The organism is Amycolatopsis sp. NPDC026612 (assembly GCF_040638285.1).
In the GTDB taxonomy this organism is placed as follows: Bacteria; Actinomycetota; Actinomycetes; order Mycobacteriales; family Pseudonocardiaceae; genus Amycolatopsis.
This window is the reverse complement of sequence record NZ_JBEZYB010000008.1, coordinates 56,840-170,613: the sequence shown is the minus strand read 5'-3', so window position 1 is coordinate 170,613 and position 113,774 is coordinate 56,840. Positions and strand designations below refer to the sequence as shown.

Genomic DNA, 113,774 nt, shown 5'->3' with positions numbered 1-113,774 from the left:
CCGCTGGCCATCGAAGGCCTGCTCGCGTTCTTCCTCGAGTCGACGTTCCTCGGCTTGTGGATCTTCGGCTGGGACAAGCTGCCGAAGAAGCTGCACCTCGCGACGATCTGGATCGCCTCGATCGGCACCGTGCTCTCGGCCTACTTCATCCTCGCCGCCAACTCGTGGATGCAGCACCCGGTCGGCTCGATCGTCAACCCCGCCACCGGCCGCGCGGAGCTCAAGGACTTCGGCGCCGTGCTCACCAACTCCACCGCCGTCGGCGCCTTCGCCCACACCATCACCGCGTGCTTCCTCACCGCTGGCATGTTCGTCGTCGGGATCAGCGCCTGGCAGCTGCGTCGGCAGAAGAACGCCGACGTCTTCCGCCCGTCGATGAAGCTCGCGCTGGTCACCGTGCTGATCGCCGGCCTCGGTGTCATCGTCACCGGTGACCTGCAGGCCCGGCTGATGACCGAGCAGCAGCCGATGAAGATGGCCGCCGCCGAAGCGCTCTACGACACCGTCGCACCCGCGTCGTTCTCACTGTTCACCATCGGCTCGCTCGACGGCTCCCAGGAGAAGTTCAGCATCCGCGTCCCCGGCGTGCTCTCCTTCATGGCCACCGGCACCTTCGACGGCCGCGTCGAAGGGATCAACAACCTCCAGGCCCAAGAACAGCAGGCCTACGGCCCCGGCGAGTACCGGCCGGACGTCCCGGTCACCTACTGGACGTTCCGGCTCATGATCGGTTTCGGCTTCCTCTGCCTGCTCATCTCGCTCGTCGGCCTCTGGCTGTTCCGCCGCGGCCGCACCCCACGCGGCCGCTGGTTCTTCCCCGTCGCAACCGCCGGGCTCGCCCTGCCGTTCCTCGCCAACAGCGTCGGCTGGATCTTCACCGAGATGGGCCGCCAGCCCTGGTCGGTGTTCGGCGTGCTCAAGACCGCCGACTCGGTGTCCCCCACGGTCCCCGCGAGCAGCGTCCTGACGTCCCTGATCGTCTTCACCCTGCTCTACGGCGTCCTTGCGGTCGTCGACGGCGTCCTGATGGTCCGCTACGCCAAGGCCGGTCCGCCGCCACCGGAAGAGCCCGCAGCCGAGTCCGACGAGCCGCGCCCCGCGGCCTTCGCTTACTGACGCCGGAGACCCGCCATGGCCCTCACCGACATCTGGTTCCTGCTCATCGCGGTCCTCTGGACCGGCTACTTCGTCCTCGAAGGCTTCGACTTCGGCGTCGGCACCCTGCTGCGCGTCCTCGGCCGCGACGACACCGACCGCCGCGTGCTGATCAACACGATCGGCCCGGTCTGGGACGGCAACGAGGTCTGGCTGCTCGTCGCCGGCGGCGCCACCTTCGCCGCCTTCCCGCTCTGGTACTCCAGCCTGTTCTCCGGCTTCTACCTGGCCCTGCTCCTGGTGCTGGTCGCGCTGATCCTGCGCGGCGTCGCGTTCGAGTTCCGCGGCAAGCTCGACAGCCCGCGCTGGCGCACCACCTGGGACTGGGTCATCGTCTTCGGCTCGGCCGCGCCCGCGCTGCTGTGGGGTGTCGCCTTCGGCAACATCGTCCACGGCGTCCCGCTCGACGCCCAGCACCACTTCACCGGCACCTTCTTCACCCTCCTCAACCCGTACGCCCTGCTCGGCGGCGTGGCCACGCTCAGCCTGTTCTCCTTCCACGGCGCGGTGTTCCTCACCCTCAAGACCACCGGGGAGATCCGCGGCCGGGCCCGGATCTTGAGCCGCGCGCTGGGTGGCACGGCGATCGTGTTCGGCGGCGTCTTCCTCGCCTACACCGCGGTCGAACACGGCGGCTGGGCGTGGCTCACCTCGGCGCTCGCCGCGGCACTGCTCGTCGCCGCGGTGCTGTTCGCCACCGATGAGCGGGACGGGTTCGCCTTCGCGAGCACCGCCGGCGCGATCATCGCCGTCACCTTCACGCTGTTCTGGTCGCTGTACCCGAACGTCCTGCCCTCGACCACCGACTCCGCTTTCAGCCTCACCACGACGAACGCCTCTTCGACGCCCTACACGCTGCAGATCATGACCTGGGTCGCGGTCGCGTTCACCCCGATTGTGCTGGCCTACCAGGCCTGGACGTACTGGGTGTTCCGCAAGCGGATCAGCCGCGGCTCGATCCCCGCCGGCGGCGGCCTGCCCGTGGTGCGCCGGTGAGGCCCCTCGACCCGCGGCTGCTGCGCCACGCGAGCGCGGTCCGGCCGTTCATCCTCGCCTGCGCCGCGCTCGGGGTGCTCACCGCGATGCTGGTCCTCGCCCAAGCGGAGCTGCTCGCGAAGACGATCACGTGGGCCTTCCTCGACGGCTTCGCTCTGCGGAACCTGCTGCTCCCGGTCGGGATGCTCCTGCTGGTCGTGCTCGCCAGGGCCGTGATCAGCTGGCTGTCCGAGACGACCGCGCACCGCGCCGCCGCCCGCGCTCTCTCCCAGCTGAGGGAGACCGTGATCGCGGCCGCGCTGCGCATCGGACCGCGGCAAGCGGACCGGTCGCCCGCCGAGATCGCGGCGCTCGCCACCCACGGCGTCGACCGCCTGGAAGGCTACTTCGCCCGTTATCTCCCGCAGCTGCTGATCGCCTCGGTCGTGCCCTTGGTGGTCGGGGTGCGGATCCTGCTCGCCGACTGGGCCGCCGCGGTGATCGTGGGCTTCACGGTGCCGCTCATCCCGATCTTCATGATCCTCATCGGGCTCTACACCCAACGTGACGTCCGGCGGCAGTGGAAGACCCTTTCCGTGCTGGGGAACCACTTCCTCGACCTCGTCGCCGGGCTCGCCGAGCTGACCGCGTTCGGCCGGGCTCGCGCGCAGATCCGGTCGTTGCGGGAGATCACCGAGAAGTACCGCACGCACACCATGCGCACGCTGCGCGTCGCGTTCCTGTCCGCGTTGGCCCTGGAGCTGCTGGCGACGCTGTCGGTCGCCGTCGTCGCCGTGTCGATCGGCCTCCGGCTGCTGGCCGGCGAACTCGACCTGCAGACCGCGCTCGTCGTGCTGATCCTCGCCCCGGAGGTCTACCTGCCGCTGCGGGCGGTCGGCGCGCGGTTCCACGACAGCGCCGAAGGCCTCGCCGCCGCCGAGGAGATCATCGCGCTCGCCGACACCCCCACCGGCGACACCGGTACCCGCACGGTTCCCGACCTCACCCGCGTGGCCCTGCGCTGCGAAGACGTCACGGTCGAGGGCCGCTCCGGGCCGATCTTGGACGGGTTCAGCCTGCGTGTGCCGCCCGGCGAGGTGGTGGGGGTGACCGGACCGAGCGGAGCGGGCAAGTCGACCCTGCTCGATCTCCTGCTGGGCTGGCGGCGGCCCGACGGCGGCCGGATCCTGCTCGGCGATGTCGATCTGGCCGACATCGGACGGGCCACCTGGCACCGGCACCTGGCCTGGGTGCCGCAGCAGCCGCACCTGGTCGCCGGGACGGTGGCGGAGAACATCCGGCTGGGCTCCCCCGACGCGACCGACGACGAGGTGCTCGCCGCCGCCGACACCGCCGCCCTCGACGTGCCGCTGTCCGCCGTGGTCGGTGAGCTGGGCGCCGGGCTCTCCACCGGGCAGCGCCGCCGCGTCGCACTGGCCCGCGCGGTGCTGCTCGACCGGCCGCTGATCCTGCTGGACGAACCCACCGAAGGCGTCGACGCGGAAACCGAGGCAGCCATCCTGGAGCGCCTGCCGAAGGTGCTCGCCGGGCGGACCGCGGTGATCATCAGCCACCACCCCGCGGTGCTGGCGCGGTGTGACCGTGTCGTCGCCCTCGGCGGTTCGGTGCCGGTCTCCGCGGATTCGCCGTCCGCGGTCGCCCAGCCGGCAGTGCGTGCCGCCTCCCCGGTTGCAGCGACACCGTCCACGATGGACTCGCCCGGCCCGAAGTGGCGGCCGTTGCTCGACGCGATCCGGCCGCACCGGCTGCGGCTGGCCCTGGCCTGCCTCGCCGCGACCGCCGCGCTGGGCTGCGGGGTCGCGCTCACGGCGACGTCGTCGTGGTTGATCGCGAGCGCGGCACTGCACCCGCCGGTGCTGAGCTTGATGGTGGCGATCGTCGCGGTCCGGACGTTCGGTCTCGCCAAGGGCATCTTCCGCTACGTCGAGCGGCTGCTGTCCCACGACGTCGCCCTGCGCGCACTGGCGGAGCTGCGGGTGCGGGTGTGGGCGCAGCTGGTCCGGATCGGCCCGGCGGGCACCGCGCGGTTGCGCCGGGGTGATCTGCTGCACCGGCTCGTGTCCGATGTGGACAACCAGCAGGACGTCCTCGTGCGCGGCCTGGTCCCGGGTGTGTCGACGTTCTTGGTGTTGTCGGCCACCGTGGTCGCCCTCGGCGTGATCCTGCCGGGCGCCGGTCTCGCGGCAGCGGTGGGGCTTGCGGTCGCGGGCGTGCTGGCTCCCGCCGTCGCGGCGGTGGCGGGCCGCCGGGCCCAGCGGGAGACGGCCCGGCTGCGCGCTGACCTCACGGCGGGCACGGCGGAACTCCTCCAGGCGTCGGCGGACCTGATCACCCACGACGCGGCAGCCCGCCGCCACGCGCGGCTGCGCGAACTCGACTTCGCGGTGACGTCACTCCAGCGCCGGTCCGCCGCGTGGCGGGGACTGGGCGGCGGAATCGCGACCCTGGGCGTCGGACTGACGTCCGTGGCGTGCCTGGCCCTGGGCATCCTGGCGGTGCACGCGGGGACGCTCCCCGGCCCCGCGCTCGCGGTACTGGCCCTGGTTCCGCTGGCGACGGCGGAGCTGGTGGCCGGGCTGCCGGAGGCGGCGCAACGGTTGCTCGGAGCCGCCGCTTCCGCACGTCGCCTCGCCGGCCTGGACGCCCTTCCCGCACCCCACACCGTCTCTGCGGATCCTGCCCCGGCCGCCGTGGAGCTGGTCACCGAACGCCTCTCGGTGCGCTGGCCGCAGGCCACCGCCGACGCGGTCCAGAACGTGGACCTCCACATCGGCCACGGGCGCCGGCTCGCTTTGACGGGCCGCTCGGGCGCGGGCAAAAGCACGGTGATCGCGGCGCTGATGCGTTACCTGGACCCGTCGGCAGGCCGGGTCCTGCTGGACGGCACCGACACGTTGACGTGCGACGGCGATTCGGTGCGGGAGCGGATCGCCTGGTGCGGGCCGGAGACCCACCTGTTCGACAGCACGTTGCGCGAGAACCTCCGCCTGGCCCGGCCGTCCGCCGACGACTCCGACCTGCGGGCCGCACTGGAGCTGGCCCAGCTGGGGCCGTGGCTCTGCCGGCTACCGGACGGCCTCGACACGACGTTGGGCGTCCACGGCACCCCGATCTCGGGCGGCGAACGCCAGCGCATCGGCGTGGCCCGGGCCCTGCTGTCGGACCGGCCGATCCTGCTGCTCGACGAACCGACGGCGCACCTTGACGCGCCCACGGCTGCAGCGTTGGCGGCCGACGTGCTGGCGGCGACGGAAGGCCGGTCGGCGCTGGTCGTGACGCATCGACCAGCCGAGTTCGCAACACTTCCGGCGGTGGAGGTCACCGCCGGAAGCTCCGTAAGAGTGACCAGAGATTCGTCCTGGATTTGTCAGGTGTTTTCCGGCCTTCATTAGCTAACGTGAGGATACTTCGTCTGCCATAAGGGATGCTTTGAGCGGGAATCGCGACTACACCCGGGGCGACCGAGCGGCCTTGATCTCGCTGAGCGCGGGAACGTGCTACCGCACCACCAGGTGATCGACGAACGCGGCGCCGCGAAGAAGTGGCCGGCCGAGCTGCTGCGGCAATGGAAGAAGGACCGCGAGCGCAACGGTATCCAGCAGCTGCACGGCCTTCGACACCTCACCGAAGACCGCCTCGCCGAAATCATCAATCAGGCAATCGAGGCACGTGAGGACGATATCAAGCACACCCTGGTCAGATTGGAACAAAGCGACGCGGAGGCGGCCGCACTTCTCAGGGAACTCCGGGCCGAACTGGAGGCGGCCCGAACCGTCGGCTCCCCGGTCAACCTGGACGCCGCCGAACTGCTCCACCAGGCGGCGAGGAACCTATCCCACCTCGGCGACAGCGCGGAGGTCCTGAACAACGCCGCAAGTAAGCTCGGCGGTCTCGAAGACAATGCCAACACGCTGAGAAACGCCGCCGACGACATTCGCCACGCTGTGCAGAGCATGGGCGATTACCGGTGAACTGCCCGCCGCGGCGCTCGAGGCGGTCGCGGTACCGACCGGCGGCGACAGTCTGCAGTGGCAGGTCGGGCAGCGCCGGCAGCACGGTGACGTAGGAACGTTCGACCGCCCAGCCGGTCTGTTCCTCGACCTCGATGGCGATGTTGGAGGTGACGTGCTGGGTTCGTGGCGTGCCGTCGGCCCAGCAGGCCAGGGGTGCCGGAGCGGGTGACCAGCAGCGGTAGCGGGCGAGTTCGCCGGTGGTGCGGTTGCGGCGGGTCAGCAGCCCCTGGCCGCCGGCCCGAGGTTCGGCCAGGTCGATGACGGCCCATGGCGAGGACTACAAAAGGCAAGCGATCGCCGCGGCCAATACGACCGCGGCGATCAGGTCCTCAGCCTTCCCACATCCAGCCTCGCACTTCGGGCAGGTCCTCCCCGTGGGTGCGGATCCAGCGGCTATGCCGGCCCTGCGCCTCGGTCATCCGCTGCCGCAGCACCCCCGCCGTCGCGACCAGGCCCGGCACCCGGTCGATCACGTCGATCACCAGCTGAAACCGGTCCATGTGGTTGAGCACCAGCATGTCGAACGGCGTGGTCGTCGTGCCGTGCTCGATGTAACCGCGCACGTGCATGTCCGCGTGATTCGTGCGACGGTAGGCCAGCCGATGGATCAGCCACGGATAGCCGTGGTAGGCGAAGATCACCGGCCGGTCCGGCGTGAACAACGCATCGAACTCCCGGTCCCCGAGACCGTGCGGATGTTCGGCCTCCGGCTGCAACCGCATCAGATCGACCACGTTCACCACCCGCACGGCCAGCTCCGGCAGTTCCTCCCGCAGGATCTTCGCCGCGGCCAGCACCTCCAACGTGGGAGCGTCACCGGCGCAGCCGAGGACCACATCCGGCTCGCGGCCGGTGTGCGTGCTCGCCCACTCCCAGATACTCACCCCACGCGCGCAATGCAACGCCGCCTGCTCGGCGTCCAGCCAGTTCGGCGAGTCGTTCTTGCCCGCCACCACCACGTTCACGTAGTCCCGGCTGCGCAGGCAGTGCGCCGCGACCTCCAGCAGCGTGTTGGTGTCCGCCGGGAAGTAGATCCGCACGACCTCGGAGCTCTTGTTCGCGACGTGGTCGACGAACCCGGGGTCCTGGTGGGAGAACCCGTTGTGGTCCTGCCGCCACACGTGCGAGGTGAGCAGGTAGTTCAGCGACGCCACCGGGCGCCGCCACGGGATCTGCCGGTGCACCCGCAGCCACTTGATGTGCTGGTTCACCATCGAGTCGACGATGTGCACGAACGCCTCGTAGCACGAGAACAGCCCGTGCCGGCCCGACAGCAGGTAGCCCTCCAGCCAGCCCTGGCACAGGTGCTCCGAGAGCACCTCCAGCACCCGGCCGTCCGCCGCGAGGTGTTCGTCGACCGGCTTGATCTCGGCCTGCCACTGCTTGGCGGTGACGTCGTAGACCGCGTCGAGCCGGTTGGACGCCGTCTCGTCCGGGCCGAACAGGCGGAAGTTCGCCCGCTCGGCATTCAGCGCGAAGACGTCCCGCAGGAACCGGCCCAGCACCCGGGTCGGCTCGGCCACCGTCGCGCCCGGTCTCGGCACGGCGACGGCGTGGGCCGAGATGTCCGGCAGGGTCAGCGGGCGCAGCAGCACACCGCCGTTGGCGTTCGGGTTCGCACCCATCCGCCGCTCCCCCGCCGGGATCATCGCCGTGACATCCGCGACCGGGCGGCCGTGGGAGTCGAACAACTCCTCCGGACGGTACGAGCGCAGCCACTCCTCCAGCTGCTTCAGGTGGCCCGGGTTCGTCCGGACCTCGGCCAGCGGGACCTGATGCGCCCGCCACGTGCCCTCCACCGGCTTTCCGTCCACAACGGACGGACCCGTCCAGCCCTTGGGGCTGCGCAGCACGATCATCGGCCACACACCGCGCCGTTCGGCGAGCGTGGCGACCGCCGAATCCAGCGCCGCGGCCATCGCCTGGTGCATCGTCTCCGGGTCGCTGCCTTCCACGTGGATCGGGGCGTAGCCGTACCCGCGCAGCAGCGCGTCCAGCTCGGCCGGCGGGATCCGCGACAGCACGGTCGGGTTGGCGATCTTGTAGCCGTTGAGGTGCAGGATCGGCAGCACGGCCCCGTCGCGGACCGGGTCGAGGAACTTGTTGGCGTGCCAGGACGTGGCCAGCGGGCCGGTCTCGGCCTCGCCGTCGCCGACCACGCAGGCGACCAGCAGATCGGGATTGTCGAAAGCCGCGCCGAAGGCGTGCGCCAGCGAATAGCCCAGCTCCCCGCCTTCGTGGATCGACCCGGGCACCTGCGGCGCGACGTGGCTGGGCACACCGCCGGGGAAAGAGAACTGCTTGAACAGCTCCCGCATGCCCTCGGCGTCCCGCGTCACCTCGGGCCACGCCTCGGTGTAGCTGCCCTCCAGCCACGTGTTCGCCAGCAACGCCGGACCACCGTGGCCCGGGCCGGTGACCAGCATGGCGTTCAGGTCATGGGTGCGGATGGCGCGGTTGAGGTGCGCGTAGACGAAGTTCAGGCCCGGCGAAGTCCCCCAATGCCCCAGCAGTCTCGGCTTGACCTGCTCGGGGCGCAGCTCCTCGCGCAGCAGCGGGTTCGCCATCAGGTAGATCTGGCCGGCCGAAAGGTAGTTCGCGGCCCGCCAGAGGGCATCCACCTGGGCCAGCTCGGTGCTCCCGAGCACCGCTGGCCGGGCGACGAGCGCGGTCACTTCGCCGGCTCCGGACGGACGACGAGCACCGGGCACTGAGCGTGCTGGACCAGAGCCTGGCTGGTCGAACCCAGCAGCATCCCCGTGAAGCCACCGCGTCCGCGGCTGCCCACGACCACCAGCTGCGCGGTTTCGCTCGCTTCGAGCAAGACGTGCCGCGGCCGGTCCCGGACCAGCTGCCGGCGGATCTCCACGTCGGGGTACTTCTCCTGCCAGCCCCCGAGCCGCTGGCCGAGCAACCGCTCCTCGTCCCCTTCGAGGGTCTCCGGCTGGGTGAGGATCCGGGCGGTGCCGCGGGTGTCCTCGTAGGTGATGTCACTCCAGGCGTGCACCGCGACCAGCGGCACGCCGCGCAGCGACGCCTCCTCGAACGCCACGGCGACGGCCTGCTCGCTGTTCGGGCTGCCGTCGACGCCGACCACGACCGGGCCCGGCTCCGGGACGTCCGTCGAGTCGTGGCGCCCGCGAACGACGGCGACCGGGCAGTGCGCGTGCGCGGCGACCGAAGCCGCGGTGCCACCGACGAGCATGTCCGCGAACCCACCGGTGCCGGTCCGGCCGACAACGAGCAGCCGGGCGTGCCGCGACTCGTCGATCAGCATCGGCACCGGCGGGTCGGTGGGCAGGTCGGTGACGATGACCAAGTCCTTGTCGACCGACGCGGCCAGGGCGCGAGCGTCGGCGATGGCGCGTTCACCGTCCGTCTGAACCGCCTCGAACAGCGTCGCCGCGCCGATGCCGGTCATCCCGCCGCCGTAGTAGAGGCCGGCGATCTGCAGCCCGTGCACGATCTTGAGCTGGAGGTGACGCCGGGAAGCGAGCTTCGCCGCCCAGGCGACGGCGGCGGTCGAACCCGCCGAGCCGTCCACGCCCACGGTGATCCTCGGTTCGGGGGTGCTCATCGTGTCTGCTCCTCACCCGCGTGCGCGGTCTCTGCGGCGATGACCCCGGGTACGGCGAGCGCCAGCAACTGGGCGACGTGCCGGTCGGTGTCGTCGTCGAACTGGTCGGTGATGTGCACGAGCCCGTCGTGGACGTCGACGTGCCAGCGGCCGCTGCCGCCGTAGATCTCCAAGCGGTGCTTGACGTCGCGAGCGATCTCGACGTCCTCCCGGGCGAGCACCCGCACGACGTCGCCACGCGTCACGATGCCGACCACGGCCGAGCCGTCGACGATCGGCATCGCGCGGATCCGGGCGTCCACCAGCGCCTCGCACAGGTCGGCGACGTCGGTTCCGGTGCTCATCGCGGTGACGGGACTGGTCATCAAGTCCCCCACGGTCTTGCCCGCGGACGCGGCTTCGTGGTGCTCGTGGGCATGCCGGGGATCCACCGGGATCCGGCCGCGGATCAGGTCGGCTTCCGTGACGATGCCGATCAGCCGATCGTCGTCGTCGACCACGGGAAGGGCGGTGAAGCCGTGCATCGACAGCAGTTCGGCCGCTTCCTTCGCGGACGTCCAAGGGTGCACGGTGATCACCGGCGCGGTCATCAGGTCGCGTGCTCGCATCGGGGGTTCCTGCCTTTCGTGTCACCTCTCAACCTAGGAAGGCCGGACCCGGGTCACCGCTGGCGTCGGTCACCGGTCGTGGGGACTTACGTCCCTTCGCGGGATCACGTTCCCAAAGGACCGTCGTGGTCATGACGCCGCCAACCGGCGCCGGGCGAGCGGCGCGAGCCCGAGCAGCCCGACCACCAGCTCCGCGGTCACCCCACTGCACCGGAGCAAGCACCCCGATCACGCCGAACTGGATCGCCAGCCAGCCATGCCGTCGGCGAGGACGTCGCTCCAGGTGTGCACCGCGACGAGCCTGGTGCCCCGCAGCCGCGCCTCCTCGCAAGCGAATGCGATCGCGGCCTCGCTGTCGGCCGAACCACGGGTGACGAACCGGCCGACCGGCTCCGCGCGGGCGAGGCGGCCGGCGCGGTCCTGCTGACCGCGACCCGGCCGAACCTCGCGAGCTGCCTGATCAGCGAGCCGCTGGAGCTGACCGGCACCCGCGGCCTCATTCGCGACTGCGTCCTCGGCGGCGCACTGGAACCCCAGCTCGTCGTGCGCGTCGGCTGCCTCCCCGAAGGCACGGCTCCCGCGCCGAAGGGACTTTGTCATGCCGCAAAACAAGAAGAAGGCCTCCGTCCACAGTGGATGGAGGCCTTCGCCGGGCTTCGTTCAAGCCACGTCGTTCCAGACGTAGTCCAGGCGGTTGCGCACCTCGACCACCCCGGACAGCTCCTGGATCAGCCGGGTCACCGGGGCGATTTCGCTGCGGCGCTCCACCCGCCCCACGACCGTGACGATCCCGGCCCGCACCTCGATGCGGACCCGGTCCGGCCCGAGGCCGAGCTGATCCCGCAGCACCCGTTCGCTGACCTCGCGCTCGAGGTCGCTGTCGCCGCGGGTGAAGACCGCCACCAGGTCACGGCGGGCCAGCACGCCCGCCACCTTTCCGCCGCGGAGCACGAACAACCGGCGTACGCCGGTGTGCGCGAACCGGGCGGCGGCCGCGGCGAGCGTCGCCTCGGCGTCGATCGTGACGGCCGGGCTCGTCATCAGGTCCTTTGCGACGCACGCCGTGGCCTTGCGGGCCAGCCGGCGGTCGCGCCACCGGGGCTTGCGCTCCTCCCACAGGTGCGGGAGCAAGTCCGCCTCGGAGACGACGCCGACCAGCGCGCCGGTCTTGTCGACCACGCCGACCGCGCTGATCCCGTTGCCGGTGAGCAGCTGGGCGATGTCCTTGAACGACGTCTGCGGGGAAACGGTGATCGGGCCGGCGGTCATCACCGCGGACACCGTGCCGGCGTTCATCATCAAACCTCTTTCTCGGTACGGACGACCATGACCGGGCAGGCCGCGTGGTGCAGGAGTGCCTGGCTCGTGGAGCCGAGCACCAGTCCGGTGAAGCCACCTCGGCCCCGGCTGCCGACGACGATCAGCTGCGCATCACGGCTCATCTCGAGGAGGCGGGCCCGGGGCTTGTCGTGCTCGACGCGGCGCTCGACCTGGACGTCCGGGTACTTCTCCTGCCAGCCCGCCAGCCGCTGCGCGAGCAGGCGGCGGCCCGAATCCTGGAGGGATTCGCCCTGGAAGGCGACGTTGCCGTCGCTGAACAGGCCGGCCGTGTCGCCGTCGTGCCAGGTGTACAGGGCGACGAGCGGCGCGTTGCGGATCGAGGCCTCCTCGAAGGCCCAGGCGATCGCCGCTTCGCTCAGAGGGCTGCCGTCGGCACCCACGACGACCGGGCCGCCGGGCTGCTCCGCACCGCGGACGACCACGACCGGGCAGTGCGCCCGTGCGGCGAGGTCGACGTCGGGCGAGCCGCTGAACAGGCCCGCGATCGCCCCGACCGGCTCGCCGGTGACGAGGATCCGGGCTCGCTCCGAGACTTCGAGCAGGCCCGGAACCGGGCCGCAGTCACTCGCCTCGGTCGCGATGGCCAGCCCCGGCACGGCGGCTTCGAGCGTGGCCCGGGTCTGCCGCAGCACCCGGTCCGCTTCGGCCTCCTTGACCGCCAGCCAGTCCGACGGCGGATGGATCTTGCCGCCGAACGCCGCGTCCTCCAAGCCGTAGGCGGTGTAGACGAGCAGGGACGCATGCCGGCGGGCTGCTTCCCCGGCCGCCCACAACGCGGCCGCCGCCGCGGTCTCCGAACCGTCCACGGCGACGACGATCGGCGGGTTTCCGGTTGCGCTCATGACGTTTTCCTCCGGGTTCCGGTGCGCTGATCACGCATCCGACCCCGAAGGTAGGACGCGGCCGCGCCCGGCGGATGCGGTCGTTCGTCCCCGCGTCCGGGGACTTTCGACAGCTCCCGGCAACCAGGCAACGGGCGCATGGTGGGCGGGAGGAGGTGTCGTGTGATGCAACGCGAATGGCGAGACGCGGTGACGACCGTACCGGTCCTGTTCACCATCGCCCTGTACATCGATTACCTGGCCGACGGGAGCGCCCTGTGGGTGCACGGGCCCCGGGCGATGGCCGCGACCGCACTGGTACTGGGCCTGGCCGCTTGTGTGCTGGGCTCGTGGGTGTGGACGGGCGCGGCGCGGTGGCTCAGTGCCCCGCTCGGCACGGCCGCGCTGCTGGTCGCCGTCTTCACGCTCGTGACCGGCAGCGGTGTCACGCTCGCCGTGCTGATCGCGCTGGTCACGGCGTTGTGGGTGGTCTCGACCGTGCGGCACCTGCGGGCCCCGGCCGGACGGCCATGACCGTCCGGCTCGGCTCGGCTCACCCGCAGCACAGCCGCGCCGTTCACCCGGTCCGCCGCCAGATCCGCGAGCGCTTGGTCCGCTTCGGCCAGGACGTACGGCACGGTGCTGACGCTCAGGTGGTGCGTTCCGGGTTCGACCACTACCTCAACGTCGGCGGCGACATCACCGGCCGGGTCGGCGTCACCACCTCTCCGCCGTGGCGAGTCGCCGTCGAAGACCGGCCGACAAGGCCGCCTTCCTCGCGATCCTCGACCTGCGCACCGGAGGAGCAGCCACGTCCGGCTCGGCTGGCCGCCCTCGCGCGCGCTCCCTGAGCACTCGGCGCCCCCGGCCCATCCAGCCTCCACAAAGGACACCATGACCACCCTCAACGGTCTTCCTGCCCACGTGCTGCTCGTGCACGCGATCGTCGTCCTCCTCCCCTCGCCGCACTGCTCCTCGTGATCAGCGCGGTGTGGCCCGCCGCACGGGGCAAGCTCGCCGGGCCTAACGCGATCCTGTCCGTCCTCGTCGTGGTGCTGGTCCCGATCACGACCGACGCCGGCGAATGGCTCGAGCGCCGCGTCGCCTCGACCCCGCTGGTGCGCACCCACGTTCCTCGCCCCGGCCTCGACGGCGGTCACCGTCGTGCGCTCGGCGCTGGCGATCGTGGCCGCGGGCGCGGCCGGCTACGACATCTACCGCATCGGCGACTCCGGCGCACAGGCCAGCCGGCAGGGCCAGTTCGGTGCGGCCCCGGCACCCCTTGGAAGGAGTCCCGGATACACCGGTTGAAGCTCGCCCTGCCCGCTCCACGACAGGTGGTCATGCCACTCGGGGCCGGCCTGGGACTGCGGCAGATGGAGATCTTCGGGTTCAGCCCGGACGACGTCGATCGCGAGGAGCTGGCGGCCAACATCCAGCGCCAGATCCGCTGGATCGGCAACACGCCCGTGTTCGCTCCACCGAAGGGCGGGAAGACCCGGCTGGTACCGATCGGCGCCGGAGTGCTGGAAGAAATCGACGCGCACTTGGACACCTTCGAGCCTGTCACTCGTGGTGCCAGCGGGATGATCGGCGGTCCCGAGTACAACCTCGCCGTATGGAAACCGGCCTACGCTGTTGCCGGACTTCGCTACACTCCGCGACGAGACGGAATTCGGTCAAGGAACTGGCCGAGTATCTCGGTCACCACGATCCGGGTTACACACTCCGGATCTATACCCACCTGGTCCCGTCGAGTCATCGCCGGGCGCGTGAGGCAGCCGGCGGGATCTTCAAACCGCGCCACATCGGGGCGGCACGGCTTGAAGATCCCGAGACGGCCTGACCAGATCACCAACTATAAAACAGCAGGTCAGACCCTATCTCACCTACTTGTGCCAGAACCTGATGCCGCTCCACTGCACCGTGATCGGACCCGCGCCGCTCGAGGTGCGGTAGCTGCCGAACTTGTCGTAGTAGCTGCCGCCCGGGCTCGAAACCGAGTCCTTCAGGGACCCGTTGACGTACACCTTGTGGGTGCTGCCGACCTGGTTGATCGTGTTGACCCGGACGCTGGTGCCCACGGTCGCGCCGGTGGCGATCGTCTCCCCGCCGTGCACGGCGTAGAGCCGGCCACCCTTCTCCACCGCCAGCATGAAGAACGGGCCGGCGTCGGAGCCGTCCCGGAACGTCTGCTTGAGGCTGATCCGGGAGCCGGTCATGCTGGTGATCTTGAAGGAACCCTCGAACTGGTGGGTACCGCCGGTGTAGGTGGGGTAGCGGCGTTCCGCCCGCTGGTCACCGCTGCCGGTGGAGCAGGTGAGCTTGAAGGTGAGCCCGGAGATGTCGCCGCACCCCCGCTCCTGCTCCGCATAGCCCGGCGAGTCCGCCACCCACGGACCCGTCCCGACCTGGGCGTCCGCCACCGGGGCGAAAACCGTCAGACCCGCCGCCACCGCCGCGAGCACGCCTGCGCTGTGAAGTCTGCGCACCGTCCAACCTCCCGTGTTGCTCAAGGCGGCGGTAGAGGGACACAGGTTCAGACCTTTGCCCGACCTGAGGAGACTGTACGAGCCGAGGACACCCGGGGACAAGACCTCTTCGCGAACCCGGCGATCAGCTCGTCGGAAGTTTTCCGCGACGGCCTGTCGAATCGGGCCCGGCCCGTTCGACAGACTTGTGAAGACCGGAACGACCACCAAGGAGCACCGCATGCGCACCCTGATCTCCACCTCGTTCGTTTCCCTCGACGGCGTCGTCGAAGCCCCCGGCGGCGAGCAGGACTACCGCAACGCGGGCTGGACCTTCAAGGACGTCGAATTCGACCCGGCCGTCTACACGATGAAGGGCACCGAGCAGGGCGAAGCGACCGCGCTGCTGCTGGGCCGGGTCAGCTACGAGGCGTTCGCGCCGGTCTGGCCGGGCATGACCGAGGAGTTCACCGGGTACAACGCGATGCCGAAGTACGTCGTGTCGACCACCCTGAAGGACGAGGACCTGGTGGACACCTGGGGCGAGATCACCATCCTCCGCTCCCTGGACGAAGTCGCCGCACTGAAGGAGGCCGAGGGCGGGCCGATCATCGTCAACGGCAGCGCCACCCTGAACCGCGCCCTGGCCGACGCGAACCTGATCGACCGGTACCACTTGCTGGTCTTCCCGGTCCTGCTCGGGGCGGGCAAGCGGCTGTTCAGCGACACCGACAAGGACAAGCAGAACCTGAAGCTCGCCGGCAGCGAGACCTACGGCAACGGGATCCTCAAGCTGATCTACGACGTCGTGCACTGATCGCCGCCGGGTCCGGCCGGCATCACGAAGTTTGCGGTAGAACACCTGTTCGAACATCGTGTACGGTCGGACCCATGACGACCCCGGCACTGCAGGCATCGCTGTTCGGCGAGACCGGCCCCGTCACGCTGCACGCGCTGGCGCCGCGCCGGACCGAACTCGGCTCCGGCGCGTGGATCGACGTGCAGGCGGGCTGGCTCGGCGGCGCCGACGAGGTGTTCACCGACCTCGTCACCGGCGTCCCGTGGCAGGCGGAACGGCGCCGGATGTACGACCGGCTCGTCGACGTCCCGCGGCTGCTGTGCTTCTACCGCGAAGCGGCGCCGCTCCCCCACCCCGTGCTGGCGGAGGCCCGCGCGGCGCTGAGCGAGCACTACGCCGGGGAGCTCGGCGAGCCGTTCCGGACCGCGGGCCTGTGCTACTACCGCGACGGCCGGGACAGCGTCGCGTGGCACGGCGACACCATCGGCCGCGGCAGCACCGAGGACACGATGGTCGCGATCGTCTCGGTCGGCGCGGCACGCCAGCTGGCCCTGCGCCCCCGCGGCGGCGGCGAGTCGCACCGCTACGCGCTCGGCCACGGCGACCTCGTCGTGATGGGTGGTTCCTGCCAGCGCACGTGGGAACACGCCATCCCGAAGACGAACCGGGCGGTCGGGCCGCGGATCAGCATCCAGTTCCGGCCCCGGGGCGTCCGCTGAGCCGCACCGGCACCGACTCCTCAGCCGACCAGGACCGGGAGTTCGTCCAGACCGTACACAATGGACACCTGGCGGAACGACAGCTCGTCGGCGGGCACCGCGAGCCGCAGGTCCGGGAAGCGGCGGATGAGCGCCGGGTACGCCGTGCGCAGCTCCATCCGGGCCAGCTCGGCGCCGATGCAGCGGTGGATGCCGTAGCTGAACGCCAGGTGCGACGTCGGGTCGCGGGTGGCGTCGAACCCGTCCATGCCCGGGCCCAGCTTCGGGTCGCGGTCCGCGGCCGACAGCGACACCAGCACGATGTCGCCCTCGGCGATGCGCACGCCGCCGATCTCCATGTCCTCCTTGGCGAACCGGGGGAACGCCATCTGCACCACGGTCAGGTAGCGCAGCAGCTCCTCGACGAAGCGGTGCACGGAATCGTCGTCGCCGCGGACGGCCTCCATCGCCTTTTCGTCGCGCAGCAGCACCAGTGCGCCGAGCGCCAGCATGCTCGCCGTGGTCTCCAGGCCGCCGGTGAGCACGCCGTCGGCCAGTCCGGCCAGCTCGCGGTCGTCGATCTCGTCGCCGTGTTCCTTGATCAGCATGCCGAGCAGGCCGTCGCCGGGTTGCTCGCGCTGCTTCTTCACGATGTCGAGCAGGTAGGTCAGCGACTCGGACATCGCGCCGAGCGAAGCGCTCGCGCCGCCGAAGAGGTCGAAGCGGGCGGTGCTCAGCCGCTGGAAGTCCTCGCGGTCCTCGTAGGACACCCCGAGCAGCTCGCAGATGGTCAGCGACGGGATCGGCAGCGCGAACGCCTGCCACAGGTCGACCGGGCCGTCGGCCGCGGCCATCGCGTCGAGCTGCCCGGCGACGATCTCGTCGATGCGCGGGGCCAGCCGGCTCAGCCGGCGCATGGTGAATTCCGGCGTGAGCAGCTTCCGCAGCCGCGTGTGCACCGGTGGATCCGCGAAGCCGAGGCCGCCCGGGTTCTGGTCGGCGGTCACCCCGGCGTTGCCGACGAGGTTGCCGAAGTCGCTGGAGAACCCGTTCGCCCGGCCGAGCACGGCCTTCGCCTCGTCGTAGCCGGTGACCAGCCAGGCGTTCATCCCGAACGGCAGGTCGAGCCGGCCGATCGGCGCTTCGGTGCGGCGGGTGGCCATCGCCGGCACGGGATCGAGGCCGTCCCGCCGGAGCGGCTCCAGCGCCGAGTCGGGCAGGAAGGACGACATCTTCTCGAGGTCGAAGCCCTTTTTCGACTGCCGGGCGAGGTAGCGTCGGCCGGCCCAGCCCAGGACCCGTGAGCGGAGACTCCCCATGGCACCGACAGTACCGCACTAGCCCGATCGGGTGACGAGGAGCGCGATGGGGTTCACCCCCGCGGCGGCAGCTCCCGGTTTTCGGTCAGCAGCCCGTGCTCGCTCGCGACGTAGTGGAAGTACGGCCGGCCGAGGTCATCGGAGCCGGTGAAGAGCGTTTTCGATCGGCCGTCGGCCTCGGTGTTCACGCCGTTCGTCCGGGCCAGCACGCCGGACGCGGCCAGCCACTCCCGCGACGCGCGCACCGGCCGCCAGCTCCGGCCGTCGCCGGTCAGGTCGCCGAGGACCTTCGTCATGTCCACCGAGCCCGAGATCCGCAGGTTCTGGTCGTCGGTGATGGTCGCGGTGGCGTCGGTGGTCAGCGGGTAGGACCAGGTGTGCCGGTCCGCCGACCGCACCCGCCCGTCCACTGTGGACACCGACGTCTGCTGCCCGGAGTCGCCCTGCACGACGTGCTGGGTGAAGCCGCCGCCGGTGACGTCGTCGCTGTTGCGGTAGTCGCGGGTGCGCTCGACGCGGGTGGCCACGCGGCCGGCGGAAGTGTCGACGTAGCCGGCCGTGACATCGTGGCGCTTCGCGGTGACCGTGACGTTCACGCCGTCCCGGATGTCCTGCACCGTCGTCTGCCGCACCGGCGCGGCCGCGACGTCGTCCCGGGTGAGCGCGCCGGACGTCCGGGCCGCCTTGTGGTCGGTGTAGAGCAGCAGGGTCGGGACGACGGTGAATTCGCCGCCGATGTCCGGGAAGGAGAAGGAGATGTCGTGGGTGGCGCCGTCGACGAGCCGGCCCGCGAACGGGGTGACGTCGTAGGTCTCGGCGTGCAGGCTGAAGGTGTCGATCGCGACGACCGGCCGCCACAGCTGCGGCACGATCCCGCCGGAGTAGATGTGCGGGAAGGTGAACGCGCTCCCCGCGGCGGTCCCGTCGATCGCGAAGTTGGCCTCCCGGTAGGGACCCTTGCCGCAGAGCCCGGCCGCCGGGTACTTCGCCGCCACGGCGTCGGGGACGTCGTCGAACCACTGCTCGTCGCAGGCGTGGCCTTCGAGCGTGACCTCGAGGTACGCGCGGGTGATGTTGCGCGGCAGGCCCTGGGCGGTGAAGTGCACGGTGGGCGCGGCGGGGGTCGCGTCGGCGTGCCCGAACCCGGCGACGTGATCGGGCGTCGCGGGCGCGGGGTGCTTGCGGTCGGCCTGGTAGTAGGTGAGCGTCACGGTCTGCGCGTAGACGCCGGTGTAGATCGGCGAGGTGTAGTTCTCGACGCCGCCGTGGAAGGGCTGCGGGGTGCGCAGCAGCGCGCTGTACGGCGTCAGGTCCTTGTCGAAGTGGTAGGTGATCGCGCGGCGGCCCTCACCGCTGGGCTCCTCGGTGGTCCCCCACCAGACCTCGGTGCCACCGATGCGCAGGTCGCCGATCCGGTCGTACTGCCGCCCGCTCACGGTGACGGTCTGGTCCATGACGACCTTCGCCCACGGCCCGGGGCAGGCCTTCGGCGGGGCGAGCGTGCCTTCGTAGAACCGGGGGCTGCCGTCGGCGGCGTTGGAGCGGAACGCGTCGGCGAGCGTGACGCTGCAGTGCGCGGTGTCCGGCCGGGTCACGGCGGGCGCGGCGGTCACCGGATTGTCGGTGTCGCCTTCCACGACCGGCGCCGCCGAAGCAACGCCGGGGAGCAGCAGCAAGGAGAACAGGACCGCACCGATCAACACCAGTCGACTCCGCACGCGGCCACCCTATCCCGGTGGATCACCGACGAACGGCTGGACATCGAGGGGACAACGCCGCGGCGGAAGCAGCCGACGTGCGCCGGATGCCGTGGCGGTTTCCGAGGCCGGCACGGAGTCGACATGTCGCCGCGCCGCCCGAGCCGGCCCGAGCCACCCGGGCCACCCCGGCCACCCGGGCTGAAACGTTTCAGAACATGATAAGCTGGCGCCTTCTCAGCGAGGGGGTTCCGTGGTCGGCATCAAGGACGTCGCGAAGCGGGCCGGCGTCTCGATCGGCACGGTGTCCAATGTGGTCAACCGCCCGCACGTGGTCGCGGCCGCCACCCGGAGCCGGGTGCTTTCGGTGATCGAGGAGCTCGGCTACGTCCGCGACGAGTCGGCGCGGCAGCTGCGCGCCGGCCGCAGCCGCGTCATGGGGTTGCTCGTGCTCGATCTCGGCAACCCCTTCTTCGTCGACGTCGTCCGCGGGGCCGAGCAGGCCGCGCACGCCGAGGGCCTCAACATCATCACCTGCAACAGCGGGCAGCGGTCCGAACTGGAAGCGTCGTACCTGGCGATGTTCGCCGAGCAGCGGGTCCGCGGGGTGCTGCTGAGCCCCGTCGCGACGTCCGGTGCGGCACTGGGGGCGTTCCGGCGCAGCGGCACGCCGTACGTCTTCGTCGACCGGAAGGTCCCCGCCTCGGAGGCCAGTTCGGTGTCGGTGGATGACGTCGCCGGCGGCGCGCTCGCGGGCCGGCACCTGCTGGAGACCGGTCACCGGCGGATCGCGTTCGTCAACGGCCCCGCCATCCTGGCGCAGTGCCGGGACCGCGAGCAGGGCCTCCGCAACGCACTGGCCGGCTCGACGGCGGAATTGACGGTGCTCGAGGCGATCGGCCTCGACGTCTCCTCGGGCCGGGACGCCGGCGCGCGCCTGCTCGGCATGAGCCCCCGGCCGACGGCGGTGTTCTGCGCGAACGACCTGCAGGCGCTGGGCGTGCTGCAGGCGATGGTCGGCGCGGGGGTCCGCGTCCCGGACGAGATGGCCATCGTCGGCTACGACGACATCGAGTTCGCGGGTGCGGCGGCGGTGCCGCTGACGTCGGTCCGCCAGCCGGCCCGCCGCCTCGGCCGCACGGCCGCGGAACTGCTGCTGGCGGAAACGTCGGACACGAAACCGGAACGGCGAGCCGTGGTGTTCACCCCGGAACTGGTCGTCCGCGAATCGACCCGGGTGCGCCGCTAGGCCGGCGGCTCACGTCGTGGCGAACAGCCGGTAGTTCAGGACGATGTACCCGGTGTGGTCACTGGAGATCTTCACGTCGTTGCAGCCGACCCAGCCGACCTTGCCCTCCGAGGTCCGCATGCAGAACTGGCTTCCCGGGGACAACACCGTCGGGCCGCCCGGAGCGGGCCTGTCGTTGGCCACCGCCTTGGGGCAGGCGACACTCGCCGTGTTCTCGCCGCCGTTGTAGTAGTACATCGCCGACCGGCCGACCAGCAGGCCCGAGTCACCGAAGTACAGGTCGACGTCCCCGTTCGGGCCGCTGGTCTCGACGGCGTGGGCGTCGGGTGCGTCGATGTCGACCCCGCTGCCGGACTCGAGCCGCACCTGCGTGGACACGTCGCTCGCCTGCGCGGCGCCGGTCGACGCGGGCGGGGATCCGGGTCCGGGCACGGTGGTGGTGACGGTCACCGTCCGGGGCGGGACCGCGGCCGCGCCCTGGTCGCTGCCCACCTTGTAGGCCGCGAACAGGCCGCCGATCAACGCGGCGATGACCGTGGCCATGGCGGTGATCAGCGTGCCACGGCGGTTGATGCGCGCCGCCTGGACCGTCGGGTCGACCGGCTCGCGTTCACTTCGCTTGCGCAACTTGTTCCTCTTCCGAGTAGGACGCCTCACCCGCGCGCGCCACGGGTGGTGAATCTCGAATTCGCGCCAAGTCGTTACCATGACGCGATCCGGGATCTCCGGCCCTCGCCCGCCCCTAAATCGTTTGGAATTCACGGAACACTCCGGCAAGGTCGGATCATGGTGACCAGGTGGGCGCGGCTGCAGGCCGTGGCGGTGTCCGGTTCGTCCGCCGAAGGCCTGATGCTGGCGGCCATTCCGCTGCTCGCCGTGTCCGTCACGACCGATCCGCGCGAAGTCTCGCTCGTCAACGTCGCCGGCCAGGCGCCGTGGCTGCTGCTGTCCCTCTTCGCCGGGGTGCTCATCGACCGGGTGCGCCGGACCACCGTGCTGGCGTGGGCCTACGCCGTGCAGGTCGCGGCCGCGGTGGCGCTCGCCGCCATCGCCTCCGCCGGGCTGCTCACCCTGCCCGTGCTGCTGGTGGTCGCCTTCGTCGTCACCTCGGCGCAGGTGCTCGGGGACGGCGCCAGCGGCGCGCTGGTGCCGGAACTCGTCGGCCCCGACCGGCTCGCCCACGCCAACGCGCGGCTCACGGTGATCGACCGGGGCGTCGTGCAGTTCGTCGTGCCGCCGCTGACCGGGTTCCTCGTCGTGCTCACCACCGGTGCGCCCGCCTGGCTGGCCGCGGCCTGCGCGCTGGTCGCGCTGGTGCTGGCCCGCCGGATCCCGTCGCAGTCCGTGGTGGCGGCCACGACCCACCCGATGCGGGACCTCTCGGGCGGGCTGCGACACCTCGTCCGGACGCCGTTGCTGCGGTCGATCACGATCAACGTCGCCCTCGGCTCGTTCGCCGCGAGCGCCGGCAACGCGATGTTCGTCCTGTATGCGACCCAGGTCCTGCACGTCGGCTCGGTCGGTTACGGCCTGCTGCTCGCCTGCCTCGCCGTCGGCTGGGTGGCTTCGTCGTTCATGGTGCAGAAGGTGGTGGACCGGCTCGGCTACTCGTGGTCGATGCGGTTCGCGCAGAGCTTCGGCGTGGTGGCGCAGCTGCTGATCGCCGTCGTCCCGCCGTGGCCGCCGCTGGTGGGCGTCGTGCTGGTGTCCTTGACGGCGACGGTGCTGATCTGGAACGTCTGCTCCCAGTCCAGTCGCCAGCGCTTCACGCCGGCGCCGCTGCTGGGCCGGGTGCTCACCAGTCACCGGGCGCTGGCCTGGGGCCTGACCCCGCTCGGCGCGCTGGCCGGCGGCCTGGTCGCGGCGCACTGGGGCCTGCGCGCCGTCTGGGTGATGGCCGCGGGCATCCAGGCGGTCAGCGCGGTGCTGGTCTGGTTCACCTTGTCCCCCGCGGCGTTCCGGCGAACCGAAGAGCTCGCCGCCGCGCAGGCCTGAAGCCGGGTGGCGTGCCGGGTCGGGGCACCGGCACACCACCCGGACGCCACAGCGCCGATCGTCACCGATCCGGCCACGGTCACGGCCGGACGACTTCGTCGCACCAGCTCCGTGCCGCGCGGGGGTCCGTCTCCTTGCGGCCGGCTCGCTAACCGCCCAGGGCCAGCGCCACCGCACCCAGCAGCGCCGCGTCCTGGTCGAACCGGGCCGCCACCAGCTGCGGCGGGAACGGCACCGCGTGCGCGAGGCGGTCGGCCAGCGCCGGCAGCAGCACGTCCGCCGACCGCACCAGCCCGCCGCCGACCGCGATGCGCTCCGGGTCCAGGGCGATCACCAGGTTGGCCACGTGCATCGACAGCTCGTCGAGCGCAGCCGTCACCAGCTCCTTGGCCTCGACGTTCTCCTTGGCCAGCGCGAACAGCTCCCCCGCGGTGACCGGGCGGCCGAGCAGTCTGCTCGCCCGGCCGCCCAGCCCACGCCCACCGACGGCTTCCTCCAGCGGCGCCGCTCCGCTCGCGAAACCCTCGGTGTCCTGCGGCGAGAGCAGGTTGTACCCGATCTCGCCGGCAGCTCCGTTGGCGCCGGTCAGCAGCCGGCCGCCGATCAGCACCGCGGCCGCGATGCCGGTGCCCAGGGACAGGAACACCGCCGGGTCGGCCCCGGCCAGCGCGCCCCACCGCCACTCCGCCAGCGCCGCCGCCTTCGCGTCCGTGCCCACCGAGATCGACCGGCCGGGGAACTCCGCGGCCACCAGCTCGGCCAGGCGCAGCTGCTCCCACCCGGGCACGTTCGGCGCGAGCAGGATGCGATCCGGCAGCACGATCCCCGGGCTGACGACGCCGATGCAGGCGGGCACCGCGCCCTCGTCGGCCAGGAGCGCCCTGGCCGCGGCGAGCGCGCGCACCACCACCTGCTCGGCCCCCGCCTGCGCGTCGGTGTCCAGCCGGCGCGTCGCCAGCAGGGTGCCGTCGCGGTCGGCGAGCCCCAGCGCCACCTTCGTGCCGCCGAAGTCGATGCCGAGAATCCGATCCCCGCTCACTCGTGCGTCCCTCCTGTCCCCCGCACCACGATCCGGCCCGTGTTGAATCCGTCGACGCTGATCACCGGGACCGCACCGTGCAGGTCGGCCGCCTGGTACGTGACCGTCAGTGTCTGCGACTGGCCCGGCCACAGCGTGATGTCGTTGTCGTCCCAAGTCGCGTTCGCGAGCTGGTTGTCCCCCGGTGCCTCGCGCCCGTCCGGCGTCCCGCGGCGGACGTCGGCCCGCAGGAAGAACGCCGCTCCGGGCGTCTTCGCGGTGTTGGTGACGGTCACCGTGGTGACCAGGCCCGTACCGGCCGGGCGGGTCGACGCCACCGCACTGACCTGCGACTTCGGCAGGTTCTGCAGGGCCTGCAGGTTGCTGTACTGCGACAGCGTGGCCTGCGGGTTGCCGAGGGTCTTGCCCCAGTCGACGACGTCCTTCTGCGTCGAGAGCCAGTAGACGTTCCGGTCGACGACCTTCCCGCCCTGCTTGACCTGCAGCTCGACGAAGTAGACCTGCGCCGGGGCCGGGGCTTTTGTCTCCGCGGGCACCTTGGGCTTGAGGACGCCGGTCTTGACGCCCTGACTGCCGAGGTTCAGGCCGGTCGCGGTCTGGTCGTCGAGCACCTTGCCCGCGGTGTCGAGCACCCGCGCCTGCACCGAGAGCCCGGACTGCGTGGCCGCGCCGAGGTTGTCCAGGGTCACGGAGCCGTTGTCGTAGCCGTAGAGGGCGTGCAGCGGCCTGTTCGCCTTCTGGGCGCCGAAGAACGCGCCCGCCTGGTCGCCGTCGTCGTTGTAGAGCGACCACAGCAGCGTCGGCCAGCCCTTGTTCAGCTGCCAGTAGACGACGCCGGTCGACGGGTTGGCCTTGTCCGTCGAGTGGTGCAGGAACGCTTCGAACTGCGAGCGGGTGTTCTCGTAGTTCGCGATGTTCGCGAGGTCCACATAGGACTTCAGCGAGGTCCACTTCCCGTACCGCTGCGTGATCGACTGGTCCAGGGTGTACAACGTGCCGAACGCGTAGCCGCCGTGGCCGGGCTCGAAGTTCGCGTGGTACTGGTTGTACGCCGGGTCCTGCCACAGCTTGGCCTGCTCGGCGGGCGAGAGGAACCGCTTGATCGAGTCGAGCGTCGGCACGGTGTGCCCGGCGCTCTGCTCGCTCGCGAAGCCCCACGCGCCACCCGCGTTCGTGCGGGAGGAGTCCTCGGGGTCGAAGTGCGAGCTGTCGTACCAGTAGGACGGCGGGACCCAGTCGTACGGGCCTTCCTTCTCCCCCGACTGGCCGAGGGTGGGCGTGCTCTTGTACTCCGCCGAGGCGATCACCGGGACCTGGAAGTCCTCCTGCTCGAACGCGGTGAGGACGGCGTGCTCCTGGTTCGGGAACGGCTCGTTGTCGCTCCAGCCGTAGTTGAAGACGCTGGGGTGGTTGCGCTCGCGCTGCGCGATGCTCACCGACGAGTCGTGGATGATCCGCAGGTCCCGCTCGCCCAGCTGCTCGGCGGTGTCCGGCTGCCAGGCGTCACAGCACAGGAACCCGCCGATCACCAGCAGGCCGGCGCGGTCGGCCTGGTCGTAGAAGTCCTGTGGCATGTCGTGGCCTTCGAGCCGGACGCCGGACAGGCCCAGGTTCTTGATCAGCGCGATCTGGTGGGCGGTGTCGGCCTTGTCGTAGCGCAGGAACAGGTCCGGCGCGAAGCCGCCGCCGCGGAACACGAAGTCCTTGCCGTTGATCGTGAACTGCCGCGCACCCGCCGGCAGCGGCTTGGACTTCCCGACCAGGCGCGAAGTCACCGTGCGGATGCCGAAGGTGCTCTTCGACGACGTCGACAGCACGCCGTCCTGCGAGACCGCGGTGGTGAGCGTGTACAGCGGCTGGTCGCCCATCGAGTACGGCCACCAGACGCGCGGGTGGGCGATCGTCACCGGCGCGAACGCCACGGTCCGCTTCGTGTTCGCCGGGATCGTGACGCGCTGCCGCACGACGATCGGCGCACCGGAGGGCGGGGTGATCGTCGCGGCGGCCTCGCCGGTCTGCGGCGTCGCCGCGTTGTTGGTGACGTCCACCTTCACCGTCAGCTTCGAACTGGACAAGTCGGGCGCGTTGTCCTGCACGACGTGGGCGTTTTCGCCGGTCAGCGCGTCGGAGACCTGCAGGGTGGGCGGGAACTGGATGCCGGTGTCGTTGTCCGGCGGGATCTGGCCCCAGTCGACCTGGTCGAGGGTGTACATCTTCAGCGGGTCGTTGGGGTAGACCTTGATCGCCAGAGTGTTCTTGCCCGGCTTGACCAGCTTCGTGACGTCGAAGGTGTGCCCGGCGAACGCGCCGCTCACGACGTCCTTCGTGGCGACGAGCGTGCCGTTCACCCAGACGTCGCCCTCGCCGACGATGCCCGGGATGGTCAGCTTCGCGTGCTGCCCCGGCCGGATGTCCGGGGCGAAGTCGGTGCGGTACCACCACGGGTCGGAGAACGGCTTCGTGACGACGGGGCCGAGCTTGTCGACGTACCCGAAGCACTTGCGCATGTTGTCGGAGTAGAAGACGTCCGGGCACTTGCCGTTCTGGACGAGGGCGTTGATCTCGGTACCCGGCGCGCCCGCGTCGTCCGGCTTGACCGGCAGCCAGCCGCGGGTGGCGTACCCGGGTGTGGAGACCTTCTCGCCGGCGTCCTTGACCTGGGCGGTGGTGAGGACCTGCCAGCCCTGCAGGCCGATCGTGCCGATCCCGTGCGGCCGGGTGGCCGCCCGGGTGTCCTGCGCGGCGGCGGGCCCGGCGACGCCGAGCACGCCGGGCACGAGGAGCAGCGCGGCGAGGACCGCGGACTTCCGGGTCATGCCTGAGCCCCTTCCGGTTCGGTGGCGAAGGCTTCTTTGATTTCCTTGGGACCGAACGGCCAGGTGCGCTCGACCGCCGCGTAGATCAGGTACACGACCGCGCCGGCGGCGATCCAGCCCAGCGACAGCCCGATGGACAGCAGGTCGGCGGAGACGTAGATGTAGACCCAGCCGACGAGCGCGATGAGCGTCGGCACCGGGTAGAGCCACTGCCGGTAGGGCCGCCGCAGCTCCGGTTGGCGGCGGCGCAGCACGATGATCGCGGCCACCTGGGCCAGCGACTGGATGATGACCAGCGTCGCGACCGCCGCGTTGATCACCGTGGTCAGGGTGAACAGCGAGCCGAGGATCGTGATCGCGCCCATGGTGAGCACGCCCGCGGTCGGCAGGTGCAGCTTCGGGTGCAGCTTGCCGAACACCGGCAGGAACACCTTGTCGCGCGCGGCTTCGAACGGCACGCGCGAGCCGCCGAGCAGCCCGGCGAACACCGACCCGATCGCGGCGATCACGATCAGCACGGTGATCGACTTGGCGGCCGCGGTGCCCCACACCTGCTCGAGCACCGAGGACGCGACGGACTTCGCGGCCTTCAGCTCTTCCAGCGGGATCGAGCCGAGGACCCCGACCTGCAGCAGGAAGTACAGGCCCATGATCCCGAGGATCGAGAAGATGATCGAACGGGGCAGCGTGCGGCCCGGCGTCCGCACCTCGCCGCCGAGGTAGGCGGAGGTGTTGTACCCGAGGTAGTCGTAGATCGCGATGATCAGGCCGGCGCCGAGGCCGCCCCAGAACGTGCCCTCGCCGGCGGAGCCGAACGCGCCCGGGGTGAAGGCGAACGCCTGCGCCGCGCTGAAGTGCGAGAACGCCGCGACGATCGTGGCCAGCACGGCGACGAGCATGACGACGAACAGCACCGTCGTGAGCTTGGAGATCTGGCCGATCTTGCGGAACAGCGCCAGGATGATCACCAGCGTGATGCCGACGCCGATGATCTTGCCCAGCGGGGTCGTGCCCGCGTCGTCGGTGACACCCGGGATCAGGTAGCCGAGGTACTGGACGAGCCCGATGATCCCGGTCGACATGATCAGCGGGATGAACAGCACCGCGCTCCAGACGAACAGGAACGGCATCAGCCGCCCGGTGCGGTACTGGAACGCTTCACGCAGGTAGAGGTAGGTGCCGCCGGCCCCCGGCATGGCCGCGCCGAGTTCGGCCCAGATGAGCCCGTCGGCCAGCGCGACGATCGCCCCGATGATCCACCCGAACATCGCCTGCGGGCCACCCATGGTGGCGACCATGGCGGGGATGGTCACGAACGGGCCGATCCCGCACATCTGCGTCATGTTGATCGCGGTGGCCTGCAGCGGACCGATCCTGCGCTCCAGGGCGGCCGGCTCCCCGGACCGGGTGGGTGAACTCACGACGTGCCTCCGACTAGTAGTTAGTAAAGTTTCTTAACATAGAACGACTGGGGCCGGAAGGGTTCCGCGGATAAACTTGCGGCAACTCGGGGGGACGCGTGGGACGAACCGGGCCATAGGGCGCGGCTTCGGCGACCGTGCGGGCGCCGAAGTCGCGCCTGGTGCTGGACCGGCTGCGCACGCGAGGCGACCCCGCTCCGGCTCGCGGCCGACGCCGGGCTGCCGGACCCTGCGGTGGGCCAGAGGCTGGTCGACCTGGAGCGGCGCAGCGCGGCCGGGTCACCCGCCGGGAAGGCCCCGCGCACCGGCCTTCGCTCGTCGCGACCTGCGCAGAGCGTGTCCAGCCGGGATCACGCTGCCGGATCCGTCCGGCTCGGCCGCGGAAGGCTTCGCGCGTCCGATGCCACCGCCCGCGCACGACCGAAAGCCCCGAGGATCCGAGGCGCGTCGTGCGAGGGGCCGCACCGGGGGCAACGCCCGGGCGGCCGTCCATTGTGGATCAGTCGGACGGCCCGCGCAGGGTGAGCACCACGCGCAGCACGTATTCCACCGCCGTCGGGAAGGGGGCGCCACGCAGTTCGCCGCGGTCGGCGAGGTTGCGGGATGCGAACTCCAGCTCCCGCTCCGGGCCGCCCCGCCGGACCACGAGCGCGGCGATCTCCTCGAAGTCGAGGCCCGGGTGGTCCAAGCGCGTCAAGGCGAACTCGATGATCAGTTCTTCGGCCGTCACGCCCGGCTCCTTCCGCTTCCTCCAGCCTACTCGTGTGCGGCGTCACCCTGCCCCGCCAAGCGGGGCGGACGAGGTGGTCGGCGCGCGTTCTCCCGTCGGCCGCCGGGACGTCACCCGCCCTTGTCAACCCGACTTTGGTGTTGGTAAATCACCACTTCCCCCGCCCTACGTTAGTCGGCTCCCATGACGACGTCACCCGGGTAAATTCTCGACAGCGCGCGCAATTCCGGCAAAACCCCCGTCCCCACGAGGAGTCTTCCGATGTCGAGGAAGTTCGCCCTGGCCGGCGCCGTCGCGCTCGCCTTGACCATGACCCCGCTCGCCGCCGGGACCGCGTCGGCCGGCACCGAGCAGGAAGCCGCCGTCACCACGGTCTACTACAGCACCTCCAGCGCGCCGAGCTTCCGCTCGGTCATCAACGCCGGTGCCGCCAACTGGAACCGCAGCGTCACCAACGTCAAGCTGGTCGAGCGCAGCTCCGGCGCGAGCCTCCGCTACACCGAGGGCAACGACCCCCGCGGCTCCTACGCCTCGACCAACGGGCACGGCAGCGGCACCATCTTCATCGACTACACCCAGGCCCGCCAGTACAACCCGACCCGCATCGCGGCGCACGAGACCGGGCACGCCCTCGGGCTGCCCGACCACTACTCGGGCCCGTGCTCCGAACTGATGTCGGGTGGCGGCCCCGGCCCGTCCTGCACGAACGCGGTGCCCAACAGCGCCGAGCGCAGCCGGGTCAACTCGCTGTGGGCCAACGGGCTCGTCGCGGCCAACGCCGAGCGCGTCTACGAAACCGTTTACGGCTTCTGAGCAGGTGAGTTGTGGCCCGGGCCGGTGCCCGGGCCACAGCCCTGACCGGGTCGATCTCGGCGATCGTCCCGATGTGGTGCGCCCGGACCGTCAATACGGTCAAAGGATGCGAAATCCACCACTCGTCGCCGGGTTGGCCGGCGTCCTTCTCCTGACCGCGCTCCCCGCCTCCGCGGCCGCGGCCACCCCGCTCGCGTTGCCCGCCCCCACCGGGGCGTACGCCGTCGGCAGCGTCGATCTGCACCTCGTCGACCCCGCGCGGCCGGACCCCTGGGTCGCCGGGACGCCCCGCGAACTCATGGTGACCGTGCGGTACCCCGCGCGGTCCGGCGGCGGCCCGAAAGCGCCCTACCAGGCACCGGAAGCCGCCAAACTGATCGCCGAGGAAGACGCGCGGACGCTCGGCATCGCCGCCGACCGGCTCGATTACACCTTCGCCACGCACGCCCGCACCGGCGTTCCCGCGGCCGGTGGGCGGCGGCCGGTCGTGCTGTATTCGCCCAGCGCCAAGTACCCGCGCTCGGTCGGCACGGCGCAGCTGGAACAGCTCGCGAGCGAGGGCTACGTGACGGTGGCGATCGACCACACGCACGAGCCCGCGGCGGTGGAGTTCCCCGGCGGCCGCGTCGAACGACGGGTCCTGCCCGCCGGCCCCGACGCCGGCCGTCAGCTGATCGCCACCCGTGTGGCGGACGCCCGGTTCGTCCTCGACGCACTCGAAACCGTGGCCCGCGGCGGGAATCCGGACGCCGAGCACCGAGCGCTCCCGGCCGGGCTGACGCCGGACGTCTCCCGCATCGGCATGTTCGGCCACTCCGCGGGCGGGTTCACCACCGCCGAGACGATGGTGCCGGACACCCGCCTGGATGCCGGGGCCGACCTCGACGGCAGCATGGCGTACTCCCAGCAGGCCCGCGAGTACGGCCGCGCCGCCGACGAAGGCCTCGACCAGCCCTTCCTGCTGCTGAGCGCGGGCAACCACAGCGCGGCGTCCGACCCTTCGTGGCAGGTGTTCCTCGCCCACCAGCGCGGCCCGGTCCGGACCCGGCACCTGCCGGACGGCGAGCACTTCAGCTACACCGACTACCAGACGCTGCTCCCCCGCCTCGGCCTCGACCCGGCGTCGCTCGCGCCGTTCATCGGAACCGTCGACCCGGGCCGGAGCACCGCCACCCAGCGGGTGACACTCGGCGCATTCTTCGACCGATATCTCAAACGCGCGTAACCCATTCTACGCAACACCGGATAGCCGATTCCCAAAACCGGGAATCGGCTGTTCTTTCTGTTCATCCGGCCATTTCCGGCGTAACGTCACAGGCTCCGGCTTTCTCTCCTTCTCGTCGATGTGAGGGCACGATGCGGCGATCACCCTGGCTGGCGGCGGCAATTCTGCTGACCGGCCTCTTCGTGGCGGCACCCGCGCGGGCGGCGACCACGTTCAGCAGCACGATGGTGAACCAGGGCAGCGGGAACTGCGCCGAGGTGCCCGACGGTTCGAGCGCGGTGCAGCTCGTCCAGCGCAGTTGTTCTTCCGCGGCGAAGCAGAGTTTCACCTTCACCCCTTACCAGAACAGCGCCGACGTCTACACGATCGCGACGATGACCGCGGGGAGCTGCGTCGACATCTTCGGCGCGTCCACCGCCGACAACGCGACCGTCATCCAATACGCCTGCCATTCCGGCACGAACCAGCAATTCCGCATGCAGGCCGTGGGCACGAACACGTTCACCGTCGTCTCCGTCGGTTCCGGGAAGTGCGTTTCCCCGGCGGCGAGCGGGGCCGGGCTCGTGCAGCTGCCGTGCACGACGGCGGCGAGCGGCGTCTGGCGGATCGCCGCCGGGACGAGCCCGGCCACCTTCAGCAACCCGCTGAGCCGGCACGGCCCCGACCCGTGGCTGCAGTACTACAACGGCTACTACTACCTGGCCACGACGACGTGGAACTCGACGATCACCATGCGCAAGTCCCGCACGCTCGGCGGGCTGGCTTCCGCGCCGGACACGGTCATCTTCACCCTCAGCAGGCCCAACGGCGCCGGGACGATGTGGGCGCCCGAGTTCCACCTGCTCACGGGGCCGAACGGGCCGCGCTGGTACCTGTACTACGTCGCCGGCCGCGATCCCTACGACCTCGGGACCCAGCGCATCCACGTGCTCGAGAGCGCCGGCACCGACCCGATGGGCCCCTACAGCTTCAAAGCCGACCTGCTCGACCCCACCCAGGACAACACCTGGGAGCTGGACCCGAGCATCCTGCAGCTCGACGGGAAGCTGTACCTGCTGGGTACGTTCTACAACGGCTCCCAGCCCAACTTCATCCGGCCGCTGTCGAACCCGTGGACGGCGAGCGGGACGCGGCACATCCTGTCGTCGCCGACGTACAGCTGGGAGACCGTGGGCGGCGCGGTCAACGAAGGCGCCGAAGTCCTGCAGCGCAACGGCAAGACGTTCATCGTGTTCTCCGCCAGTCACTGCTCCACTCCCGACTACAAGCTGGGCATCCTGACCTACAACGGCGGCGACCCGCTGCAGCAGTCGTCGTGGGTCAAATCCGCGCAGCCGGTCTTCCAGCGCAGTGACTCGAACGCGGTGTTCGGGCCCGGCCACAACGGGTTCTTCCAGTCCCCGGACGGCACCGAGGACTGGATCGTCTACCACGCCAACGACTCCGTGAACGGCGGGTGCGACCTGAACCGCACCACGCGCGCCCAGAAGTTCACCTGGAACGCGGACGGCACGCCGAACTTCGGCACCCCGGTCGCCCTGGGCACCCGGCTCCCGGTCCCGTCCGGCGAACCCGCGCAGTGAGGCGGTGAAGGCCACCTCGGGACCCCCGAGGTGGCCTTCACGGCTCCTCAGCCGACGACGATCCGGTCGATGTCCGGGGCCCAGCCCGAGGGGTTGGCGAGCCGGATCGTGTTCGCGCCCGCGGCCAGGCTCAGCGTCACCTGCACCGACCCGACCGTGTCCCAGCCACCCGTACCGGGCGTGGCGACCGAGACCGCCGCACCACCGTTGACACTCACCGTCAACGACCGAGCCTCACCCGAGGCGTAGAAGATCGTCACCGGATGCGCGCCCGCCGTGGCGGTCACCCCGGTGAACTGCAGGTAATTCGCGGAACCACCGCCGACGTACCCCACGAGGGCCCCACCCGACGCACCGGACGAACTCCGCACCGCGGCCTGCCCGGCCAGGGTCCCCGCCTCGGCCTCGTACGACGTCCCGGTGGGCGCCGTGCCGGTCAGCCGCCAGTACACCGTGTACCGCTGGTGGTGGGTGGCGTAGAACGGCAGCAGGGTGACCGCGCCCGTGCTCGCCGTCCCGGTGAAGCGCAGCGGATTCGCGGGATCCGCCTGCACCGTGCCCGTCTGCAACGTCGGCAGCGCGCTCAGGTTCGTCGAGCCGTACTGGCCCGCGAGGACGATCGGGCCGTACTTCACCGCGCCGACGCCCGCGTCGTCGTTGGCGCGCGGGAAGGCCAGTGACGCCGGGACCGACACGTCGACCACGTCCCCGGCCGCCCACGTCCGGTCGATCGTGAAGTACGACCCCGGTGCCGGGCTGCCCTGGGCGACGCCGTTGACCTTCACCACCGCGGCCGAAGTCCACTTGGGAATGCGGAGCTTCAGCGCGATGTGCCCGGACCCGCCGATCGTCAGCTTCGTCCCCGACGACGCCGGGAAGGTCGTGTCCTGCCGGACGGTGATCCCCCGGCCCGGCCAGGTCAGCACGGACGCGATGAACAGGTTGACGTACAGCGTCTCACCGTTGAAGAAGTAGACGCTGTCGGCGAACTTCGTCTGCGATTCCATGCCGGTGCCGTGGTCGCAGGTGAAGTCGTCGTAGTCGTTGGCGTAGGTCTTGATCCCGCCGGCGCGCAACGGCGTGTAGTACGTGACGAACCCGTGGCTCGAGTTCGGGTCCTGCTCGCCGAGGATCTGGTTGAACAGCGCGAGCTCGTAGTAGTCCATGTACTCGGGCACCGGATCGGTGAAGAACAGCTGCCGGGTCAGCTTGAGCATGTTGTAGGTGTTGCAGACTTCGCACGTGGTGTCCGAGAGCCGGCTCGCGATCGCGTCGGGTGTCTGGAAGTACTCGCCGTCGGAGTTGCCGCCGATCACGTACGAGTGGTGGTCGAGCACGATCCGCCAGAAGTTGACCGCGATGTCGCGGTAGCGGGTCGTGCCGGTGGCGTGGTACTCGCGGATCGCGCCGATGATCTTGGGGATCTGGGTGTTGGCGTGGAACCCCGACAGCCGGTCCTGGTTGGCGGCCAGGGGGTCGAGGATCTGGGCGTGGTCGAACCGCTGGGCCGTGGCGAGGTGGTTCGCGTCGCCGGTCGCCTGGTACAGGTTGGTGAGGACCTCGGGCATCCCGCCGAACTCCGTGCGCAGCGCGGCCTGCATCTGCGTGACCGACAGCGGATCGGTGCGGGCCTTCGTCCAGGCCGCCTTGCGCAGCAGGACGTCGAGGGCCTGCTGGTTGCCGGCCAGGAGGTACTGGTCGAGCAGCCCGGCCATGATCTTGTGCAGCGTGTAGTAGGGCGCCCAGACCGACTGGCCGCCCTCCAGGCGGTCGAAGAAGTTCTCCGGGAACGCCGACAGGTACCCGGTGTGGAAACCGCGTCCCGGTGCCGCCGCCTGGCACGCGGCGAGGGCGTTGACCAGGTAGTCGCCCTTGGTCTTGTACGCGGTGTCGCCGGTGTTGGCGTACGCCTGGGCCAGCCCGGACAGCAGGTGGCCGGTCGAATGGCCGCGCAGTTCCGTGCTGGGGCTTTCCCAGCCGCCGCAGGGCTGAGCCGAACTGGCGAGCCCGGCGTTGGTCCGGAAGGTGTGCAGCAGGCGGTCCGCGTCGACGAACCGGAAGTACGCCAGCTGGCGGTTCATGTTGTCGAGGAACGGGCCGGCCTGCAGCCGCACCGCGCCCAGCGGGAACGGGAACACCGAGACGCCGATGTCGGGACGGCCGGCGGCCGCGGCGGTGCCGGCGAAGGCCGGGGCGAGTGCGGCGCTCGCAGAGAGGGCGCCGACGGCTTTGAGCAGCAGGCGGCGGTCGAAGGTGGGTTCGCGCATCATCGAGCCTTCCTTGACTGACGAAGTGGCGCGGCCGGTCGTGAGTGGTAAATCGGGTTCTGACCCGATTTACCACTCACGACAGCCGCGGCAGGTTCAGCTCGCGAGGGTGATGGTCACCGTGTTCGCGCTCGCGGTGACCGTGTGCGTGGCGGCGTCGTAGCTCCCGCCGCTGACCGAGTTCACGCCGGTGGAGAGGAACACCGGCAGCTGGATGAGGACCGCGCCGCCGGGCAGCGTGCCCGACGTCGTCACCGTGACGACGCGCGCACCGCTCGAGCCGCTCACCGCGAGGGAGACCCCGTAGGTGGACCGGCTGCCCGAAGCCACGTCGTAGGTGTTGGTCAGGTTGCCCACCGACATGGTCTGGCCGGGCGTGACCCAGGCGTTCGGCACCCCGCGGCCGATGTAGAGCGGCCGGGTGAACGTGTACGGCCCGGAGCCGCTCGCCGCCAGGCCTTCCGCCACCAGCGACTCCAGCAGGCCCTGCTGCTGCCCGGCGATCGGCCACGCGTACGGGCACGCGCCGAACTGCGGGCCGGCGTGGCTGCCGATCCACGGGTTGGCCGTGCTCGGCCCGCTGCCGTTGGCCTCCCACCAGGCGTTCGGGCCGCCGGTGGTGGTCTTGAGCTGCCAGGCGTAGCTGGTGATCGGCAGGTCGCGGTAGTTGTCGGAGAACAACCCGTCGGAGGAGTACGACGTGTTGTAGGCCGTCGAGTACCCGTTGAACGCCCCGAACGTCGGGAACGGGTAGCCGTTGGCCGACAGCCGGTTGAAGCCCCACTGGTACATCCGGTCGATCTGGCCCGGGTCGCCCATGATGCCGGTCAGCGCGCCGCCGGAGAGCATCGTCGACCACTGGTTCTGCCCGACCCACCCGGGCGAGGCCCAGTTGGCGTCGTTGAAGGTGTTGCAGCGGTTGGCACTGTTGGGCTTGTCCACCTCACACGGCAGGTAGTTGAAGCCGTTCGCGGACTGGTTGCGACCGACCACCGTGTTCAGCGCGTTCAACAGCGAGGTGTACGCCGTGTTCGCCCACGTCGCCTCGGCGGTCTGGCCGATCTTGGTCGCGATGTACTTGTAGGACGCCAGCATCTGCAACGCCGAGAAGTTGCTGAACAGCCAGCGCCCGGTGGAGTCGTTGTCGAAGTTGGTCTGCAAAGTGCCGTCCGACGCGAGCTGGGCGGGGTACTTCACCCGGGCGATGGTGCGGAGGCTGGGCCCCCACGAGCCGGCGTCGTTGAAGTACTGGCTGACGAACGCGGTGTCGTTCGTCTTCGCCAGGTAGGTCGCCCAGGTGCCCATCGTCTTCCAGACGCCGTCCCAGTACCAGTTGGCGCCGACCTCGTCCCAGTTGTCCTGCTGGGCGATCCGCGCGGTGAGCAGCAGGTTCCGCGCGTCCCGGAAGTCGCCGGTCTCGAACTTGGCGGTCAGCTCGCCGGGGACGTCGTGGTTGAGGATCCAGTTGTAGTTGTTGGCGCCGGAGAACTGCGCCTTGCCCACCTGCATGATCAGGTTGTAGATGGTTCCCGCCTTGTAGGCGTTCGTCATCGCGGTGCCCGGGTTCGCCAGGTTTCCGGTGTTGGGCAGGGTCGTGTTCGGCAGGCTGAAGGTGTTCGTCTCGGCCAGCCGGGAGTTCCAGTACGACGTCATCTGGGTGTACGCGGTGTCGAAGTTCGGCGCGTTCGAGGACAGCGTGGTGCCGGTCGGCAACGCTACACCGCTGCCGAAGTTGTCCACGGCCACCACGAAGTCGTGGTTGCTGGTTTGCCCGGCCGCCACAGTGTCCGATGTGGACGATGTCAGCCGGACGAGACCCGGGCCGGAACCACCCGGCGGGACGGTCACCGAGCCGGAGCCGTTGTTCTTGATGGACACCCGCGTGTAGACGAGCATGACCGCGCTGCCGTTGATCGTCACCTTGTCGGCGAAGTTCTTGATGGTGATCCCGACGTTGCCCGAGGTCCGGGACGTGGTCATCGCCGGCAGGTAGCCGTTGTCCTCGGTCCACTGCACCGACTGCGCGCCCGGGTTGCCGCCGTAGGTGTAGGCGCTGAACGAGTACATCCCGCCGCACAGGCCGTTGTACGTCGTGTTCACCCCGCGGGCGAAGAACGAGCCGGACAGGTAGCTGAAGACCGGCCAGTAGTTGCCGTCCCAGCCGATCGCCGTGGTGTTCTGGAACCCTTGGCCGTAGGGGTCGTTCGGCGTCTGGAAGTTCGTGCCGTACGACCGCGGCAGCCCGGAGTTCTTGCACGCGTTCGGCGCGAGGTTCGGGATGCCCTGGTAGGAGTCGGATGTACCGGGGGTGTAGCCCGGCACGCGCCAGGCGCTCGCGCTCGAACACGGCAGCTGGACGAGCGCGTTGTTCGCCGGGGTGACGCACTTGCCCGAGCTGACGGCCACGACGTTGAACGTGTTCGTGCCGGCGGACTGCAGGCGGAACTGCTGGTTGGTCTCCCCGTGGCAGGCGTACTGGATCACCGCGGCGTTGTCCGCGGTGGACGCGCCGTAGATGTCGACGCAGCTGCCGGACGTGAACGTGCCGATGGTGTAGGCGTCGCCGGACACGGGGGTGAACGTGTACGACTGCCCGGCACCGGAGGTGCAGGCCGTCTGGGTCAGCTGGACGGCGCTGTCGCCGTTGGGCACGGTGGCGCAGCTACCGCTCGAGGAGTTGACCATCGTGCTGGTGAAGGTGGTCGCGGCGCCGGCCGGGGCCACCACGAAGAAGCCGGCCGCCAGGAGGGCGGCGGCCAGCAGGGCTGGACGTCTCATCGGGTTCTCCGGTTCAGAAGAGGAAGGAGCCGTACGGGCCGTTGAAGATCGCGGTCTTCTGGCTCTGGCTGAAGTGCGTGTTCGGGTAGTCGTAGAACGACGCCGACATCGGCGTCCCGTCGGTCGAGGTGGAGTCCGGCAGGCCGAAGGCGTGGCCCAGTTCGTGCACCATGCCGCCGTACCAGCGGTTCATCGGGCCGTTGAGCCCGGCCGCACCGTCGGCGTCGTGCTGGCAGAGGATCACCCAGCCGCCGCCTCCGCCGCCACCCGCGCCCGGCCCCTCGGCGATGACCTCGCCGACGTTGATCCACCGGCTGTCCGGCGCCTTCACGTCGAACCGGCGCAGCAGCTCCTGCTGCATGTTGAACACGGCCCACCAGTAGCGTTCGCTGCCGTTGGGCGTGTTCTCGTACCAGCTCTTGACGTGCTCGCCGGTGACCACCTGCACCACCGGGTCGGCGAGCCGGAACGTCTTGCCCAGCTCCTGGCCGTAGTACCGCTGGGCTTCGCGCAGGACGTTCGCGATGCCGTCCGGGTAGCGCTGGTCGAAGGGCACGTCGGACGGCCGCAGCAGCCACACCCGCACCGTCTTCTCGGCCGGCGTCTGCGTACCTCCGCCGGTCTGGTAGCCGGGCAGCCGCCACGCGACGGCCGTGCCGCAGGACTGCTGGACGAGCAGGCCGTTCACCGCCGTGACGCACTTGCCCGAGCCGACCGCCACCAGCAAGAAAGCGCTTCCCGAGGTCTGCAGCCGGAACTGCTGGTTCGTCCCCGGGTGGCAGGCGTACTGGATCACCGCGGCATTGTCCGAAGTGGACGCACCGGTGATGTCCGCACAGCTGCCGGAGGTGAACGTGCCGATCGTGTAGACGTCGCCGGACACCGGGGTGAACCGGAACGACTGCCCGGCCGCGGAAGTGCACCCCGACTCGGTCAGCTGCACCGCACTGTTCCCGTTGGGCACGGTGGCGCACTGGCCGTCGGCCTGGTCGACCACGGTGGTGGTGAACGCGGCCGCGGCCAGTGCGCTGCTCGCGGACAGCACCGAGAGCAGCCCGGCCACCAGGCAGGCCACCACCGCGGCGGCCAGCCGTGTCATGCCACGCGGATGCCGAAACACAGGACGCATCATCGAGTCCTCGCAATCTTCGGTTGTGAGCGTTAACATTCGTCGGCTGGGTGCGCTCCCGGGTGCCGATCAGGGGGTGGCGGCTATGCGGTGGCGACCGGGATCCAGACCCGCATCGGGCCCGGTTCCCGGTTGCCCCAGAGGAAGTACGGCACGGCGGTCAGGTCGACCGGCTCGCCGTGCGCGTTGTCCCCGGCGCCGTACAGCTCGCCCGACGCGGGAACCTCGACCCGGCCGCGCGCGGTGAGGGCCACCGGCACGTCGGGCAGCGGCCCGGCGGAGAACGCCGCGCCCGGGTCGACCCGCACGTCCTCCAGCGTGACGCCGCCGGGCAGGTCGGCCTGCTCCACGCAGTAGACGAGCGGTCCGCGCGTCACCGCGACGCAGCCACGCACGGCATCGATCCGCGGGTGCGGCCGGACGACGCGGGCGGGCATCGGCAGTTCGAGCGTCACCGTGGCGCCGTCCGTCCAGTCCCGCCGCACCTCCGCGTAGCCGTCGCGGACGTCCGCGGGCACGCCGTCGACCAGGGCCTCGCCGGCCCAGCCGGGAATCCGCAGGGCCAGCATGAGGGGCGCCGAGGTGGTCACGGTCAGCTCGACGCAGCCGTCCCAGGGGTACCCGGTGCGGGTTTCGACGCGGACGTCGGCACCGTCCACAGTGGTCTGGATCGTCCCGGCGGCGTACAGGTGCACCTGCAGGCCGCCGGAGTCGCTGGTCGCCACGTAGCCGGACAGCGACGCGATCAGCCGGGCGAGGTTCGGCGGGCAGCACGCGCACGAGTACCACGGCAGGCGTTGCGACGGCGCGTCTTCGTGCGAACCGTCGTGGCCGGTCCGCAGGTGCAGGGGGTCGGAGTAGAAGAAGTGCGTTCCATCGAGGGCGGTCGAGCCGGCGATCGCGTTGTACAGCGCCCGTTCCATCTCGTCGGCGTACCGGCCCTCGCCGGTCGCCAGCAGCAGCCGCCAGTTCCACTGGAAGCTCGCGATCGCGGCGCAGGTCTCGCCGTACGCCCGGTCGGGCGGCAGCTCGTACGGGTCGCCGAACGCCTCGTCGCGGTGGCGGGAGCCCTGCGCGCCGGTGAGGTAGGTCTTGGTGCCGAAGGCGTCGGCCCACAGGCGGCGAGCGGCTTCGAGCAGTGCGTCGTCCCGGGTCTCGACGGCGACGTCGACGACGCCCGCGAGCAGGTAGAGCTGGCGCACGACGTGCCCGGCGACCTCGTCGGCCTCCCGGACCGGCACGTGGTCCTGCAGGTACCGCGAGCCGAACCGGTCGCCGTTGAGCAGGCCGCGCCCGCGCAGGTCGAGGAAGCGCAGCGCCAGGTCCAGGTACGGCCGGTGCCCGGTCACCCGGTACAGCTCCACCAGCGCCGTCTCGATCTCCGGGTGCCCGTCGACGTCGTCGACCCCGCCGGCACTGCCGAACCGCTCGACGATCAGGTCGGCGAACCGCCGGGCGACCGTGACGAGCTGGGCCCCGACCCCGGCCCGGGCGGCGGCGACGGCAGCCTGGATCAGGTGGCCCGCGCAGTACAGCTCGTGGCTCCAGTGCAGCTCCCGCCACTTCAGCTCCGGCTTGTCGACGGTGAAGTACGAGTTCAGGTAACCGTCGTCCTCCTGGGCCTTGGCCACCAGCGCCGCCGTGGAGTCGAGGAACGCGCGCAGCTCGGCGTCGCCCGGGTCGCGGCCGAGCTGCCAGGCGGCGGCTTCGAGGGTCTTGTAGACGTCGGAGTCGGCGAACCACATGTTGCGGTGCTCGCCGTCGACCTCGCCGGTGACGCGGCGGAGGTTGTCGAGGGCGCCGGCCGCGTCGAGCTGCTCGACGCAGTGCGGCAGGGTCCGGCTCGCGTTGCGTTCCTGCCAGCCGCCCAGAAGGCTGTCCGGCGCGAAGGCGACCGCACCGAGGAAAAGCGGCCGCAGCGCCGACTTAGCGGTGGCCGTGGGGTGGACGGGCCCGAGGATGCGTTCGGTCATCGAGGTGCTCCTGTCTCAGCCCTTGAGGGCTCCCGAGGTGAAGCCGCGGACGTAGTACCGCTGCAGGACGAGGAAGACCGCCACGCACGGCAGGGCGGAGACCACCACTCCCGCTTGCAGGGCCCCGAAGTCGACCGAGCCGAGGCTGCCGGACTGGAGGTTGAACAGCGCGACCGGGAGGGTGAACTTCTCACCGTCGGTGAGGAAGATCAGCGGGGCCACGAACTCGTTCCAGGCCGCCAAGAACGAGAACAGCGCGACGGTGACGACGCCGGGGAGCACCCCGCGCAGCAGCACCCGCCGCAGGGCGCCGCCGATCGAACAGCCGTCGATCAGCGCTGCTTCTTCGAGCTCCACCGGCAGTGCTTCGAAGGAGTTGCGCATCATGAACAGGCCGAACGGCAGCTGGAGCACGGCCATCACCAGGCCGAGGCCGAGCAGCGAGTTCTGCAGCCCGAGCCAGCCGAGCAGGATGTAGAGCGGCACCAGGATCGTGGTGTAGGGCACCATCAGGATGGCCAGGGTCACGAGGAACAACAGGGTGCGCCCGGGGAAGGCGAGCCGGGCCATCGCGTAGCCGCCGAGCGTGGTCGCCACCACCGTGACGCTGACCGCGACGAGCGCCACCACGGTCGTGTTGACCAGGTAGGTGCCGAGGCCGCTGCCGTAGCCGGCGAGCCGCCGGTAGCTGTCGGTCTCCGAATCCCCCGCGTCCCGCCCGGTCAGCGACGAGTACAGCGTCCACAGCAGTGGCAGCAGGAACAGCACCGCGAGGGCGGCGCTGGTGACGTGCAGGCCCGCGGCCCGGAGCCGGTTCACTTCCCCTCCCGCCGGATCAGGCGAAGCTGGGCGACGTTGACGAGGATGAGCACGGCGAGCGTGGCCACCGAAACGGCGGCCGCGCGCCCCAGGTCCTGGGACAGGAACGCCTCGCGGTAGATGTCGATGACGACCGTGGCCGTGTCGTGGCGGCCGCCGGTGAGGATGAAGAACTGGTCGAACGCCAGCAGCGAGCCGGTCAGGGACAGCACCATCGCCAGCGCGAGGGTCGGCCGCAGCAGCGGCAGCGTCACCCGCCAGAGGATCTGCCACCGGTTGGCGCCGTCGATGCGCGCGGCCTCGTACAGCGCCGGGTCGATGCCCTGCAGGCCGGTCATCAGGATGAGCATGTAGAACCCGGCGAACCGCCAGGTGATCATCCCGACGGTCGAACCGAGCGCGCTGCCGCCCGAACCCAGCCAGTCCACCCGGCCGAAGCCGAGGAAGTCCACGAGGTGGTTCAACGCCGACGAGTCGGTGTTGAACAGGCCGTAGAACAGCAGGCTCGTCGAGGCGAGCCCGACCGCGCTCGGCAGGAAGAAGACGGTGCGGGCGAACCCGGTGCCGCGCCGGTCGTGCTGCACCAGCAGCGCCAGCCCGAAGGCGACGAGGCTGAGCACGACGGTCGTGACCAGGGTGTACTTCAGCGTGAACCACACCGCGCGCAGGAAGAGCGGGTCGCTCAGCGCGTCGTAGTTCTTGACGCCGTTGGGGTAGGACGCGCCGACCAGCGGCCAGTGGCTGACCGACATCCACACCATCAGCCCGAGCGGGATGACGAAGAAGAGGGCGACCAGCACGGCCATCGGAGCCGCGTAGGCGATCCCCAGCCGGCGCCGTCCCCGGGCGATCGAGCCCCGGCGGCGGGGTGCCGGCGCCGGGGTCTCCGGCGCCGACACCCGCGGGGGAAGCAGCGACACCATGATCAGCTGCCGCCGGCGAGCGACTCGGTGACGGCCGCGTTGTGCTGCTTCAGGATCGTTCCGGCGTCGCCGCTGCCGAAGACGGCGTCGATCACCGTCGCCGTCCAGGGCCCGTTGGTGTCGTTGAACGTCTTGCCGAAGTTGACCGAGATCGGCGTCTGGCCCTGGCTCGCGAGCCGGTTGAACACGCCGAGCCGGGGGTCCTGCTTGGCGTAGGTGTTGTCGGCGAGGTCCGAGCGGACGGTGATGTTCTTGCTCTTCGCGACGACGTCGACCTGCGCCTGGTCCGACAGGGTCCAGGCGATGAAGTCCCACGCGGCCGCGGCGTGCGTGCTGTTGCTGCCGATGCCCAGGACGTCCCCGCCGACGAACGACGAGCTGCCGCCGGTCAGTCCCGGGATCGGAGCGACGCCGACCTGCAGGTCCGGCCCCTCCTTCATGCCCTGCAACGCCGTCGCGCCCATCGGCTGGATGCCGATCTTGCCGTCGAGGAAGGACTGCGTCCAGGTGGGCCCGGACTCGTTCTTCGCCGACGCCGGCACGACGCCGTCGGCGTAGAGCTGCCGGAGCCAGGAGTAGACCTTGGCCGCCTGGGGGCTGTCGAGCGTGGCGGCGGTGCCCTGCTCGTTGAGCACGGTCCCGCCGGAGGCCCAGATCATCGGCCAGCTGGTGAACAGCTGGCAGCCCGGGCAGGCGCCGCCGAAGAAGTAGCCCTTGACGTCCCCGCCGAGCGCGGCGATCTTGCGCGCGTCGGCCGCCAGTTCGTCCAAGGTGGACGGTGGCTTCGCCGGGTCGAGACCGGCCCGGGTGAACAGGACCTTGTTGTAGAACACCGCGGACAGGTCGATGTCGTGCGGGACCGCGTAGTGCTTGCCGCCGGCGGTGGCCGCCTTCATGTGGGCCGCGGCGAGGCTGCCGCTGAACGGCAGCTGCGTCACGCGGGCGGTGAGGTCGAGGAACAGGCCCTTGGCCGCGTAGTTGGGCGCGTAGACGACGTCGGCCGCGAGGAGGTCCGGCAGCTGCTTCGCGCCCGCGGCCGTGCCGACCTTCTGCTGGTAGGAGTCGGCCGGGAAGACCGTCAGCTTGACCTTGTTCTTGTGGCTCGCGTTGTAGGCGTCGATCAGCGTCTGGCTGAAGGTCGCCGTCGGCGACCGGGTCCACATGGTGATCGTGGTGCCGTCGTCCACGCTCGCAGTGTCCCCGGCCGCCGAGGAGGCCGGGCCGCTCTGGCAGGCGGCGAGGACGAGCGCCCCGGCGACGGCGGCCGCGGCACGCCCCCACCGTGCCTTGGTTCGGATGTGCGAAGTCATCGACTCTCCTAACGGGCGGCCGCCGCCTGCGGTGTCGAAGAAGCAGTGCCGAAGAAGCAACCGGGAAACTTTCAGAAACCGGTTTCCGACTCAAGCTAGGGCCGTTCGATCAGGACGTCAAGAGGCTGTTTGCCGTAGTCCGAGTGGGTCTTCTTGGGTCGAAGCTGTCGACGGAGGTACTGTGCCACCATGCCCCCGCGGAAACTTTCGGAAACTCCCGGCGCCGTTGCGAAGCCGGCCACGATCAGCGAGGTCGCCCTGCTGGCGGGTGTCTCGGTCGGCACCGCGTCGAAGGCCCTCAACGGCCGCGGGTCGCTGCGCGCGGAGACCCGGCAGCGGGTGCTGTCGGCGGCCGAGCAACTGGGGTTCCAGCCGAACCGCGCGGCCGTGTCCCTCAACTCCGGGCGCACCTACACCGTCGGCATGATCACCACCGACACGATCGGCCGGTTCAGCATCCCGCTGATGATGGGCGCCGAGGACGCCCTCGGCGCCGGGGAGATGTCGGTCTTCCTCTGCGACGCCCGCGACGACCCGATCCGCGAGCAGTACTACCTGCGCACGCTGCTGTCCCGAAGGGTCGACGGCATCATCGTCACCGGCCGCCGGACCCACGCCCGCCCGCCGATCGGCGCGGACCTGCCGATCCCGGTCGTGTACGCCTTCATCAGCTCGACCGACCCGAACGACTGTTCCGTAGTGCCGGACGAAGCCGGCGGGGCGCGCAAGGCCGTCGAACACCTCCTGGCCACCGGACGGCGCCGGATCGCCCACATCACCGGCCCCGAGCGGCACCACTCGGCGACCGTGCGCGCGGCGGCCGCGGCCGGGCGGCTCGCCGAAGCCGGGCTCGAGCCGGCCGGGGCCCCGATGTTCGGCGAGTGGAGCGAGGCCTGGGGCCGCCAGGCGGTCCGGATGCTGCTGGGCGCCGGCACCCCGTTCGACGCCGTCTTCTGCGGCAGCGATCAGATCGCCCGCGGTGCCGCGGACGCGCTGCGGGCGGGCGGCCGCCGCGTGCCGGGTGACGTCGCCCTGGTCGGCTTCGACAACTGGGACGTCATGGCGCTGGGCTGCCAGCCGCCGCTGACCAGCGTCGACATGGAACTGGAGGCACTCGGGCGGACCGCCGCCGACCGCCTGCTGGCGGCGATCAACGGCGAGCCCTCCCCCGGCCGGCACACCCGGCCGTGCCGGCTGGTGATCCGGGAGTCGACCGCCTAACGGCGGGTCCACTGCTGGTTGGCGCCGCCGCCGCAGGTCCAGAGGATGATCTTCGTGGCGTTCGCGGTGGCCGCGCCGCTCGCGTCCAGGCACAGTCCGGACACCGCGTTCGTGATCGTCCCGTTCGTGTTGAGCGTCCACTGCTGGTTGCGCTGACCGTTGCAGTCCCAGACGACCACGGCCGTGCCGTTCGCCGTTCCGCTGTCGTAGGCGTCGAGGCACTTGGTGCCGTTGACGACGAGCTGCCCGCGCACCGGCGCCCAGGTCTGGTTCGGACCGGCGGCGCAGTCCCAGAGCTGAGCCTGGATCCCGTTGGTGATGCCGTTGTCGTCGACGTCGACGCACCGTCCGGATTGGCCACCGGCGAGCTGGACGCCGATGCTGCCGGGCAGCGGCAGGATGGCGACGTTCGAGAGTTGCGGCGGAGTCCCGGAGAGCGTCAGGGTGTTGGTGTTCCCCTTGCCCAGCGACACGACGGCGGAGACGGTCTTCGGCGTTCCGCCGGTGGCCGGGAAGGCGAGGACGGTCGGCTGCTGGCCGTTCACGGCGAGGGTCGCCGTCTGGGTGCCGGTCGCGCTGTAGGTGAAGGTCGCGACCGCGAGCCCGGTCGCGGCGGCAGTGACGCCGGTGAACCCGGAGCCGGTGGCCGGGTAGCTCGCCGACACCGCGTCGGTGCCCTGGACGGTCAGCAGCACCGAGTCGCCCGCCGGGACGTTCACGCTGTAGCCGGTGGCGAAGGTACCGGCATGGGCGGCGCCCCAGACGTTCCGGACACGTGCCGTGGCCGGCGTCAGGCCGAGGTCGGCCCAGCGGACGTTCATCGTCGCGGCCGCGGACGTCCGGTTCAGCAGGACCACCGCGCGCTTGCCGGATCCACTGAGGACCTTCGAGTAGACCTGGAGCCCGGCGGCGTCCTCGGCGACCTTGACGCCCTGCAGGCCGCGCGGGTCCTGGTCGACGGCGATGACTTCCCGGTTCGCCAGGATCGCCTTCGTGGCCGCGCTCATCGTCGCGAGGTTGTTGCCGGCCAGCAGCGGCGCGCCCGAGACGGCCCACAGGCTCATCTCCGTGCGGGCCTGCGCGTCGGTGAGGCCGGGCATGCCCACGGTCAGCATGTCGGGGTCGTTGACGTACCCGGTGTGCTGCGACACCGGGTGCTGCGCCTGGTCGAAGTTCGTCAGCACCTGCCCGAGGTTCGCCGTCTGGCCGTAGTAGATGATGTCCGTGCTGGTGCGCCACATCGGGGCCGTCCCGGCACCCCAGTTCCACGGGTTCTTCTTGCCCCAGTCGCAGATCGAAAGCGTGAGGGAGCGCCCGGTCTGCGCGGTGGCGGCCTTGTTGGCGTCGCTGATCGCCTGGTAGGTGCTCTTCGGGTCGAGGCCTTCGGCGTCGCCGCCGCACCAGTCGACCTTGACGAAGTCGAAGCCCCAGCGCTGGAACTGCAGCATGTCCTGCAGGTAGTGGCCTTCGCTGCCGCTTCCGGGCGCCGCGGGCCGGCCGGTCGGGAAGTAGTAGCCGCAGCCGTCGCGGCCGGCGTCGGTGTAGATCCCGGCTTTCAAGCCCTTGCCGTGCAGGTAGTCCGCGATCGCCTTCATCCCGCCGGGCCATTCGGCGGTGTCCACGGTGATGTTGCCGGAGCTGTCGCGGGTGCCCTGCCACCAGCCTTCGTCGATGTTGACGTAGCTGTAGCCCGCGTCCTTCAGCCCGGCCGAGACGAGCGCGTCGGCCTGCGCCTTGATGGTGGTGTAATCGATCTTGGCGGCGAAGGTGTTCCACGACGCCCAGCCCATCGCCGGCGGCGCGACGGCCACCTCCGCGGCGGTCGTGCTCGCCGCGGCGACCTCGAATCCGGGCGTGATCCCGGCGATCAGCACGAGCGCGGACAATCCGAGGCGCAGCTTCATGACATGACTCCGACTTCGTCGTCGAAAAACTGTTAGCGCTAACATTTCGCGCTGCGTCTGCATTGTTGACGTCTCGCGACGCCGCGTCAAGGGGCGGTCGGCGGGACTTGCGGAGTTAGCTTACTAGCATGCTAGCATCGACGAGTGGGCGATGACGACGTCAAGCAGTTCAACGTGTACCTGCCGATCGGCCTGATCCGGCAGGTCAAGCACCGAGCCGTCGAGACGGAGCAGTCGCTCTCGGCGCTCGTCGCCGAAGCACTGCGCGCCTACCTCGCGACCGATCCCGAAGAGGAGCACTGACATGACGACCGAGGGCATCGAGGCGATGTACCTGGAGACGCACAACTGGGGCAAGGCGGCCAAGTTCTTCCAGGCGCTGGGCTACGAGATCGACTTCGCGACCGACCACAACTCCGGGCAGCTGCGCAACGGCGACGGGCCCTGGCTGTTCATCGCCGAGGTGCCCGAAAGCCGGGAACCGCGGACGCAGATCGTGTTCAAGGTCCCCGACGCGGACAAGTTCGAAGCCGACGACATCGTCGAGGTGGTCACCCCCTTCGAAGAAACCCATTACGGGACCCGGGAAATGACCGTCCGCGACCCCGACGGGCGAACGTGGACGCTGTCGGCCCCGAAGCCGGCCTGACGTGGCCGCGCCGGACAGCACGGCGGTGCGCACGGCCCTGTGGCGGGCCCTGCACGTCGAGGTCGATCCGCCGCCCCACGTGTTCGCCGACGAACTCGGCCTGCGGCTGGCCGATCCCGGAGACACCTGGCGGGCTCGCGACGACATGGACCCGGCCACCGCGGGCCGCTACCGGGCCGGCATGGTGGCCCGCGCCCGGTTCGTCGAAGACCTGGTCGCCGAGCAGGCCGCCCGGGGCGTCGGCCAGTACGTGATCCTCGGTGCGGGACTGGACACCTTCGCCCAGCGCCGTCCGGAAATCGCGGCCCGGCTGCGCGTGTTCGAGGTCGACCAGCCGGGCCCGCAGGCCTGGAAGCGCGCCCGGCTGGCCGAACTCGGCCTGGACGTGCCGGACTGGCTGCACTTCGTGCCGGTCGACTTCGAGACCACGTCGTGGTGGGAGCGGCTCGCGGCGGCGGGCTTCGCGCCGGACGAGCCGGCGGTCGTCGCCTCCACCGGCGTCAGCATGTACCTCACGAAGGAGGCGAACGCGGCCACGCTGCGCCGGATCGCCGGGTTCGCCCCGGGCTCCACGTTGGCGATGACGTTCATGCTGCCGCCCGAACTCCTCGACGAGGGCGAACGCACCCGGCACCGCGCCACGGCGAGCAGGGCGAAGGCGGCCGGCACGCCGTTCGTCAGCTCCTTCTCCCCCGCGGAAGTGCTGGCCATGGCCGGCGCCGCCGGCTTCCGCGACGCCACCCACGTTTCGGCCGCCGAACTGGACGAGCGGTACTTCGCGGGCCGCGCCGACGGGCTCCGGATCGTCCGGGGCGAGGAGTTCCTCGTCGCCACCACCGGACCTACGGCCGGGGCAGCTGCCCGAGGTACGCCCGCAGCATCGTCTTGACCTGCTCCAGCAGTTCGGGCGCGCCGCCACCGCGGAACGCCTCCTGGATCACGGCGTCCGCGGCGAGAAACGCGGTGCGGCAAGCGATCACGGCCGCGGCGTCGTCGCGGAGCAGCCGCTGCGCGAGCAGGATGCGGTGCACCCCGGTGGCCATCACCCGCTTGTGCGCGCGGTCGGCTTCGCGTGTCCCGTCGGTCAGGCCGCGGCCGAACCACAAGGCGCGGAAGCCGGGTTCGGCCTGGTAGAGCCCGGCGAAGGCGTCGACGAGCAGGCCGACGGGATCCGCCCAGGTCTCTTCGGCCGCTCGCTCGGCGAACGACGTCAGGAGGTCTTCCAGGCGGGCGAGGTAGACCTCGCCCAGTGCCTCGGTGATGGCGTCGCGGTCGGGCAGGTACTGGTACAGCGCGCCCACCGAGACGCCGGCCTCCGCGGCCACCCGGGTGGTCGTCAGCGCCTCGACGCCTTCTTCGGCGAGCAGCCGGTCGGCGGCGGCCAGCACCCGGGCCAGCTTCTGCCGGGCGCGTGCCTGGCGCGGCACCCGGCGCAGGCGGACGCCGGCTTCGATCGGCTCCGGCCCGGTCATCCGGTCCTCCATACCTGAACGTGACTTTGTTTCGGATTTATCCTAGCCTCGGAGCCATGGCAGCGGGGAGTTCTGTTCTCGAAGAGGCACGGCGCGCGGTCGCCCGGGCCTGTCACGGCCTGGCCGGCGAAGGGCTGCTGATCGGCACGGCGGGCAACGTGAGCGTCCGGGCGGGTGCGCACGTCGCCGTCACGGCCACGGGTGTCGTGCTCGGCCACGCCACGCCGGAGGACGTGACCGTCGTGAACCTGGACGGCGACGTGGTCGCCGGCGAGCTGGCGCCGACCTCGGAACTGGAGCTGCACCTGGGGATCTACCAGCGCTACGGCGCGGGCGCGGTGGTGCACACCCATTCCCCGCAGGCCACCGCGGTGTCCCTGGTGCTCGACGAGCTGCCGTGCGTGCACTACCAGCAGCTCGCGCTCGGCGGCTCGATCCGGGTCGCGCCGTTCGCCGTCTTCGGGTCACCGGAGCTGGCCGGGCGCACGCTCGCGGCGCTCGAAGGCAAGGCCGCGGCGCTGCTGGCCAACCACGGCGCGATCGCCCACGGCCCGACGCTCGAAGCCGCGGTGGACAACGCGTTGCTGCTGGAGTGGGCCTGCGGCCTGTACGTCCGGGCCGCGACGCTCGGCGCGCCCCGGGAGCTGGACGCTCAGCAGCAGGACGCCGTCGTGACCGCGGCCGTGCAGCGGGGCTACGGCCGCCCCCGACCGGCGTCCTGACGCCGAGCCCGGAGGCCGGGCTTCAGGATCCGGCCTTGCGGCCACGGTCCGGGAAGGCGCCGGTTCGAGAGCCGCCTCCACACGACGGAGGAGGCGTCGCCCGCTGTGGACGACGCCCCTGAACCGGCCGGTGCCGGTAGCCGCGCGGCCACGGCCCCTGCGTCACGTGGCGCCGAAGGCCCGGTTTCGTGCTCGCCCCACGCCCTTTCGCCGGGGCCGCCCCGGCAACCGGCCGGCCACGGCGTCCGCCAGCAAGGCCCCCACCGTCTCCCGGGCGCACGCCTTGTTCGCCCCGATCCCGCCCGACGGCCCGCGCTTGATCCACCCCGCCACATACGCACCCGGCAGCCCGGCCACCCGGCCCGCCGTGTTCGGGATGGTGCCCGTCTCCTCGTCGAACGGGAGGCCCGGCACCGGCGCGCCGCGGAAGCCGGCCGCACGCACCACCCGGCCCGCCGCGATCTCGACGTCGCCCGCCGGTCCCGAAGCCAGCACCGCCCGGACCTCGGGGTCGCCGCGGAACGCCACCGGCGCGGAGTGGAACCGGAGGACGACGCGGGGACGGCCGTCCGGGGGCGGCGACGACCAGTCGACCGCCTCCCGCGGCACGCCCCGCAGCCACGCGGCTTTCTCCCCCGCCGCCGCGCCGTCGATCGCCGCCGCGATCCGGGGGTCGTGCGTGTCCACCACCAGATCGCCGCGGGAGGCCAGCGCCAGCAGTTCCGGCGGGGTGTAGGCCGCCGTCTCCGGACCGCGCCGGGCCAGCAGGACCACCTCGCGCACCTTGCCCGACCTCAGCCGTGCCAGCGCTTCCGGCGCGATCGGCGTGCTCGCCAACGCCGCCGGGTCCGCAGTGAGGATGCGGGCGATGTCCAGGGCGACGTTGCCGGTGCCCACGACGACCACGCGGTCCGCCGAGAGGCCGACGGCGTCCGGCCCGACGTCCGGGTGGCCGTTGTACCAGCCGACGACCGTCGCGGCGGGCAAGCTGCCGGGCAGGTCCTCGCCCGGCACGCCGAGCCGCCGCGCGTCCGTGGCCCCGACCGCGTAGATCACCGCATCGTGCTGGCCGGCCAGGTCGGGACCGGCCGAAACGCCGAGTCGCAGCCGAAGCCGCGGGTGGTCGTGGAACCGGGCGAACGTCTCGCCGATCTTCTTCGTCGACGGGTGGTCGGGCGCGACGCCGTAGCGGATCAGGCCGCCGGCCACCGGCAGGCGGTCGACGAGCGTGACGCGGGCGTTGGTGTGCAGCAGCAGGTCTTCCACCGCGTACATGCCCGCCGGCCCGGTCCCGACGACGGCGACGTCCAGGGGCGCGAAGTCGCTCGGGAGCACCCGGGGGAACGACGGCGGTGCCCACCGGTGGAAGTTCGGCGCGGCCGAAACGCCGGCCAGCACGTCCCGGCCCGCGTAGTACTCCGCGTTGATCTGCTCGTACGCCCGCAGCGGCCCGGTCAGGTCGCCGGCCGGGAAGATGGCGTCGACCGGGCAGGCGTCGGCGCAGGCGCCGCAGTCGATGCAGGTGGCCGGGTCGATGTAGAGCAGGTCGGTCGTCCCGAAGTCCGGCTCGCCGGGCGCCGGGTGGATGCAGTTGACCGGGCAGACCGACACGCAGGAGGCGTCGGCGCAGCAGGTCTGGGTGATCGCGAAGGCCATGTCAGATGAGGTTCGCGCGCTGGTAGAACCACAGCGCCGGCTTGGTCAGCAGCCCCGCCGAGTGCAGGAACTCCATCAGCCCGGAACAGCTGGAGCGCAGCATCGACTTGTGGTGCTCGTTCGCCTTCGCCTCGCGCCGCGCCCGCTTGCCGTCCAGCCCGGCGTTTTCGTAGACTTTCCCGTTCACCATGCTCGTGACGATGAAGTACGACGCGATCGCGACGACCAGGCCGTTGATCTGCCGCCGCAGCCACCCGGCGCCCTTCAGCCGCTCGCGGGTCTCCTCGCGGGCGAACTTCATGTGCCGCGACTCCTCGACCACGTGGATGTTGTTGATCGTGCGCACGAACGGCACCACGCGCTCGTCGCGCATCCAGTCGCGCTGCATGACATCGAGGACCTCTTCGGCCACGAGGATCGCCGCGTACGCGGCCTCACCGGTGGCAGTGGCCTTGAAGACGCGGCCCAGTTCGACGACGAACCGCCGCGGCCGGTAGGCGGGCGCGCGCAGTTTCGCCGCCCCGCGCGCGAACATGATCGAGTGCCGGCACTCGTCGGCGATCTCGGTCAGCGCCCACTGGAACGCCGGGTCGGCCGGGTCCTTGGCGTAGAAGTCGCGCAAGATCATCTGCTGCAGGATCATTTCGAACCAGATCCCGGTGCTGGCCACCGACGCCGCCTCCTGGCGGGTCAGCTCGCGCTGCTGCTCCGGGGTCAGGTCCGCCCAGTAGGAGGTGCCGTAGAGCGTGCTCCACTCCGGACTCGCGCCGTGATAGCCCGTGTCCAGCGGCGTTTCCCAGTCGACCTCCTTGACGGGGTCGTAGGACAGCTGCTCCGACGAGTCGAGCAGCCGCCGCGCGACGGTCTCCCGATCCGACACGTCCGATTCGCCGATGCTCGTCACAGCCGACCTCCTCGCCAGGTGTTACCGCAGTTCACTGTTACCAACCGTAACACATACTTTCCTGGCCCGTCTGCCGGCAATTCAGTGAACAACCGTACACTCAATTTGTGCAACCACTCGGGCCACCGGCTCAGGACGTCACCGCGCTGCGCCGGCGCGTCCAGGGCCTGCTCACCGCGGCCCTGATCGCCACCAACGTCATCGGCGCACTGGTCGTGGCCGGGCTCGCGGCGCTGCTCATGCCGGCCCCGGGCATGTCCGGCGACCTGGTGCGCGTCACCGTGATCGCGGTCCCGGTGTACGTCGTTTCGGCTGTCGTCGCCGGCACGCTGTGGGGCACCCGCGGTGCCCTTCGCACCCTGCGCTGGGCCGCCGAGGGGCGCCGCCCGACCGACGCCGAACGCACCGCGTGCCTGCGCGTCCCACTGCGGCTGACCTGCGTGCAGGCCGTCCTGTGGGGCATCGCGACCCTGCTCTTCGGCGGCCTCGCGGCCGCCATCCAGCCGAAGGTCGTGCTCACCGAGTTCCTCGTGGTCGCCTTCGCCGCGGTCGTCGTCTGCGCGATCGCCTACCTCTTCGGCGAGCTGGCTCTGCGGCCGTACACGGCGCTGGCGCTGGCGGGCACCACCCCGCCGCGCCCGGTGAACGGCGGCGTCAACCTGCGGATGCTGCTGTTCTGGTGCCTGGGCACCGGGGTGCCGGTGGCCGGGCTGGTCGTCACGGCGGTGCTGGCCTGGGTACGCGGCGACGTCCCCACCACGAGGCTCGCCGTGTCGGTCATCGCGCTGGGGCTGGTCGTGCTGTGCTTCGGCCTGCTGGTCACCGTGTTCACCGCCCACGCGGTGGTGAACCCGATCTCCTCGGTGCGCGACGCGCTGGACCGCGTCCGGGCCGGCGACTTCGCCGTGGAGATCCCGGTCGACGACGGCACCGAACTCGGCCTGCTGCAGGCCGGGTTCAACGGGATGGTGGCCGGGCTGGCCGAACGGGAGCGGCTGCGCGACCTGTTCGGCAGGCACGTGGGCCACGAGGTCGCGGTCGAGGCCATGCGCACGGCCACCGAGCTGGGCGGCACGGTGCGCACCGTGTCGGTGCTGTTCGTCGACCTCGTCGGGTCGACGGCGCTGGCCGCGAGCCGCCCGCCGGAGGAGGTCGTCGGCCTGCTCAACCGGTTCTTCGCGGTGGTGGTCGACGAGGTCGACCGGCACCACGGGCTGGTCAACAAGTTCGTCGGCGACGCCGCGCTGGCCGTCTTCGGGACGCCGGCCCCGCTGCCCGGCCACGCGACCTGCGCGCTGGCCGCCGGCCGCGCCATCGCCCGCCGGCTGGCCGCCGAGGTGCCGGACGGCCCGGCCGGCATCGGCGTGGCGACCGGGGAAGCGGTCGCCGGCAACGTCGGCGACCCGCGTCGCTTCGAGTACACGGTGATCGGCGACCCGGTCAACGAAGCCGCCCGGCTCACCGAGCTGGCCAAGAACGCCCCCGGGCGCCTCCTCGCCTCGTGGACCGCCGTCGAGGCGGCGGCCGCGGACGAAGCGGCCCGGTGGACGGCGACCGGGGACGTCACCCTGCGCGGCCGCAGCCGGCCGACGACGCTGGCTTCGCCCCGGCTGCCGGCCTGAGAACCCCGTCACACCAACAGTTCCCCGATCTGCGGAAACGGTTCCGCCCGGGCGGCCGCCCGCCGCGCCCTGCCGTACCGTCCTGAGTGGACGACGGCGAACAGGGGAAGACGAATGCTCACGCACCGGACCATCGAGGTCGGCGGGCTCCGCATGAAGATCGCCGAGCAGGGCACCGGCCCGCTGGTGCTGCTGCTGCACGGCTGGCCGGAGACCTCGCACTCGTGGCGGCACCAGATGGGGCCGCTGGCCGACGCCGGCTACCACGTCGTGGCGCCGGACCAGCGCGGCTACGGCGCCACCGGCGGCCCCGCCGACGCCGGCCAGTACACGATGCTGCACCTCGTCGGCGACGTCGTCGGGCTGATCCACGCGCTCGGCGAGCGGGAGGCGATCGTGGTGGGCCACGACTGGGGCGCCCCCGTCGCGTGGCACACCGCCCTGCTGCGCCCGGACGTGGTCCGCGGGGTCGCCGGCCTCAGCGTGCCACCCACTCCCCGGGCTCCCGCGCCGCCGCTGAGCCTGCTGCGCGAGCGGTTCGGCGACGGCTTCTACCAGATTTACTTCCAGCGTCCCGGTGTCGCCGAAGCGGAGCTCGGCGCGGACCTGCGCACGACGTTCCGCAAACTGCTCGGCGGGAACGCGGAGGCGCCGGTCGTCCGCGACGGCGAGGGCTTCCTCGACCGCTTCACCGAGCCGGCCGCGCTGCCGGCCTGGCTGAGCGAGGCGGACATCGACGCCGCCGTGGCGTCGTTCGGCCGCTCCGGGTTCACCGGCGGGCTCAACTGGTACCGCAACATCGACCGCAACTGGGAGCTCCTGGCCGCGTGGCAGGGCAAGCCGATCACGCCGCCGGCGTTGTACCTGTGCGGCGACGGCGATCTCACCCGCGCGTTCAGCGACCCCACCCGCATCGCCGAAGTCGCGACCGACCTGCGCGGCGCCGTCGACGTCCCGGGTGCCGGGCACTGGGTGCAGGCGGAACGCGCGGACGAGGTGAACACGGCACTGCTGGAGTTCTTCGCGAAGCTCTGACCGGTCAGGCCCGCGGGTCGATGTGGATCTTCGGCCCCGGGCCGCCGGGCCGCTCCCCCGCGAGCACGGCCCCGACCTCACCCAGGCCCACGGTCGCCGCGACGAGCGGCCGCGGGTCGACGGCGCCGCTCGCGTACGCGGCGATCGTCTCGGCCAGGCCTGGCGACCCGGAGAGGACGCCGACCGCCGTGACGTCCTTCAGCACCAGCGCACGGGTGTCGAGCCGGCTGGGCTGCCCGGACAGTCCGATGTAGACGACCCGGCCCGCGGGTTCCACCAGCTCCGCCGCCAGCGCGGGGGAACCGGCGGCCCCGGTCGCGTCGACGACCGCGTCGAACGGCAGGTCCGGCAGCGTTTCCCGGGTCCACGTGTCCGCGAAGCCGAGGCTGCGGGCGAATCCGGGGGAACCCACGCCCAGCACGTGCACCTCGGCGCCCGCCGCGCGCAGGAACATCGCCGTGAGCAGCCCGATCGTCCCCGGGCCCAGGACGAGCGCCCGGTCGCCGGCGCCGGCGCCGGCCGCACGGGCGGCGCGCAGCGCGTTGCCCCCCGGTTCGACCAGGGCGCCGAGCACGGCGTCCACCTCGCCGGGCAGGGCGTGCAGCGACCACGCGGGCACGGCGAGCCGTTCGGCCAGCGCCCCGGCCCGGCCGCCGCGGATGCCGACCTCTTCGCGCCGTTCGCACGTGTGCTGGTGACCCCGGCGGCAGCGGCGGCACGTCCGGTCGCCGAGCATGGTGTCGCCCATGACCCGGCGGCCGAGCCAGGCCGGGTCCACGCCGTCCCCCACCGCGGTGACGGTGCCCGCCCACTCGTGGCCGAGCCGCATCGGGTACGCGGAGTGCCCCTGGTGGAGGTAGGTCATCTCGCCGGTGAAGAACTCGACGTCGGTGCCGCACACCCCGGCGCGCTCGACGTCGACGACGACCTCGCCCGGGACGGCTCGCGGCGCGGGCACCTCCTGCACCGAGCACTCGCCCGGCCCGGTGAGCACGAAGGCCCACATGGTCGAAGACATGGCCGCATCCTCGCATCCCACCAGTTGTCGAACACTTGCTATTTTATTAACACCTGTCCATTATCGAGGGATGACAGCCGACTGGACGACCGAAGCGCCCGCGAAGGACCGGCGGGTGCGCCGGTCGCGCGCCGCGTTGATGCAGGCCGCCGTCGAGCTCGTCTCCGGCCGCGACACCACAGCCGTCCCGGTCTCCGAGATCGCCGAAGCGGCGGACGTCAGCCGCCAGGTGCTCTACCAGCAGTTCGGCGACCGCGACACGCTGCTGCTGGAGGCGGCGCTCGACCTCGTCCGGCGCGAACTGCTCGGCGACCTCGCCGGGCTCGCGTCGCCCCGCGACGAACAGGCGTCGTTCCTGGCACTGGGCCGCCACTTCGCCGCGCACCGGCGCTTCTACCGCGCCCTGCTGACCGGAGCGTCCGCGTACGCCCTCAACAAGGCGCTGACCGGCCTGTTCCTCCCGCTCAACCGGGAACACCTCGGCCACGCACTCGGCGGTCACCTCGACGCCACGGATCTCGACGACCTGGCCACGTTCCTGACCGGGGGCGCCGGGGCGTTCGTCAACACGTGGGTCGTCGACGGACCGGACCCGCTCGACCCGGAAGAGTTCGCCGGCCGGTTGGCGCGGATGCGCTCGGTCGTCACCGCGATGATCAAGAAGGAGGCCGGCCGATGATCAGCCGTGTCGTCGAACGTCTGCTGAAGCTGCCCGCGCCGGCCACCCGGCGCCTCACCGTCCAGCGGGACCTGCGGGTCCCGATGCCCGACGGCGCCGAGCTGCTGGCGGACCACTGGGCGCCGCGCACCGGCAAGGGGGGTGGGCCCGAAGGGCAGGGCGGCGGGAAAGGTGCCGGCCTGCCCACCGCGGTGCTGCGCAGCCCCTACGGCCGCCGGGGCGTGTTCGGGGCGATCCTGGCCCGCCCGCTGGCCGAGCGCGGTTTCCAGGTGCTGATCCAGAGCACCCGCGGCGGCTTCGGTTCCGGCGGTCCCTTCGATCCGCTGCGCCAGGAGCGCGAGGACGGCCTCGCGACGCTGGACTGGGTCGTGAAGCAGCCTTGGTTCGGCGACGCGATCGTGCTCACCGGCCCCAGCTACCTGGGTTACGTGCAGTGGGCCGTGGCCGATCGCCTGCCGCCGCAGGTCAAGGCGATGATCCCGCACGTCACCGAGTCCGGTCTGACGCTGGAATTCCTGCGGGAGGACGGCCTTTCGCTGGAGACACCGTTCGGCTGGGGTGTCCAGGTCGCGACCCAGGAGCGCCGCTTCGCGCTGGTCCGGCAACGCAGCCAGGCGAAAAAGGTGAGCCGGGCGCTGAACACGCTGCCGCTCGCCCAGGCCGACGTCGTCGCCATCGGCCACCGCTCGGACTACATCCAGGACATCCTCGCCCACCCGGAGACGAGCCCCCGGTGGGCGGCGCTCGACCACCGGGACCGCGTCGCCGACGTCACCGTGCCGGTCAGCTCGGTCGGCGGCTGGTACGACATCTTCCTGCCCGGCCAGCTCCGCGACTTCCGGACCCTGCAGGACGCCGGACAGCGGCCGCGGCTCACGGTCGGGCCGTGGACCCACGCCGGCGACCTGCTCACCGGCGCGGGCGTCTCCCTCCGGGAAACGTGTGAGTTCGGGCTCGCGCTCGCGCGCGGCGAGGAACCGCCGGAACGGGCACCGGTCCGGCTGTTCGTCATGGGCGAGGAAGCCTGGCACGACTTCGCTTCGTGGCCGCCGGAAGGCTATGCGCCGCAACGGTTCCACCTCCAGTCCGGGGGCGGGCTGTCGCCGGACGCGCCCGCCGGGTCCGCAGAGTCCGCAGAGTCCGCAGTGGACCGCTACCGCTACGACCCGGCGGACCCGACCCCCGCGGCCGGCGGGGTGCGCATGGCCCCCGACGCCGGCCGGGTGGACAACGCGGCGCTCGAAGCCCGCGCCGACGTCCTCACCTACACCACGGCCGTGCTCGGCGAAGACGTCGAAGTGATCGGGGACGTGAGCGCGGAGATCTGGTTCCGGTCGAGCCTGCGGTTCGCCGACGTCTTCGTCCGGCTCTGCGACGTCGGCCCGGACGGCCGCTCGGTCAACGTCTGCGACGGCCTCACCAGCCTGCGCGACGCGGCTGAACTGGCCGCGGTCACGGTCCGGTTGTGGCCGACGGCGCACCGGTTCCGGCGCGGGCACCGCATCCGGGTCCAGGTCTCCAGCGGCGCTTTCCCGCGCTACGCCCGCAATCCCGGCACCGGCGAACCCCACGCCACCGCGGTCACGCTGCGCACCGCGGACCAGGAGGTCCACCACGACCCCGCCCACGCGTCGGCGATCGTGCTGCCGGTTCGTGATTTTCGGCAACAGCCTTGATCGCGCGAAGAAACCGCGCGGTGGATTGAAAAAGAACTCCCGGCGACGCGCCGGAAATCGTGTAACGCGCCCTCCGGGAGCGCGACTAACGCGGTGTTTCCGAATCGCTCGCCGGGAGGCATCGTGGACGTCAGGACGGACCGCCAGGCCGAGCAGGAACAGGCCGCGGCGGCGCGGGCCGCCGAGCGCACCGGGCCGCGGCAGGCCAAGATCGCGTTGCTGCGCAAGCCCGGCGGGATCGCCGAGGCCGACGAGCCGAGCCGGATCGCCACCCGGATCGACCGGCTCGGCCGCTACTACCCCGACGTCCGGCCGGTGAGCCCGGCGGCGATCGCGGCCGGGGACCCGGAAGCGATGACGGCCGCCGGCGCGATCCTCGAACGCATCGTCCTCACCGACGACCTGCTCGGCGTGGGCTACCTCGAAGGCGGGGTCGCGGCGTCGGGCGCCGTCGGCCGGGTGAACATCCGCAACGCCCAGGGCCGGCTGGTCGGCTACGGCACGGGTTCGCTGGTGTCGCCGGAGCTGCTGCTGACCAACCACCACGTGCTGCCGGACGCCGAAGCCGCCGGGTTCAGCGTCATCGAGTTCGACTACCAGGACGGCATCGACGGCCTGCCCCGGTCGGTGCGGGCCTTCGCCCTCGACCCGGACCGGTTCTTCGCCGCCGACCGGGAGCTGGATTTCGCGCTGGTCGCGGTGAAGGCGACCGCGGACGAGCTGCGCCCCTTCGGCTTCAACCGGCTGATCGCCAGCGAGGGCAAGGCGATCGTCGGCGACTTCGTCACCATCGTGCAGCACCCCGGTGGCGGCAAGAAGCAGGTCGCATTGCGGGAAAACCGGGTCGTCGACGTCCTCGAGGAATTCCTGCACTACGAAACGGACACCGAACCCGGGTCGTCCGGCTCGCCGGTGTTCAACGACCAGTGGGAGGTCGTGGCGCTGCACCACGCCAGCGTCCCGGCGGCGGGCCACGCCGAGTACGGCGGCTTCCTCAACGAAGGCATCCGGGTCAGCAAACTGCTGAAGTTCCTGCGGGACCAGCGGTTCGCGCCGGCGCAGCAGGCGCTGCTCGACGGGCTGGCCACCCGCCCGGAGCGGGCGCGGCCGACTGCCGACGGCGCTCCGCCGGCGCTCACGCTCTCGATGCCGTTCGACATCCGGCTGCGCGCCGAAGCGGCCACCGTGCGGGTCGATCCCGACTATTCGAACCGCGAAGGGTACGACCCGGCCTTCCTGCCCGGCCACACCGTGCCGCTGCCCGGCCTGTCCGCCGCGCTCCTCCCGCTGGCCGCGCTCAACCGGCAGGCCACCGACGAGCCGCGGTACGTGCTGCCGTACCACCACTTCAGCGTCGTCATGCACCGCGAACGGCGGCTGGCGATGTTCACGGCGGTCAACATCGACGGGCGCACCAGCCGGGCGCTGCGGCGCGAAGCCGACCACTGGTCGCTCGACCCGCGCGTGGCCGTGACCGAGCAGATCGGCGAGGAGATCTACCGGGACAACCCCCTGGACCGCGGGCACCTGGTCCGCCGGCTCGACCCGGCGTGGGGCGCGACGGAGGCGATCGCGCAGCTGGGCAACGACGACACGTTCCACTTCACGAACTGCTCGCCGCAGCACAAGGACTTCAACCAGAACAAGACGACCTGGGCCGGGCTCGAGGACTACATCCTGACCAACGCGGACAACTTCGACCTCAAGGTCAGCGTGGTGACCGGCCCGGTGCTGGCCGCGGACGACGACCAGTACCGCCGGGTGCAGCTGCCGCGCCAGTTCTGGAAGGTCGTCGCGATGGTCAAGGCCGGCGGCGCCCTCTCGGCGACGGCGTACCTGCTGAGCCAGGAGGAGCTCATCCACGGGCTGGAGGCGGCGGTCGAGTTCGACTACGGCGCCTACCGCACGTACCAGGTGCCGGTCCGCCGGATCGCCGAGCTGACCGGGCTGTCGTTCGGCGACCTCCAGGCCGCCGATCCCCTCGGCGGCCTGGAGTCGACGAGCGAAGCCCAGGAGATCAGGACGGCGGCGGACCTGACGCTGTGACGCCCTGGGACGTCCGGCCGCCGAGGATTTCGAAGGCGTGGCGGCGGTGCTCGGCGAAGAGCGCCAGGGCCGCCTCCCGGTCGCGGGCTCGCAGGGCCGCGGCGAGCTCCCGGTGTTCCGCGGGGATGGCCGTGAGGTAGCCGTCGGTGGTGACGCCGATCCGGGTCAGCAGGAACAGGTGCACCTGCGACCGGATCGCCTGCCAGGCTTCCCGCAGGCGCCGGTGGCCGGCGGCCGCGTAGACCGCGTCGTGGAACTCGAGGTCGCAGCGGAGCAGCTCGTGCGCGCCGTCCGCGCGTTCCATCCGCCGCACCACGGCGTCGAGCGCTGCCAGTGCGTCCTCCGGGGCGCGGTCGACCACCAGCTCGACGGCCAGCTGGTCGAGGGCCGCCCGCAGGCTGCCGAGCTCGGCGACGTCCTCGTCGGACAGGGCGGTCACCGTGGTGCCGCGGTGCCACTCGCCACGGACGAGCCCTTCGCGCTCCAGCTTGAGCAGCGCCTCCCGCACCGGCCCGCGGCTGACGCCCAGCGCTGCCGCCAGCTCCACTTCGCGCAGCTGGCTGCCCGGGGCGTAGCCGCCGTCGAAGATCGCGTCGCGGATCCGGTCCGCGACCTCGTCGGCCAGCCCGCGGCGACGCGCAGGCGCCAGTCCACTCATGTCCTGATGTTAACATTAAGACAACCGCTTCGGCGAAAGGAATCCGATGACCCTGCCCATCCCCCGCTTCCACCTCGCGATGCCGGTGGACGACCTGGCCGCCGCCCGCCGGTTCTACGGCGAGGTCCTCGGCCTCGACCCGGGCCGCAGCGCCGAGACCTGGATCGACTGGAACCTGCACGGCCACCAGTTCGTGACGCACCTGGCCCCGGCCGGGCCGAAGCGCGTCCACAACCCGGTCGACGGCCACGACGTGCCGGTGCCGCACTTCGGCCTGATCCTCACGGTCGCCGGATTCCAGGCCCTCGCCGACCGGCTGCGAACCGCGGGCACCGAGTTCGTGATCGAGCCGTACGTCCGCTTCGAGGGCCAGACCGGAGAGCAGTGGACGATGTTCCTGCTCGACCCGGCCGGCAACGCCCTGGAGTTCAAGGCCTTCGCCGACGATTCGCAGGTGTTCGCGGTCTGAGGCGCTGTCCACCCCTGACGCGCAAGAACACCCGATCGGGCCGACCCTCCGTCACGGACATCGACATGGCGCTTACGCGGGGTACCCGGGCTCACGGAGCACGAGCCCGGGGAGGACGCCATGGAACCAGCCGACACCGAGCCGCCGGACTCGGTGCTGCTCACCGCCCTGCGGGCCGGTGACCTCGACGCGGCCGGGCGGCTCTTCCGGAGGCACGTCGAGCCGCTCCGGCGGATCGCCGGGGCCTGGGCGCGGCAGCCCACCGAACGCGACGACCTCGTGGCCGAGACGTTCGCCAGGGTGCTGACGATCGTGCGCACCGGCGGCGGGCCCCGCGGTGACCTGCGGCCCTACCTCGTCGTGACCATGCGCAACCTGGTGTCCCGGTGGAGCAAGCAGCGCAGCCGGGTCGAGCTGTGGGCCACGGTCCCCGAAGCGGCCGCCGGGGGCGCCGACGAACTCGCCCTGCACCGGTCGAACGCCCGGCTCGGGTGGCTGGCCTACTGCACACTGCCCAACCGGTGGCGGACGGTGCTGTGGCGGACCGAGGCCGAGGGCAGCACCCCGACGGAGCTGGCACCCTCGCTCGGGTTGTCGCCGAACAGCGTCGCGGCGCTGGCGATGCGGGCGCGGGAAGGCCTGCGGCAGGCCTACCTGCAGGTCCAGGTGCCCGAACCGGACGAGCCGAGCTGCCGTGAACCCCGCCGCCGGATGGGTGCCTGGGTCCGCGGGGCCCTGCCGCCGCGCAAGGCCCACGCCGTCGCCGAGCACGTCGCCGGCTGCCGCGCCTGCCGGCTGATCGCACGCGGCCTGGACGAAGCGAACCGCGAACTGCCGGGGTCGGCGGCGCGGCTCACCGGCTGAGCCGAGGGGTGGGGAACCCGGCGGGGACGCCGAAGAGCAGGGCGGTCCCGTGGGCGCGCTTGAAGTACAGGTGCGCGTCGTGCTCCCAGGTGATCGCGATGCCGCCGTGGAGCTGGATCATCTCCGCCGCCGCGTGCGCGAACGCCTCGCCGCAGACCACCTTCGCGGTCGCGACCGCCTCGGGATCGCCGTCGGCCAGGGCCGCGTACAGCGCCGAGCGCGCCGCCTGGACGTGGACGTGCACGTCGGCCATGCGGTGCTTCAGCGCCTGGAACGACCCGATCGGGCGACCGAACTGACGCCGTTGCTTCGTGTACTCGACCGTCAGCTCCAACGCCCGCTCGGCCGCCCCGGTCTGCTCGGCGGCGACGGCGACCACCGCCGTGTCCCGCAGCTGCCGCAGCTGTTCGGTGAACCCGCCGATGTCCAGCCGCCGGGCCGGCGTCGACGCGCAGTCGACGACCGCGAGACGCCGGCCGGGGTCCAGGCTGGTGACCCGGGCCCGGCGGACCCCCGCCACGGGGACTTCGAACAGGCCGGTGCCGTCGTCCGTGCGGGCCACGGCGAGCAGGACGTCGGCGGTGTCACCGTCCAGGACGTAGTGGGCGCGGCCGTCGAGCCCCGCGGCCGACGCACGCAGGGCCGGCGTCCACCGGCCGTCCTCGGCGGACCAGGCCAGGGCCGCCAGTGTCGTCCCGGCCGCGATGCCCGGCAGCAGCCGCTCACACGCTTCGTCGTTCCCGGTGCGGAGCAGGGCTTCGCCGCACAGCACGGCCGAACCGAGCATCGGCGCGGGCGTGAGCGTCCGGCCGAGTTCCGCCAGCACGACGCACGCCTCGGCGAGACCGGCGCCCGCGCCGCCGTAGTGCTCCGGGATCGCCAGTGCGGCGACACCGATCTGCTCGCACAGCGTCGACCACAGCTTGTCGTCGTAGCCCAGCGGCGACTCCATCGCGGACCGCACCGCCGCCGGCCCCGACCGGCGGGAAAGCAGCGAGCGGACCGCGTCCCGCAGTGCCAGGGCTTCCTCGGTTTCCAGCGGGTCCGTCATCGCATCCCCGCCAGGACGCGCGCCCGGTGAAACGATCCGGTCCCCCAGGCCCCGGCCAGTGCCCGCACCTTCGTCAGCCGGAGCCCGAGGTCGTGCTCGGCGGTGTAGCCGATCGCGCCGTGCACCTGCAGGGCGGTCCGCGCGGCGAGGGAGGCGGCGGCACCGGCCATGACCTTCGCCGCCGACACGTCCCGGGCGAAGGTCTCCCCGGCGACGGCCGCGCCGTGGAGCAGTGGCCGGGCCAGTTCGAGCCGGGTGACGACGTCGGCGAGGAGGTGCTTGATGGCCTGGTACTCCCCGATGGCCCGGCCGTACTGCTTGCGCTGCTTCGCGTACGCCACCGACGTGTCGAGCAGCCACTGGCCCGCCCCCAGGAGCTGGGCGGCCACGGCCAGGACACCGCGGTCGAACGCGGCGCCGCCGTCCGCCGGCGCCGCGGGGACCCGGAACAACCGACGCGGCGGATCGATCGAACGCACGGGCCCGCTCCCGGTGCCGGTGAGTTCTGCACCGGTGAGGTCGAGGACGACGCCCGCGATGTCGGCGTCCAGCGCCAGTGGCACTTCCGGCGGCGCGACGACGGTGGCGATGAGGTCGCCCTCGGCGAGGGACGTGAGCCGGTGCCCGGTCAGCAGCGCCGGGGCGACCGCGGCCGACTCGACCACCGGACCCGGGACGGCGTGGTAGCCGAGCGCTTCGCAGGCCACCACCAGGTCGACCGGGCCGGCGCCGAGGCCGCCGTGGTCCTCGGGCACCAGCAGCGCGAAGACCCCGACGTCGGCCAGCGCGCGCCAGAGCTTGAGGCCGCGGTCGTGCTCCCCCACCGCCCACGCCCGGGCGGCGGCCGCGGTGTCCGCCCCGCCCAGCAGCTCGTGCAGCGTCGCGGCGAACTGCCGTTGCTCCGGCGAGAGCTGGAACCTCATCGACGGTCCTCCCTCGGGAGCTTCAGCAGCCGTTCGGCGATCGTGTTCCGCTGGATCTGGTCGGTCCCGCCGTAGATCGGGCCGGCGAGGGAGAACAGGTACCCGTCCACCCAGCCGCGATCGGTCTCCGCGGCCGGTCCGAGCACATCGAGCGCCGTTTCGTGCAGTTCCACATCGAGGTGGGACCAGAACAGCTTGTTCACGCTCGATTCGGGCCCCAGCTCTTCGCCGTCCTCCAGCCTGCTGACGGTGCCGAAGGTGTAGAGCTGGTAAGCGCGGGCGCCGATCCACGCATCGGCCACTCTGTCCTGAGTGGACGGTGCTGCGCCGTGCTCCCGCCACAGGACGGCCAGCCGGTCCGCCGCGGCGAGGAACCGGCCCGGGCTGCGCAGCGACAGGCCACGCTCGTTGTTCGCGGTCGTCATCGCCACCCGCCAGCCCGCGCCGACCTCGCCGATCACGTCCTCGTCCGGCACGAAGACGTCGTCGAAGAAGATCTCCGCGAAGCCGGGCTCACCGTCCAGCTGCGCGATCGGCCGCACGGTCACCCCATCGGCCCGCAGGTCGGCCATGAAATAGGTCAGGCCGTGATGCCGGTGCGCCGCGGGGTCGGTCCGGAACAGCCCGAACGCGCGGTCGGCGAACGCGGCCCGCGAACTCCACGTCTTCTGACCCGACAGCAGCCAGCCGCCCTCGGTGCGGACCGCCGTGCTGCGCAGCGCCGCGATGTCGCTGCCCGCCTCGGGCTCCGACCACGCCTGGGCCCACACCTGCTCGCCGCGGGCCATGGCCGGGAGGATCCGGTCCCGCTGCTCCGGCGTGCCGTGCGTGAACAGCGTCGGGGCCAGCATGAAGATGCCGTTCTGGCTCACCCGGCCCGGCGCACCCGCCGCGTAGTACTCCTCCTCGAACAGCAGCCACTGCAGCATCGACGCCTCGCGCCCGTGGTACTCCCGCGGCCACGACACGACCGACCAGCGCGCCTCGGCCAGTTCGGCTTCCCATTCGCGGTGCGCCGCGAACCCCTCCGCGGTGTCCATCGACGGCAACGAGCGGACGTGCGAAGCCAGCCACTCCCGTGCCTCGGCGCGGAACGCCGCCGACGTTTCGTCGATGTCGAGGTCCATCAGGACCCCTTGCCCGCGTCACGCATCGACCGCGCGGACTGCCCGCCGAGGGAGTCTTCCGACGTCTCCGCGTTGTGGGCGTGCGCCAGGTGGTGCAACCCGAACACCGAGTCCATTCCGGACCGCAGCCCCATCAGGTCTTCGGCCTGGTTGACCGCCTTCTTCGCCAACGCCAGCCCGAACGACGGCATCCCGGCGACCTTCTCCGCCAGGTCCAGGGTGTGCTGCTCCAGCTCCGCGCGCGGCACGATCCGGGTGATCATGCCCCACTCCCTGGCCTGCTGAACGGTGAAGCGCTCGCCGGTGAACAGGACCTCCTTGGCCGCCCGCGGCCCGAGCACCCACGGGTGCGCGAAGTACTCGACGCCCGGAATACCCATGCGCACCACGGGATCGGCGAAGAACGCGTCGTCGGCCGCCACGATCAGGTCGCACACCCAGGCCAGCATCAGCCCGCCCGCGATGCACGCGCCCTGCACGCTCGCGATCATCGGCTTCGGGATCTCCCGCCACCGGCGGCACATCCCGAGGTACACCTCGGACTCGCGCGCGAACCGCTGATCACCGCCGGCCCGGTCGGTGTGGTCCCACCACAGCACCGCACGCCGGTCGAACGACTGGTCGGCGTCCCGGCCGGGGCTCCCGATGTCGTGCCCCGCCGAGAAGTGCTTGCCCGCCCCCGCCAGCACGATCACCTTGACCTCGGGATCGTTCACGGCTTCGGCGAAGGCGTCGTCGAGGGCGTAGGTCATCGCGGAGTTCTGGGCGTTGCGGTAGTCCGGCCGGTTCATCGTGACCACCGCGACCGGCCCGCGCCGCTCGGAACGGACCACCGGTTCACTCATGCCTTCTCCTCGGTCAGCAGCCGCTTCAGCACCTTGCCGGAAGCGTTGCGGGGCAGCGCGTCCAGGAACTCGACGAACCGCGGGGTCTTGTAGTTGGCGAGCCGCTCGCGGCAGAACGCGAGGACCGCTTCGGCCGTCAGCCCGGTCCCGACGACGAACGCCTTGCCGACCTCGCCGAGCCGCTCGTCCGGGACGCCGACCACCGCGACGTCGCGGACGCCGGCCAGCTCGGTCAGTGCGTGCTCGACCTCGGCCGGGTAGACGTTGAACCCGCCGCAGATGTACATGTCCTTGAGCCGGCCGGTGATGGTGAGGTTCCCGGCGGCGTCGAGCTCGCCGACGTCGCCGGTGTGCAGCCACCCCCGCTCGTCGACGGCCTTCGCCGTGGCCTCCGGGTCGTCGAGGTACCCGAGCATCACGTTCGGCCCCCGGAGCACGATCTCGCCCGGCGAACCGTCGATCGCCACCTCGAACCCCGCGGTCGCCCGGCCCGACGTGCTCGCGACGAGTTCCGCGGCGTCGCCGGGGCGGCACATCGTCACCACGACGGCTTCGGTGAGGCCGTAGGCGGTCAGGACGGTTTCGAACCCGAGCTCCGCGCGCATCCGGCGCACCAGCGAGGCGGGCACGGTGGCCGCCCCGGTGACCGCGAGCCTCAGCGAGGACAGCTCGCCCTTGTGCGGTTCGTTCAGGAGGGACTGGAAGATCGTCGGCGCGCCCGGCAGCACGGAGATCCGCTCCCGCTCGATCACGTCCAGGGCCGCGCGGACGTCGAACACCGCCTGCGGGACGATCGTCGCGCCGGTCAGCAGGCCGACGACGATGCCGGCCTTGTAGCCGAAGCTGTGGAAGAACGGGTTGATCACCAGGTACCGGTCGTCGGCGGTGACCTGGCCGCAGTCCGCCCACGCCGCGGCGACCTCGACCGTCTGGCGGTGGGCCGAGAGCACGCCCTTGGAACGGCCGCTGGTGCCGGAGGTGAAGAGGATGTCGCTCACGTCGTCCGGGCCGACGGCGTCCGCCCGTGCCTCGGCTTCGGCTTCGGTGACCCCCTCGGCCATGGCGAGGAATTCGTCCCAGCCCACCGTGCCCTCGACCGGCCGGTGCGGCTCCTGCAGGGGCACCCGGACGACGGTGCCGAGGTCCGGCAGCGCCGCCCCGGTCTCCCGGATCGCGGCGTGGCGGTCGGTACCGAGGAAGTCCGCGGCCACGACGAGGGCCGTGGCCCGGCCGCGGACGAGCAGGTCCACGGTTTCGGTCGCGGTGAAGCGGGTGTTGACCGGGATCAGCGTCGCTCCCGCGTAGAGCGCGCCCAGCGCCGCCAGGACCCAGTGGTGGGTGTTGGGCAGGGCGATCGCGACCCGGTCGCCCGCCTGGACGCCGCACGCGGCGAACGCCCGCGCGACCGTGCGAACACGTTCCAGAAGCCGGTCGTAGCCGAGCCGCACGGAGCCGTCGACCAGCGCCTCCGCGGCACCGAACTTCGCGGCGGCATCGCGGACGACGGCCGGGATCGTGGTCTGTCCCACCGCACCCTCCTCTGGACCGGCAAAGTAGAACGTGTTCTCATTACCCTAGGTGCCGGACCGGCCCGGCAGCAAGGAGGCGTGCGTGGAACCGACGCGATTCCGCCGCGAGGTCGCGGGCTGGCTCGCCGCCAACCTGACCGGCGAGTTCGCGCGGCTGCGCGGGCTGGGCGGGCCGGGCCGGGAGCACGAGGAGTTCGAGCTGCGCCTGGCCTGGGAACGGCACCTCGCGGCCGCGGGCTGGACGTGCGTGGGCTGGCCTCACGAATTCGGCGGCCGCGGCCTGTCCCTGGCCGAGCAGGTCGCCTTCCACGAGGAGTACGCGGCGTCGGGTGCGCCGGCGCGGGTCAACCACATCGGCGAACAGCTGCTCGGCCCCACGCTCATCGCCTTCGGCACCCCCGGACAACAGGCCCGCTTCCTCCCCAAGATCCGCACCGCCGAGGAACTCTGGTGCCAGGGCTACTCCGAGCCCGGCGCCGGCTCCGACCTCGCCGCCGTCTCCACGTCCGCGGTCCGGCGCGACGGCGAATGGGTCGTCAACGGCCAGAAGATCTGGACCTCGCTCGCGCACGCCGCGGACTGGTGCTTCGTCGTCGCGCGCACCGAACCGGGGTCGCAGCGCCACCACGGCCTGTCCTACCTCCTGGTGCCGCTGCGCCAGGACGGCGTCACGATCCGGCCCATCCGGCAGCTCACCGGCACTTCGGAGTTCAACGAGGTCTTCTTCGACGACGCCCGCACGGACGCGAGCCTCGTCGTCGGCGAACCCGGCGAGGGCTGGAAGATCGCCATGGCCACCCTCGGCTTCGAACGCGGGGTCTCGACGCTGGGCCAGCAGATCGGCTTCCGCCGCGAACTCGACGACATCGTCGCCGAAGCGCGACGGTCCGGCACCTACGACGACCCGCTGCTGCGGGCCGACCTCACCCGCGCCCGCCTCGGCCTGCGGGTCCTGCGCGCCCACGCCCTGCGCACCCTCGGGCAGGCGGCCGGACCCGAAGTCGCCGTCGGCAAGCTGCTGTGGGCGCAGTGGCACCGCGGGCTCGGCGAACTCGCCGTGCGCGCCCGCGGCGCCCGGTCTCTCGTCGCCGACGGCGACGAGCTGGACGAGTGCCAGCGGCTGTTCCTGTTCACCCGCGCCGACACCATCTACGGCGGCTCCGACGAAATCGAGCGGAACATCATCGCCGAGCGCGTCCTCGGCCTGCCCAGGGAGGCACGCCCGTGATCCCGCAATACCCCGCCGGCCACGACCTGCTCGCCGGGAAGGTCGTCGTCGTCACCGCGGCGGCGGGCACCGGCATCGGGTCCGCCGTCGCGAAGCGCTGCCTCGAAGAAGGCGCGAACGTCGTCATCAGCGACTGGCACGAACGCCGGCTGGCCGAGAAGGCCGCCGAACTGGCCGAGCTGGGCAAGGTGCACGCCATCCCCTGCGACGTCACCCGCGAGGACCAGGTCCAAGCGCTCGTCGACGGCGCGGTGGACCACTTCGGCCGCCTCGACGTGCTGATCAACAACGCCGGGCTCGGCGGCACGAAATCGGTGCTGGAGATGACCGACGACGAGTGGTCGAAGGTCCTCGACATCACGCTCACCGGCACGTTCCGCTGCACCCGCGCGGCGCTCAGGCAGTTCGTCGCCCAGGGGAACGGCGGCGCGATCGTCAACAACGCCTCGGTGATCGGCTGGCGCGCCCAAGCCGGCCAGGCGCACTACGCCGCCGCCAAGGCGGGGGTGATGGCCCTGACCCGCTGCTCGGCCCTCGACGCCGCCGAGCACGGCGTCCGCGTCAACGCCGTCGCCCCCAGCCTCGCCATGCACCCCTTCCTCGCCAAGGTGACCAGCGACGAACTCCTCGAAGACCTCACGAAACGCGAGGCGTTCGGCCGGGCGGCGCAACCGTGGGAGGTCGCCAACGTCATGGTCTTCCTCGCCAGCGACTACGCGAGCTACCTCACCGGCGAAGTCGTCTCCGTCAGCAGCCAGCACCCCTAGGAGCTCCCGTGCCCGAAGCCTTCCTCCTCGACGCCGTCCGCACCCCGGTCGGCCGCCGCGGCGGTGCCCTCTCCGGGTGGCACTCCGCCGACCTCGGCGCGCACGTCATCAAGGCGGTCGTCGAGCGCACCGGCGTCGACCCGGACCTGGTCGACGACGTCATCCTCGGCTGCACGGACACCCTCGGCCCGCAGTCGGGCAACATCGCGCGCACCGCGTGGCTGGCGGCCGGCTTCCCGGACCACGTGCCCGGCGTGACGATCGACCGGCAGTGCGGGTCCAGCCAGCAGGCCGTGCACTTCGCCGCCCAGGCGGTCATGTCGGGCACCCAGGACCTGGTGCTGGCCGGGGGTGTGCAGAACATGAGCCGCATCCCGATCAGCGCGGCGATGCTCGCCGGGCGCGAGTACGGCTTCGACGACCCGTTTTCCGGCTCGAAGGGCTGGCAGGAGCGCTACGGCAGTGTCGAGGTCTCGCAGTTCCGCAGCGCCGAGATGATCGCCGAACACTGGGACATCAGCCGCGCGGCCATGGAGGAGTACGCGCTGCGCAGCCACCAGCGGGCGCTCGCGGCCATCGACGAAGGCCGGTTCGACGCGGAAACCGTCGCGGTCGAGGAATTCCGGCACGACGAGGGTCCGCGCCGGGACACCAGCCTGGAGCGGATGCGCGGCCTGAAGCCGCTGAGCGAGGGCTCACGCCTGACGGCGGCGGTGGCCAGCCAGATCTCCGACGGCGCGAGTGCGGCCCTGCTGGCGTCGGCGTCGTTCGTCGAGGAACACGGCCTGACCCCCCGGGCCCGCATCCACCACCTGTCGGTGCGCGCGGCGGACCCGGTGTGGATGCTGACCGGCCCGATCCCGGCCACGGCGCACGCGCTGCGCAACGCCGGGCTCACCGTCGAGGACATCGACCTGTTCGAGGTCAACGAGGCGTTCGCCAGCGTGGTCCTGGCCTGGCTCGACGAAACCGGCGCGGACCCCGACCGGGTCAACGTCAACGGGGGCGGCATCGCCCTCGGTCACCCGATCGGGGCCACCGGCACCAAGCTCCTGGCGACGCTCCTGCACGAGCTGGAGCGCCGCGACGGGCGGTACGGGCTGCAGACGATGTGCGAAGGCGGCGGCACCGCCAACGTCACCATCATCGAACGGCTGTGAAGCCGGACAGCGCTGATCAGCCGAGGGCACGCAGCTTCGGCAGCACGTCCTCGGAGAACTGGGTCAGGAACCGCTCCTGGTCGTGGCCGGGCCCGTGGAAGACGAGGTGGTTGAGCCCCGCGTCGAGGTACGGCTTGATCTGCGCCACGGCCTCGTCCGGGTCCGACGCCACGATCCACCGCTTGGCGACCTGCTCGATCGGCAGCTCGTCGGCGAGCCGCTCCATCTCCTCGGCCGAGGAGACCGTGTGCTTCTGCTCGGCCGTCAGCGACAGCGGCGCCCAGAAGCGCGTGTTCTCCAGCGCCTTCTCCGGGTCGCGGTCGTACGACATCTTGATCTCGATCGTCCGGTCGATGTCCTCGACGTTCCGCTCCGCCGCGGAAGCGCCCTCCTTGACCGCCGGCATCAGCTTCTCGGTGTAGAGGTCCATGCCCTTGCCCGAGGTGCAGATGAACCCCTCCCCCGAGCGGCCCGCGTACTTGGCCACCACCGGGCCGCCGGCCGCGATGTACACCGGTACCGGCTGCTCGGGACGGTCGTAGATCTTCGCGTTCACCAGCTGGTAGTACTCGCCGTCGAAGTTCACGTTGTCGCTGGTCCACAGCTCGCGGATCAGCTTGATCGACTCGCGCAGCCGCGCGAACCGCTCCTTGAACTCCGGCCACTCGCGCCCCGAGACGGCGATCTCGTTCAGCGCTTCGCCGGATCCGACGCCCAGGATGACCCGGCCGTTGGACAGCAGCGACATCGTCGCGAACGCCTGCGCGATCACCGCCGGGTTGTACCGGAAGGTCGGGGTCAGCACACTCGTGCCGATCTGCACCCGCTTCGTGCGCTCGGCCACCGCCGGCATCCACGCCAGGGCCCACGGCGCGTGGCCGCCCTCGTGCCGCCACGGCAGGAAGTGGTCGGACACCCAGACCGAGTCGAGGCCGACTTCTTCGGCACGCACGGCGTACTCGACCAGGTCCCGCGGCCCGAACTGCTCCGCCGATGCCTTGTAACCGACCTTCAACGCCACGCTCTCTCATCCTCCCGTTTGCCGGCCAAGACGCTGCAGGATCTCACCTGCCTCGGCCACTGCGCCCTCGACGATCTGCGCCACCGTGGGCAGGTCGTGGATCATGCCCACCACCTGTCCCGACGCTAGCACTCCCGCGTCCGTCCGGCCTTCGACCAGTCCCGCCCGCAACAGCATCGGGGTGTTGGCCGCCATGACCAGCTGGCTCCACGTCAGATCGTTGCCGTGCTTCATCGCGAAGCCTTCTCGCACCATCGCAACCGGGGACAGGCCGGTGATATTCCGGAAGCGCAGCGCGTTGCGCGCGGCCTGCGCCAGCCCGCGGAGGCGGCCGGTGCGTTCGAGCTTCTCGACGAGGTCGGTGCGCAGCACGCGGTGCGGCAGGCCGTCGACGCGCCGGGTGACGACCGTCCCGGTGAGACCCTGCTCCAGGTAGAGGCGCTTCACGTCGTCGGGGACGGTGCTCTCCTTGCTCAGCAGGAACCGGGTGCCCATCGCGACCCCCGCCGCGCCGTAGGCCAGCGCCGCGGCGAGGCCGCGGCCGTCGAAGAAGCCGCCGGCCGCGACCACCGGGATGTCGACGGTGTCCAGCACCGAGGGCAGCAGCAGCGTGGTGGCCACTCCCCCGGTGTGCCCGCCGCCTTCGCCGCCCTGGACGATGACGGCGTCCGCGCCCCAGGCGGCGACCTTCTCGGCGTGCCGGGCGGCGCCGACCGAGGGGATGACGACGACGCCGTGGTCACGCAGCTTCGCGATCATCTCCTTGCGCGGCGCGAGCGCGAACGAAGCAACCTTCACGCCTTCGCGGATCAGCAGGTCGACGCGCGCACCGGCGTCGCCCGCGTCGGCCCGGAGGTTCACCCCGAACGGCTTCTCCGTCCGCTTCTTGACCTCGGCGATCGCCGCTTCGAGCTCGCCGAACGTCATCGTCGCCGACGCCAGGATGCCGAGGGCCCCGGCTTCCGCGGTCGCCGACACCAGCCGCGGGCCGGCAACCCAGCCCATCCCGGTCTGCACGACCGGGTGCTCGACCCCCACCAGCCGGGTGAGCGCGGTCTTCACGCCGGAACTTCCTTGTCGCGCAAGCCCTTGGGGTCCAGCACGTCCCGGATGAGCTGTAGCTCCTCTTCCGTGGGTTCCCTGCTGGTGACCGCGTCGGAGAAGCCGAGTCCGAACGCCGTCGCCGCGGCGACCTCCTCGCGGGTGACGCCGGGGTGCAGGGACACCACCCGCATCGAGTGGTCCGGCGTGCCGAAGTCGAACACGCCCAGGTTCGAGACCACGCGGTGCACGTCGTGGTACTTCTCGGCGGCCGGGCCCGCCTTGGCCGCGTTGTCGTAGCCCACCCCCGAAACGACGTCGACGCTCTCCACGAAGACCCGCGTGCTGTGCCGGGGTACCCAGTAGCTGGTGCGGTGGTTGACCGTGTTGCCCGGCGCCCCCCGCACGCCCAGCAGCTGCTTCTTCGGCCGGGCGTGGTCACCGATGGCGGAGATGTTCTGGTTGCCGAAGCGGTCGACCTGGTTGGCGCCCATCACGACATGCCGTCGCCCGTGCGGGACGATCGTGTCCAGCATCTTGCGGAACGGCTGCCAGCCCTCGACGACGCCGTCGGTCGTCAGCAGGTACGCCTCGCCGTCGGACATCAGGAGATCGGGTTCGAACGTCAGCCGCGCGAGTTTCGCACCCAGCTGCGGGATCGGGCCCATCGGGCTGGCCACGATCTCGCCGTCGCCGCGGAACAGCTCGGCCACCGCCACCACGGCGATCTCGGCCCGGGTCGCGTTCATGCCGCCTCCGCCTCGAACTTGTCCACTTCGGACAGATAGCTGCGCTCGTCGCCGGACAGGAACCGGTCCACGAACCCGGGCCAGGCGTCGAGGTCCTTGGCGCAGGCGGCGTAGTGCCGCTGGAACCGCTCGTCGCGGCCGTAGTCCGGCACGGCCGTGGTGAAGTGCGCGCCGCGCGGCGCCTCGACGACGCCGTCCACGGTGGCGCGGTTGAGCAGCAGCGACTGCACCGGTCCCCCGGCCGTCAGGTCGGCCGTTTCGACGACTTTTTCCACCGACACGAACCGTTTCTCCGCGGCCAGGCAGAACAGCTCGTCGAAGTACGGGTCCGGGCCGAGGTACTGCGCGTTGCCGCGGGCGTCGGCGCGGTTGAGGTGCACGAGCGCGACGTCGAGGTGCTGCGCCGGCACCGCCACGAGCTCCTCGCCGTCGGCGTACGGCGACCGGACGGTGCGCAGGTCCGGGTTGGCGCGCATGACTTCCGAGCCGAGCCCGGCGCGCGTCGGCAGGAACGGAAGCCGTTGCGCCGCCGCCGAAAGCGCCGTGCCGAACATGCCTTCGTCGTACTCGGTGACGTCGATCGCGCCGGTCTCGCGGGCGCGGCCGAACCACGGGTCGAACGGGATCGAATCCAGCGTCACGAACCCGAACACGACCCGGGACACCTTGCCCGCCGCGCACAGCAGGCCGACGTCCGGGCCGCCGTAGGACACCACCGTGAGGCCGCGCACCGGGGTGCGGAGGATCGCGCGGACCAGCGCCATCGGCTTGCGCCGTGATCCCCACCCGCCGATCCCGATCGTCATGCCGTCGCGGAGCTCCGCCGCGACGTCGTCGGCGGTCGTGCGCTTATCGGCCATTCAAGAACTCCTCACGAGCCTCGTCGGACGCGCCCAGCAGGTTGAGCTCGAAGGTGAAGCCCTGCTCGAACCGGTAGCTGCGGTGCACCTGCTGGGTGTCGATGCCGTTCAAGGCCTCCTTCGCCGCCCGGATGACCCGCGGGTCCTTCTTCGCGATGTCCCGGGCGACGTCCAGGGCGGCCTCGTCGAGCTCCGCGCGCGGCACGACCCGGTAGACCGAGCCGTGGGTGTGCAGTTCGGCGGCGGTGATCTTCCGCGCCGTGAAGTACAGGGTGCGCATCAGGTGCTGGGGCACCAGCCGCGCCAGGTGCGTCGCCGCTCCCAGTGCCCCGCGCTCCACCTCGGGGACGCCGAACGTGGCATCGTCCGAAGCGACGATCACGTCGGCGTTGCCCACCAGGCCGATGCCGCCGCCGAGGCAGAAGCCGTGCACGGCCGCCACGACCGGCACCGCGCAGTCGTAGACCGCACCGAACGCCGCATAGCAGCCCCGGTTCGCGCCGACCAACGCGTCGTAACCGGCGGAGCGCTGGATCTCCTTGATGTCCACGCCGGCGTTGAAGCCGCGGCCTTCCGCGCGGAGGATCACGACGTGCACCTCGGGGTCACGGCCCGCCTGCGTGAGCGCGTCGGCGAGGTCGAACCAGCCCTGCACGGGCAGGGCGTTCACCGGTGGGAAGTCGACGGTGACGACCTCGACGTGGCCGTCGCGCTTGGTGAGGATGCCCATCAGCTCGCTCCGTAGACGGGTTCGGGCTCGGGCGCGCGCTCGAGCAGTTCCTTCACCACCGGGCCGAGTTCCGCCGGGTCCCACCGCTCGCCCTTGTCCACGGCCGGACCGTGCCGCCAGCCCTGGGCCAGGGAAACCTTGCCGCCCTCGACCTCGAACACCCGCCCGGTGACGTGCCCGGACTCCGCGCTGCCCAGCCACACGACCAGCGGCGAGACGTTCTCCGGCGCCATCGCGTCGAAGCCGGTGTCCGGACGCGCCATCGACGCGAACACCGCCTCGGTCATCCGGGTCCGCGCAGCCGGCGCGATCGCGTTGACGGTGACGCCGTAGCGGGCGAGTTCCGCGGCCGCCACCACCGTCAACCCCGCGATCCCCGCCTTCGCCGCCGAGTAGTTGCCCTGGCCGACGCTGCCCAGCAGCCCGGCACCCGAACTGGTGTTGATCACCCGTGCGCTCGGCGTCCGGCCCGCCTTGGCCTCGGCCCGCCAGTGCTCGGCCGCGTGCCGCAGGGGCGAGAAGTGGCCCTTGAGGTGCACGCGGACCACCGCGTCCCACTCGTCCTCGGCGAGGTTGACCAGCATCCGGTCCCGGACGAACCCCGCGTTGTTGACCAGCACGTCCAAGCGGCCGAAGGTCTGCACCGCGGTGCCGACCAGTTCCTTCGCGCCGGCCCAGTCGGCGACATCGGAAGTGTCGGCCACCGCGGTTCCGCCGAGCGCCTCGACCTCCGCGACGACCTCCGCGGTCACGCCCTCGTCCACGTCGTTGACCACGACCAGCGCGCCCGCGGCCGCGAACGCCAGCGCGTGCGCCCGCCCGATGCCGCGGCCGGCGCCGGTGACCACGACCACCCGGTCCTGGCACAACCCGTTCACGAATCCTCCCGATGGTTGACGTCGGCCGCGGCGAGGAACGCCGGGACCTCACCGCCGCCGTGCACGCGCAGGGTCGCGCCGGAGACGTAGGAAGCCAGCGGCGAGGCGAGGAACGCGGCGCACGCGCCCACCTCTTCCGGCTCGGCGAGGCGGCCGAGCGGGACGGTCTTGCCGATCGCCTCGATCGCGGCCTCGCTGCCGTAGTGCTGGTGCGCCTGCTCGGTCCGCACCATCCCGACGTCGAGCGCGTTCACCCGCACCTTGGGCGCCCACTCGACCGCGAGACTCGCGGTCAGGTTGTCCAGCCCGGCCTTCGCCGCGCCGTACGCCGCCGTCCCGGGCGACGCGCGGGTGCCGCTCACGCTGGAGATCATCACGATCGAGCCGCCGGCGTCCTGGCGCTGCATCACGGCGTTGGCGTGCTGCGAAACCAGCAGCGGAGCCAGCAGGTTGAGCTGCACGATCTTCTCGTGCAGCCGCGGCGGCGCCTCCGCCGCCGGTGCGTACGGCGCCCCGCCGGCGTTGTTGACCACCACGTCCAGGCGCCCGTGCCGCTCGACGATCCCCTCGACCAGCGCGGCGACCTGCTCCTCGGCACGGACGTCGCACCGGACGAACTCCGCCGCGGTGGGCGCCTCGTGCCGGGCACAGGTGATCACCCGGGCACCGTGGGCGAGGAACACGGCGGCGATGCCCCGGCCCACGCCGCGGACGCCGCCGGTGACCAGCACCACGGTCCCGGCCAGCCCCAGCTCCGTCTTCACGGGCACACCACCTTCCACCGCCAAAACTAGAACATGTTCTCGCTTTGGACAAGGTGGGGAAGCGCGGAGCGGCGCCGGTTACTCTTCGGGCGGGGGGAACTCGTTCCGGGCGATCCGCAGCCCGGCCGCGCGCAGCGCGGCCTGCATCGCGAACCGGGCGTCCGGATCGTCGAGCCGATCACCGAAAGCCTGCTTCAGCTGACGCACCCGGTAGCGGACCGTCTGCGGGTGCACCGAAAGGTCCACCGCGATCTTCTCCGAGTTGCCGCCGTTCTGCAGCCAGGACAGCAGGGTCTCGCCCAGCCTGCGCTGCGTCCGGTCCGGGAACTGCGCGAGCGGGGCCAGTTCCTGCCGGGCGACCTGCTCCGCCAGCGGCGAGTCCGACAGCAGCCACAGGTCCGTCAGGTGGTCGGTGCACCACGTCACGGGCGCGTCCGGGAGCGCGCCGTCCGCCACCAGCCGCAGGGCGGTGCGCGCCCAGCGCAGGGAATGCGCCGCCGCGCCGAGGTCCGTCGGCGGCCCGACCGCAACACGCGTGCCGAGCCGGGTCAGCGTCCGCGCCTCCACCGGCGCGGGCAGCAGCAGGTACGGCTGCGGCGAATCCAGGTCGGCCAGGACGTCGGGGCCCCACGAGGCGCCCACCGTCGTCTCGGCGGCGACGGCCGCCACCTCGCGGGGCACCGGCCAGCCCGCCGCCTCCGCGAGTTCGGTGAGGACGGCGTCCGGGATGGTGCCCGGTCCGGTGAGCAGCCGCAGCAGCCGCCGCCGCAGGCCCGCCCGGGTGCCTTCGATCTCCGCCCACGCTTCGCGGTGACCCCGGCTCGACATCCGGGCGAGCTCGTCCGCGTAGCCGAACAGCATCTCGGCCAGCTGCGCCATGGCCGCGGAGGAGAGCCGGTGCCGCCGGCCGAGCCGCATGATCCAGCGCCAGCCGACGCGGGTGCCCACGCGGTAAGCCGCCTGCAGGTCGTCGAGGGTCCGGCCCTCGCGCGCCTCGCCCGCGCCGAGCCGGCGGCACGTCTCGTACAGCCGGTCGCGCGAGGCCAGCGGATCCTCCACGAGGTCCACGAAGAGCGCGACGGCGCACTCGACGCCGTGCCGGGTCACCCGGGTGTACGAACCGTCCCCGGGGCGGGTGTAGACCGGGACCGCCCGCAGCACCTCCCGGACGATCCAGTCGGTCAGCGCGGGCAGGGCCGGGCGCATGAGCGCGGCCAGCTCCTTGCGCCGGAGGACTTCTTCGCCGGTGTCCCGGGGGACCGGGACCGATTGCCGGGCACTGTCGCGGGACACCAGGATTTCCTCCACCGTGGACGGCGACGGAGCAAGCTTTACCGGTCAGTAAAGCTGGGGAGACCGTAGAGTACACCGACATGAGCCGGCAGAGTTCCCCTGATCGATCCAGCGCTCGCCGCAGCCCGGCCGCCCGCCCCACCGACGACGAACTGCTCGACGCCGCCCGCGCCGTGTTCGCCGAGCGGGGGTACGCGCAGGCCACCATGGGGCTGATCGCGGACCGCGCCGATTCCACCAAGCCCACCCTCTACGCGCATTTCGGCGACAAGGCCGCCCTGTTCCGCGCCACCGTCAGCCGGGAGGTCGGCGCGTTGCGGGACTGGGTGATCCGGGCCTACGAACAGGCGAGCCCGCAGCCGCTGGAAGCCCGGGTCCGGCTGTCGGTGATGGCCATGTTCGGCTACGCCGGCGCCCACCCGGAGAGCTTCCGGCTGCTGTTCGACTCGGCCGTCGACGAGATGTCGAACGAACGCCGCGCGCTGGCCGACAGCATCGCCACGCACGTGGTCGGCCAGATCCGCGAGCACCTGATCTCCCACGGGCGCCCCGTCGGTCCCGGAGCGGACCTGCTCGCGGCGATGATGGTGGGCCTCGTCGGGCGCGCCGCGATGCACGTCTCCCACTCCCCCGGGCTCGACCCGATCGCCGCGGGCGAACTGGCCACCGGCTTCGTCATGGCCGCGCTGCGCGGGCTGGATCCCGTGCTGCTGGCGCGCGTCGACCGCCCGCAGCCGGCCCGGCAGTGCGCCACCTGAGCATCCACACCGGACTGTTTGTCACCGGCTGAACAATTCCCGGCGCGCCGGGAAATCGCCTCTTGCCGGGTTCAGCAAGCGCTGCGACGCTGCGGTTACCGCAAGCGCAGCACGAATTCCGCTCCCCACGGAAAGCGCTTGCCGACCCCCCTTTCGCACAAAGAGGTGTTGATCAGCCATGATTCGTGTCCCCAAAAAACGCCTGCTTTCCGCCGCGGCCGCGCTCGGCCTCGCCGTCACCGGTCTCACCGTGGCCGCCGCACCGGCGGCCACGGCCGCGCCGTGCACCGACATCGACGTGGCGGTCGCCCGCGGCACCGGCGAACCCGGCACGCTGGGCCTCATCGTCGGCCAGCCGGTCTTCCAGGCGGTGCAGACCCGGCTGCTGCCCCGATCCGTGAGCAGCTACGGGGTGAACTACCCGGCCGACCTGATCCAGCCCGCCTCGGTGCAGCGGGGCAACACCGACCTGGTCAACCACGTGCGGACGCAGGCCGCGGCCTGCCCGTCGCAGCGGTTCGTGCTGGTCGGCTACTCCCAGGGCGCCAACGTCGTCGACAACTCGATCGGCATCAGCAGCGCCGGCGCGGTCGTCGGCGGCCCGATCGCCGCGACCATCCCGGCGGACCTCGCTCCCCGGATCGCGGCCATCCTGCTGTTCGGCAACCCGATCCGCGCGATCGGCCGCTCGGTCACCGGCACCTACCAGGGCCGGACCAAGGACTACTGCGCCTTGGGCGACCCGGTCTGCCAGCCGCTCGGCACGAACATCCTGGCCCACCTGAGCTACGGCGGCCAAGCCGGCGACGCGGCCAGCTTCGTCGCGGGCAAGGTCTGATCTTCGTGAAGGCCACCTTGAGGAACTCGAAGTTCCTCAAGGTGGCCTGCCTGCACGAACCTTCGGCTCAGCAGTCGGCCGGGGCCGGCTCGCCGTTGAACCGCTTCACGATCCACTGGTGAGCGTCCGCGTTGCCGGCGAGGATCCCGGTGGTGTGGTCGGCCAGGTAGGTCGTCCACTGCTCCCGCACCCCGGCCGCGGCGAGCAGGCCGATCCCGGCGTTGCCGAGGTCCGGCGCGGCGGCCGTCATCGCGGCGAGTTCGCCGAAAGCCCCGGCGGCCGGCCGGGCGGCGAGCGCCTCGGGCCGGGCCCGGCCCGTGCCGCTGTCGATCGGCCCTCCGGCGAGCGGACGACGACGCGTTCCCCGGCGCCGCCGGTACCGGCGGCGCGCAGCAGGTTCGCCGCCGCCGTGCTGTCGGCGGCGGGCAGGTCCACCGTGTCGCGGAAGGCCGCGCCGGTGCCCAGCGCCACCAGCCACAGCACGATGACGACCCCGGCCCGGCGGAAACACCAGGAAACGAGCGCCGTCATCGGTGTCTCCTCCCGCGAGCCGGTTGATCACGCCAACAACGGGATACCGTCCCGGTTCACAAATCGGAACGCGGAAACGTGCGCCGCGATGAGTGTTCCGGCTTTGTCCGGCAGGTGACAAACTTCGGTGGGACCGTTGATCCCGGCGTGACAGAACCCGATCAGGGAGCAGGGGCGGCGGTTGCCAAGTCCGATCCCGTGTGAGTACATGGCGTCCGCGCCGACCGCGGCGCGAACCTTCCCACGAGGTGCGGCAAAGGGGTGTGTGCCATGACCCGGATGATCACGCAGGGGACGATCCCACACCCGCGGGGCACCGGCCGCGCGCGGCAGCTGTGGTGCTCGCTGCCGACGGAACTCGCGCGGCGGTTCCGGCCGCACGCCGACCCGCTCGCCCGGCGGATCCTCGAGGAGGTCCAGCGGGCCGTCCCCGAGTACGCCAAGCCCCTCGAAGGCGAATTCGGCAAGATGATCGTGCTGGCGATCGAGCAGGCGGTGCTCAGCTGCATCGACAGCATCGAAGATCTGGCGTCCACACAGGACAATTGGGCGAAGTTGTTCATGGAGGTCGGGAAGCGCGTTCACCACGACGGCGGCAGCCTCAATTCACTGCAGGCGGCCTACCGCGCGGGTGGCCGCGCGGCGTGGCGCTACGTGGCGGAACTGGGGCAGGCGCACCGCTTCCCGGCGGCGGTGCTCTGCGTCGGCGCGGAAGCCATTTTCGCCTACGTGGAAGAGATTTCCTCGTATTCGGTCGAGGGGTACACGCTGGCGCAGGCGATGGCGACCGGCACGCTCGAACGACGGCGGCACCGGCTGTTCGAACTGCTCCTCGCCACCCCGCCGGCGTCGCCGGGCACGCTGGCGACGATGGCCAAAGCGGCGCAGTGGGCGATGCCGGAGTGGGTCACGGTGGTCGCGCTCGACCCGCGGACCGACGGGCACCCGCCGTCGTCCCCGCAGCTCGCCGACGACGTGCTGCTCGACCTCGAAGGCCCCGACCCCTGCCTGCTGACCCCGAACCCGGACCGCGACCTGCGGGGGCTCGAAGGCCGCCTGCCGGGCTGGCGCGCGGCGGTCGGCCCCCGGGTCCGCCCGGCCGACGCGGCGACGTCACTGCTGTGGGCCCGTCGCACGCTCGACCTGGTCCGCCGCGGTCTGGCCGGCGACCGTCCGGTCACCCACACGGCGGACCACCTGGCGACGCACTGGCTGCTGGTCGACCGCTTCCTGCTGGACGAGCTGTCGGCGAAGGTGCTCGCGCCGTTCGCGGGCCTGACGGTGAAGCAGCAGACCCGCCTGTCCGAGACCTTGCTGAGCTGGCTGGAGCACAACGGGAACACGCCGGAGATCGCCCAGGCCCTGGGCATCCACCCCCAGACGGTCCGCTACCGCGTGAGCCAGCTGAGCGACCTGTTCGGCGACCGGCTGGCGGATCCGGCGAACCGGCTGGAGATCCAGATGGCGCTGCGCGCGCACCGGCTGCTGGGCACCCGTCCCCCGGCCGGCGAACGCTGAGAGCCGGCCCCCTTGAGACCACCTTCACTGCCCTGAAGGTGGTCTCAGGGGGGCAATCGCGGGGACGTCCTTGACCGTGCGGGGCGGCCGAACCTATGGTCTGTCCAAGCTGTTAGCGCTAACAGCCAGTTGGAGGACTCGCCGATGACCCCGCCCCCGCCCGAACTCACCCGGGAGTTCTTCGGCCGCGCCGGCGGCACGGACGTCCACCGGTACACGCTCGGCCGTCCCGGCGGCCTGATCGTGCGCGTCCTCGACTACGGCGGCGTCATCCAGTCGCTGGAAGCGCCCGACCGCGACGGCCGGACGGCCAACCTCGTCCTCGGCTTCGGCGCCCTCGACGGGTACCTCGCCAACAACCAGCCCGGCGCGGACCGCGTCTTCCTGGGCGCGGTGATCGGCCGGTTCGCCAACCGGATCGCCGGGGGCACCTTCACCCTCGACGGCGTCCAGCACCGGGTCCCGCTCAACAACGGCAAGAACAGCCTGCACGGCGGCCCCGCCGGGTTCGACACGCACGTCTGGTCCGCGACCGAGATCCGCGACGGCGACGGCGTCGCGCTGCGGCTCACGCTGGTCAGCCCGGACGGCGACCAGGGCTACCCCGGCCGGCTCAGCACCGAGGTGACCTACCGCGTCGACGCGCGCGACCGGCTGCGCATCACCTACCGCGCGACCACCGACGCGCCGACCGTCGTCAACCTGACCAACCACACCTACTGGAACCTCGCCGGCGAAGGCGCGGGCGACGTCCACGAGCACTGGCTCGAGATCGCCGCGAGCCGGTTCTGCCCCACCGGCGACGACCTCATCCCGGCCGGCGACCCGGTACCGGTCGAGGGCACGCCGTTCGACTTCCGTAGGTCGACGCGGATCGGCGCCCGGCTCGGCGAGCCCGACCCCCAGCTGGTGACCGGCCAGGGCTACGACCACAACTGGGTGCTCGACAGCGGCTCGCCGTTCGCCGCCCGTGCGTGGGACCCGGCGTCCGGCCGCCTGCTCACGCTGTGGACGACCGAGCCGGGGCTGCAGTTCTACTCGGGCAACTACCTCACCGCGGACCTGATCGGCACCAGCGGCCGCCCGTACCACCGCGGCGCGGGCTTCGCGCTGGAGGCCCAGCACTTCCCGGACTCCCCGAACCGCCCGGACTTCCCCAGCACGGTGCTGCGGCCGGGCGAGGTCTACCACCAGGAGACGGTGGTCGCCCTGACCACGGCCGACGAGCCACCACCGGCCCCAATCACGTGAGATACGGCTCCAGTCACGCGAGATACGGCTCCAGTCACGTGAGTTGCGGGTTGGAACACGTGAGTTCGGGTCAACGCGCGGCGACCGCCGGGCCCCGCCGACACCGTCCCGCCGGTGGCGTGAGCCACCATCGCGCGGCGACCGCCGGGCCCCGCCGATACCCTCGGGGATCATGGGAGATCTTTCCGCCGTCGCCCGGGACCTCGCGCCTGCCGGCACGCTGCGCGCCGCCGTCAACCTCGGCAATCCGGTCCTCGCCCACGGCACGCCGGCGGAGCCCGGCGGGGTCACGGTCGACCTCGCCCGCGAAGTGGCGGCCCGGCTGGACGTCCCCGTGGAGCTCGTCTGCTTCGACGCGGCCCGGAAGTCGTTCGAGGCGCTGACCTCGGGTGCGGCCGACCTCGGCTTCCTGGCGATCGAACCCGCCCGTGCGGCGCAGGTGGCGTTCACGGCGCCGTACGTCGTCATCGAAGGCGTGTACGTCGTGGCGCACGACTCGCCGTTCGAGGCACCCGCCGACGTCGACCGGCCGGACGTCCGGATCGGCGTCAAGGAGGGTTCGGCGTACGACCTGTACCTGACCCGGACCCTCCGGCACGCCACGATCGTGCGCGGCGACGACGGTGTCACGGCGTTCGAGACCCAGGGCCTGGAGGCCGCCGCCGGGATCCGCGGGCCGATCACCGCCTACGCCGCCGCCCACCCCGCGACCCGGGTGCTCCCCGGCCGCTTCATGGAGATCCGGCAGGCGGTCGGCACGACGCCGGATCGCCGTCCGGAGACGATCGCGTTCCTGCGCGAGCTCGTCGAGGAGCTGAAGGCGAGCGGGTTCGTCGCCGACGCGCTGCGCCGGGCGAACCAGCCGGACGCCACGGTCGCCCCGCCCGAGGCGGCCGGCTGACGGCGCTACTTGCCGGTCACGCCGTCGACCAGCTCGCGGCCGACGTCCACGTGCCCGGCGTGCCGCGCGAAGCTCTGCACGAGGTGGCACAGGATCCAGGCGAACGTCGGATGCTCTTCGGCGCCGCGGCGGCGGGTCGTGCGGACGGCCCGGGCGTCCAGCGGCGTCACCTCGGCGAGGCGGGCGCAGTTTTCGCGCTCCGCGAGGAAGAAGGCCGTGATGTCCGCCCAGGACTCCGCCGGCGCGACGAACCACTCCTGCGCGGCGGTGCGGGGCCAGGAGAAGTCGACGTCCTCCCCGGCGAACAGGTACCGGATCCAGAAGCGTTCGGTGCAGGCGAGGTGCTTGACCATGCCCAGCGGCGTCCACCCCGACGGCAGCACGCTCCGGCGCAGGTCGCGGTCGGAGAGGCCGTCGAGCTTGCGCAGGACGGCGGTGGCGTTGTGGTCGAGGTAGCCCAGCAGGAGGGCACGTGGATCAGCCAGGGTGGGCGGGGGCTCGGGCGTCTCGACCATGATCGAAAAGCTACTGTCCGGCGCTCCGCGACGCCGTGAGCCCGCGCGCCACGTCGGGGTGACCCTCGCGGCCGGTCCCGCTCAGGACAACTGCGGCAGCACGTGGGTTTGCCAGGCTTCGAAGAACTTCTCCTGGTCCGGCCCGATCTGCTGGACGTACACCTCGTCGAACCCGGCGTCGGCGAACTCGCGGACGGCTTCGACGTGCCGGTCGACGTCCGGGCCGCAGGGGAACTGCTCGCGCACCATGTCCTCGGTCACCAGGGTCGAGGCGGCCGCGTAGTCGGCCGGGGTGGGCAGGGTCGAGGGCAGCTTGCCGGGCAGCAGTTCGTTGCGCCACCGCTGGTGAGCCGTGCGCACACCCTCTTCTTCGGAATCGGCCCAGCACACCTTCAGGCCACCCTGCACCGGCCGGTCGCCGCCGCCGGCTTCGCGGTACTTCCGCACCAGGTCGGCGTCCGGCATGACGGTGCAGAAGCCGTCACCGGTGCGGGCGGCCAGTTCGGTGGCCTCGGGCCCGAACGCCGACACGTAGATGGGCACCGGCTGCTCCGGCAGGGTGTAGAGCCGGGCGTGGTCGACGGTGTAGTGCCGACCGCGGTGGTTGACCTCCGCACCGCTGTGCAGCGCCCGGATGACGTCGATCGCCTCTTCGAGCATCTCCAGCCGCACCTGCGGCGGCGGCCACTGCTCGCCGGTGACGTGCTCGTTGAGCGCTTCCCCGGTGCCCACGCCGAGGACGAACCGGCCTTCGCACTGCACCGCCGCAGTGGCGGCCGCCTGCGCGACGACCACGGGGTGCAGCCGGATGAGGGGGCAGGTCACCGCGGTCGAAATCGGCAGCGAGGTGGCTTCGCTCAGCGCGCCGATCACCGACCACACGAACGGGCTGCTGCCCTGCTCGTCGAGCCACGGGTGGAAGTGGTCGGAGATCCACAACCGTTCGAACCCGGCGGCCTCGGCGAGCCGGGCCTGGTGGACCAGCTCGCGCGGGGAGAACTCTTCGGAGGACAGGAAGTAACCGACGCTCACCATGCCCGTGGGCTACCACCGGTGCGCCCGCCGAAACGTCGGCGAGCACGCGGCTGTCGCCGAGCACCCGGCCGTCACCGAGCACCCGGGGGGTGACGGGCCCGCTGCCGAGGTGGGGTGGCGGTGGGCCCGTCACGTCTGGGGGATGCCGGGGACATGCCTCAACCATAGCCGAGGACTCGAACACCTGTTCACGTCCGTTCAGGTGAAATCCGGCTACGAAAAGTCACTCCGCCCCGTCCTTTATCGCGCGGCACAACACTTCCGGGTGACACACGGTCCTCAGTGGACACTCCGCGACCACCGCAAACGCCGCTCCACCGCCGCAAGAGCCGTCGTCACGCAGTTCTCCGCCCGCGCCACGCCGGGGTGCACCGGCCCCATGCCGTCCGCGGTAGAACTCCCCCACCGTCCTGACCTGCGCCGAGAACCGTCACCCCGGCGCGCCGCCGAGGCGGTGACAGCCCCCGCGACCCGACCCCATAAAGTCTTCGCGCAGCCATCCGGAGGTGAACGCCCGCGTGCCCGAGGTCGACTACTACGAGGTGCTCGGCGTCCGCCGGAACGCCACGGCGGCCGACGTCAAGACGGCCTACCGCCGGCTGGCCAAGACCATGCACCCGGACGGCGGCGGGACGGTCGGCACGTTCCGGTTGCTGCGCGAGGCCTACGACGTCCTGAGCGATCCGGCGGCCCGCGCCCGCTACGACGCCGGCGGCGCAACCGTGGTGCCGGTGCCGGTCCGCCCGCGCCCCCGGCGGCGCTTCGGCGACGAGCCCGGCTTCGTCCCCGGTCTGCCCGACCTGGACGCCGAGGAGCTGACCTGGTGGCACTTCGCCGGCGAGGACACCCGGACGCGGTACGACCGCGGGCCCGGGCACACGCCGGTGGTCGCCGCGGTGGCCGGGATGGTGCTCGTGCTGCTGCCGCTGGTCACCGGGGTCGGGTTCTCGCCACCGGTGCTCATCGTCTGGCTGCTGCTGACGGCCGGCACGGCGCTGCTGGTCCAGCGGCTGGCGCGCGGGTACCTGCGGGCCGCCCGCGCCCGCGAGGCGTACGCCCGGGAGTTCGGCGGCCACACGGTCTTCGGCGCTCCCGGCACCGAGCGCGACGAGCTGGCCGAGCGGCTCACCGCCGAGCTGCTCGAGGAGTACCTCACCCGGCTGCCCGGCGCCCGCATCTTCCACGGCCTCGCGTGGCCGGGCTCGGTGTTCGCCGACGTCGACCACGCGGTGCTGTGCGGGAAGCGGCTCGTGCTCATCGAGTCGAAACTGTGGCTGCCGGGCCACTACGAGACCGCCGAGGACGGCAGGCTCCTGCGCAACGGCCGGCCGTTCCGCGGCGGCGGCAGCCGGCTCGAAGAGAGCCTGGCCGCCTACCACGACCTCCTGCCGGAGGTGGCGCTGCGGGGCGCGATGATCGTGTACCCGAGCCGCAGCGGCGACCTGACCACGGCCGACCCGGACGACCTGCCCGTCGCGCCGATGACTCCGGAGGAGTTCCTCCACGAGATCGGCGGATGGCTCGCCGCTGATCCGTCCACAGTGGACCACGAGCTCCTGAGGACGGTGCGCGACCAGGTCGTCGGCGGAGGCGGCCGGGCGGCGTGAGCCCCGCCGCCACGCTCGGCACCGTGCTGCTGGCCTACCTGCCGGCCGCGGTCTCCCCCGGCCCGAACTTCGTCCTCATCGCGCACACGGCGGCCACCAGGACGCGGCGGGCCGCCGTCGCGGTCGCGCTCGGGGTGGTCGTCGCGGGCGGGCTGCTGGCGGCGGTCGCGGTCTTCGGGCTGGGTGGCGTGCTGGCCCGCACGCCGTGGCTGGCGACGGCGTTGCGGGTGGGGTGCGGCGGGTACCTGACGTGGCTCGGCGTGCGGCTGTGGTGGCGCGCCCGTGCGCCCGAAGACCTCGTGGAGCCGCCGGACGGCGCGGCAACCACCCCGGCCACCGGGAGTCCCCGGCCCGGGCGGTTCTTCCGCCGCGGTGTGCTCAGCAACCTGACCAACCCCAAGGCCGCCGCGTTCTTCGGCAGCGTCCTCACCGCGACCCTCCCCCCGGCCGAACCCACCGCCGTCAAGGCCGCCGCGGTCGCCCTGATCGTCGCCGCCTCGGCCGCCTGGCACCTGAGCGTCGCGCTGCTGTTCTCCGCACCCGGCACCCAACGGTGGTACGCCCGCGCGAAACCGGTCCTCAACCGCGTCGTGGGCACGATTCTCGTCGTTCTCGGCATCGCACTGGCCGTAACGCCGTGAAGGCCTCCCCGCGAGCGAGGAGGCCTTCACGAACGAAACGCGCTACTACCGGACGCCGCCCGAAGCGCGCTGCTTCTGCGCGTGCGCGGACCGGGTGCAGACCTCGCCGACGTCGACCGTCTGGCCGCGGTCGGCGAAGACGTCCGCCACACCGACGAGCTTGCCGTTCGGCGACGAACAGGTCAGCTGGTAGGCCTCCTTGGTGCCGTACGTCGGCGGGATCGGGGACGAGAACGACACGTCGCCGGTCCAGTCGTCGACCGCGTTGGGGTCGGTCTGGTCGTAGTTGACCACCACGACCTTGTAGTCGCCGGCGGGCGGGTCGAACAGCACGGCGTGCTCGGCCGTCGTACCGCCGTTCGCCGACGAGGTGACCAGGTTGCCCGCCGCGTCGTAGACGTAGAGGTCCCAGTCGGTCGTGGTGTTCTTCCAGTTGATGTTGACGCTGAACTTCCCGTTGTCCACCTTCGGCAGGGCGTCGACGTGGAAGGTGAAGCTCTCCGCCGTCGCGTCCGCCGGGTAGTTCTGGTTGATCGGCGGCACGCCCGCCGGGTTGGTCACCGCGAAGCCCTGCTGCGCCGGGCCCTGCGGGTCGCGCCCGTACCGGCCGGCCACGTACGGCCGCGTCGACGGGTTGACCGACCACGCGAAGCGTCCGCCACTGGCGGTGAACTTCGAGTTCAGGTCGTCGGTGACGTAGATCGGCGGCTTGGTGGAGCCGTCCGGCTGGATCACCGGCGACGTCGGCGTCTGGAACGTCTTGTGCAGCTTGAGCTGGTAGCCCTTGGGCGCCGAGCCGATCAGCGTCGAGTGCTGCTGCGGGTCGGCGGCGTTGCCCAGCACGTCCAGGAACGCCTGGCGGTTGCCGCCCTTGCCGGCGCCGGCCGCGGGGGCCAGGCCCTCGTACTCGGCCACGACGCTGTCGGCGTAGGGGCCGTGGAAGCCGTTGCCGCCGACCTCGATGGTGAAGCCCCAGCCGCCGGTGGCCCAGTACGACCAGTCCTCGGTGGTGCCGGTGGTGTCGTAGAGCGCCCAGCTCGGCTCGCTGGTGTACCCGTTGCGCGAGGCCAGCTTGTCGCCGAGGGCCTTGTACTGCGGCTCTTCCAGCGGCGGGCGGACGTCGGCGACGCCCGGCGGGCGCAGGACCAGCGCGGCGACGGTGTGCATCGTCATCAGGTTGGTCACCTGGCGCGAGGACACGATCGAGCGCACGTTCCGCACCTCGGGCTCGCTGAACGGCGCGGACCCGCGGAAGGTGTCGCCGCTCCAGGCGATCTCGGCGCCGTTGCCGCCCCAGAAGCCCGCGTAGTTGCGGTTCGGGTCGGTGCCGCGCAGGCGGCCGCCCGGGTTCGCCTTGCAGACGCCGGTCGCGTACTGCGGCGGCGAGTCGTTGACGTTGCAGTTCTTGCGCTTCATCTCGTAGTCGAAGCGGGTGAAGTCGCCCTTGGGCTCGGCCTCGCGGGAGATCTCGAAGCCGTCCGGGTTGATGATCGGCACGACGATGTTGCGCGTCTTGCTCACCAGCGACCGGATGGCGGCGTCGTGCGAGTAGCCGTTTACCAGCTCGTACGCCCATTCCATGACGTGCTCGCCTGCCGGCCACTCCCGGGCGTGGTGCACACCCATGGTGAAGTTCACCGGCTTGCCGTCGGTCACGTTCTTGACGTCCGTGGCGATTTCGACGCCGACGACGTCCCGGCCCTCCCACGTCGATTCCGGCATGGTGAACGCCGAAACCAGGGTGGGGTTCTTGCGGGCGAGTTCCTTCATCTCGAAGTTGTACTCGTAGAGGTGCCGGTAGCTCGTCCGGCCGGACGGCAGCGCCGAAGCGGCCGTCTTCGCGGCGTACTGGCGGTCGGTCTTCGCGTCCTGGACGGACTTGGCCGACAGGTCCGCCTCGACGACCTTCGACTTGAAGCCGCTGTCCGTGAGCGTCTTGCGGTCGGCGTCGCCGGCGAGCACGACCTCGACCCCGGTCGCATCCCCCTTCTCGGTGACGTCGAGGCCGAGGGCGGTCAGCTTGTTCTTGTCGGCGCGCGTGGGCGTCTCGACGCGGACGAGTTCCGCGCGCTGGGCCGTGGGGGCCGTGCCGGTCGGCGTGCCCTGCGGTGTCAACGCCAGGAAGTCGACCCCGAGCTGGACCTGACCGGCCGAGCCGCCGTACCGGCAGCCCTGGACGACGAGTTCCTGCCCCTTCTTCACAAAGCTTTCGGCGAGTTCGTGGCTGCGCAACGCCGCCGAGGCGGCGACGACCGAGCCCGTGGCCTTGTCGAACACGGCGACGTCCCAGTCACCCTCGGCACCCTGGCCCGGCTTGAGCCGGGCCTGGACGAGACCGTCCACAGTAGACGTCAGCTCGCGGCGATCGGCGCCCGAGGTGCCCTTGGGCAGCACTTTCGCGAAGCACGAGCGAGCCACCGACTTGTCCGCGCGCAGGATGTTCTGCGCGGCGCCGGCGGTGCCGACGGGCAACGCGACGAATGTTGCGGCCAGCGCGACGGCCGAAGCCAGCATCACCAGCCGTCTTGGTGAATTCCCCACAGGAAGCGACCTCCTTGACCAAGCCGGCAGGACGGACCTACCGGTAGCGAGGGACCATAATGGAGGAAATCCGGCCGCGGTAACCGCCGTAAGTCTGACAGCGTTCACCGCGGCGACGCCTTTCACCGGGAATTCAACCGCCGGTCGGCTACTGTCGGTCCATGGTCACGATCCCTGCGCGACGGGTGTCGCTCGCGGTCTCGCTGACGGGGCTCGCCGCACTGACGATCGGCGCCGGCCTGATGCTGTTGCTGCAGGTCATCCCGCCCACCGACGAAATCAGCGCCACCCGCCGCACGATCAGCGAGTACGGCCTGTCCGACCACAAGGGGATCTTCGACCTCGCGGTGGTGCTGGTCGCCCTCGGCTCGGCGGCCGGCCTGGCGGTGGTGCAGCGGCAAGGGCGGTTGCCGGTCCCGGCGGCCGTTCTCGGGACATTGTGGACGGTCGGGCTGCTGGTCATCGTGGCGTTCCCGAAGCCGGACTGGGCGACCGTGTCGCGCGCGGACTTCGGCGGCACGCTGCACCGGATCGCGAGCGTGGTGGCGTTCGTGGCGTTGCCGCTGGCGGTCTTGGTGGCGGCGCGCCCGGCGTTCCCGGCGTCCGCGGGGCGGCGCCTCCTGGCGCGGGTGCTGGCGATCGCGTCGCTGGGCTGGTTCGCGGTGATCCTGGGCGCGGTGGTGGTCGCCGCGGCCGAAGACGGCCGCTGGTGGACGCTCATCCCGCTCGGCCTGGTCGAACGCGGGATGGCGCTGACGGAACTGCTCGCGCTGGGTGTGCTGCTGGCACCCGTTTCCGCGCCACCGCGGTAATACCGCTCGCCGGACGGGCCGCAAGGCCTCCACCACGACCGCGCAGCGCGGCGAGTTCGGGGTGCCGGCCGGGGAACGCCGTGGGGTGTCGAACTCGCTCCTCGGGGCGCCCATCAATCTACGCCGGAGGTCCGGGGCCGATAACCTACACTGTAGGCACGCCGACGGAAGGGATGTCATGACCGGAGCCCTGGCCTGGACCAAACCCGTCGTGCGCTGGGGTCTCGGCCACGCGCTGCCCCGGACCGTGCTGCGCCGCGAGGCCCGGCGCGGGGACCTCCAGGGGCGGATGGTGGTCGCCGCGGCCGACGGGCGGGACCTGACCGGCCTGTTCGAGGAGATCCGCGCCGCCGGCCCGCTCGCCCGCACCCGCTTCGGCTGGATGACCACCACGCACGCCGCCGTCCGGGAAGTGCTTTCCAGCGAAGACTTCCGGGTCGGCGTCCTCGGCTCCGACGGCTCGGCCCTCGGCCGGCTGGTCGAGTGGTCGGCCGGCGAGCACCTGCACCCGGTGCGGCCGCCGTCGCTGCTGGCCGTCAACCCGCCCGCGCACACCCGCTACCGCAAGCTCGTCACCGGCGTGTTCACCGTGCGCGCGGTCGAGCAGTTGCGCGGCCGCGTGCAGGAGATCGCGGACGGCCTGCTCGACGCGCTCGACCCCGCCCGCCCGCTCGACCTCGTCGAGTCCTACTGCGGGCTGCTCCCGGTGACGGTCATCAGCGAGATCCTCGGCGTCCCGCCGTCCGACCTCGGCAAGGTGCTTTCGCTGGGCGCGGCCGCCGCGCCCAGCCTCGACCTCGGGCTGGGCTGGCGCACGTTCCGCGACGTCGAGACCGCGCTGGCCGAGTTCGACACCTGGCTCGGCGAGCACCTCGGCCACCTGCGCCGGAACCCGGGCAACGACCTGTTCAGCAAGCTCGTCGCGGCGCGCGACGACGGTGTCGGCCTCACCGAGACGGAGCTGAAGTCCACCGCCGGCCTGGTGCTGGCGGCCGGCTTCGAGACGACGGTCAACCTGCTCGGCAGCGGCATCGCCCTGCTCGCCGGCGACCCCGGGCAGCTCGCCGCCCTGCGTGACCGGCCGGAGCTGTGGGGCAACGCCGTCGAGGAGGTCCTCCGGTACGACCCGCCGGTCCTGCTGACCGGCCGCCTGGCGACGCGCGCGACCGAGGTCGCCGGGGTCCCGCTCCCGCGCGGGGCGCTGGTGACCACCGTGCTGGCCGGCGCGAACCGCGACCCCGGGGTGTTCGCCGAGCCCGCCGTCTTCGACGTCACCCGGGCCGGCGCGCGCGACCACGTGGCGTTCGGCGCCGGCCGCCACCACTGCCTCGGTGCCTCGCTGGCGCGTATGGAGGGCGAGATCGGGCTGCGCACGATCTTCGACCGGTTCCCCGGCTTGCGCGTGCTGCCCGGGGCCCGTCGCCGCTCGACGCGGATCCTGCGCGGCTACGAACACCTGCCCGCGGTGCTCGTCCCGTGACGAGCCGGCGCGGACGTCCACCCAAGGACGCCGGCGTCTTGTCGCGGGAACGGATCCTGCGCGAGGCCCTCGCACTGGTCGACGAAGAGGGCTTGGCCGCCGTGAGCATGCGCAAGCTCGCGCGCCGGCTCGGCGTCGACCCGATGAGCCTGTACAACCACGTCGACGGCAAGGACGCGTTGCTGGACGGGATCGCCGAGGTCCTGCTGGCCGCGATCCCGGCTCCCCCACGCGATGTGGATCTCCGCGAAACGATGTCCGCGCTGGCGTACGGGTTCCGGGCCGCGATGCTCGGCCACCCGCGGGCGGCGCCGCTCGTGCTCACCCGCCGGCTCGCGTCGATGACGGCGCTGACACCGGTCGAGACCGTGCTCGCCCCGTTGCTCGCGGCGGGTTTCCCGCCGGACCGCGCGGTGCACGGGCTGCGGGCCGTGCTGGCGTTCCTCATCGGCACGTTGATGCGGGAAGTCGACGCCGCGCCGACGTTCAGCGGCACCGACCCCGACGCTCTCCGCCGCCGGCTCGCGGACCTCGAAGGCTCCGGGCTGCCGGCCGTTTCCGCGGCGGCGCCGTTCCTGGCGGTGTGCGACCACGAAGCGGAATTCGCGTTCGGCCTGCGGATCCTGCTCGACGCCCTCGGCGCGATGGCCGAGCGCTAACGGATGCGTTCGTACAACGCCGCCATCCGGCGGTCGAGATCGGCCGCCGTGCTGGCCGCCGCCGCGAGTTCGCCGGCGAAGTCGGGCGGCACGCTGTCGCGGTACTTGTACGACAGCTTGTGCTCCACGGCCGCCCAGAAGTCCATGGCGATGGTGCGCAGCTGCACCTCCACCTTGACCTTTTCCACCCGGTCGGACAGGAACACCGGAATGCGCACGATGAGGTGCAGGCTGCGGTAGCCGTTGGCCTTCGGGCTCGCGATGTAGTCCTTGGTGCGCAGCAGCTCGACGTCGTCCTGCGCGGTGAGCATCCGGGCGACCTCGTACACGTCGGAGACGAACGGGCAGACCACGCGGATGCCGGCGATGTCGTCGAGGGCGCCCGCCGCGGAAACCCAGTCACTGCCGAGACCCCGGCGGCGCACCTTTTCCTTGATCGCCTCCGGCCGCTTCACCCGGCTCGTGATGTGCTCGATCGGGTCGTGCTGGTGGACGAAGTCGAACTCCTCGCTGAGGATCCGCAGTTTTGTCATCAGCTCTTCGATGACGAACTTGTACATCAGGAGGAACCGCGGGAGCTGCCCGGCGACGGCGAGCTCGTCGGCCGCCTCGCGCAGGGAAGCGTCCTCGGCCGCCGGGTCGGTGGTCACTGAAGCCTCGTGCTGTCGTCGGACATTTTCCGAGCGCCAGAGTACTGCGCTCCACCCGGTCAACGAACGGCGACGGGCCGGAGTTCCCCGTCGGTCACCGGTTCGTGTGCCCTGTGGACCCCCGCCCGGACCGGGGCGCGTGGCCGCCGGTCCGGGCGGGGGTCCGTGGAGTGCTGGTGGTGAGGCGTGCTGGTCGTGAGGCTGGTCAGTGGCCCATGGGGACCGTTTCGGCCGTGGAAGCGGCGGCGATCGCGACACACTGGGCCGCGACCGCACCGGCATCCACGTCGGCACCGGCCTTGTCCTTGGCCTTCTGGTTCTGGGCCTTCTGGTTCTGGGCCGCCTTCTTGTTCTCGGCCTTCTTGTTCTCCTCGGCCTTCTGGTTGTCGGCCTTCTGGTTGTCGGCCTTCTTGTTCTCCTCGGCGGCCATACCCTGCTGCCCGGCTGCGGCGGCGGGGTCAGCCGCCTGGGCAACGCAGCTCAGGACGGCCGCGCAATCCTCGGCGGAGAGGTCGGCCTGGGCCGCACCTTCCTGCTGGGCGGCCATGCCGTTCTGATCGGCCGCACCGTTCTCCGCCGCCATGCCGTTCTGGTCGGCCATGCCGTTCTGATTGGCCATGCCCTTCTGACTGGCCATGCCCTTCTGGTCGGCCATGCCGTTCTGACTGGCCATGCCCTTCTGGTTGGCCATGCCGTTCTGGTCGGCCATACCGTTCTGGTTCGCCATGCCGTTCTGGTCAGCCATACCGTTCTCGGCGGCCATCCCGTTCTGGTTCGCCATCCCGGTGGCGTCGGCGGCCTGAGCCAGACACTTCTGGACCACCGCACAGGCCTGGGCGGCAGCGGCGTCCTGGTCGACCGCGTCCGCCTCACCGGCCATGCCGTTCTCGGCGGCTGCGCCCTTCTTGGCGGCTGCGCCCTTCTTGGCCGCCATACCGTTCTTGTCGGCCATGCCACTGCCGTCAGCAGCGCTGTTCTCGCTGGCAGCGCTGTTCTCGCTGGCCATGCCGTTCTCGTCGGCTGCGCCCTTCTCGGCCATGCCGTTCTTGGCCGCCATGCCGTTCTCGGCGGCGCCGTCCTGCCCGGCCTCGTCCTTCACGGCCGCTTCCTGCGCGGCCCCGGCGATGGCCGCGCATTGGGCCGCCACCTCGTTCGCCGCCACCTGGTTTGCGCAGCCTGCGGCTCCGCGCCGCTGCTGGATCTGGTCGACCACCGATTGGCGGTTGGCGATGCGGGCTGCCGATTGGGCGTCCGGGGCCGTGCGCTGGCTGGCGATGTACGTCAGGTTGGTCTGCAACGCCGTGTCCAGACCACCGCAGTTTTCCGTCGCCGCGTTGCTCGCCGGGCTGGTCAGGGCAATCGCCGTCGCCGTCGCGCCGGCTACTCCCAGCAGCGCGGCGAGTCCGATCGTCGCGGGTTTGCGGTGTCGTCCTGCAGTGCGCACGTGGGGCATCAGCCCCTCCTCTCTGGTCGCCACCTCACCAGAGCACACGGCCCCGCCGGCGAATCGGTTCACCGGAAGGAAGATCCATCACGTGTCCATTGTGGACTCAATGCCGGACACGCAAACCGCTGATCAGCCGAGTTCCGCCAGCTGCGGCACGGCCGGGGCCATGCCCTCGATCCACGCGGCGGGCGAGCCCGTCGTCGGGGTGACGATCACCGCCTGCACTCCGAGTTTCGCGTACCCGGCCATGGCGCGGACGAAGTCGTCGCGGGTTTCCGGCGTCGGACGCGGGTTGTGGGCGACGATCGTCTTGCGGATCGCGTCGTAGTCGCGGCCGAGGTCGTCGCAGTGGCGGTGCAGAACGTCGAGCTTGTGCGCGACGTCCTCGGGGGAACTGCCGAAGAGGTTGCAGGCGTCGCCGTACTGGGCGACCAGCCGCAGCGTCTTGCGTTCCCCGCCGCCGCCGACGAGCACCTTCGGGCGGTTGATCGGCTGCGGCGCGCAGAGCGTCTCGGCCAGCTGGTAGTGCTTGCCCTCGAACGGGCCGTTGTTCGCCGGGTCCCACATCTGCCCGCAGATCCGCAGCGTCTCCTCCAGGCGCTCGAACCGCTCGGCGATCGGCGGGAACGGCACGCCCATCCCCTGGTGCTCGCGCTCGAACCAGGCGGCCCCGATGCCGAGGACGGCCCGGCCGCCCGAGAGGACGTCGAGCGTGGTGACGATCTTCGCCAGCAGCCCGGGGTGCCGGTAGGTGACGCCGGTGACGAGCAGGCCGAGGTCGATCCGGGACGTGTGCGCGGCGAGGTAGCCGAGCGTGGTGTAGCCCTCCAGCATGTTCGACTCGGCGGGCAGACCGGTCGGCTCGATCTGGAAGTAGTGGTCCATGAAGGACAGCCAGGTCGCCCCGGCCTCCTCCGCCGCGGCTCCCACGCGGGCGAGCTCACCGGCGATGGCGGTGGTCCCGCCGTCGATGTCGAAGATGGGGAGGTGGAAACCCAGTTCCATGGAACGTGCTCCTGACGTTGTTCGGCTTGCCCCACGCTAGGACCTGGAGTGCGCTCCAGGGCAAGTCCCGATCCCGGGATCAGCGCGCGGTCGCGGCGAGGAAGTCCGCGATCGCGCCGTCGGACGCCGGCCCCTCGGTCACCGGGACCCCCGCCGCGCGCAGGCCGGCCGCGAACTCGGCCGACTTCCGGCCGCCGTCGCCGAGCAGGAACGGCGGTGCGCCGGAGCCGGCGTACGCCAGCGGGCTCGCCGCGCGCCACGTCGACGGCGAGCGGCCCAGCGCCAGGAGCACCGACGCGCGGGTGAGCGGGTCCAGCCCCCTGAAGTCGGTGAAGTCTTCGGGGGCCGCGAGCGCCGCCACCGCGCGGACCGAACTGTCCTGGCCCGCGTACTGACCGGTGTCCGGGCCGCGCGCGACACCGAGCAGCGACGCCAGGGTGCCGCCCGTGCCGGTGCCCCACACCGCGATCCGGGCCGGGTCGAGCGCCAGCGCGGCCGCGTTGGCCTTGAGGAACCGGACCGCGCACCGGGCGTCGGCGAGCGGGGCGGGCCAGTGCGCCGCGGGTGCCAGCCGGAAGTCGATCACGGCGACCGCGAACCCGCGGGCTGTCAGCTCGTCGCGCAGCGGACCGAACCGCGAGCCGGTGAGCAGCGCACCGGTGGGCTTGCGGTTGCCGAGGACCAGCCCGCCACCGTGCAGGAAGAGCACCACCGGGGCCTGCCCGCCCGCCCGTTGCCGGTAGACGTCCATGGCCAGCGGGATCCCGTCAGGCCGGCAGTACTCGACGGTGCCCGCGCCGCCGTCGAGCAGCGTCGAGGCGGCGGTGCCGGTGCTGCCGTCGGCGGCCGCGACGGTGCCCGCGACGCCGGTCGCGAGCACCGCCACGAGCACGGGGAACAGCGCGATCCACGCCAGCACCCGCCGGGGCGCGGACGGCCACGGGTGCGCCCCGCGCCGCGCCACGATCAGGAAGCCGGCCACCGCGACGACCTGCAGCCCGGCGGCCACCCAGTCGGTGAAGCCGGCCACGGTGTCCGCCGGCTGCCAGGGGTCGAACCGGGTCAGCAGCCCGAGCGGACGGGTGAGCACCCACAGCGCCAGTGCCCCGCAGGCCGCGAGCGCGCCGAAGTGCGCCGTCTTGCGCGTCGGCCACCCGAGCACCGCGACGACGGCGACGAGCTCGAAGGCCGCGACGGCGCCGAACACCATCGCGTACAGCTGCCAGATCCGCCAGAGCGCGGGCACCGCGGCCACCGGGATCAACGCGCCCCCGAACGCGGCGAAGACGGCCGTGACCAGCAGCGGACCGCGGCGCAGCGGAGGTGGCGAGGTCGTCGGCGGGCGATCGGTGCCCCGTTGCCCGTCGACGACCTTCATGCCGCCAGTGTCACCCCGGACCGGCGGCCACCGCCACGGCTACTTGCGTGCCGCCGTGTAGTTCCGGAACAGCAGGTAGGTGTCGAGGATGTCGGACGAGGCGCTCTCGACCGACCGGTAGATCCCCCACTTGGGGCGGACGTAGTCGCCCTGGTCGGGGAGGTTGACGTTCGTCATGCTGCCCTGCGCGGCGATCGGCGCGCCGGAACCGGTCCCATTGCGGATCACGCACGCTGCCTTGCCCTTCGCGCCCGGGGTGAACGTCCACTCGATCGTGATCCACTTGTTCCGCAGCGGGGCGAGCGCCGTCGCCGCGATGCTCGGCGAGCCCGAGTTGGCGTACGCGCGGGCGTTGAGCATTTCCGTGCCGCCGCTGCGGGTCAGGTCGAGGGTCACCCACGGCCCACCGTTGGTCGACGGCGTCTTCGTCTGGAAGATGTGGGTGAACTTGCTGGTGCCGTGCAGGGACGCCGGTACGTACATCTCGTAGGAGATCGTCCAGGTCTCGCCGTTGTGCATCTTCAGCGCGGTGCCGTTCTGCACCATGCCCCGAGACTCGGTGCGCTGGCGGTCGCCGTCGCCGGTGGTGTCGCGGTCGTCCTTCCAGATGTTGAAGCGGTAGTGGTCGCCTTCGACGACGACGTACTTGCGGTCCGGGTGGTGGTTGCCGCGGTCCGCCTCGATGCCCTCGAAGGCTTTCAGGCCGTCGGTGGCGGGGTTCGGGTGCCACAGCGGGGCCGCGTGGGCGGGGACCGCCGTGCTGAGGACGAGCGGGACGGCGAGGGCGGAGACGGCGAGCGAGCGCAGGGCCGTCCGGCGGGGGAATTCCGGCATGGGTGTGTCCTTCCTGGCGCGGAGTTCGGCAGGGGGTGCACATCGGCCGGCGGACGGACCCGGGCAACCCGGGCTGGACATCCGATGTCTTGCGCTACGAAGGTAGAAGGGCCCCCGCGTTCTGTCAATGTCACCCGGGTTGTCTCGGTGGTTCGCCAAGAATTCATCAGACGGCTGACTCAGGCGTAGCAGCGGGCCAAGGCGCCGAACGCCGCCTTCGGTTCCCACGGCACGTCCGGGTAGGTCTCCCCCGTCCCGTCCGCCAGCACCTTCACCACACCCCAGCTCGCCATGTCCAGGTCCTCGCGGGGGTCGGCCCGGTGCACCAGGCCGTAACACACGAACGTGCAGGCAAAAGCCGCGTCGACGCCCTCCCCCGTGAAGATCTCCACCAGTTCGCGGAGGTAGCGCGCCTGCTCCTCCTCGTCGCGGACGTATTCGCCGTTGAGCCGGACCGGGACATCGCCGTCGTACTCGAGGATTTCGCCGCAGCGGGCGCCCAGGTCCGCCGCGCCGCGGTACGGCGTCACCCCGAACTCCGTGATGGCGACCGGCTTGCCCGCCGCGACCAGGCTTCGCACGCCCTCGCGGTAGTGGTGCGCGACCTCCTTCGAGCGGTGCGCATCCACCGAGACGATGTCGAAGGGCGTCCAGTCGACGCGTTCCAGGGGGACCGCCGCGTACGTGACCCGGCCACCGAAGCGAGCCCGGACGACCTCGACCGCCCGGGCGAGGAACTCGTTGACCCGCACCGGGAGGCCGGCCACGAGCTCTCGCGACGCCATCAGCCCGGCGACCCTGGCGGAGACGTCTTCGCCGGGCAGGAAGCCGTGGTTGAACAGGCTCAGCTCGGCGCCGGTGACGAACACGACCTCGTGGCCCGCCGCGCGAAGGCGTTCGGCCCGCGCCGCGCCGTCGGCGAGGAGGTCCAGGATCTCCTCCGGCGTGCGGTCCCACGGGAACGGGGAGAACCACACCTCCAGCCCGAGCGCCGCCGCCTCGCCGGCGGCGAACTCGATGCGGTCCAGGTCGGTGCCGATCAGCCGGACGGCCGTGCAGTGCAGGTCGTCGCGGATGATCGTCAGCTCGCGGCGGACCAGGCCCGGGTCGAACGGGCGGTTGAACCGGCCGCCGCGCGCCAACCCGGTGTCGTAGCCGATGCCCTTGGCTCGCATGCTTCCTCCACTCGTTAGGGTACGGACCGTACCGTACCCTGTCGGCTGGCTAGCATGGCCGGGTGGCGACACCGAAGACCCGGCGCCGGGGCACCGAACTGGAAGAGGCGATCCTGCGCGCGGCGGCGGACGAACTCGCCGAAGCCGGCTACCCCGGCCTGACCATGGAACGGGTCGCCCAGCGGGCCGGCACCAACAAGAACGCGATCTACCGCCGCTGGCCGAACCGCGCCGCACTCGGCGTCGCCGCCTACCGTCACCTGGCCGAGGAAACACTCAAGCCGCCCGGCACCGGCGACCTCCGCGAAGACGCGCTGACCCTGTTGCGGGCGATCAACTGCGGCCAGACTTCACCCGCCGCGCGGATCCTCCGCAGCCTCCTGACCGGCGTCGGCGAAGAACCGGAACTCCGGGAACAGCTGCACGAACAGGCTTCCGAAGGCGGCACCGGCACCTGGCTCGCCGTCGTCGGCCAGGCGGTGGCCCGGGGGCAGGCGCGGCCGGCCGCACTGCACCCGCGCGTCGCCACGGTGGCCCTCGTCCTGCTGCGCAACGAGTACCTCACCCGCGGACTGACCACTGTGGACGATGCGGTGCTCGTCGAGATCGTCGACGAGGTCTTCCTGCCGCTGGTGCGACCAGCAGCACAGGCAGGCTGAGCCGGCCGGCGACGGCGAGCACGACCGCGGCCCCGGCCCCGGCCCGCACGGCGTAGGCCAGGAGACACCGGCGCCCGGGTTCCCTGTGACAGGAAGCGTTCGTGACGCGCGCCACAGACGTCAGTGCGTGCGTGGCGTGTCAGCGTCGATCGCCGACGACGCCGCACTCGTAGGCGAGGACAACAGCCTGGACCCGATCGCGCAGCCCCAGCTTCCCGAAGATCCGGCCCACGTGGGTCTTCACCGTGCCCTCACTCAACCCCAGGCGGCCGGCGATCTCCGGGTTGGACAGCCCCTGGCCGATCAAGGTGAACACCTCCCGCTCCCGGACGGTCAGCGCGGCCAGCCTCGAGGGGTCCCGCTCGGCGGTGGGCGCGGCATCGGCGAAGTGCTCGATCAGGCGGCGGGTGACGCTCGGCGCGGTGACGGCGTCGCCCGCGGCGACCACCCTGATGGCCGTGATCAGGTCGGCGGCGAGTGCGTCCTTCAGCAGGAAGCCGCCCGCGCCTGCCTTCAGCCCGGCGAAGACGTACTCGTCGAGGTCGAACGTGGTCAGGATGATCACCTTGGGGGCACCCGGACCGGCGGCCCGGATGCGCCTGGTCGCCTCGATCCCGTCGATCCTCGGCATCCGCACGTCCATCAGCACCACGTCCGGGTGCGTCCTGGCGGTCACTTCGACAGCGGCCACGCCGTCTTCGGCCTCGCCGACCACCACGATGTCGGCGGTCTCGTCGATGATCATGCGGAAGCCGGTGCGGACCAGCACCTGGTCGTCGGCGAGCACCACGCGCAGCGTCATCGGGCCGCCCCGAGCGGCAGCCGGGCGCTGACCACGAAGCCGCCGCCGTCGGCCGGGCCGAAGTCCAGCTCGCCGCCGAGGCCGTCCACCCGTTCCGCGATGCCGCGCAGCCCGTAGCCGTGCGCGGTGACCGGCGGATCGGGCACGCCCCCTCCGCCGTCGCGCACGTCGATTTCCACCGCCGCCGCGGTGTAGCGCACGGAGACCTCGGCGGCCGCGCCGGCGCCGGCGTGCTTGAGCGTGTTGGTCAGCGCCTCCTGCACGATCCGGTGCACCGACAGGTCGACGTCGGCGGGCAGGGGGCGCGGTTCGCCGTCGATGCGGAGCCGGACCCGAAGCCCGGTGCCGCGGAGCCGGTCCACCAGCTCGGGCAACGTGGCCACGCCCGCGGGCCGGACGGCCGGGTTTCCGTCGAGCACGCCGAGGAGCCTTCGCGTGTCGGAGAGGGCTTCGCGCCCGGTACCGACGATGGTGCGCAAGGCTTCCGCGGTCCGGTCGGGATGCCGGTCGAGCGCGGCGGCACCGCCCTGCGCCTGCGCCACGATGACCGAAAGCCCGTGCCCGACGATGTCGTGCAGCTCCCGGCTGATCCGCGCCCGCTCCCGCACCACGGCCAGCGCCTGGTGCTGCTGCTGGGCGCGTTCGGCCTCCTCGGCACGCTGCCGCAGGGTGTCCACCACCAGACGGCGGCTGCGCACGTTCTCGCCCAGCGCCAGTGCCAGCCCGAGCACCAGCAGTACCGGCAGGCTGTTGCCCAGCGCGGCGGCCACCGTGCCGGCACCGGCCTGCCCCGGCGTCCGGGGGAGCTTGCCCAGGTCACTCGCCTTGCTGGCCGGAGACACCAGCAGGTGGACGTTCACCGCGAACACGGCGGCCGCGGCCACCGCGGCCGCGACCACCGCCTCCAGGCGCGTCCGCGCCCTGGCCGCGACCACGAACAGCACGATGGGCACCGCGAGATCGATCGGCTGAAGCGTGAACCGGTTGTCCAGCTGGTGCCCGATCCCGCCCGCGAGCACCAGGACGAGCGCGGCGACCGGCCACCGGGACGCCACGACCAGTCCCGCCATCAGCAGCGCGGCGAAACCCCACCAGAGGAGCAACGCGCCGCGCAGCGCGTCGTAGTCCCCGAACACCGCGAGCAGCTGCTTGCGGTGTCCGGGGTCGGCGAAGTAGACACCGCCGTTGACGACGAGCGTCGCACCGGCCAGCAGTGCCGCGGTGAGGAGGAGCCGGAAGACCGGTTTGCGCCACAGGTCGGCCACGGTGCCAGCGTAGTTCGGCGAAGCGCTCGCCGGCATCCCACGACAGGCGTACGACCAGGGGCATACGGTCCGGGCCGAAATCCGCCGACGCTCCGACGCGGGAACGCGTGGCGACGGGAAACCATGGAGCCATGATGAGAATTCCGATGGCCGCCCGCCGCTCGAGCGCCGCCGTGGTCCTGCTGGTGCTGGCCGGCTGTCAGAGCGCCTCGCCGGGAACGCCGGGCGCCCCCTCGACCACGGCCGGCAGCCCGGACCTGGCGTCGCTGGGCCGGGAGTACTCGCAATGCGTGCGTGACCACGGCGTGCCGGCCTATCCCGACATGGTCGTCATCGGCGGTCACCTCACCCTGCCCGACAACGCCGAGGGTGACGCCGGAAGCTCGGCGTTGCGGGCCGCTCCCGCCGCGCAGCAGGCCTGTCAGCCGATCTTGGCGCGGCTGCCCGCCGAGGCGCAGAAGGAGAACGCGCCGTCGGCCCAGGACCGCGAGAAGCTGCTGGAATTCGCGCGATGCCTGCGCCAAAACGGCATTCCCGAGTGGCCCGATCCGCGGGCGGACGGCTCGTTCCCGATCGCCGGGACGCCGCTGGCCGACGAGACCAAGTCGGCGCGGATGCAGACGGCGACCCAGGCGTGCAAGCAGTTCTGGGACAAGGGAATCTCGGTCAAATGACCACCTCGGAAGTCCGGCAACGCCGGCTCGGAGCCCGCGGCGCCCGGGTGGCGGGCGCACTGGTCGTCACGGGGGCCGCGGTCGCCGTCGGCTTCGCGGTGGCGGACCGGCCCCGGCCCGCCACCGGCCAGGTCGCCCCCTTGGCTTCCGCGACCGCGCCGGTGACCCGCGGCACGGCGACCCAGCGCGTGCAGGTGTCCGGAACACTGGGTTACCAAGGCCACTACTCCGTGGTGCACCAGGGAACCGGCGGGATACTCACGTCGGCGGCCGCACCCGGATCCACTGTGGACCGCGGTGGGGAGCTGTACCGGGTGGACAACCGGGCGACCAGACTGCTGCTCGGCCCGGTGCCCGCGTACCGCGAACTGCGCGCGGGCATCCCGGACGGCCCGGACGTGCGCCAGCTCGAAGAGAACCTCGTCGCCCTCGGCGAAGATCCCGGCCACCGGATCGTCGTGAACGACCACTTCGACGCCGCGACCACCGCCGCGATCAAGCGCTGGCAGGGGGCCTGCGGGTTGCCGGTCGCCGAACGCACCGGCGCGCTGGCGTTCGGCCAGGTCGCGTTCGAGGCCGGCCCGGTGCGCGTCACCGAGGTGCGGGTGGCGGCGGGCACGTCGGTGGCCGCGGACGGCGAAGTGCTTTCCGGCACCTCCGCCACCCTGGTCGTCACCGCGCAGGTCGGCGCCGACCGGCTGCCTTCGGTCAAGGCGGGCGACCAGGTACTGGTCCGGATCACCGGGTCCGCGCCGATCTCCGGCACCGTGTCGGCGATCGGGCAGGCCGCGCCCCCGCAGCCGGGGGCCGCCGCGTCGACCGTGGTCACCGTCCCGGTGACGGTGACCGTCCACCTGCCCGCCGGGCCGCCACCGCCGGACCGCACCCCGGTCCAGGTGGCGATCACCACCGGCACCCATCGCGACGTGCTGCTGGTTCCGGTCACCTCGCTGCTGGCGAGACCGGCGGGCGGCTACCAGGTCCGGACGGCGGAAGGCGCGGCCGTCGAGGTCACCCCCGTCCTGTTCGACGACAGTGCCGGGCTGGTCGAGGTGACCGGGAACCTGCGTCCCGGCGAGCGGGTGGAGGTGCCGGTGCCGTGACGGCTGTGCTCGAACTCCGCGAAGTCACGAAGTCCTATCCCGGCACACCGCCCGTCGCGTCCCTGCGCGGGATCAGCCTCGACGTCGTCCGCGGCGAGCTCGTGGCCGTCGTCGGCCCGTCCGGTTCGGGCAAGAGCACGCTGCTGCACCTCGCCGCGGGCCTCGACCGGCCGAGCAGCGGGTCGGTGCGGATCGCCGGCGAAGCGATCGAGGGCCTCTCGGACCGGCGGCTGTCCGCGCTGCGCGCCTACCGGCTCGGCGTCGTCTTCCAGCAGTTCCACCTGCTCGAACATCTGTCCGCGCTGGAAAACGTGGCCACCGGCCTGCTCTACCGCGGTGTTCCGGCGCCCCGGCGGCGAGCCGCGGCGGCGGACGCGCTCGAGCGGGTGGGGCTCGGCCACCGCCTCCGGCACCGGGCGGGCGTGCTCTCCGGCGGCGAGCGGCAGCGGGTCGCGATCGCCCGCGCCCTGGTCGGTGACCCGGCGGTGCTCCTCGCCGACGAACCGACCGGCAACCTGGATTCGGCGACCGGACGGGAGATCATCACCTTGCTGCACCGGCTCAACGACGAGGGCACGACCGTACTGGTCATCACCCACGACGCCGCGATCGCCGCGGCGATGCGGCGGCGGATCGAGCTGCTCGACGGCCGGATCCGGCACGATTCGGGGGTGACGCCGTGAAGTCGAAGCTGCGCTGGCAGGACGTCCTCCCGCTCGGCCTGCTCGGGTTGCGGGGCAGGCGCGTGCGCGCGGCCCTGTCCGTGCTCGGGGTCGCCATCGGGATCGCCGCGATGGTCGCCGTCCTCGGCATCACCCGGTCCAGCCAGTCGGACCTGCTGGCGCAGGTCGACCGCCTCGGCACGAACCTGCTGACCGTGGTGAACGGGCGGACGCTGGGCGGCGCCGAGGCCGAACTGCCCGCCACCGCGGCGGGCACGATCGGGCACACGGACTGGGTCGAGGGCGTCGCACCGACCGCGGAACTGACCGGCGTCGGCGTCTACCGGTCCGATCTGGTGCCGTCGTACCTCGGTGGCGGGCTCGCGGCCCGCGCCTGTGACCCGGCGCTGCTGTCCACCATGGACGGCAAGCTGGCCCAGGGGAGATTCCTCGACGCCGCGACGGCGAAGTTCCCGGCGACCGTGCTGGGACACACCGCGGCCCTGTCCCTCGGCATCACCGATCTCTCCGGTGCCCCCCGGGTTTCGATCGGCGGGCACTGGTTCAGCGTGCTGGGCATTCTCGAGCCGTTCGACCTCGCCCCGGAACTGGACGGCTCGGCGCTGGTCGGGTTCCCCGTCGCGGCGGACGACTTCGGCTACGACGGCCACCCCAGCCGGATCTTCGTCCGGGCCGAGACCGACCACACCGCCGACGTCGCCGGCATGCTGGCCAGGACGGTGGCTCCGGAGAACCCGGAGCAGGTCTCGGTGAGCCGCCCGTCCGACGCGCTTTCCGCGCGGCTGGCCATCACGGGTGCCGGGACCCTGCTGTTCCTCGGGCTCGGCGCGGTCGCCCTGCTGGCGGGCGGCGTCGGCGTCGCGAACGTGATGGTCATTTCGGTGCTGGAACGGCGGAAGGAGATCGGGCTGCGCCGGGCGATCGGGGCGACCCGGCGCCAGGTCGCCGTCCAGTTCCTGGTGGAGTCGCTGCTGCTCGGCATCTGCGGTGGCGTCGCGGGAGTGCTCATCGGCGGCGGGATCAGCTACGGCCTCGCGTGGCAACGCGGCTGGCAGCCACTGGTGCCCGCGGTCGCGGTGTGGGCGGCGCTGGCGGCCGCGGCCGGGATCGGCGCCCTCGCCGGGCTGTACCCGGCGTTGCAGGCCGCCCGGCTTTCGCCGACCGACGCACTGCGCTCGGTGTAGGGCCCGGCAGGTGGTGATCGGGCACCGCGGTTCACTCACGACCGGCGTGCTGCGCCGCGAACGCCTCGATCTTGACCGTGGCGGCCAGCACGACCGGGCCGGCGAGCCGCAGGAACGCGGGGAAGCCGTCGACGTCGAAGGCCGCGCAGAGCGGCCCGTCGAACGGTTCGGTGAGCACCAGGGCGGCTCCGGCGAGCCGTTCCACGTACGAGGTGGCGGTCTCCGGCCGTCCCACCACGACGGCCAGCACCCGGTCGCGCCCGCCGTCCTGCGCCTGGGCGAGCCGGACGAAGGTGGCGACGGAGTCGTCGCACATCGGGCAGCCCTGGGCGAAGAACCCGACGAGCAGGTGCCCGGTCAGCCGGTCGCGGCCGATCGGTTCGCCGTCCGTGGTGACCGCGGTGAACGGCCGCACCTTCGTCCCCGGCACCGGATGAGGGTCCGGCGACGGCGGTCCGGGGTCGGGTGCCCCGGCCGCGAGCCGCCGGGCGATCCCCAGCAGCAGCACGGTGTTCGCCAGCGACAGCAAGCCCAGTGCGAGCACGGCGACCATGCTCATGGCCGGCTCCTTCCTGCGGTGACGCCGAACAACGCCAGTACGTCGTCCAGCCGGACGATGAGCAGGGCGCTCGTCACGCCGAGGAACACGGCGGCGACCGCGTCGGCCGGCGCCGCCGGTGCGCCGGGCCCGCTCGCCACCGCCGCCACCGACGCCGCGGCCAGCACCAGGTTGCGCAGCACCTCGGCCGTTCCCATCGGCCGGGTCCCGGTGGTGCCGAGGCACCGGCACGGCACCCGGTGGCCGCGGCGGACCAGCACCACGATCGCGGCGGCGAACCCGGTGAGCACCACCGCGGCCGCGGCCAGACCGGCGAACCGGGTCCCCGGGATCGCCAGCAGCACGACCACGGCCGCTTCGGCGGCGATCAAGCCGATCGCCACCGGCCGGCGCAGCCGCGGCCGGAGCAGCGCGGCCAGCCAGCCGGCGAACCGGCCGAACGCCGCGCGACCGGCGACCTTGCCGCACACCGCCACGAGGAACACCCCGCCGACGGCGATCCGGACGGTCAGCACCAGGAATCCGGACACCGGGTCACCCCTCTTCCGGTTCGCAACGGCCGCCGAGGTGACGGGCGAGGAACCGTTCGGCGGCGGCGTGGAAGCCCAGGACGTTCGCCGGCCGGTGGAACCCGTGCCCTTCGTCGGGGTAGCACAGGTATTCGTGCTCGATCCCGTTGGCGCGCAGGGCGTCGACCAGCTGCGCGGCTTCGCCGACCGGGACCCGGGGATCGTTGCCGCCGTGGGCGAGCAGCAACGGAACGCGGATGTCGGCGGCACGGGAAAGCGGGGAGCGCGACCAGAGGAACTCGGCGTCGAGGTCCGGGTCGCCGACCCGGCGGGCCATCCTGGCCCGGACGTGCGGCCAGTAGTCCGGCACCGAGCCGACGAACGTGCCCAGGTTGACCGGCGCGGCCACGGCGACGGCGCAGCGGAAGAGGTCCGGGGTGAACGCCGCCCCCGCCAGGGCGGCGTACCCGCCGTACGAGACGCCGTACACGGCCAGCCGCGCCGGATCGGCGTACCCCCGCTCGACCACCCAGCGCACCGCGTCGACGAGGTCGTCCTGCATCCGGCCACCCCACTCGCGGTCCCCGGCGAGTTCGAACGCGCGTCCGTAACCGGTGGAGCCGCGGTAGTTCACCTCGATCGACAGGTAACCGCGGTTGGCGAGCCACTGCGACTCGGCGCGGAACCCCCAGCGGTTGCGCTCCCACGGGCCGCCGTGCACGTTGAGCACCGCGGGCAGGCCGCACCGCGCACCGGGCGGAAACGTCAGGTATCCGTGCACGGTCAGCCCGTCGCGGGTGGTGAACCGGAACGGCTCGACCCCCGCCAGCCGGAACCACTCGAGCGCGGGCTGGTGGGTGAACAGCTCCTCGGTCCGCCCGGTCCGCCGGTCGAACAAGCGGTACGCGGCCGGCCCGTCGGCCACGTTGTCCTGCACCAGCCAGCGCCGGTCCCACCGGTCACGCCCGAGTGGCGTGACGTCGCCGCGGCCGGTGGCGCACACCCGCCGCACGTCGGTCCTGGCCTGCTCGGTGAGCCCGATCAGCCTGCTGCGCGTCCCTTCCACGACCACCAGGTCGATCTCGTCCCGGCGCGGATGCCGCCAGACACCGGTGACGTCGTGGGTGTCGTCCTGGTAGAGCACCCGCACCGCGCCGGTCCGGGCGTCGAGCCGCAGCAGCCGGGTGGTCTCCGCGTCGACCGGCGAGAGCACGAGCAGGCCGGTGCCGTCGGTGGTGAAGCCGAGCACCTGCGTCGCCGTCGAGTCCTCATAGGACAGGGTGAGCAGCTCCCGCCACGGCGTTTCCTCGTCGTCGCGGGCCAGGATCGTGCTGCCGCCGTCGCCGGTCCGGCGTTGCGCCGCGCGGACCGTGAGGTCGCCATCGGTGACCCAGCCGCCGAGGCCGGCGTCGACCGGGATCCGCTGGTGCGCGCCGGTGCCGAGGTCGAGGCGGTAGAGGTCGTTGCGCCCCCGGTCGGCCAGGTTCATCTCGACCAGCACCTGGTCCGGCACCGCGGACTGCAGGCCGGCCACCCTGGCCCGTACCCCCGGGAACGGGGTGAGATCGGTGGTGTGCCCGTCGAGGAGGTCGACGGCCATCAGGTGGTCGTTCTCGTCGCCGTCGCAGTCGGCCTGGTACAGCAGGTGCCGTCCATCCCGCGCCCAGGCGTAGTCCTCGACGTGGCCGCCGGTCAGCTCGGCGAGTGGCCGGAAGTCGCGGGTGGACAGTGCGCCGAACCACACGGCCGGGTCGGCACCGTCGAGCGCCAGGTAGGCGAGATGCTCCCCGGACGGCGCCAGCGAGGGGGCGGCTACAGCCGGTTCCCCGAACAGGATCCGGCGGGGCACGAGCGGGACGTCAAGCACCGGTCATCTCCGTTGGCTGGTCTGCCGGGTCCAGGAAGGCCGCGGCCTGGGTGTGGAAGAGGCGGGCGTATTCGCCGTCGCGGGCCATGAGTTCCGCGTGCGTGCCGAGTTCCGCGACCGAGCCGCCGGAGAGCAGCACGATCCGGTCGGCCCGGCGGACCGTGGAGAACCGGTGCGAGACGTACACCGTCGTCCGGCCTTCGGCGAGGTCGCGCAACCGGGTGAACAGCTCCTGCTCGCTCGCCGGGTCCAGCGCGGAGGTCGGCTCGTCGAACACCATGATCGACGCTTCGTCGCGGACGAAGGCGCGGCTCAGCGCGATCTTCTGCCACTCCCCGCCGGAGAGGTTCACGCCGCGGTCGAACCAGGTGCCGAGTGGCGTGTCGTAGCCGTCGGGAAGACCTTCGATCAGCGGCCGGGCTCCGCCCCGCTCCGCGGCGACCTCGATCAGGGCCCGGTCACCGATGTGCCGGACGTCGCCCAGCGCGATGTTCTCCGCCGCGCTCGCCTGGTAGGTGGCGTGGTCCTGGAACACCGCGGAAATCGCGGCGCGCAGCTCGTCGGGGTCCAGCTCGCGCAGGTCGACGCCGTCGAGCAGGATGCGGCCGCGCTGCGGGTCGTACAGCCGGCAGAGCAGCTTGACCACCGTGGACTTCCCGGCGCCGTTGCGCCCGACGACGGCGAGGGTCGCGCCCGGCGGTACCTCGAAGCTGACGTCACGCAGCACCGGCTCGGACAGGCCCGGGTAGCCGAACCAGACCCGGTCGAACACGACGTGGCCGCGTACCGGCCGCATCGGTGCGCTCGGCACCTCCGGCCGGGTGATGGCCGGGCTCAGCGCCAGCATCCGGAACAGGGTGTCGAGGTAGAGGTTGTTCTCGTACACCCCGGTGACCTCGTGGAACAGGGTCTGCAACGCGGTCTGCAGCGCGGCGGTGGCGGTGGTGTACATGACCAGGTCGCCGAGGGTGAGCCGCCCGGCCGCGGTCTGCAGGGCGACGTAGAGGTAGACCGCCGACCCGACCAGCATGGTCAGGGCGCCGAGGCCGGTGGCGGCCGCGCTGCGGGACAGGACCTGGCGCCGTTGACGTCGGTAGAAAGTGGCGCCCAGCAGCCGGAATCTCGCCACCAGGTAGTTCGCGAGACCGAAGAGCTTGACTTCCTTGGCGACGGAGTCGGTGGTGACCAGCGTGCTCAGGTACCGCATCCGGCGGCGGATCGGCGACGACCACGAAGCCACCAGGAACCCCACCTTGCCGAACCGGGCGTCGGCGAGGAACGCGGGCACCGGCGCGACGAGGACCAGCACCGCCACCCAGGGGTTCAGTGAGACGAGGAGTGCGACGACGCTGACGAACGTGACACAGCCCTGCAGCACGCCGTAGACGTTGGAGATCATCGCCACCGGCCGGGTCGCGGCCTCTTCCTGGGCCTGCCGGATCAGGTCGTAGGACGTGGCGTCTTCGAAGAAGCCCAGCTCCAGGCCGCCGGCCTTGGTCATCACCCGCGCCTGGATGTCCTGCGAAACGCGCTCCTGCAGCAGTTCGGCCGCGACGTTGCGGAGCGTGCCCGTGACGGCCTGCAGGAGGAACACCCCCAATTGCAGGACGACGCAGCCGAACACGGCGCCGGTGACCGTCGTGTGCCACGCGAGCCCGGCGACGGGCCCGACCACGCCCTGGTCGGGAAGCTGCCCCGCGTGCACCCGGACGGCCTGGGTCACCGCGTTGATGAGCAGCCGCGCGACCGTCGCCGTCGCGGCGGGCACGAGGCCGGCCACCACCGTCGCCGCGGCGAGGGCGAGCGTGAGCGGCCTGCTCACCTGCCAGACGAGGGAGAAGATCCGGGGCACGCCGGTGAAGGTGCCGGCGACGGCGTGCCGCGCGGCCCGCACGGCGTCCATGCCGCGCAACCGGCTCCGCGGCGGCGCGGGCTCGGCCGGCTCCGGGGTCCCGCTGAGGCCGCTCGCCGGATCGCTGGTCCTGGCCGATTTCAGGTAGAACAGGGGCATCTGCGGCTCCACGGCTGGTGGTGGTGGCCGGACCTGCTCCGGCCACCACGACGGCGGTCAGGACGTGGTCAGGAACCCTTCCTGCAGCAACCGCCGTACCAGGACCAGCCGTCCGGGCTCGTCGAGCGAACCGGGGATCTCGGCGCCGGCGAACTCGTCGGCCTTGGCCATGAAGGCCACCTCGTCCTCGACATAGCCGGGCAGGTTGATCATCTTGCCGTGGAACTCCAGCGCGATCTCGTCCCCCTTCCGGTGCAGCAGCCACTGCAGCTGCGGCCTGCGGCGGACCGGTGTCGACAAGTCGACCGACGGCAGCGCCTCCAGGTCGAGCAGGTGGCCCTCCAGCGTCGGCTGCCGCCGCTGGAGCATCGTGGCGGCGCGCCGGTCGACGACGGATTCGGGCCGCACCTGCCCGATCAGGTCGGCCAGCCGCACCGACAGCTCGGCGACGGCCCGGTCCCTGGCGGCCGGGTCGGTGATGAACCCGGGCGGCAGGCCCTCCCGGAACCGGACGTCGTCCATGAACACGTCGTCGATCGCGGCGCGCAGGGCATTCGCCCAGGTCATCGGGCTGATTCCGACGGTGAGGTGCACCGACGCCGCGTCGTTCGCCTCCGCCGCGTGCACGGTCCCCCTCGGCATGTACAGGAAGTCACCGGGAGACAGGACGAAATCCGCCTCCGGTTCGCCCGCACCGGTCTCGGGAAGGACATAACCCTGTGTCTGCACCGGAAGCGGGGTCTGCGTGGGGTACAACGTCCAGTGCTTCGTGCCGTAGACCTGGCACACGAACACGTCGTGCGTGTCGTGGTGCGGAGTCAGGCCACGGGTCCCCGGCGGCGTCAGGTACACGTTGCCGTGGATGCCCGCGCTGAGCTCGCCGGCGAGCTTGCGGCACAAGGTGTTGAGCGCGGGCCAGCGCTCGTTGACGAACATCAGGTTGATCGTCGCGCCGCTCCGGTAGCGCGCGTAAAGCGCCTCCAGTCCGTTGATCCGGCCTTCCGTGCTTTCCGGGACGAGCTGCGAGACCGGGGTTTCCTCGCCTTCGGCGACCAGCCGCAGGTCACCGTCGTTGAGGCTGGACGTGGCGAGCATGGCGTCCACGTCGGCCAAGGTCAGCACCCCGGCGTAGTACTCCGGCGTCTTCCGGTGGATCAAGAGCGGCTTCTTCTCCCAGTACTCGGCGAAGAAGGTGTCCGTCGTGGTGGGTGCGATCAGGTCGGCCAAGCCGACGGGCGGCTGCCGGGTGGCAGCCGCCTCGCGTTCGGGATGGGTGCTCATCAGTAGCAGCGGTCTTCCGGGTCGGAGTTGCAGCGGGACCGGACCCGGCAGACGTCGTTCGGGTCCGGGTTGCAGACCAGGTACCGGGCGGGGTCGGTCGGGTCGGAGTCGCTGTTGTTGTAATGGACGTCGGGCAGTGCGGAACGCACCTTGATCTGCTGGGCATCCAGCGTCTTGGACAAGGTCTTCTCCCATTGTCGAGCACGGGTGATGTGTGGAACCGAAGCCCGGTTCCCGGTTACCGGCCACCGGAAACCCGGACCGGACCCACTACACCGCTGCCGGGTGTGGCCACGCAAGGCCATCGCCGGGCAGCATGCTGTCCCGTCAACTTGTTGCCACGCGGGAGATCCGTGCCCGCGGCGTCAGCGGGCAGGCTGCCCGTCGTCGGAGGTGGCCGGATCGAGGATGCGCTTCTGCGCGAGCACCCCCGCCTGAAAGCGGCTGGACGCACCGAGACCGTCCATGATCGCGGCGATGTGACGGCGGCAGGTGCGCACCGAAAGCCCCATCCGGCGGGCGACCATCTCGTCCTTCTCGCCTTCGGCCAGATGCCGCAGGATCTCCCGGCGAAGGTGGTCACGCTCGCCGTCGCCACCGTCTACTTCGGACCCCAGGTCCGTGCTCACCGCCGGCAGCGCGGACCCCCACAGCAGCTCGAAGGCGACGGCGAGCGATTCGACCACCGTCGGATGGCGGATCAGGACCGTCCGCTCGCCGGCACCGGCGTCCGCCACCGGCAGGAAGGCCGTGCTCCGGCCGAACATCACCAGCCGCGTCGGCACCCGGGTAACAGTGCGGACGCTGGCCCGCCCGGCGGAGAAGCGGGCGCCGAAGTCGGCGTGGTCGACGACGACCCTGGCGGGGCCCCGGTTGCCGAGCTCCACCTCCCGCACCCACTGGGCCTCGACGGAATCGGACCCCGAACTGGCGACGCAGACCTCCCCGGATCCGCGGCCGGCGTGCTCTGCGAGCAGCCGGGTCAGCGCGCACCTGCCTTCCACGACGTCCAGTGTTTCGTCGACCGCACGATCCCGCCGCGCCTCGATGTAGCTGGGCAGCAACCCGAGGAGGTCTTCCCGGACCTGCACGAGTGTCGCCTGCTCGCGGTGCAGCCTGCCCTCCTCTTCGGCCAGCAGGTCGGCGACCGCGCCGTGCGGGCTCACCGCCTCCCAGCCGTCGGACCGGCCGGCCGCTCCGGTCGCGGGCCGGAACAGGCGATCGGCGACGAGGGTCTCGATCGCGGCCTCCAGCCGCTCGCCGTACAGCCCCAGCCGGGAGAACGCGTCCCTCGACGTCCAGTCCGGACAGGCGACGGCGAAGCGGTACAGCAGAACCGCGTCGGCACTCAACCGGCGGTACACGGAGTCGTGTACGCCCGCACGAAAACGGTGGTCACCATTTCGACGATTCATTACCCCCGCCAGCCGCCCCTGGCCGGAGCCGCCCTCCCTCCGGCTGTCGATCCAGATTAC

Annotated in this window: 103 protein-coding genes and 1 pseudogene (1 of these 104 cut by a window edge); 43 read left to right on the top strand and 61 right to left on the bottom strand. The window is 71.7% G+C overall.

Annotated features, from left to right (window positions below; genetic code table 11):
- The 4 genes from AB0F15_RS11825 to AB0F15_RS11810 all read left to right on the top strand — a co-directional run.
- On the top strand, positions 1–1,116 hold the 3' portion of the coding sequence (locus AB0F15_RS11825) for a cytochrome ubiquinol oxidase subunit I (protein WP_360269026.1). It extends 279 nt beyond the left edge of the window; 1,116 of the gene's 1,395 nt are visible here — the last part of the coding sequence; its start codon lies off the left edge, out of view; it ends in the stop codon at positions 1,114–1,116.
- Between the two features lie 15 nt (positions 1,117–1,131).
- Entirely contained in the window at positions 1,132–2,151 is a 1,020-nt protein-coding gene (gene cydB, locus AB0F15_RS11820; protein ID WP_360269024.1) for a cytochrome d ubiquinol oxidase subunit II, read from the top strand.
- Complete coding sequence (cydD, locus tag AB0F15_RS11815) at positions 2,148–5,543, top strand: thiol reductant ABC exporter subunit CydD (protein ID WP_360269021.1); 3,396 nt, start codon at positions 2,148–2,150, stop codon at positions 5,541–5,543. The genes cydB and cydD overlap by 4 nt, the downstream gene beginning before the upstream one ends.
- Before the next feature lie 120 nt (positions 5,544–5,663).
- Positions 5,664–6,122, top strand: coding sequence for a hypothetical protein (locus AB0F15_RS11810; RefSeq protein WP_360269018.1), 459 nt, complete (start codon positions 5,664–5,666; stop codon positions 6,120–6,122).
- A gap of 371 nt (positions 6,123–6,493) precedes the next feature.
- On the opposite strand, the gene AB0F15_RS11805 is transcribed toward AB0F15_RS11810, so the two are convergent.
- From AB0F15_RS11805 to AB0F15_RS11780, 6 genes and pseudogenes are all read right to left on the bottom strand, one after another.
- Positions 6,494–8,839: a phosphoketolase family protein gene (locus AB0F15_RS11805; RefSeq protein WP_360269016.1), complete on the bottom strand. Its 2,346-nt coding sequence runs from the start codon at positions 8,837–8,839 to the stop codon at positions 6,494–6,496.
- On the bottom strand, positions 8,836–9,741 hold the full coding sequence (locus AB0F15_RS11800) for a universal stress protein (RefSeq protein ID WP_360269014.1): 906 nt from the start codon (positions 9,739–9,741) through the stop codon (positions 8,836–8,838). The genes AB0F15_RS11805 and AB0F15_RS11800 overlap by 4 nt, the downstream gene beginning before the upstream one ends.
- Positions 9,738–10,349 (bottom strand): CBS domain-containing protein, encoded by a 612-nt coding sequence (locus AB0F15_RS11795; RefSeq protein ID WP_360269011.1) that lies wholly within the window; start codon positions 10,347–10,349, stop codon positions 9,738–9,740. Before AB0F15_RS11795 ends, AB0F15_RS11800 begins: the two co-directional genes overlap by 4 nt.
- Positions 10,350–10,604: 255 nt before the next feature.
- Positions 10,605–10,715: pseudogene (locus AB0F15_RS11790) on the bottom strand (universal stress protein); the annotation flags it as partial.
- A 294-nt stretch (positions 10,716–11,009) separates the two neighbouring features.
- Positions 11,010–11,648 (bottom strand): CBS domain-containing protein, encoded by a 639-nt coding sequence (locus AB0F15_RS11785; protein ID WP_360269009.1) that lies wholly within the window; start codon positions 11,646–11,648, stop codon positions 11,010–11,012.
- Entirely contained in the window at positions 11,648–12,532 is an 885-nt protein-coding gene (locus AB0F15_RS11780; RefSeq protein WP_360269006.1) for a universal stress protein, read from the bottom strand. Before AB0F15_RS11780 ends, AB0F15_RS11785 begins: the two co-directional genes overlap by 1 nt.
- A 165-nt stretch (positions 12,533–12,697) precedes the next feature.
- Between AB0F15_RS11780 and AB0F15_RS11775 the strand changes: the two genes are divergently transcribed.
- Positions 12,698–13,045 (top strand): hypothetical protein, encoded by a 348-nt coding sequence (locus AB0F15_RS11775; RefSeq protein WP_360269004.1) that lies wholly within the window; start codon positions 12,698–12,700, stop codon positions 13,043–13,045.
- Positions 13,042–13,362: a hypothetical protein gene (locus AB0F15_RS11770; RefSeq protein ID WP_360269001.1), complete on the top strand. Its 321-nt coding sequence runs from the start codon at positions 13,042–13,044 to the stop codon at positions 13,360–13,362. The genes AB0F15_RS11775 and AB0F15_RS11770 overlap by 4 nt, the downstream gene beginning before the upstream one ends.
- A gap of 363 nt (positions 13,363–13,725) precedes the next feature.
- On the opposite strand, the gene AB0F15_RS11765 is transcribed toward AB0F15_RS11770, so the two are convergent.
- Together AB0F15_RS11765 and AB0F15_RS11760 are read right to left on the bottom strand one after the other, a co-directional pair.
- Entirely contained in the window at positions 13,726–14,058 is a 333-nt protein-coding gene (locus tag AB0F15_RS11765; RefSeq protein WP_360268998.1) for a hypothetical protein, read from the bottom strand.
- 342 nt (positions 14,059–14,400) lie between these two features.
- Positions 14,401–14,979 (bottom strand): hypothetical protein, encoded by a 579-nt coding sequence (locus AB0F15_RS11760; protein WP_360269124.1) that lies wholly within the window; start codon positions 14,977–14,979, stop codon positions 14,401–14,403.
- Positions 14,980–15,223: 244 nt separating this feature from the next.
- Between AB0F15_RS11760 and AB0F15_RS11755 the strand changes: the two genes are divergently transcribed.
- Both AB0F15_RS11755 and AB0F15_RS11750 read left to right on the top strand, forming a co-directional pair.
- The gene (locus AB0F15_RS11755; RefSeq protein ID WP_360268996.1) at positions 15,224–15,799 is read left to right on the top strand and encodes a dihydrofolate reductase family protein; all 576 of its coding nucleotides are present in this window, start codon (positions 15,224–15,226) and stop codon (positions 15,797–15,799) included.
- A 74-nt stretch (positions 15,800–15,873) separates the two neighbouring features.
- Positions 15,874–16,500 carry an alpha-ketoglutarate-dependent dioxygenase AlkB gene (locus AB0F15_RS11750; protein ID WP_360268994.1) on the top strand — a complete coding sequence of 209 codons (627 nt, stop codon included), beginning with the start codon at positions 15,874–15,876 and terminating at the stop codon, positions 16,498–16,500.
- 20 nt (positions 16,501–16,520) lie between these two features.
- Here AB0F15_RS11750 and AB0F15_RS11745 read toward each other — a convergent pair whose 3' ends face one another.
- Both AB0F15_RS11745 and AB0F15_RS11740 read right to left on the bottom strand, forming a co-directional pair.
- Positions 16,521–17,798, bottom strand: a complete 1,278-nt coding sequence (locus tag AB0F15_RS11745) for a cytochrome P450 (RefSeq protein ID WP_360268991.1) — start codon at positions 17,796–17,798, stop codon at positions 16,521–16,523.
- A 53-nt stretch (positions 17,799–17,851) separates the two neighbouring features.
- On the bottom strand, positions 17,852–19,501 hold the full coding sequence (locus AB0F15_RS11740) for a peptide-N4-asparagine amidase (RefSeq protein WP_360269121.1): 1,650 nt from the start codon (positions 19,499–19,501) through the stop codon (positions 17,852–17,854).
- A gap of 247 nt (positions 19,502–19,748) precedes the next feature.
- Between AB0F15_RS11740 and AB0F15_RS11735 the strand changes: the two genes are divergently transcribed.
- A complete protein-coding gene (locus tag AB0F15_RS11735) occupies positions 19,749–20,744 on the top strand; it encodes a LacI family DNA-binding transcriptional regulator (protein WP_360268988.1) in 996 nt (331 codons plus the stop codon).
- Between the two features lie 9 nt (positions 20,745–20,753).
- Here the strand turns inward: AB0F15_RS11735 and AB0F15_RS11730 are convergent, their stop codons facing one another.
- The gene (locus AB0F15_RS11730) at positions 20,754–21,371 is read right to left on the bottom strand and encodes a hypothetical protein (RefSeq protein ID WP_360268985.1); all 618 of its coding nucleotides are present in this window, start codon (positions 21,369–21,371) and stop codon (positions 20,754–20,756) included.
- A 159-nt stretch (positions 21,372–21,530) separates the two neighbouring features.
- Here AB0F15_RS11730 and AB0F15_RS11725 point away from each other — a divergent pair, with 159 nt between their 5' ends.
- On the top strand, positions 21,531–22,739 hold the full coding sequence (locus tag AB0F15_RS11725; RefSeq protein ID WP_360268982.1) for an MFS transporter: 1,209 nt from the start codon (positions 21,531–21,533) through the stop codon (positions 22,737–22,739).
- A 148-nt stretch (positions 22,740–22,887) separates the two neighbouring features.
- Here AB0F15_RS11725 and AB0F15_RS11720 read toward each other — a convergent pair whose 3' ends face one another.
- From AB0F15_RS11720 to AB0F15_RS11705, 4 genes are all read right to left on the bottom strand, one after another.
- A complete protein-coding gene (locus tag AB0F15_RS11720) occupies positions 22,888–23,778 on the bottom strand; it encodes an ROK family protein (protein ID WP_360268979.1) in 891 nt (296 codons plus the stop codon).
- A complete protein-coding gene (locus AB0F15_RS11715; protein ID WP_360268977.1) occupies positions 23,775–26,594 on the bottom strand; it encodes a beta-mannosidase in 2,820 nt (939 codons plus the stop codon). Before AB0F15_RS11715 ends, AB0F15_RS11720 begins: the two co-directional genes overlap by 4 nt.
- A complete protein-coding gene (locus tag AB0F15_RS11710; protein WP_360268974.1) occupies positions 26,591–28,015 on the bottom strand; it encodes an APC family permease in 1,425 nt (474 codons plus the stop codon). The genes AB0F15_RS11715 and AB0F15_RS11710 overlap by 4 nt, the downstream gene beginning before the upstream one ends.
- A gap of 499 nt (positions 28,016–28,514) precedes the next feature.
- Positions 28,515–28,745 (bottom strand): hypothetical protein, encoded by a 231-nt coding sequence (locus tag AB0F15_RS11705; protein WP_360268971.1) that lies wholly within the window; start codon positions 28,743–28,745, stop codon positions 28,515–28,517.
- Between the two features lie 261 nt (positions 28,746–29,006).
- Here AB0F15_RS11705 and AB0F15_RS11700 point away from each other — a divergent pair, with 261 nt between their 5' ends.
- The 3 genes from AB0F15_RS11700 to AB0F15_RS11690 all read left to right on the top strand — a co-directional run bounded on the left by AB0F15_RS11700 (position 29,007) and on the right by AB0F15_RS11690 (position 32,366).
- A complete protein-coding gene (locus AB0F15_RS11700; protein WP_360268968.1) occupies positions 29,007–29,558 on the top strand; it encodes a snapalysin family zinc-dependent metalloprotease in 552 nt (183 codons plus the stop codon).
- Between the two features lie 106 nt (positions 29,559–29,664).
- Positions 29,665–30,783, top strand: a complete 1,119-nt coding sequence (locus AB0F15_RS11695; RefSeq protein ID WP_360268965.1) for a hypothetical protein — start codon at positions 29,665–29,667, stop codon at positions 30,781–30,783.
- Positions 30,784–30,914: 131 nt separating this feature from the next.
- The gene (locus AB0F15_RS11690; RefSeq protein WP_360268963.1) at positions 30,915–32,366 is read left to right on the top strand and encodes a family 43 glycosylhydrolase; all 1,452 of its coding nucleotides are present in this window, start codon (positions 30,915–30,917) and stop codon (positions 32,364–32,366) included.
- A gap of 47 nt (positions 32,367–32,413) precedes the next feature.
- Here the strand turns inward: AB0F15_RS11690 and AB0F15_RS11685 are convergent, their stop codons facing one another.
- From AB0F15_RS11685 to AB0F15_RS11655, 7 genes are all read right to left on the bottom strand, one after another.
- Positions 32,414–34,636, bottom strand: a complete 2,223-nt coding sequence (locus AB0F15_RS11685; protein ID WP_360268961.1) for a beta-L-arabinofuranosidase domain-containing protein — start codon at positions 34,634–34,636, stop codon at positions 32,414–32,416.
- 93 nt (positions 34,637–34,729) lie between these two features.
- A complete protein-coding gene (locus AB0F15_RS11680) occupies positions 34,730–37,411 on the bottom strand; it encodes an RICIN domain-containing protein (protein WP_360268959.1) in 2,682 nt (893 codons plus the stop codon).
- Between the two features lie 13 nt (positions 37,412–37,424).
- Positions 37,425–38,510: an RICIN domain-containing protein gene (locus tag AB0F15_RS11675; protein WP_360268957.1), complete on the bottom strand. Its 1,086-nt coding sequence runs from the start codon at positions 38,508–38,510 to the stop codon at positions 37,425–37,427.
- Positions 38,511–38,623: 113 nt separating this feature from the next.
- Positions 38,624–40,513, bottom strand: a complete 1,890-nt coding sequence (locus AB0F15_RS11670) for a beta-L-arabinofuranosidase domain-containing protein (protein WP_360268954.1) — start codon at positions 40,511–40,513, stop codon at positions 38,624–38,626.
- A 15-nt stretch (positions 40,514–40,528) separates the two neighbouring features.
- Positions 40,529–41,332: a carbohydrate ABC transporter permease gene (locus AB0F15_RS11665; RefSeq protein WP_360268951.1), complete on the bottom strand. Its 804-nt coding sequence runs from the start codon at positions 41,330–41,332 to the stop codon at positions 40,529–40,531.
- A complete protein-coding gene (locus AB0F15_RS11660; RefSeq protein WP_360268948.1) occupies positions 41,329–42,255 on the bottom strand; it encodes a sugar ABC transporter permease in 927 nt (308 codons plus the stop codon). The genes AB0F15_RS11665 and AB0F15_RS11660 overlap by 4 nt, the downstream gene beginning before the upstream one ends.
- 2 nt (positions 42,256–42,257) lie before the next feature.
- Positions 42,258–43,565 (bottom strand): sugar ABC transporter substrate-binding protein, encoded by a 1,308-nt coding sequence (locus AB0F15_RS11655; RefSeq protein ID WP_360268945.1) that lies wholly within the window; start codon positions 43,563–43,565, stop codon positions 42,258–42,260.
- 189 nt (positions 43,566–43,754) lie between these two features.
- Here AB0F15_RS11655 and AB0F15_RS11650 point away from each other — a divergent pair, with 189 nt between their 5' ends.
- Positions 43,755–44,786, top strand: a complete 1,032-nt coding sequence (locus AB0F15_RS11650) for a LacI family DNA-binding transcriptional regulator (RefSeq protein WP_360268942.1) — start codon at positions 43,755–43,757, stop codon at positions 44,784–44,786.
- On the opposite strand, the gene AB0F15_RS11645 is transcribed toward AB0F15_RS11650, so the two are convergent.
- Entirely contained in the window at positions 44,783–46,690 is a 1,908-nt protein-coding gene (locus AB0F15_RS11645; RefSeq protein ID WP_360268939.1) for a ricin-type beta-trefoil lectin domain protein, read from the bottom strand. The genes AB0F15_RS11650 and AB0F15_RS11645 overlap by 4 nt on opposite strands.
- A 144-nt stretch (positions 46,691–46,834) precedes the next feature.
- Between AB0F15_RS11645 and AB0F15_RS11640 the strand changes: the two genes are divergently transcribed.
- Genes AB0F15_RS11640 through AB0F15_RS11630 form a run of 3 tightly spaced genes read left to right on the top strand, consistent with a single transcriptional unit; the run spans position 46,835 to position 48,228 of the window.
- The gene (locus tag AB0F15_RS11640; RefSeq protein WP_103335892.1) at positions 46,835–46,993 is read left to right on the top strand and encodes a ribbon-helix-helix protein, CopG family; all 159 of its coding nucleotides are present in this window, start codon (positions 46,835–46,837) and stop codon (positions 46,991–46,993) included.
- A gap of 1 nt (position 46,994) precedes the next feature.
- Positions 46,995–47,339, top strand: a complete 345-nt coding sequence (locus AB0F15_RS11635) for a VOC family protein (protein ID WP_360268936.1) — start codon at positions 46,995–46,997, stop codon at positions 47,337–47,339.
- A 1-nt stretch (position 47,340) separates the two neighbouring features.
- Complete coding sequence (locus AB0F15_RS11630; protein ID WP_360268932.1) at positions 47,341–48,228, top strand: class I SAM-dependent methyltransferase; 888 nt, start codon at positions 47,341–47,343, stop codon at positions 48,226–48,228.
- Here the strand turns inward: AB0F15_RS11630 and AB0F15_RS11625 are convergent.
- Entirely contained in the window at positions 48,182–48,811 is a 630-nt protein-coding gene (locus AB0F15_RS11625) for a TetR/AcrR family transcriptional regulator (protein ID WP_360268929.1), read from the bottom strand. The genes AB0F15_RS11630 and AB0F15_RS11625 overlap by 47 nt on opposite strands.
- Before the next feature lie 56 nt (positions 48,812–48,867).
- Between AB0F15_RS11625 and AB0F15_RS11620 the strand changes: the two genes are divergently transcribed.
- On the top strand, positions 48,868–49,533 hold the full coding sequence (locus tag AB0F15_RS11620) for a class II aldolase/adducin family protein (protein ID WP_360268927.1): 666 nt from the start codon (positions 48,868–48,870) through the stop codon (positions 49,531–49,533).
- A gap of 162 nt (positions 49,534–49,695) precedes the next feature.
- On the opposite strand, the gene AB0F15_RS11615 is transcribed toward AB0F15_RS11620, so the two are convergent.
- Entirely contained in the window at positions 49,696–51,189 is a 1,494-nt protein-coding gene (locus AB0F15_RS11615) for an FAD-dependent oxidoreductase (protein ID WP_360268924.1), read from the bottom strand.
- Between the two features lies 1 nt (position 51,190).
- Complete coding sequence (locus AB0F15_RS11610) at positions 51,191–52,093, bottom strand: diiron oxygenase (RefSeq protein ID WP_360268921.1); 903 nt, start codon at positions 52,091–52,093, stop codon at positions 51,191–51,193.
- A gap of 107 nt (positions 52,094–52,200) precedes the next feature.
- Between AB0F15_RS11610 and AB0F15_RS11605 the strand changes: the two genes are divergently transcribed.
- Positions 52,201–53,715 carry an adenylate/guanylate cyclase domain-containing protein gene (locus tag AB0F15_RS11605; protein WP_360268918.1) on the top strand — a complete coding sequence of 505 codons (1,515 nt, stop codon included), beginning with the start codon at positions 52,201–52,203 and terminating at the stop codon, positions 53,713–53,715.
- Positions 53,716–53,829: 114 nt separating this feature from the next.
- Positions 53,830–54,750: an alpha/beta hydrolase gene (locus AB0F15_RS11600; RefSeq protein WP_360268915.1), complete on the top strand. Its 921-nt coding sequence runs from the start codon at positions 53,830–53,832 to the stop codon at positions 54,748–54,750.
- A 4-nt stretch (positions 54,751–54,754) separates the two neighbouring features.
- Here the strand turns inward: AB0F15_RS11600 and AB0F15_RS11595 are convergent, their stop codons facing one another.
- Positions 54,755–55,768, bottom strand: a complete 1,014-nt coding sequence (locus tag AB0F15_RS11595) for an alcohol dehydrogenase catalytic domain-containing protein (protein WP_360268912.1) — start codon at positions 55,766–55,768, stop codon at positions 54,755–54,757.
- A 70-nt stretch (positions 55,769–55,838) separates the two neighbouring features.
- Between AB0F15_RS11595 and AB0F15_RS11590 the strand changes: the two genes are divergently transcribed.
- The 3 genes from AB0F15_RS11590 (at position 55,839) to AB0F15_RS11580 (ending at position 60,169) form a co-directional block, all read left to right on the top strand.
- On the top strand, positions 55,839–56,447 hold the full coding sequence (locus tag AB0F15_RS11590) for a TetR/AcrR family transcriptional regulator (protein ID WP_360268909.1): 609 nt from the start codon (positions 55,839–55,841) through the stop codon (positions 56,445–56,447).
- A complete protein-coding gene (locus AB0F15_RS11585) occupies positions 56,444–58,123 on the top strand; it encodes a CocE/NonD family hydrolase (RefSeq protein WP_360268906.1) in 1,680 nt (559 codons plus the stop codon). Before AB0F15_RS11590 ends, AB0F15_RS11585 begins: the two co-directional genes overlap by 4 nt.
- A gap of 123 nt (positions 58,124–58,246) precedes the next feature.
- Positions 58,247–60,169 carry a DNA/RNA non-specific endonuclease gene (locus tag AB0F15_RS11580; RefSeq protein WP_360268899.1) on the top strand — a complete coding sequence of 641 codons (1,923 nt, stop codon included), beginning with the start codon at positions 58,247–58,249 and terminating at the stop codon, positions 60,167–60,169.
- Here AB0F15_RS11580 and AB0F15_RS11575 read toward each other — a convergent pair.
- Positions 60,141–60,827 carry a GntR family transcriptional regulator gene (locus tag AB0F15_RS11575; RefSeq protein ID WP_360268896.1) on the bottom strand — a complete coding sequence of 229 codons (687 nt, stop codon included), beginning with the start codon at positions 60,825–60,827 and terminating at the stop codon, positions 60,141–60,143. The genes AB0F15_RS11580 and AB0F15_RS11575 overlap by 29 nt on opposite strands.
- A 46-nt stretch (positions 60,828–60,873) precedes the next feature.
- On the opposite strand from AB0F15_RS11575, the gene AB0F15_RS11570 reads away from it, so the two are divergent.
- Both AB0F15_RS11570 and AB0F15_RS11565 read left to right on the top strand, forming a co-directional pair.
- The gene (locus tag AB0F15_RS11570; protein WP_360268893.1) at positions 60,874–61,296 is read left to right on the top strand and encodes a VOC family protein; all 423 of its coding nucleotides are present in this window, start codon (positions 60,874–60,876) and stop codon (positions 61,294–61,296) included.
- A 120-nt stretch (positions 61,297–61,416) separates the two neighbouring features.
- Positions 61,417–62,160 carry a sigma-70 family RNA polymerase sigma factor gene (locus AB0F15_RS11565; protein ID WP_360268890.1) on the top strand — a complete coding sequence of 248 codons (744 nt, stop codon included), beginning with the start codon at positions 61,417–61,419 and terminating at the stop codon, positions 62,158–62,160.
- Here the strand turns inward: AB0F15_RS11565 and AB0F15_RS11560 are convergent.
- The 5 genes from AB0F15_RS11560 to AB0F15_RS11540 are packed head-to-tail and all read right to left on the bottom strand — an operon-like array spanning position 62,150 to position 67,635.
- The gene (locus AB0F15_RS11560) at positions 62,150–63,211 is read right to left on the bottom strand and encodes an acyl-CoA dehydrogenase family protein (protein ID WP_360268887.1); all 1,062 of its coding nucleotides are present in this window, start codon (positions 63,209–63,211) and stop codon (positions 62,150–62,152) included. The genes AB0F15_RS11565 and AB0F15_RS11560 overlap by 11 nt on opposite strands.
- On the bottom strand, positions 63,208–64,134 hold the full coding sequence (locus AB0F15_RS11555; RefSeq protein WP_360268885.1) for an acyl-CoA dehydrogenase family protein: 927 nt from the start codon (positions 64,132–64,134) through the stop codon (positions 63,208–63,210). Before AB0F15_RS11555 ends, AB0F15_RS11560 begins: the two co-directional genes overlap by 4 nt.
- Positions 64,131–65,261, bottom strand: a complete 1,131-nt coding sequence (locus tag AB0F15_RS11550; RefSeq protein ID WP_360268882.1) for an acyl-CoA dehydrogenase family protein — start codon at positions 65,259–65,261, stop codon at positions 64,131–64,133. Before AB0F15_RS11550 ends, AB0F15_RS11555 begins: the two co-directional genes overlap by 4 nt.
- A complete protein-coding gene (locus tag AB0F15_RS11545) occupies positions 65,261–66,106 on the bottom strand; it encodes an enoyl-CoA hydratase (protein WP_360268879.1) in 846 nt (281 codons plus the stop codon). Before AB0F15_RS11545 ends, AB0F15_RS11550 begins: the two co-directional genes overlap by 1 nt.
- Positions 66,103–67,635 carry a FadD3 family acyl-CoA ligase gene (locus AB0F15_RS11540; protein WP_360268876.1) on the bottom strand — a complete coding sequence of 511 codons (1,533 nt, stop codon included), beginning with the start codon at positions 67,633–67,635 and terminating at the stop codon, positions 66,103–66,105. The genes AB0F15_RS11545 and AB0F15_RS11540 overlap by 4 nt, the downstream gene beginning before the upstream one ends.
- Before the next feature lie 82 nt (positions 67,636–67,717).
- On the opposite strand from AB0F15_RS11540, the gene AB0F15_RS11535 reads away from it, so the two are divergent.
- Genes AB0F15_RS11535 through AB0F15_RS11525 form a run of 3 tightly spaced genes read left to right on the top strand, consistent with a single transcriptional unit; the run spans position 67,718 to position 70,790 of the window.
- A complete protein-coding gene (locus AB0F15_RS11535; protein ID WP_360268873.1) occupies positions 67,718–68,863 on the top strand; it encodes an acyl-CoA dehydrogenase family protein in 1,146 nt (381 codons plus the stop codon).
- On the top strand, positions 68,860–69,630 hold the full coding sequence (locus tag AB0F15_RS11530; RefSeq protein WP_360268870.1) for an SDR family oxidoreductase: 771 nt from the start codon (positions 68,860–68,862) through the stop codon (positions 69,628–69,630). Before AB0F15_RS11535 ends, AB0F15_RS11530 begins: the two co-directional genes overlap by 4 nt.
- An 8-nt stretch (positions 69,631–69,638) precedes the next feature.
- Positions 69,639–70,790, top strand: a complete 1,152-nt coding sequence (locus AB0F15_RS11525) for an acetyl-CoA C-acetyltransferase (protein WP_360268868.1) — start codon at positions 69,639–69,641, stop codon at positions 70,788–70,790.
- 16 nt (positions 70,791–70,806) lie between these two features.
- On the opposite strand, the gene fgd is transcribed toward AB0F15_RS11525, so the two are convergent.
- The 8 genes from fgd to AB0F15_RS11485 all read right to left on the bottom strand — a co-directional run bounded on the left by fgd (position 70,807) and on the right by AB0F15_RS11485 (position 78,126).
- Positions 70,807–71,811 (bottom strand): glucose-6-phosphate dehydrogenase (coenzyme-F420), encoded by a 1,005-nt coding sequence (fgd, locus tag AB0F15_RS11520; RefSeq protein ID WP_360268865.1) that lies wholly within the window; start codon positions 71,809–71,811, stop codon positions 70,807–70,809.
- 6 nt (positions 71,812–71,817) lie between these two features.
- Entirely contained in the window at positions 71,818–72,873 is a 1,056-nt protein-coding gene (locus tag AB0F15_RS11515) for a nitronate monooxygenase (protein ID WP_360268863.1), read from the bottom strand.
- Positions 72,870–73,601 (bottom strand): CoA-transferase, encoded by a 732-nt coding sequence (locus tag AB0F15_RS11510; RefSeq protein ID WP_360268860.1) that lies wholly within the window; start codon positions 73,599–73,601, stop codon positions 72,870–72,872. Before AB0F15_RS11510 ends, AB0F15_RS11515 begins: the two co-directional genes overlap by 4 nt.
- On the bottom strand, positions 73,598–74,461 hold the full coding sequence (locus tag AB0F15_RS11505) for a CoA-transferase (RefSeq protein WP_360268858.1): 864 nt from the start codon (positions 74,459–74,461) through the stop codon (positions 73,598–73,600). Before AB0F15_RS11505 ends, AB0F15_RS11510 begins: the two co-directional genes overlap by 4 nt.
- On the bottom strand, positions 74,451–75,191 hold the full coding sequence (locus tag AB0F15_RS11500; RefSeq protein WP_360268856.1) for an enoyl-CoA hydratase family protein: 741 nt from the start codon (positions 75,189–75,191) through the stop codon (positions 74,451–74,453). The genes AB0F15_RS11505 and AB0F15_RS11500 overlap by 11 nt, the downstream gene beginning before the upstream one ends.
- Positions 75,191–76,069: an SDR family oxidoreductase gene (locus AB0F15_RS11495; RefSeq protein ID WP_360268854.1), complete on the bottom strand. Its 879-nt coding sequence runs from the start codon at positions 76,067–76,069 to the stop codon at positions 75,191–75,193. Before AB0F15_RS11495 ends, AB0F15_RS11500 begins: the two co-directional genes overlap by 1 nt.
- Positions 76,066–76,833 carry an SDR family oxidoreductase gene (locus tag AB0F15_RS11490; protein WP_360268852.1) on the bottom strand — a complete coding sequence of 256 codons (768 nt, stop codon included), beginning with the start codon at positions 76,831–76,833 and terminating at the stop codon, positions 76,066–76,068. The genes AB0F15_RS11495 and AB0F15_RS11490 overlap by 4 nt, the downstream gene beginning before the upstream one ends.
- Before the next feature lie 78 nt (positions 76,834–76,911).
- Positions 76,912–78,126 (bottom strand): helix-turn-helix domain-containing protein, encoded by a 1,215-nt coding sequence (locus AB0F15_RS11485; RefSeq protein WP_360268849.1) that lies wholly within the window; start codon positions 78,124–78,126, stop codon positions 76,912–76,914.
- A gap of 80 nt (positions 78,127–78,206) precedes the next feature.
- On the opposite strand from AB0F15_RS11485, the gene AB0F15_RS11480 reads away from it, so the two are divergent.
- Together AB0F15_RS11480 and AB0F15_RS11475 are read left to right on the top strand one after the other, a co-directional pair.
- Positions 78,207–78,884 carry a TetR/AcrR family transcriptional regulator gene (locus AB0F15_RS11480; protein WP_360268846.1) on the top strand — a complete coding sequence of 226 codons (678 nt, stop codon included), beginning with the start codon at positions 78,207–78,209 and terminating at the stop codon, positions 78,882–78,884.
- 178 nt (positions 78,885–79,062) lie between these two features.
- Complete coding sequence (locus tag AB0F15_RS11475) at positions 79,063–79,722, top strand: cutinase family protein (protein ID WP_360268844.1); 660 nt, start codon at positions 79,063–79,065, stop codon at positions 79,720–79,722.
- Positions 79,723–79,789: 67 nt separating this feature from the next.
- Here AB0F15_RS11475 and AB0F15_RS11470 read toward each other — a convergent pair whose 3' ends face one another.
- Together AB0F15_RS11470 and AB0F15_RS11465 are read right to left on the bottom strand one after the other, a co-directional pair.
- The gene (locus tag AB0F15_RS11470) at positions 79,790–79,972 is read right to left on the bottom strand and encodes a hypothetical protein (protein ID WP_360268841.1); all 183 of its coding nucleotides are present in this window, start codon (positions 79,970–79,972) and stop codon (positions 79,790–79,792) included.
- Positions 79,969–80,253, bottom strand: a complete 285-nt coding sequence (locus AB0F15_RS11465) for a hypothetical protein (RefSeq protein WP_360268839.1) — start codon at positions 80,251–80,253, stop codon at positions 79,969–79,971. The genes AB0F15_RS11470 and AB0F15_RS11465 overlap by 4 nt, the downstream gene beginning before the upstream one ends.
- A gap of 270 nt (positions 80,254–80,523) precedes the next feature.
- On the opposite strand from AB0F15_RS11465, the gene AB0F15_RS11460 reads away from it, so the two are divergent.
- From AB0F15_RS11460 to AB0F15_RS11450, 3 genes are all read left to right on the top strand, one after another.
- On the top strand, positions 80,524–81,771 hold the full coding sequence (locus tag AB0F15_RS11460) for a helix-turn-helix domain-containing protein (RefSeq protein WP_360268837.1): 1,248 nt from the start codon (positions 80,524–80,526) through the stop codon (positions 81,769–81,771).
- Positions 81,772–81,915: 144 nt separating this feature from the next.
- The gene (locus AB0F15_RS11455; protein WP_360268834.1) at positions 81,916–83,022 is read left to right on the top strand and encodes an aldose epimerase family protein; all 1,107 of its coding nucleotides are present in this window, start codon (positions 81,916–81,918) and stop codon (positions 83,020–83,022) included.
- A gap of 172 nt (positions 83,023–83,194) precedes the next feature.
- The gene (locus tag AB0F15_RS11450; RefSeq protein ID WP_360268832.1) at positions 83,195–83,923 is read left to right on the top strand and encodes a transporter substrate-binding domain-containing protein; all 729 of its coding nucleotides are present in this window, start codon (positions 83,195–83,197) and stop codon (positions 83,921–83,923) included.
- Positions 83,924–83,928: 5 nt separating this feature from the next.
- Here the strand turns inward: AB0F15_RS11450 and AB0F15_RS11445 are convergent, their stop codons facing one another.
- A complete protein-coding gene (locus AB0F15_RS11445; protein WP_360268829.1) occupies positions 83,929–84,438 on the bottom strand; it encodes a DUF664 domain-containing protein in 510 nt (169 codons plus the stop codon).
- Between the two features lie 81 nt (positions 84,439–84,519).
- Positions 84,520–85,473, bottom strand: a complete 954-nt coding sequence (locus AB0F15_RS11440) for a TIGR03557 family F420-dependent LLM class oxidoreductase (protein ID WP_360268826.1) — start codon at positions 85,471–85,473, stop codon at positions 84,520–84,522.
- A 518-nt stretch (positions 85,474–85,991) separates the two neighbouring features.
- Here AB0F15_RS11440 and AB0F15_RS11435 point away from each other — a divergent pair.
- Both AB0F15_RS11435 and AB0F15_RS11430 read left to right on the top strand, forming a co-directional pair.
- Complete coding sequence (locus AB0F15_RS11435) at positions 85,992–87,080, top strand: DnaJ domain-containing protein (protein WP_360268823.1); 1,089 nt, start codon at positions 85,992–85,994, stop codon at positions 87,078–87,080.
- Positions 87,077–87,721 carry a LysE family transporter gene (locus tag AB0F15_RS11430; RefSeq protein ID WP_360268821.1) on the top strand — a complete coding sequence of 215 codons (645 nt, stop codon included), beginning with the start codon at positions 87,077–87,079 and terminating at the stop codon, positions 87,719–87,721. The genes AB0F15_RS11435 and AB0F15_RS11430 overlap by 4 nt, the downstream gene beginning before the upstream one ends.
- A gap of 45 nt (positions 87,722–87,766) precedes the next feature.
- On the opposite strand, the gene AB0F15_RS11425 is transcribed toward AB0F15_RS11430, so the two are convergent.
- Complete coding sequence (locus tag AB0F15_RS11425) at positions 87,767–90,235, bottom strand: M14 family zinc carboxypeptidase (protein ID WP_360269118.1); 2,469 nt, start codon at positions 90,233–90,235, stop codon at positions 87,767–87,769.
- 188 nt (positions 90,236–90,423) lie between these two features.
- Between AB0F15_RS11425 and AB0F15_RS11420 the strand changes: the two genes are divergently transcribed.
- From AB0F15_RS11420 to AB0F15_RS11410, 3 genes are all read left to right on the top strand, one after another.
- The gene (locus AB0F15_RS11420; protein ID WP_360268818.1) at positions 90,424–91,074 is read left to right on the top strand and encodes a DUF998 domain-containing protein; all 651 of its coding nucleotides are present in this window, start codon (positions 90,424–90,426) and stop codon (positions 91,072–91,074) included.
- A 178-nt stretch (positions 91,075–91,252) separates the two neighbouring features.
- The gene (locus AB0F15_RS11415; protein ID WP_360268816.1) at positions 91,253–92,554 is read left to right on the top strand and encodes a cytochrome P450; all 1,302 of its coding nucleotides are present in this window, start codon (positions 91,253–91,255) and stop codon (positions 92,552–92,554) included.
- On the top strand, positions 92,551–93,213 hold the full coding sequence (locus AB0F15_RS11410; protein WP_360268813.1) for a TetR/AcrR family transcriptional regulator C-terminal domain-containing protein: 663 nt from the start codon (positions 92,551–92,553) through the stop codon (positions 93,211–93,213). The genes AB0F15_RS11415 and AB0F15_RS11410 overlap by 4 nt, the downstream gene beginning before the upstream one ends.
- On the opposite strand, the gene AB0F15_RS11405 is transcribed toward AB0F15_RS11410, so the two are convergent.
- The 6 genes from AB0F15_RS11405 to AB0F15_RS11380 all read right to left on the bottom strand — a co-directional run bounded on the left by AB0F15_RS11405 (position 93,210) and on the right by AB0F15_RS11380 (position 99,702).
- Positions 93,210–93,863, bottom strand: a complete 654-nt coding sequence (locus AB0F15_RS11405; RefSeq protein WP_360268811.1) for a GTP pyrophosphokinase family protein — start codon at positions 93,861–93,863, stop codon at positions 93,210–93,212. The genes AB0F15_RS11410 and AB0F15_RS11405 overlap by 4 nt on opposite strands.
- Before the next feature lie 205 nt (positions 93,864–94,068).
- Positions 94,069–95,316: a hypothetical protein gene (locus AB0F15_RS11400; RefSeq protein ID WP_360268808.1), complete on the bottom strand. Its 1,248-nt coding sequence runs from the start codon at positions 95,314–95,316 to the stop codon at positions 94,069–94,071.
- A gap of 123 nt (positions 95,317–95,439) precedes the next feature.
- Positions 95,440–96,315, bottom strand: a complete 876-nt coding sequence (locus AB0F15_RS11395; protein ID WP_360268805.1) for an LLM class F420-dependent oxidoreductase — start codon at positions 96,313–96,315, stop codon at positions 95,440–95,442.
- 79 nt (positions 96,316–96,394) lie between these two features.
- Positions 96,395–97,693, bottom strand: coding sequence for an alpha/beta hydrolase (locus tag AB0F15_RS11390; RefSeq protein WP_360268802.1), 1,299 nt, complete (start codon positions 97,691–97,693; stop codon positions 96,395–96,397).
- A 39-nt stretch (positions 97,694–97,732) separates the two neighbouring features.
- The gene (locus AB0F15_RS11385) at positions 97,733–98,527 is read right to left on the bottom strand and encodes a hypothetical protein (protein WP_360268799.1); all 795 of its coding nucleotides are present in this window, start codon (positions 98,525–98,527) and stop codon (positions 97,733–97,735) included.
- A 179-nt stretch (positions 98,528–98,706) separates the two neighbouring features.
- Positions 98,707–99,702, bottom strand: coding sequence for a hypothetical protein (locus tag AB0F15_RS11380; RefSeq protein ID WP_360268796.1), 996 nt, complete (start codon positions 99,700–99,702; stop codon positions 98,707–98,709).
- A 62-nt stretch (positions 99,703–99,764) separates the two neighbouring features.
- Here AB0F15_RS11380 and AB0F15_RS11375 point away from each other — a divergent pair, with 62 nt between their 5' ends.
- On the top strand, positions 99,765–100,361 hold the full coding sequence (locus AB0F15_RS11375; protein WP_360268793.1) for a TetR/AcrR family transcriptional regulator: 597 nt from the start codon (positions 99,765–99,767) through the stop codon (positions 100,359–100,361).
- 139 nt (positions 100,362–100,500) lie between these two features.
- Here AB0F15_RS11375 and AB0F15_RS11370 read toward each other — a convergent pair whose 3' ends face one another.
- Entirely contained in the window at positions 100,501–101,163 is a 663-nt protein-coding gene (locus AB0F15_RS11370) for a response regulator transcription factor (RefSeq protein ID WP_360268790.1), read from the bottom strand.
- Entirely contained in the window at positions 101,160–102,428 is a 1,269-nt protein-coding gene (locus tag AB0F15_RS11365) for a sensor histidine kinase (RefSeq protein WP_360268787.1), read from the bottom strand. Before AB0F15_RS11365 ends, AB0F15_RS11370 begins: the two co-directional genes overlap by 4 nt.
- A gap of 134 nt (positions 102,429–102,562) precedes the next feature.
- On the opposite strand from AB0F15_RS11365, the gene AB0F15_RS11360 reads away from it, so the two are divergent.
- The 4 genes from AB0F15_RS11360 to AB0F15_RS11345 are packed head-to-tail and all read left to right on the top strand — an operon-like array spanning position 102,563 to position 106,072.
- Positions 102,563–103,102: a hypothetical protein gene (locus AB0F15_RS11360; protein ID WP_360268785.1), complete on the top strand. Its 540-nt coding sequence runs from the start codon at positions 102,563–102,565 to the stop codon at positions 103,100–103,102.
- Positions 103,099–104,205, top strand: coding sequence for a peptidoglycan-binding domain-containing protein (locus tag AB0F15_RS11355; protein ID WP_360268782.1), 1,107 nt, complete (start codon positions 103,099–103,101; stop codon positions 104,203–104,205). Before AB0F15_RS11360 ends, AB0F15_RS11355 begins: the two co-directional genes overlap by 4 nt.
- Positions 104,202–104,888, top strand: a complete 687-nt coding sequence (locus tag AB0F15_RS11350; RefSeq protein ID WP_360268779.1) for an ABC transporter ATP-binding protein — start codon at positions 104,202–104,204, stop codon at positions 104,886–104,888. Before AB0F15_RS11355 ends, AB0F15_RS11350 begins: the two co-directional genes overlap by 4 nt.
- Entirely contained in the window at positions 104,885–106,072 is a 1,188-nt protein-coding gene (locus tag AB0F15_RS11345; protein WP_360268777.1) for an ABC transporter permease, read from the top strand. Before AB0F15_RS11350 ends, AB0F15_RS11345 begins: the two co-directional genes overlap by 4 nt.
- Before the next feature lie 31 nt (positions 106,073–106,103).
- On the opposite strand, the gene AB0F15_RS11340 is transcribed toward AB0F15_RS11345, so the two are convergent.
- From AB0F15_RS11340 to AB0F15_RS11310, 7 genes are all read right to left on the bottom strand, one after another.
- Positions 106,104–106,631 carry a hypothetical protein gene (locus tag AB0F15_RS11340; protein WP_360268774.1) on the bottom strand — a complete coding sequence of 176 codons (528 nt, stop codon included), beginning with the start codon at positions 106,629–106,631 and terminating at the stop codon, positions 106,104–106,106.
- The gene (locus AB0F15_RS11335) at positions 106,628–107,161 is read right to left on the bottom strand and encodes a MauE/DoxX family redox-associated membrane protein (protein ID WP_360268771.1); all 534 of its coding nucleotides are present in this window, start codon (positions 107,159–107,161) and stop codon (positions 106,628–106,630) included. Before AB0F15_RS11335 ends, AB0F15_RS11340 begins: the two co-directional genes overlap by 4 nt.
- Before the next feature lie 4 nt (positions 107,162–107,165).
- Entirely contained in the window at positions 107,166–109,007 is a 1,842-nt protein-coding gene (locus AB0F15_RS11330) for a S9 family peptidase (protein ID WP_360268768.1), read from the bottom strand.
- Complete coding sequence (locus tag AB0F15_RS11325; RefSeq protein ID WP_360268766.1) at positions 109,000–111,018, bottom strand: ABC transporter ATP-binding protein; 2,019 nt, start codon at positions 111,016–111,018, stop codon at positions 109,000–109,002. Before AB0F15_RS11325 ends, AB0F15_RS11330 begins: the two co-directional genes overlap by 8 nt.
- Positions 111,019–111,075: 57 nt before the next feature.
- Positions 111,076–112,299, bottom strand: a complete 1,224-nt coding sequence (locus AB0F15_RS11320) for a cupin domain-containing protein (RefSeq protein ID WP_360268763.1) — start codon at positions 112,297–112,299, stop codon at positions 111,076–111,078.
- On the bottom strand, positions 112,299–112,481 hold the full coding sequence (locus tag AB0F15_RS11315) for a hypothetical protein (RefSeq protein WP_360268760.1): 183 nt from the start codon (positions 112,479–112,481) through the stop codon (positions 112,299–112,301). The genes AB0F15_RS11320 and AB0F15_RS11315 overlap by 1 nt, the downstream gene beginning before the upstream one ends.
- A 183-nt stretch (positions 112,482–112,664) precedes the next feature.
- Positions 112,665–113,651, bottom strand: a complete 987-nt coding sequence (locus AB0F15_RS11310; protein WP_360268757.1) for a helix-turn-helix transcriptional regulator — start codon at positions 113,649–113,651, stop codon at positions 112,665–112,667.
- Positions 113,652–113,774 lie beyond the last annotated feature (123 nt).

Coding starts and splice junctions, on each gene's coding strand:
- cydB (WP_360269024.1), top strand. CDS start 1,132: ATGGCCCTCACCGACATCTGGTTCCTGCTCATCGCGGTCCTCTGGACC.
- AB0F15_RS11800 (WP_360269014.1), bottom strand. CDS start 9,741: ATGAGCACCCCCGAACCGAGGATCACCGTGGGCGTGGACGGCTCGGCG.
- AB0F15_RS11795 (WP_360269011.1), bottom strand. CDS start 10,349: ATGCGAGCACGCGACCTGATGACCGCGCCGGTGATCACCGTGCACCCT.
- AB0F15_RS11785 (WP_360269009.1), bottom strand. CDS start 11,648: ATGATGAACGCCGGCACGGTGTCCGCGGTGATGACCGCCGGCCCGATC.
- AB0F15_RS11780 (WP_360269006.1), bottom strand. CDS start 12,532: ATGAGCGCAACCGGAAACCCGCCGATCGTCGTCGCCGTGGACGGTTCG.
- AB0F15_RS11775 (WP_360269004.1), top strand. CDS start 12,698: ATGCAACGCGAATGGCGAGACGCGGTGACGACCGTACCGGTCCTGTTC.
- AB0F15_RS11770 (WP_360269001.1), top strand. CDS start 13,042: ATGACCGTCCGGCTCGGCTCGGCTCACCCGCAGCACAGCCGCGCCGTT.
- AB0F15_RS11755 (WP_360268996.1), top strand. CDS start 15,224: ATGCGCACCCTGATCTCCACCTCGTTCGTTTCCCTCGACGGCGTCGTC.
- AB0F15_RS11750 (WP_360268994.1), top strand. CDS start 15,874: ATGACGACCCCGGCACTGCAGGCATCGCTGTTCGGCGAGACCGGCCCC.
- AB0F15_RS11745 (WP_360268991.1), bottom strand. CDS start 17,798: ATGGGGAGTCTCCGCTCACGGGTCCTGGGCTGGGCCGGCCGACGCTAC.
- AB0F15_RS11725 (WP_360268982.1), top strand. CDS start 21,531: ATGGTGACCAGGTGGGCGCGGCTGCAGGCCGTGGCGGTGTCCGGTTCG.
- AB0F15_RS11715 (WP_360268977.1), bottom strand. CDS start 26,594: ATGACCCGGAAGTCCGCGGTCCTCGCCGCGCTGCTCCTCGTGCCCGGC.
- AB0F15_RS11700 (WP_360268968.1), top strand. CDS start 29,007: ATGTCGAGGAAGTTCGCCCTGGCCGGCGCCGTCGCGCTCGCCTTGACC.
- AB0F15_RS11695 (WP_360268965.1), top strand. CDS start 29,665: ATGCGAAATCCACCACTCGTCGCCGGGTTGGCCGGCGTCCTTCTCCTG.
- AB0F15_RS11690 (WP_360268963.1), top strand. CDS start 30,915: ATGCGGCGATCACCCTGGCTGGCGGCGGCAATTCTGCTGACCGGCCTC.
- AB0F15_RS11685 (WP_360268961.1), bottom strand. CDS start 34,636: ATGATGCGCGAACCCACCTTCGACCGCCGCCTGCTGCTCAAAGCCGTC.
- AB0F15_RS11680 (WP_360268959.1), bottom strand. CDS start 37,411: ATGAGACGTCCAGCCCTGCTGGCCGCCGCCCTCCTGGCGGCCGGCTTC.
- AB0F15_RS11675 (WP_360268957.1), bottom strand. CDS start 38,510: ATGACACGGCTGGCCGCCGCGGTGGTGGCCTGCCTGGTGGCCGGGCTG.
- AB0F15_RS11670 (WP_360268954.1), bottom strand. CDS start 40,513: ATGACCGAACGCATCCTCGGGCCCGTCCACCCCACGGCCACCGCTAAG.
- AB0F15_RS11660 (WP_360268948.1), bottom strand. CDS start 42,255: ATGGTGTCGCTGCTTCCCCCGCGGGTGTCGGCGCCGGAGACCCCGGCG.
- AB0F15_RS11655 (WP_360268945.1), bottom strand. CDS start 43,565: ATGACTTCGCACATCCGAACCAAGGCACGGTGGGGGCGTGCCGCGGCC.
- AB0F15_RS11650 (WP_360268942.1), top strand. CDS start 43,755: ATGCCCCCGCGGAAACTTTCGGAAACTCCCGGCGCCGTTGCGAAGCCG.
- AB0F15_RS11645 (WP_360268939.1), bottom strand. CDS start 46,690: ATGAAGCTGCGCCTCGGATTGTCCGCGCTCGTGCTGATCGCCGGGATC.
- AB0F15_RS11635 (WP_360268936.1), top strand. CDS start 46,995: ATGACGACCGAGGGCATCGAGGCGATGTACCTGGAGACGCACAACTGG.
- AB0F15_RS11625 (WP_360268929.1), bottom strand. CDS start 48,811: ATGACCGGGCCGGAGCCGATCGAAGCCGGCGTCCGCCTGCGCCGGGTG.
- AB0F15_RS11620 (WP_360268927.1), top strand. CDS start 48,868: ATGGCAGCGGGGAGTTCTGTTCTCGAAGAGGCACGGCGCGCGGTCGCC.
- AB0F15_RS11615 (WP_360268924.1), bottom strand. CDS start 51,189: ATGGCCTTCGCGATCACCCAGACCTGCTGCGCCGACGCCTCCTGCGTG.
- AB0F15_RS11600 (WP_360268915.1), top strand. CDS start 53,830: ATGCTCACGCACCGGACCATCGAGGTCGGCGGGCTCCGCATGAAGATC.
- AB0F15_RS11595 (WP_360268912.1), bottom strand. CDS start 55,768: ATGTCTTCGACCATGTGGGCCTTCGTGCTCACCGGGCCGGGCGAGTGC.
- AB0F15_RS11590 (WP_360268909.1), top strand. CDS start 55,839: ATGACAGCCGACTGGACGACCGAAGCGCCCGCGAAGGACCGGCGGGTG.
- AB0F15_RS11585 (WP_360268906.1), top strand. CDS start 56,444: ATGATCAGCCGTGTCGTCGAACGTCTGCTGAAGCTGCCCGCGCCGGCC.
- AB0F15_RS11575 (WP_360268896.1), bottom strand. CDS start 60,827: ATGAGTGGACTGGCGCCTGCGCGTCGCCGCGGGCTGGCCGACGAGGTC.
- AB0F15_RS11570 (WP_360268893.1), top strand. CDS start 60,874: ATGACCCTGCCCATCCCCCGCTTCCACCTCGCGATGCCGGTGGACGAC.
- AB0F15_RS11565 (WP_360268890.1), top strand. CDS start 61,417: ATGGAACCAGCCGACACCGAGCCGCCGGACTCGGTGCTGCTCACCGCC.
- AB0F15_RS11560 (WP_360268887.1), bottom strand. CDS start 63,211: ATGACGGACCCGCTGGAAACCGAGGAAGCCCTGGCACTGCGGGACGCG.
- AB0F15_RS11555 (WP_360268885.1), bottom strand. CDS start 64,134: ATGAGGTTCCAGCTCTCGCCGGAGCAACGGCAGTTCGCCGCGACGCTG.
- AB0F15_RS11550 (WP_360268882.1), bottom strand. CDS start 65,261: ATGGACCTCGACATCGACGAAACGTCGGCGGCGTTCCGCGCCGAGGCA.
- AB0F15_RS11545 (WP_360268879.1), bottom strand. CDS start 66,106: ATGAGTGAACCGGTGGTCCGTTCCGAGCGGCGCGGGCCGGTCGCGGTG.
- AB0F15_RS11510 (WP_360268860.1), bottom strand. CDS start 73,601: ATGAACGCGACCCGGGCCGAGATCGCCGTGGTGGCGGTGGCCGAGCTG.
- AB0F15_RS11505 (WP_360268858.1), bottom strand. CDS start 74,461: ATGGCCGATAAGCGCACGACCGCCGACGACGTCGCGGCGGAGCTCCGC.
- AB0F15_RS11500 (WP_360268856.1), bottom strand. CDS start 75,191: ATGGGCATCCTCACCAAGCGCGACGGCCACGTCGAGGTCGTCACCGTC.
- AB0F15_RS11480 (WP_360268846.1), top strand. CDS start 78,207: ATGAGCCGGCAGAGTTCCCCTGATCGATCCAGCGCTCGCCGCAGCCCG.
- AB0F15_RS11475 (WP_360268844.1), top strand. CDS start 79,063: ATGATTCGTGTCCCCAAAAAACGCCTGCTTTCCGCCGCGGCCGCGCTC.
- AB0F15_RS11470 (WP_360268841.1), bottom strand. CDS start 79,972: ATGACGGCCGCCGCGCCGGACCTCGGCAACGCCGGGATCGGCCTGCTC.
- AB0F15_RS11465 (WP_360268839.1), bottom strand. CDS start 80,253: ATGACGGCGCTCGTTTCCTGGTGTTTCCGCCGGGCCGGGGTCGTCATC.
- AB0F15_RS11460 (WP_360268837.1), top strand. CDS start 80,524: ATGACCCGGATGATCACGCAGGGGACGATCCCACACCCGCGGGGCACC.
- AB0F15_RS11455 (WP_360268834.1), top strand. CDS start 81,916: ATGACCCCGCCCCCGCCCGAACTCACCCGGGAGTTCTTCGGCCGCGCC.
- AB0F15_RS11450 (WP_360268832.1), top strand. CDS start 83,195: ATGGGAGATCTTTCCGCCGTCGCCCGGGACCTCGCGCCTGCCGGCACG.
- AB0F15_RS11445 (WP_360268829.1), bottom strand. CDS start 84,438: ATGGTCGAGACGCCCGAGCCCCCGCCCACCCTGGCTGATCCACGTGCC.
- AB0F15_RS11440 (WP_360268826.1), bottom strand. CDS start 85,473: ATGGTGAGCGTCGGTTACTTCCTGTCCTCCGAAGAGTTCTCCCCGCGC.
- AB0F15_RS11425 (WP_360269118.1), bottom strand. CDS start 90,235: ATGCTGGCTTCGGCCGTCGCGCTGGCCGCAACATTCGTCGCGTTGCCC.
- AB0F15_RS11420 (WP_360268818.1), top strand. CDS start 90,424: ATGGTCACGATCCCTGCGCGACGGGTGTCGCTCGCGGTCTCGCTGACG.
- AB0F15_RS11415 (WP_360268816.1), top strand. CDS start 91,253: ATGACCGGAGCCCTGGCCTGGACCAAACCCGTCGTGCGCTGGGGTCTC.
- AB0F15_RS11400 (WP_360268808.1), bottom strand. CDS start 95,316: ATGCCCCACGTGCGCACTGCAGGACGACACCGCAAACCCGCGACGATC.
- AB0F15_RS11395 (WP_360268805.1), bottom strand. CDS start 96,315: ATGGAACTGGGTTTCCACCTCCCCATCTTCGACATCGACGGCGGGACC.
- AB0F15_RS11390 (WP_360268802.1), bottom strand. CDS start 97,693: ATGAAGGTCGTCGACGGGCAACGGGGCACCGATCGCCCGCCGACGACC.
- AB0F15_RS11385 (WP_360268799.1), bottom strand. CDS start 98,527: ATGCCGGAATTCCCCCGCCGGACGGCCCTGCGCTCGCTCGCCGTCTCC.
- AB0F15_RS11380 (WP_360268796.1), bottom strand. CDS start 99,702: ATGCGAGCCAAGGGCATCGGCTACGACACCGGGTTGGCGCGCGGCGGC.
- AB0F15_RS11370 (WP_360268790.1), bottom strand. CDS start 101,163: ATGACGCTGCGCGTGGTGCTCGCCGACGACCAGGTGCTGGTCCGCACC.
- AB0F15_RS11360 (WP_360268785.1), top strand. CDS start 102,563: ATGAGAATTCCGATGGCCGCCCGCCGCTCGAGCGCCGCCGTGGTCCTG.
- AB0F15_RS11355 (WP_360268782.1), top strand. CDS start 103,099: ATGACCACCTCGGAAGTCCGGCAACGCCGGCTCGGAGCCCGCGGCGCC.
- AB0F15_RS11340 (WP_360268774.1), bottom strand. CDS start 106,631: ATGAGCATGGTCGCCGTGCTCGCACTGGGCTTGCTGTCGCTGGCGAAC.
- AB0F15_RS11325 (WP_360268766.1), bottom strand. CDS start 111,018: ATGCCCCTGTTCTACCTGAAATCGGCCAGGACCAGCGATCCGGCGAGC.
- AB0F15_RS11320 (WP_360268763.1), bottom strand. CDS start 112,299: ATGAGCACCCATCCCGAACGCGAGGCGGCTGCCACCCGGCAGCCGCCC.